Below are 115343 nucleotides of genomic sequence, written 5' to 3'. Positions count from 1 at the left end.
ATCGACTTCGGCACGCTGGTCCATCAGCCGTTGCTGATCGCCACGTTGCTGGTCGGATTTATGGCGCTGAAAGCCGCTTTGCTGTGGCTGGTTGCGCCGTGGCTGGGTGTGCCGAAAAAGCAGCGCGGCCTGTTTGCCATCCTGATCGGGCAGGGCAGTGAGTTTGCATTTGTGATTTTCAGCACGGCGCAAATGGCGGGCGTATTGCCGGTGGAATGGTCGAAAGCCCTGACGCTGGCCGTGGCGCTGTCAATGGCCGTCACGCCATTATTGCTGGTGGTATCCGCACGGCTTGAACGTAATGCACCGAAAGATGACCGTCCGCATGACACCATTGATGATGAAAACGCGCAGGTGATTATCGCCGGTTTCGGACGTTTTGGTCAGATTGCCGGTCGTTTGTTGCTGGCGAACAATGTGCACACCGTGGTACTGGATCACGACCCGGACCATATTGAAACGCTGCGTAAGTTTGGCACTAAAGTCTTTTACGGCGATGCCACCCGGGTGGACTTGCTGGAGTCGGCTGGTGCCGCGCAGGCCAAAGTACTGATTAACGCCATCGACGATGTGGAGGCGAACCTTCAGCTGACCGCACTGGCGAAAGAACATTTCCCGAACCTGAAAATCATTGCCCGTGCCCGCGATGTCGATCACTGGTATCAGTTGCGTCAGCTGGGCGTGGAAGCGCCGGAACGTGAACTGTTTGAAGGCTCGCTGCGCGTGGGCCGCGATGTGCTGGAAGCGCTGGGGCTGGATGCCTATGAAGCCCGCGAGAAAGCCGATCTGTTCCGCCGCTATAACCTGAAAATGCTGGAAGCGACGATCGAGAATTACGAAGATACCGAGTTCCGTATCGCCAGCATGCAGCGTGCGAAAGATATGCTGACAGCCGCCATTGAGCAGGATCAGGAACGTCTGGCTTCCGGTCAGCAGCAGGGCTGGCGCGGCAGTATTGACGGAAAAGCGCCGGAAAAAGAGGTGATTGAGGCGAAGGGATAAAGACGCGTAAAAACAGAAAACCGGTGCCTGATGCACCGGTTTTTTTCTTCCGGATATCAGCTCAGGGCGACTTTAATGCCCAGCCCAATCAATACCCCGCCCAGCAGTTTATCAATCAGTTTCTGTGCTTTCGCCAGACCGCGGCGCACCGGCGGGCTTTGGATCAGCAATGCCAGCGACGGCCACCAGATGACCGACAATCCGACGATAATCGAGGCGTACCACAGTTTCTCACCGAAGGTGGAATTGATCTGCAAGACCTGTGTGAACATCGCCAGGAAAAACAACGTCGCCTTGGGATTCAGCAGGTTGCACAGATAACCCTGCACAAACGCGGTGCGCAGTTTCACCTGCTGAGGTTCCAGACCATCAAGGTTCATCTTGCTGTTGCTGCGTGAGAACAACGCCTGAATCCCCACCCAGATCAGATAGGCCGCGCCGACATATTTCAGCAAATCGAATAACCACGGTGTGGTGGTGATCACCACCGCCAGACCCGCCACGCAGTAAGACATGTGCGTGATCACGCCACAAATCACACCCAGCGAAGTCATCAGTGCCGCGATACGCGGATAGCGGGCCGCATTTTTGATCACCAGAAAGAAATCAGGGCCGGGAGAGAGCATGCCGAGGAAGGCGATACTGGCAACAAAAAGGGTGGTTTCAAGCATGAAAATAACCGTCGTCAATGTTCAGAACAAAAGAAGGCGGCATGATACGCCAATCCTCCGTAAGTTAAATCACTCTTAGGGCTTTTTTTGCAGGCAGCTATACTGATCTTTCGCGTGGCTGTACCGTTATCGCCCCGGCGTGTAAGCCCCGTTGTACATCGCGGAGTGACAATGCAAAAGCCGGTGAGTGCAAGCAGAGTGATCCTCTGAATTATCCGCAATACTGCCGGTTTATGACCGTGATTTGGCGGATGGGCTGGTGCTTTTGAGGGGGAATATCCCGCACAGGTCATTGCTCTCTTATATCTTTGTAAAGCGTGAGTCTTCCTATCGACGGCTGATGGGGCTTTCCGTATAGTGGCAGCTCTTTTTTGGGGTCACGCACAAATTCCTTATCTACACAGGGCTTCACAATGATTATTAGCCTGATCGCCGCACTGGCGACCGATCGCGTTATTGGCATGGAAAACGCTATGCCTTGGCATTTACCTGGTGATCTGGCCTGGTTTAAGCGTAATACGCTCAACAAACCTGTCATCATGGGACGCAAGACGTTTGAGTCAATCGGACGCCCTTTGCCTGGCCGGCTGAATATCATCATCAGTTCAAACCCTGGTGAGCATGACGGCGTGACCTGGGTAACCTCTGTTGACGCTGCACTGGCGACTGCCGGTGATGTCGAAGAAGTGATGGTGATGGGCGGGGGACGGGTTTACGAGCAGTTACTGCCAAAAGCCAACCGTCTGTATCTGACCCACATTGATGCGGAAGTGGAAGGGGACACGCATTTCCCTGACTACGAGCCGGATGACTGGGAAAGCACCTTCAGCGAATTCCACGATGCGGATGAGCAAAACTCACACGGTTATTGCTTCGAAATCCTCGATCGTCGCGTCTGATTTCAGGATCGCGTAAAACAGAAAAAGGCACCTGTCACGGTGCCTTTTTGCTTTCTGAGGAACAGCGAGGGGGTTAAATCGCTTTCGGGATCTCAGCGTGTTCTTTTTCGCTCTGGCGGTTTGAAGGCTGAGTGAAATAGGTTTTGTCTTCCCAGCGCAACATCGTCAGATCACCGCCCCAGCAGCAGCCGGTATCCAGCGCATAAATGCCTTCCGGCGCCCCTTTTCCTTCCAGCGAGGCCCAGTGTCCGAAAGCGATACTGTAGCCCGCTTCCTGCAACGGACCCGGAATATCAAACCAGGGTTTCAGCGGTTTCGGCGCATTTTCCGGCACATCTTTGCAGATCATATCCAGCTGACCGTTCGGGAAACAGTAACGCATGCGCGTGAAGGCATTGGTGCTGAAACGCAAACGTGCCAGACCGGTCAGTTCAGGATGCCAGTTGTTCGGCATATCGCCGTACATTGCATCCAGAAACAGCGGATAGGTGTCGCTGCTCAGCACGGATTCCACTTCACGGGCGCACATCTGCGCCGTTTCAAGATCCCACTGAGGCGTGATCCCGGCGTGCGCCATGACCAGCTTCAGTTCCTCGTCTACCTGCAACACCGGCTGACGGCGCAACCAGTTGATCAGCTCATCCGCATCCCCGGCTTCAAGCAGAGGCGTGATGCGATCTTTCGGCTTGTTGAAACTGATGCCAGCGTACACGGCCAGTAAATGCAGATCGTGATTACCCAACACCATACGCACGGCGTCGCCCAGGCCGCTGACAAACCGCAGCACTTCGAGAGAGGACGGCCCTCTTGCGACCAGATCGCCGGTCAGCCAGAGCACGTCATGTTGCGGATTAAAATCCACCTGCGCCAATAGCGCCTTGAGTTCATCGATGCAACCGTGAACGTCACCAATAAGATATGTCGACATGAGGATTAATTGATCAGCGTAGGGATGGCGAGGCGGAAGACCGGAACCGGCACACGGAAGGATTCACCGTCTTGTGCGACCATTTCATAATGGCCTTCCATCGTGCCCAGCGGCGTTTCTAAAATCGCGCCACTGGTATAGTGAAATTCATTGCCAGGCAGGATCAGCGGCTGTTCGCCGATGACCCCTTCACCCTGGACTTCAGTCTGGCGGCCATTACTGTTGGTGATCAACCAGTAACGACGCAGCAGTTGCACGTTAAAACGCCCCAGATTGCGGATGGTAATGGTGTAAGCGAAGACAAAGCGTTCTTCTTCCGGTATCGACTGTGACTCAACGTAGATACTTTGCACCTGAACACAAACACGGGGCGAATTAAGCATAACGCTACTCCTGAGGTTCCGGATTCTTAGGTCGTGTGGATAACCAGTTAGCCAGTTTACAGAATTGCTCTACAGAAATATTTTCAGCACGCATGCTGAGATCTAAGCCCAGTTCGGTCATTTGTTCCGGAGTGAACAGGTGGCCGAGGCTGTTGCGCACGGTTTTACGACGCTGGTTAAAGGCGTCAGTCGTCAGGCGGCTCAGAATGCGAATATCCGGTACCGGATACGGGATCACTTCATGCGGCACTAAACGCACCACGGCGGATTCGACTTTAGGCGCCGGTGTAAAGGATTCAGGTGGCACTTCCAGCACCGGGATCACGTTACAGTAATATTGCGCCATCACCGTTAAACGACCATACGCTTTGCTGTTCGGGCCTGCAACCAGACGATTAACCACTTCCTTCTGCAACATAAAGTGCATGTCTTTGATGGCGTTGGTATAGGTGAACAGGTGGAACATCAGCGGCGTAGAAATGTTGTACGGCAGGTTACCAAAAACGCGCAGTGGCTGGCCGAGTTCTTCAGACAGTTCGCCGAAATTGATTTTCATTGCATCGGACTGGATGACGCGCAGCTTGCCCTGAAACTTAGGATTATTTTCCAGGCGCGTAGCCAGATCGCGGTCGAGTTCGATCACCGTCATGCTGTCCAGACGTGAAGCGACCGGCTCAGTTAATGCCGCCAGACCCGGACCGATTTCAACCACAGCTTCGCCCGGCATAGGGTGAATGGCCGATACGATGCTGTCGATAACAAACTGATCGGTTAAGAAGTTTTGCCCAAAACGTTTACGGGCAAAGTGACCTTGGTGGACTCTACTATTCATTGTTGTTATTTATCGTTGCTGTTATTTGCCATGTGGATGGCGAGATTTATTGCTGTCTTGAAACTGCCCGCATCAGCGGTGCCGGTAGCGGCGAGTTCAAGGGCGGTACCGTGATCAACGGAAGTCCGGATAAAAGGCAGGCCAAGCGTGATATTCACTGCGCGACCGAATCCCTGATATTTTAGCACCGGAAGGCCCTGATCGTGATACATCGATAAAACAGCATCGGCATGTTGCAGATATTTAGGCTGGAATAACGTATCAGCGGGCAGCGGGCCGATGAGATTTATCCCTTGCTGGCGCAGTTCGTCCAGTGCAGGAATGATAATGTCGATCTCTTCGTGCCCCATGTGGCCACCTTCGCCCGCATGTGGATTCAGACCACACACATAAATTTGCGGCTCGGTAATACCAAATTTCGTTTTCAGATCATGATGCAAAATGGTGATCACTTCATGCAGGCACTGGCGCGTAATCGCACCCGGCACGGCCAGTAAAGGCAGGTGCGTGGTCGCCAGCGCCACACGTAATTCCTCTGTCGCCAGCATCATCACAACACGGTCGCAATGGCTGCGGTCAGCAAAGAATTCGGTATGGCCGATGAAGGGAATGCCAGCATCATTGATAATGCTTTTTTGAACCGGACCGGTGATCAGCGCCGCGAACTCGCCGTTAATGGCACCGTCGCAGGCTCGCGCCAGCGTTTCTACCACATAAGGGGCATTGGCGACATCGAGTTGTCCGGCGGTGACCGGAGCGGCGAGCTTAACGGGTAATACCGTCAATGTTCCGGCGGCCTGAGGCTCGGCCGGTCTGCCTGGCTGATAATCGCGCAGGCGGATCGTCAGACCCAGTTTAGCGGCCCGTTCAAGCAGTAAGGCCGGATCGGCACATACCACTAACTCAACAGGCCATGCCTGCTGAGCCAGCGCCAGTACCAGATCCGGCCCAACCCCGGCTGGCTCGCCGGGGGTGATGACCACAGATTTTGTCACGGAAGTATTATTTTCCATTACCATCCATAATTTTCACATAAGCTTCAGCACGTTGTTCCTGCATCCAGGTCTGCGCTTCTTCTGCAAATTTACGGTTGAACAGCATGCGGTAAGCACGTTCTTTCTGAGCAGCATCGGTTTTATCAACCTGACGGGTATCCATCAGCTCAATCAAATGCCAGCCGAACGACGAGTGAACCGGCGCGCTCATTTCACCTTTTTTCAGGTTCATCAACGCATCGCGGAACGCCGGATCGTACATGTCCGGAGACGCCCAACCTAAATCGCCGCCCTGATTGGCAGAACCCGGATCCTGAGAAAGCTGTTTCGCTTCATCCGCGAAGGTGGCTTTGCCGCTCTTAATATCCGCTGCAACCTGTTCAAGTTTTGCACGCGCCTGCGCATCGGTCATGACGACAGACGGTTTCAGCAGGATGTGACGGGCATGCACTTCAGTCACCGAAACGGTTTTGTTATCGCCACGGATATCATTCACTTTCAGGATGTGGAAACCCACACCTGAGCGGATCGGGCCGATAACCTGACCTTTCTGCGCGGTGCTTAATGCCTGCGCAAACAGGGAAGGCAGTTCCTGCAATTTGCCCCAACCCATGTTGCCGCCTTTCAGCGCCTGGGAATCGGCAGAGTAGGTGATGGCCAGCTTGCCGAAATCCGCACCGTTGTTCAGATCGGTCACGATTTTCTTCGCCAGTTCTTCCGCAGCATCAACCTGATCCTGCGTCGGGTTTTCCGGCAATGGCAACAGAATGTGGCTGAGGTTGAATTCAGCACTGCCGCCGTTTTGTGCCGCGACCTGTTTAGACAGCTGATCCACTTCCTGTGGCAAAATGGTGACGCGACGACGGACTTCGCTGTTACGCACTTCGCTGATGATCATTTCCTTGCGGATCTGAGCGCGGTAAGTGTTGTAGTTCATGCCGTCGTAAGCCAGACGGCTGCGCAGCTGATCAACAGAGATGTTGTTTTGCTGTGCGATACCGGCAATGGCTTTATCCACATCCTGATCGGTCGGGGTGATGCCCATACGGCTGGCCATCTGTAACTGGATTTGATCCATGATCAGACGGTCAAGGATCTGGTGACGTAATGTCGCATCATCCGGCAGCTGTTGTTTAGCCTGCTGAGCCTGCTGTTTCACGGAATTAAACAGACTGTCTACGTCACTTTGCAGCACCACGCCGTTGTTCACGACGGCAGCAACTTTATCAACTTCCTGAGGGGCTGCAAACGCAGTGCTGGCACAAAGCGTCACGCCGAGGAGAAGTGTTCTCCAGTTCTTCATACTTTTTCCATTTGTCTAATCCGCAAGCGCGGGTTTCAAGTTCACTGAGTTTAAATTGTCGTCGGGTCTAGAAAGCGCGTTGATAAGGCAGTATGCCGCTGGCCAACATTTCTTTCGTTCCGAGGGTTTGATTGTTCCCAAGGCCTCTAAGTTCAATATTGAATCCAATCTTATTGTCATACTTACTTTCTGACTTCACAGAATCGTAGTTGGTGATCTTACGTTCATAGCCAACATTGATAGCCCAACAGCAGGTGTTGTATTGCAGACCAATCAGCTGGTCAGCCGGTTGCTGTGCTTTGGTATCGTAATAATAGGCACCGACAATGGCCCAGCGGTCAGCAATCGGCCAGCTGGCGATACCGCCGACCTGAGAGATACCGTCCTGATAACCCGGATGTCTGACGCTTGGCAATGTCGCCTGGATATATTCCGGGCTGGCGTAACGATAACTCAGCTGGATCATTTTCTCTGAGTCAGCACGGTACTCAAGCACCGCATCACCCAGGGACACCGCATCGAGACGGGTATCGTATTGAATACCGCCACGGATGCCCCAGAAATTATCGATTTTGTAGTAGGTGTCACCGGCCCACACCAGGCTGCCTGTGTCATCATTTTTATCCAGCACGCTATCCTGATCGCCGGTACGCGGCGGCTGGAAGTAATAAATCTGACCGGCCGAGGCGTTAAAGCGTTCTTCCAGATTGTCGTCGTAAATACGGGTGGTTAAACCACCGGCCACCTGATTCGCTGAGGCGATACGGTCAAGGCCACTGTAACTCTTATCACGGAACAGACCGGTATAGTCGGACTGCAACAGGGTCGAGTCATAGGTATTGATCGAGCTCTGGTTACGGTACGGGATGTACAGGTATTGCACGCGTGGTTCGAGCGTCTGGGTATAGTCTGCGTTCCAGTCCATTGACCGGTCGAAGACCATTTTGCCGTCACTTTTAAACTCAGGCATCACACGGTTCACGGAGGAACGCAGTTTGGTGTCCGGATTATCCTCGTAATAATTGTCAGGAATATCCTGCTGATAGTGGGTCGCCATCAGCTTCACTTCGTTATCCAGACTTCCCCACCCGTTACTGAGCGGCAGGCTGAGCGTCGGTTCGAAGTGCGTACGCACCGCTTCCGGGTTATCCGGGTTAACGCTGGTGAATTTCACCGCCTGACCATAAAGGTGCAGGTCGAACGGACCCAGGTCATTTTTGTAATAGTTGATGTCCAGCTGTGGCTGCGCACGATAGGCGTTCTGGTTACCGGCGTTCGAGAACACCTGGAACTGTTTACTGGCCAGCGTGACATCCCAGTTCTCATTGGCGTAACCCACGCTGAATTTCTGCGTGGCGTAGCCGTCCGTACTGGAACCGTAGGTGGAATCGAAATCGGTGAAGTAATACGGGTCGCTGACCTTGGTATAGTCAACGTTGAAACGCCACACCTTGTCGTAGACACCGGCATGACGCCAGTAGTACATCCAGCGTTTGGTGTTATCGCTGGTGCGGTTTTCATCATCCACAAACTGCTGATCGATTTTCTTATCGTTACCCAGATAATCGAACTCCATCAGACCGGCACCGGCCACAGTCAGATAACGGAATTCATTCTGCAATTGCAGACCACGGGTACTCATGTAGTTCGGAGTAATGGTGGCGTCGTAGTTTGGCGCGATGTTCCAGTAAAACGGAACGGTGGCCCCGAAACCGTTATTGCTGCTGTATTTGGCGTTCGGGATCAGGAAACCGGAACGGCGGCGGTCACCAATAGGTAACTGCATATACGGGCTGTAAAACACCGGCACCGGGCCGATGTGGAAGCGGGCGTTCCAGATTTCCGCCACTTCTTCCTGACGGTCCTGGATCACTTCTGAGCCGACAACGCTCCAGCTGTTATCACCCGGCAGACAGGTGGTAAAGGTGCCGTTGTCCATGATGGTGTAGCGGTTGTTGTCACGCTGCTTCATCTTGTCAGCATCACCACGACCCTGACGTCCTACCATCTGATAGGTACCGTCCTGCACATCGGTATCTTTGGTGGTCAGGTTGGCAAAGCCTTTCGGGCCATTCAGCTTGATCTGGTTATCGTTATAACGCACGTTCCCGGTCGCCGTGGCGGTACGGGTAGGTGTCGGCTGATTGGGATTGGCGATTTGATTGAGCTGAACCTGATCGGCATCCAGCGTGCTGTTTCCCTGGACAACATTGACGTTGCCGCTGAACAGTGCGCTGTCAGGATAGTTGCCGGTCGCCTTATCGGCGTTGATGGTGACAGGCAGTGAATTAGGATCACCCTGCACCAGAGGTTTGTCATAGGTCGGAACGCCGAGCATACATTGCGCTGCAAGGTCGGCCATTGCGCCGTGACTGTACAATACTGACCAGATTGTGGCGGCCAGCATTGTCGGTAAGCGTGTTTTCAGACGTCTGTTTTTCATACGTAAAATGGTGTTCCGTCATCAGAGGCATCATGCCGGCAAACGGTCAGAGACTATCTCACTCATCATGGTTGCGCTAGTGTTAAATCCCACCGGTTACGTTGCCGCCGTTAGGCACAACGATAAATGCCGGTTATGATAAAGCAATTTTTCAGCGACGGCATGGCGAATTGAGGAGTATATGCAGTATTGGGGAAAACTGCTCGGACTTATCCTGGGCTTATGGTCTGGTTTAGGCTTCTGGGGAATTGTTTCAGGGCTGTTGATAGGGCACATGTTTGACACCGCGCGTTCCGCGAAACGCCGGGGCTATTTTGCCGATCAACAGACACGTCAAACCATCTTTTTCCGCACCACGTTTGAAGTGATGGGGAATCTGACTAAATCAAAAGGCAGAGTTACCGAGGCGGATATTCAGATCGCCAGTCTTTACATGGAACGTATGCAGTTGCACGGCGAACAGCGTGAAGCCGCGCAGCGTGCCTTCCGCGATGGCAAAGAAGCGAATTATCCTTTGCGGGAAAAAATGCGTGAACTGCGCAGTGCGTGTTTTGGTCGTTTCGACCTGATACGGACTTTTCTGGAAATTCAGATCCAGGCCGCGTACGCCGACGGTTCATTGCATCCCAATGAGCGTGAAGTGCTGTATGTGATTGCTGAAGAACTGGGGATTTCCCGCATGCAGTTCGATCAGTTCCTGCGCATGATGGAAGGCGGACAGCAGTTCGGCGGCAGTCAGCAGGGCGGTCATTCCTATGGCGGCGGTTATCACCGGACACAGCAGGGGCCGACACTGGCCGACGCCTGTAAAGTGCTGGGCGTCAGCGCCACCGATGATGCGACCACCATTAAGCGCGCCTATCGCAAGCTGATGGGCGAACACCATCCGGATAAACTGGTGGCGAAAGGTTTACCACCGGAAATGATGGAAATGGCTAAAGAGAAAGCGCAGGCGATTCAGGCCGCGTATGACCTGATCAAACGCGAGAAAGGTTTTAAATAACATCGTTATAAAAAAGGCGTCCGTTGCAGGACGCCTTTTATTTATCGCTTCATAATCAGTCAGTGATCAGAAGCTCACCTTCACGCCTGCGACGGCCTGCCAGTAATCAACCCCTTCATCTTCAATTCTGTGCTGATACTGCACGCCGGTGTTCAGTGACACGTTCGGCGTCGGGTTATTGATAATCCCCAGATCAATCATGCCGGAACTGCCGGTCGCACCGCTGCGGAAGCTGTTGCTGACGTTGCTGTAGCTGTCACCGATATCTACCGCAGCGTCATCACTCAGGTCTTTAATGAACAGCGTATTTGCCGTCACCGCCCATTTACCGGTACTTGCGGTATCCCAGTCATAGCGGTAACGCAGCCCCAGGCGGGCGGTCGGACGGGTGATATCGTCGTAATGCACGGTCGTATTATCGATATCAGTGAAATCATCCACCTGCAGGCGCTGAATACCCAGACCGGCTAAAGGCGTGAATTCATGATTTCCCGCTTTGATTTTATAGCCCACATCCACAGAGCCACCGAAGGAGGTCGCGCTGATGTCCGCGACTTCACTGCCGCGCAGGTCGGTCGACACATTGCCGTCGTAGATGGCGACGTCGGACGCCACATCCACCGTCAGACCGCTCACGTACTGATACGACAGCAGCGAAGAGAGTCCCCAGGTGGTGTATTGCGTTTTGCTGTTGCCGTCGGCGGCATCCGGCGTGACATCCAGATTGGCGCTGGACAGGCCGAGGCTCAGGCCCAGCGAATGGGTGTCATTCCCCAGTTGCATCACTTTGGCACCGAACAGCCAGCCTTCTTCTTTCTGGGTGTAGTCGTAGCCATAATTCATAAAGCCGAGTGATGAATGATAGTTATCTTCCCCGTTGAGATACTGGAAGAAGATATTCAGTTTCTTATCATCCTGCGCCAGCACCTGATTGCGGAAGGTTTCACTGACGCGGCTGTTGTAGCTCAGCAGGGCCGAAGGCAGGGACAGATAAGAAGGCACCTGCGGCGTGACGGCCGGACGTGCATTTTTCCCGCTGTCATCATCTGGCGTCGGTGCCGGCGGAACCGGTGTGTCATCGCCTTCATCCGGCGTATCGTCACCGTCATCCGGCGTTGGCTCAGGAACCGGCGTATCGTCGTCCCCGCCATCGTCTTCATCATCCGGCGTCGGTTCTGGCGGAACCGGCGTGTTATCGACCGGCACCGTATTGTCGCCTTCGGTCAGCATGTTGTTTTGCAGACGGTAATCCCAGAACTGATCGCCGCTGCCCGCCACGTCACGCTGTTCTTCAGAGCTGCGCCCCGGTGCAAAGGCATACAGGTTATAGGCGTAAGCGCCGCGCGCCACGTACTCGCCCGCCAGTCTGAAGCTGTCTTTGGTTGCCTTACCGGCCACCTGGATCAGCGACACGCCTTCCTGATTATCCGCCGCGCCATCGTTATCCGTATCGGTGAAGAAACCCGCCCCTGACGGCGTGACCTGAACAGTCACCGGCCCGGAGGAAACCATGTCGCCGTTGATCAGCAGCTTGTCGGTTTGTGTGAACGCCGGGTCGAAATGCGTGCGCAGGCTGAGCAGGTTATTGCTGCCCGCCGCCAGGGTGCCGTTAACGGTTTGCGTGGCCGCAACAAAGGTGTCGCTCTCGCTCTCGTTTTCGGCTGGCCAGTGCGGCAGAAGCTGCACGTCATCTTTCAGGATGAGATCGGCGACGGTGTTGTTACCGGCCAGAACGGTGTTTTTCTCCATCGTGACGGTGGAGGCAAGGGAGCCGTTGAGGATCAGCGCGCCGCTGTAGATATGGGTGTCACCGGTGAAGGTATTCTCGCTGTTGATGTACAGCGCGCCCGGCGCCATTTTCTTCAGGGTGCCGTGACCGGAAATCGTGGCGTCAATCACCACGTCATTATTGCCGTCGGTGCTGGTGGTCTTGCTGTCGGTCTGATCGACAGAAATCACACTGTCAGCGGCGAGTTCCACCTTGCCGCTCAGATGCGATTTACTGTTCAGCATCAGGTTTGCCCGCTCGTTGAGCGTCACGTTGGCATCCAGCGTGGCGTGCTCGTTCACGCGCAGGGTGGCGCGGCTGGCCACATCCACATTGTTTATCGTGTAGGTTTCATCAATCCAGTCGTCGCTGAACACGACGTCACCGGCATGCGGGGTCGGACGACCGGCGAGTCTCATAATGCCATTTTGCACGGAGAGCTGATTCAGATCGGCACCGCCCGCCAGTTCCCAGACGCCTGCGGAGGAGTCCGGCGCATAATCGACGTTTAAATTCGACGCCGTTTCCTGACTGCCGAGATGGCCGACGAAGGTCTGGTTACTGCTGTTGTTCAGCGTCAGGGTGCTGAGCTGGTCTGCATTGCCGTTAATAATGGCGGCACCGGAATCATTGTGATTGATTGTGCTGAAAGCCATATCATAGCCATTCAGATCCAGATTGCCGCCGCGATAACCAAAGTAAATGTCGCTGCCGGCAATCTGGTTTTCGCCGCCGATCTGCACGGTCGGGCGACCGCTGACAATGGTGACTTTGGAGAAGGCTTTTTGCTCACCGGCTTCATTGGCCTGCTGGGCCAACACCACCAGCCCGTCGCCGACGTTCAGCCCACCGCCGTTATTCCCCACGGCATTGACGTACAGCGTGCCTTCACCGATTTTATGCAGGGTGTCTCCGTCTAATCCATTGACTTCCCAGTCAACGGTTTTCCCCGCATCGACTTCGATCCCGCCGCCCACCCAGGTGCTGTCGGCGCCTTCGGCAGAGACGACGCGGTAATCGTTGGAAAATTGCAGTTTTGCCGCGCCGTGATTGACCGCGCTGTCGAGTACGATCAGGCCGCCATCACCGGCGAAACGCAGATCTTTTGAGGCATTGAGTTCATCATTGCTGGCCTGAGAAGGGAGTTCCGTATCCACACCGTGCCACTGCCAGCTGTTTTCGCCCTGAGTAATATCGGCCGCTGCCCAGTGGATATCGCCATCGGCGGCGATATCGGTCACATCAGGATCGGTATTCTCTGCAATGACCTGATTGAGGAAATTTAACTGCATATCCAGCGTATAACTGGTGTACTCATACCCAGTCTTCCCTGTGCCAATCCAGGGTGAGACACCATAGATTTTCCACTCTTTTTCAAGGTTATCATAAACGTACAGTGGGCTGCCGCTGTCGCCGGCTTGTATCGCAGAACTGAACGGCTGAGCACGTGTGTCCGGCGGCCCGTAGTTTACCCAGCGCAGACGTGACGGTTCAAAGGTGGGATTAACCATCGTGCCGCCGCTTTTCCAATCGTAAGCCCCGGTGATATAGACGGGTTTCCTGGTGACCGGATCGACCTGATACTGCGTGCCTGAGCCAACCCGCGCATAGTAAACATAACGCTCAGGGTTATTACGTACTTGCTGCGTATCCACCATTGGCACGGGTGCGGCTTCAGTCACTACTTTATTCAGGCGGGGAACATGAAAGTCTTTAGCCCATTGCTCATAAGCAGGGTGAACGTTTCGGCTGATTAATTTATAGGTGGTTCTGTATTTGGCGTGATTGCCAAAATCAACAGAGGTATAACCGGTATTATGGGCGACGCTGGCAACATAAGAGGGAGAAATTAATGTCGCGAATCCTAGGCTGTTGACGGCGCCAAAATCAGGCATAGGGAAATTAAGAATACCCGCGGACGTGCCATCCATTTTGAAAACTTCGATGTTTTCTTCACCGGGGAGGTATTTGCCCAGATTTTCAGCAAAGTCCCGGTAATCCTGTACGGCAACATCCTCGCGCATAATGCCTGCATCGGCGTCAAAAATCGCCAATGCAATTAAGCTACTGAGTAGCTTTGGTTTCCATGCCATTATATTTTCCCTGAGGGTGGAAATAATTAAAAAAGGAAGCGATGTTATCAGGCGTGCGGGTAATAATGACAGGGCATGAAATAAGAACAGGAGCGGGTATTATATTTTTTGGGAAAGTAAATTCTGATAAAACAACGCGATGGTAATGTAATACATATTACTTAATAATGATTGAAGCAATATGTATTATTTAAATGGTTAAAAGTCAGGCTCGCAGTGATAAACCAGCGGTGTATCCGTTATCGGGTGATAGAACGATAATTCCTGCGCATGCAGTTGCAAACGGTCTGCCGCCGCCAGCGCCTGCGGATGAGCATAGAATTTATCGCCCAGAATCGGATGCCCGAGTGCCAGAAGGTGCACGCGCAACTGGTGAGAACGTCCGGTTATTGGCCGCAGTTTGACGCGGGTGGTGCCGTCATCGTCCCAGGACATCACTTCATACTGCGTCAGCGCTTTCTTGCCGGTCTCATGACAGACTTTTTGTTTCGGCCGGTTGGGATAATCGCAAATCAGCGGCAAATCGATAATGCCGTAATCTTCTTCAACCCGTCCCCAGACCCGCGCGATATACACTTTCTTGGTTTCGCGTTCACGGAACTGACGTTTCAGCTCACGCTCAGCGTCTTTGGTCAGCGCCACCACGATCACGCCGCTGGTGGACATATCCAGACGATGGACGGATTCGGCTTCAGGAAATTGCTGCTGAATGCGCGTCATCAGGCTGTCCTGATGCTCGGCCAGTTTGCCCGGCACCGAAAGCAGCCCGCTTGGCTTATTTACCACCATGATGTGTTCATCCTGAAAAATCACCTGTAACCAGGGATCGGTCGGCGGATTGTAATTCTCCAGCGGCCGGGTTTTCGACGGTTCAGGGATAGTCGGTTGGTGTTCGCTCATAGCGGTTTCAGTCTGCGTTCGGGGTGAAATAAAGGAGGGATGCAGACCGGCTGCATCCCGTCGGGCTTACTGATGGCTGACCACCACCAGGCGGATCGCATCCAGACGCCAGCTGGCATCGTTCAGATTCGCCAGCACTTGCTTACGGTTCGAGTCTACCGATTCCAGTTCGTCATCGCGAATGTTCGGGTTCACCTCTTTCAGCGCTTTCAGGCGATCCAGCTCCTGGGTCAGCTGCTCGTCGGCTTCCACTTTGGCCGCTTCGATCAGCGCACGCGCCTGCTCGGCAATTTCGGCTTCTGCCTGTTGCAGCATGGCGTGAACGTCCTGTTGTACCGCGTTGACCAGCTTGCTGGAGTTATGACGGTTAATGGCGTTCAGCTGACGGTTAAAGCTCTCAAACTCGACCTGCGCCGCCAGATTGGTGCCTTTGCGATCCATCAGCATACGCACCGGTGTCGGAGGCAGGAAACGGGTCAGTTGCAGATGTTTCGGCGCCTGACATTCCACCACGTAAACCAGTTCCGCCAGCAGTGTACCCACCGGCAGGGCTTTGTTTTTCAGGATCGACACCGCACAGCTGCCGGTATCGCCGGACAGGATCAGATCCAGACCGTTACGCACGATCGGATGTTCCCAGCTGATGAACTGCGCATCTTCACGGGACAGCGCCTGTTCACGATCGAATGTCACGGTACAGCCATCTTCCGGCAGGCCCGGGAAATCCGGCACCAGCATGTGATCGGACGGCGTCAGCACGATCAGGTTATCGCTGCGGTCTTCCTGATTAATGCCGACGATATCGAAGAGATTCAGCGCAAAGTTCACCAGATTAACGTCGTTATCCTGCTCGCCGATTTCCTTCGCCAGTTGCTGCGCACGTTCGCCGCCGTTGGAATGCATCTCCAGCAGACGGTCACGGCCATTTTCCAGCTTCTCTTTCAGCGCGTCATGTTCTGCGCGACATTCGAGGATAAATTCGTCCAGACCCGTCTGCTCGGCAGGCGTGGCCAGGAAGGCGATCAGCTGCTCGTAGGCGCTGTCGTAAATGGTACGGCCGGTCGGACAGGTATGTTCGAACGCGTCCAGACCTTCATGGAACCAGCGCACCAGCACCGACTGCGCGGTTTGCTCGAGGTAAGGCACCATGATGTCGATATTGTTTTGCTGACCGATACGATCCAGACGCCCGATACGCTGTTCCAGCAGATCCGGGTTGAACGGCAAGTCGAACATCACCATTTTGCTGGCGAACTGGAAGTTACGGCCTTCGGAGCCGATTTCAGAACACAGCAGCACCTGCGCGCCTTCTTCCTGCGAGGCAAAATAGGCTGCCGCGCGGTCACGTTCGATGATCGACAACCCTTCATGGAATACGGCGGCACGGATCGCTTCACGCTCACGCAGTACCTGTTCCAGCTGCAAGGCGGTGGCGGCTTTGGCACAGATCACCAGCACTTTCTCGTCGCGGTTGGCGGTCAGATAACCGAGCAGCCATTCGACGCGCGGATCAAAGTTCCACCAGGTGGCGTTCTCGCCTTCGAATTCCTGATAAATCTGCTCCGGATACAGCATGTCATGGGCGCGGGCTTCGGCGGTTTTCTTCGCGCCCATGATGCCCGAGACTTTAATTGCGGTCTGATACTGGGTCGGCAGCGGCAGTTTCACCGCATGCAGGTGACGCTCAGGGAAACCTTTCACACCGTTACGGGTGTTACGGAACAGCACGCGGCTGGTGCCGTGGCGATCCATCAGCATGGAAACCAGTTGTTTCGCTGCGGCTTCGTCGCCTTTATTGGCGGCGGTCAGCAGGGCATCGGTATCGGCGTTGCCGACACTTTCACCCAGCAACGCCAGGGCTTCCGGCGTCAGCGGTTCTTTGTTGAGTAACAGCGTGACGGCATCGGCCACCGGCTGATACTGCTGTTGTTCTTCGATGAATTCTTCGTAGTCGTGGAAACGATCCGGATCCAGCAGGCGCAGACGCGCAAAGTGGCTTTCCTGACCCAATTGTTCCGGCGTGGCGGTCAGCAACAGAACACTCGGGATTTGCTGGGAAAGCTGCTCGATTACCTGATATTCGCGGCTCGGCGCATCTTCGCTCCACACCAGATGGTGCGCTTCGTCGACCACCAGCATGTCCCACGCCGCATCGGAAAGCTGCTCAAGACGGGATTTATTGCGGCGCACGAAATCAAGCGAGCAGATCACCAGCTGTTCGGTTTCGAACGGATTGGTCGCTTCGTGGACGGACTCGGCATAGCGGTCGTCATCAAACAGAGAGAAGCGCAGGTTGAAGCGGCGTAGCATTTCCACCAGCCACTGGTGTTGCAGGGTTTCCGGCACCACGATCAGCACACGCTCGGCACGGCCGGACAGCAGTTGCTGATGGATAATCATGCCTGCTTCGATGGTTTTACCCAGACCCACTTCATCGGCCAGTAAAACGCGTGGCGCATGACGCTGACCGACTTCGTAAGCGATGTGCAACTGATGCGGGATCAGGCTGGCACGCATACCGCGCAGGCCGCCGAATTCCAGACGGAACTGTTCACGCTGGTATTTACGGGCGCGGAAACGAAGGGCGAAGCGGTCCATACGGTCGATCTGACCGGCGAACAGGCGATCCTGCGGTTTACTGAAAGTCAGTTTGCTGTCGAGCAGCACTTCGCGCATGGCGACGCCGGTTTCTTCGGTGTCCAGACGGGTGCCGATATAGGTCAACAGACCTTTGTCTTCAACGACTTCTTCGACCTGCAACTGCCAGCCTTCGTGACAGCTGATGGTATCACCGGGATTGAACATCACGCGGGTGATCGGGGAATCATTTCGGGCATACAAACGGTTTTCACCGGTGGCGGGGAAAAGCAGGGTGACCATGCGCACATCCAGCGCGACCACGGTTCCTAATCCTAATTCGCTTTCCGTATCGCTTATCCAGCGTTGACCCAATGTAAACGGCATAATCTCTCTCTGTGTTGTGTGCTCTGTATACGGCGACTGCGCAATGCTTGCTCAGCCCGCGATGTTTCACGGGCAATAGTTTTCTTTCCCCGCCAGATGGCGCGGAGTTGTTCACTGTGTGAGGATGATTCAGAAATGGGAAAGGGCGCTATGGTAATGGAAGGTAAGCGTTTCGTCACCTGTGAATCCCAAAGTGCCCCGTTTTTTGCTCAGAATAATCCCATCTGCCCTGTAATGAGTGTAGCAAAATCGTCGTGAAGGAAAGGTAAAATGCCATCGGCGACCGGCTCCAGCTGACGCTCGATATAATGGTCGTAGTCGATGGGCGACTGACGGTTTTCCAGCGGTTCAGGGCCGGACGTGGTCATCACGTAGCTGATCCAGCCGCCATTCTGATACTGTTTGGCGCGACCGTGCAGCACATTATAGTCATCTGCCAGGCGCGCCGCGCGGACATGCGGCGGGACGTTTTTCTCATAATCGCTCAGCTTGCGGCGCAGGCGTTTGCGGTACACCAGTTTGTCATCAAACTCGCCGCTGAGCGTGCGCGCCACGTAATCGCGCACGTAATCCTGATACGGCTGGCGGTGAAACACCCGCTCATACAGCGCCTGCTGAAACTCCTGCGCCAGCGGTGTCCAGTCGGTGCGCACCGTTTCCAGCCCTTTATAAACGATGTGCTCGCCGTCGGCGTCTTTCACCAGACCGGCATAACGTTTTTTGCTGCCGGTTTCCGAGCCGCGAATGGTCGGCATCAGGAAACGCTGATAATGCGTTTCGAATTCCAGTTCCAGTGCGCTTTCCAGCCCGTATTCCTGTTGCAGATGGCCTTTCCACCACGCATTCACCTGTTCAACCAGACGGCGGCCAATCGCGTCGGCCTCTTCCTGCGAATGGGCTTTGTTCAGCCAGACAAAAGTGGAATCGGTGTCGCCGTAAATCACCTGAAAGCCTTCGGCTTCAATCAGCTCGCGGGTCTGACGCATGATGTCGTGCCCGCGCAGGGTAATGGAGGACGCAAGGCGCGGATCAAAGAAACGGCAGCCGCTGGAGCCGAGCACGCCATAAAAGGCGTTCATGATGATTTTCAGTGCCTGCGACAGCGGTTTGTTTTTTTGCTTTTTAGCGTCTTCGCGTCCCATCCAGATCTGGCGGACAATTTCCGGCAGACAATGTTTTTCCCGCGAGAAACGGGCGTTACGGTAGCCGGGCACGGAATGTTCGTCATCCGGTTGTTGCAGTCCGGCGACCAGCCCGACCGGGTCGATCAGAAAGGTGCGGATAATCGACGGGTACAGGCTTTTATAATCGAGCACCAGCACCGAATCATACAGGCCGGGGCGCGAATCCATCACAAAGCCACCGGGACTCATTTCGCCCTCTAATTCGCCCAGATTGGGCGCGACATAACCGGCGCGGTGCATGCGGGGTAAATAAAGATGGGTGAATGCCGCCACCGACCCGCCGCTGCGGTCGACCGCCAGACCGGTCACCGAGGCGCGTTCCAGCAAAAACGGCATCAGCTCGGTTTTGGCGAAAATCCGCGTGACCAGTTCGCAGTCTTTCAGGTTATAGCGTGCCAGCGCCGGTTTATCTTCCCGGAAACGCTGTTCGATTTCGGCCAGCCGCTGATAGGGATTGTCGCTGGCTTTGCCTTCGCCCAATAAACTTTGCGAGACAAATTCCAGACTGAACGAGTTGAAGTTCCAGAATGCCGATTTCAGGGCTTCAATGCCGTCGATGATCAGGCGTCCGGCGGCGGCCGCAAAAAAGTGGCCCTGCTTGAAGCCGTGCTCGCGCCATTCCAGTTCACCGCCGCCGCGCCCGAATTTGAGCGGAATTTTGTAACGATCCGCGTGTTTCTGTAAAACCCGCAGGTCAAACTGCACCACGCTCCAGCCGATAATGGCGTCAGGATCGTACCTCTCCAGCCACTCATTGAGTTTTTCCAGCAACTGCGGACGGCTGTCGACGTAAACCATGTTGAAATCAAACTGCGCGTCAGGCGCACCGTTTGGCGGGCCGAGCATATACACGTGGCGTTGGCCGCAGCCTTCCAGACCGATGCAGTACAGCTCGCCGTTGCCGCTGGTTTCGATATCCAGCGAACACAGTTTCAGCGGCGGACGGTAATCGTCGGCGGGCTTCATTTTGGTCTCCACCAGCAGATTTCCCGGCCCCGGTTTGCCGCTGAACCACACCGGCGCGGTGATATAGCGTTCCATCAGGAAACGTTCCGGCGGACGGATATCGGCTTCGAAAATGCTGACACCGCCTTCTTTCAGCAGTTTTTCCATCCGCATAAGCTGCCGGTGTTGCGGGCAATACAGGCCGAGAACCGGCCGCGAGCGGAAATCCTGTAACGGCAATTCACGCAGGCTGACATTTTTTTCATCGGCCAGCAGGCGTTCCGCTGTCGCACGCTGTTCGGCCGGAATAAACGCCACCGATTCCTGTAACGGCAGGCGCACTTTCTGCGGGCCTGCGTCCGTCGCCAGCCACAATTCCACCTCCGTACCGCGCGGCGTGTCGCGCCAGTGGCGGGTCAGCACAAATCCCTGACGCGGCGGGGTGTCAGTGTTGGCAGCAGCGGGACGGGCAATGGTGGAAGTAATAAGCGCCTCGGAACGGTAGAGATGAACAGATAAAGATCAGAAACAGAGTATGGTTATTTATACAGTCTTTGTCTACGACTCCGGACTCTGCCAAATACGCATACAATTACCCGGTTGACTGTGATAGTTCATGCGCTGACAATTCAGCCGCTTGATGTATTTACTACAATGAGAAGGCGTAAAACTCACAGTTGTCTCATTTATCTACGCAATTGGCGTAACAGAATTCTGGGAATGTATGGAAGCCTATCTACAACATCTGGTCGCTCAGTCGGTGGGCTTCGCATTAATTATTGTCGCTGTCGTGGCTTTCTTCGAGTCACTGGCGCTGGTGGGGCTGATTTTGCCCGGCACCGTCATGATGGCCACGCTGGGGACGCTGATCGGCAGCGGTCAGGTGGGATTGTACGAAGCCTGGCTGGCGGCAGGGCTGGGCTGTTTCTTTGGTGACTGGACCTCGTATTTTATCGGCCGGGGTTTCAAGGAGCCGCTGCACCGCTGGCGTTTCCTCAAACGTTACCAGTCATTACTGGATAAAACCGGTTATGCGCTGGATCGCCACAGTTTTGCCACGGTGATTATCGGGCGTTTTATTGGTCCGACCCGTCCGCTGGTGCCGATGGTCGCAGGGATGCTGAACCTGCCGCCGTATAAATTTGCGCCGCCGAATATCATCGGCTGTCTTTGCTGGCCACCTGTTTACTTCCTGCCCGGCATTCTGGCCGGTGTCGCCATTGATATTCCCGCCAGCCATAACAGCTCGGTCTTCAAATGGTTGCTGTTTACCGCGGTTGTGCTGATCTGGCTGAGTGCGTGGCTGCTGTGGCGCTGGTTCCGTGCTGGCAAAGCCTCGCCTGATGCGATGAGCAAATGGCTGCCCTTGCCGCGTTTACGCGTGGTGTGCGTACTGAGTCTGATCGCGACAGTGGTCAGCCTGGTGATGCTGAGCCAGCAACCCATGATGCCGGTTTACGGTCATTTGCTGTGGAAAGTGATCACCCGCTAAGCCCCGGCATAATCCCGAGAACTCTGGCTTCCGGCGCACTGCCGTCGGCCAGTGCCTGCGTCGGTCCGTCGTAAAAAATCCGGCCATCGACGATCAGTAATGTCCGTGGCGCAATCCGCGCGGCGTCATCCAGATTGTGCGACACCATCAGCAAAGTGAGGTTGCGCTGTCCGCACACTCTGTCCAGCAAACTCAGCATCTCACTGCGTAGCGCCGGATCCAGTGCGGAGAAGGGTTCGTCGAGCAGTAAAACCGGCTGACTGCGCAACAGGCAGCGTGCCAGTGCGACGCGCTGACGCTGACCGCCGGAAAGCTGCGACGGCAGGCGATCCAGACACTCTTCCAGCCCGACCTGCCGGGCGATATCTTCCAGCTCGCGCTTCTGCTGCGGGGTGAGTTTCAGCCCCGGATGCAATCCCAGCCCCATGTTCTGACGCACCGTCAGATGCGAGAACAGATTGTTTTCCTGAAATAACATCGAGACCGGGCGCTTCGCCGGTGGCGTGGCGCTGTGATCCGCGCCGTTAAGCCGGATTTGTCCGCTGACCGGAGCCAGAAAACCGGCGACCAGACTGAGCAGGGTGCTTTTTCCCGCGCCGCTCGGGCCGAGGATCGCCACCCGTTCACCGGCTTCGATCTGTAAATCGAAGCGCATCGGCAGATGTTCATACAAATACGTCAGTTTATTCAGCGTCAGCATGGCGGCCCGGCAGTTTCTCAATCAGGGTGAATAACAGGAAGCATAACAGCAGTAATAACAGCGCCGTCACCGCACCGTCCTGGCTGCGGTAAGAGCCAATCTGCTGGTACAGATAAAACGGTAAGGTGCGGAAATTTTCATTGCCGAACAAGGCAATCACGCCGAAATCCCCCAGCGACAGCACACAGGCAAACGCCAGCGCCTGGGCAATCGGGCGTTTCAGCGCGCTGAGTTCCACCCGGCGCAACCGCTGCCAGCCGCGCATATCCAGCGAAAGGCACAGCAGCGTGTAGCGTTCCGCCACATCGCGCATCGGATTATCCAGCACTTTCAGGGCGTAAGGCACCGCCATCAGCGCATTGGTGAGGATCACCAGCGGCCACGGCGATTGCGGCAAACCGGTGGTATCGCCGAGCAGCAGGAAAAAGCCGGTCGCCAGTACAATGCCCGGCATGGCGAGGATCAGCATGCCGCTGAGATCCATCGCCTGCGCCCAGCCATTTCTCTGGCGTAAGCGCAACTCGCGGCTGCTCCACAGCAACATCATGGTCAGCAGCACACATAAGATCCCGCTACCGGCCGCGATACGCACTGACGTCCATAACGCCTGCCACAATGCAGGCTGTTGTAATACGCTGACCACCGCGCGGTTGATGCCATCGGCGATCACCGCCAGCAACGGCGGCAGGATCAGCAGCAACGCGAGGGCAATCAGCACGCCGTCGGCGATGCGACGCAGCGGCGAGTCATCCGGGTTACGCCAGCGCTGAGCATGCGTTTGTCCGACCGGCAACGCCTGACTGAGTTTCTGGCTGAGCAACACCAGCGCCAGACAACAACACAGCTGGATCAGCGCCAGTGTCGCGGCGCGGCTTAAATCGTAGTCGTAACTGAGCGCCTGATAAATTGCCAGTTCAATGGTGGTCGCCTGCGGACCGCCGCCCAGCGACAGCACGGTGGCGAAGCTGGCGAAACACAGCATGAAAATTAAGGCGGCGGCGGGGAAAATCTGCCTGCGCAGCGCGGGCCACTCCACAAAGCGGAATTGCTGCCAGACGTTCATGCCCAGTTGCGCGGCGAGCTGGCGCTGCTCAACGGCGATATTCTCCAGCGCCTGCAATAACAGACGTGTCGCCAGCGGCAGATTGAAAAAGACATGCGCCAGCAAAATGCCCTGTAAACCGTACGGCGAGAAACGATAATCCATGCCCAGCCAGCCGCAAATTTGCGCCAGCCAGCCCTGTCTTCCGTAAACACTGAGGATGCCAAACACGGCGACTAAAACCGGCAAGACCAGCGTCATCGCGCATAAACGCAGTAACAGCTGACGGCCGGGAAAACGGCGGCGGAACAAGGCGCGTGCCAGTAAAATCGCGGGCAGCACCGAGCACAGCGCCGACAGCAGCGCCTGCCAGAAGGTAAAGCGGATCACATGCCAGAGATAGGGATCCTGCCACAGCGAGGCACCGCTGATCTGTGGCGCATGACGCCACAGAGAGCCGAGTGCCAGCGCCGCCACCAGCAGCATAGCCAGTGAGGCGATGGCACCGGGCCACAGCCAGCGCGGGATCAACGGCTGACGGCGTTCTGCCATGCCTGGATCCATTGTGCACGGTGAGTCGCGACGTCTTGCGCGCTGTATTGCAGAGATTTGGCCGGTACGGTCAGCTGTTTAAAGGCGTCTGGCAGCGGCGTATCCACCACCGGATACATCCAGTTGCCAGCCGGGATCACTTTCTGGAAATCTTCCGTGGTGATGAATTTCATGAAGGCTTCAGCCAGTTTCGGTTGCTTGCTGTTCGCCAGCTGACCCGCCACTTCCACCTGCATGTAATGCCCTTCGGTAAAGTCAGCTGCCGCGTAATTATCTTTCTTCTCCTCGACGATGTGATACGCCGGAGAAGTGGTATAGCTCAGCACCAGATCGCTTTCGCCTTTGAGGAATAACCCGTAGGCCTCGCTCCAGCCTTTAGTGACGGTGACGGTTTTCTTCGCCAGTTTTTGCCACGCCTGCGGTGCCTTATCGCCGTAGACTTTTTGCATCCACAGCATCAGGCCCAGACCCGGCGTACTGGTGCGCGGATCTTCGTAAATCACTTTCCAGTTCTGGTCACTGTTGATCAGCTCATCGAGGCTTTTTGGCGGGTTCTTCAGTTTGTTTTTGTCATAGACGAAGGCGAAATAGCCGTAATCATAAGGCACGAAGGTGCTGTCATTCCAGCCGCCGGGGACGGTGAGTACGGCGTCGGTTTTCGGCGCTTTGGCGAATAAACCGGTTTGTTCAGCCGCCTGCAACAGGTTGTTGTCCAGCCCGAGGACGACGTCGGCCTGGCTGTTTTTACCTTCCATCCGCAAACGGTTCAGCAAAGACACACCATCTTCCAGCGCGACGTATTTCAGCTCGCAGCCGCATTGGGCTTCAAAGGCTTTTTTGATCGCCGGACCCGGACCCCAGTCGGCAGAGAAAGAATCATAGGTATAAACCGTCAGAACAGGTTTTGCCGCAAATGCAGGTGCAGAAAGTAACAGCAGGCAGGACAATAATTTTTTCAACTTTGCGCTCCAAAAAAATGAAAGGGCAAAGGATTTTGAGTAAGCATCGCGCAGTCTCAAATCCCTCCGCCGGGATTAACCGGATCAGGTTCGACGGGTATCAGGTCTCAGCCATATGTAAACTTGCTTTCACAAGTGCTGGCACCCCGTTGAGAACGGATGTCATTCTAGAGACTAACGGCGCGATGCGATAGTCCGATTAACTGTCCGGTGGCGCAAACCACGCGGATTTAAAGTCGAACCAGCCGAGGGTATTCATGCGTACGCCGCGCATGCTTCGTTGTCCCTGCAACACCAGCCAGTGATGGAACAGCGGGTGGATCTGATGGCTGACTGTCTGTTTCTGACTCCATTTCGCCATCGACAAATTGCCCGCGTGCCACTGCGCGGCGTCCTCTTCCATTCCTTCACTGAAGCAATGTTTCGCCAGCGGCAATTCATGGAAATGCGCAAACAGTGAGAATTCCAGCGGCAGGGTAAAGTTGGCACTGCCGAGCCACAGATCACTTTTGGCGTCGCCGCGGTGCCAGACGGCGTAATCCACCACCTGAATGATCAGTTCGATGCCTTCCGCCGCCAGCAGCGGTTGCAGGGCATTACAAATTGCCTGATGTTCAGAATGCTCGCCGTAGAAGGTCAGGGTCACCTGTGTCAGACCTTGCGGTCGGGGCGGACGCGGCTGCGGGGCTTTATGGTGCCAGCGCGGCAACAAGCCATACGCCGGAGACCAGTAGCGCTGATAAATCGGTTCTGCATTGTTCAGCAGGGCGATGGGATTCAGTAAATCGCACAACCACTGGCGCGTTGCATCGCATTGTCCGACCGGCGAACGCTGGTCAAAAAGCAGGAAATAGCAGCCTTCTTCCAGACGACTTTCCAGCTCACTTTTGCCGGATTCATCGGCCTGAAGCTGTACGCCGGAATGCACCAGTTCTTCACTCAGTTCCGGCAGCACCCAGATATTCACTTCGTCTATCAGCGCCCGGAAGCCAAAATACTCATCAAAGGCGCGTATGCGCAGTTGTGTTTTAAGATTACGCACCACAGCGTAAGGGCCGGTACCGACCGGATGACGGGCAAAATCAGGCAGGGATTGCCATTCCTGCGGCAGGATCATCGCGTGGATATTGCCGAACAGCCACGGCAACCAGCGGTCAGGGGCATTCAGATGGATATCAATGACATTCGGCGTGGGCGTGGTGACCGTTTTCAGGTTGCTGAACAGCGGATGGGCGGTCAGGCGGGTGAACGTGGCGATGATGTCGGCCATCTCCAGTTCACGGCCATGATGAAAATGAATGGCCGGACGCAGATAAAAACGCCAGTGCAACGGAGAAATTTCCTGCCAGTGATGGGCAAGATCCCCTTCTACTTCCCCGTTTTCCTCATTTATGCGTGTCAGGCCGCTGAAAATTTGCCGGGCAATATGCGTTTCTGAACGGCGTAACATGGTGCCGGGCAGCAGGTTAATCAGCGGGCGGTAATACAGCACGCGCAGAATATGTTTACCCTGACGGAAGCTGCGTCCGAGCTGGGACAGCAACATCTGACGCACCCGATCCTTATCGCCGACCAGTTGCACCAGCTGATCAATCCGGTCCTGTTCCAGCAGCTCTTCGGCGCGCTGTTGCTGGAGAGCCAGCCCGGTATACAGGAATTTCAGCGTGGAACGTTTGCCGCGTCCGGCTTCGGCATCCCATTGCAGCCAGCCCTGTTCCTGCATGGTACTGAGCAAGGATCGCATATGTCTGCGCGAACAATTGAGAACCTCAGACAACGCCTGCAACGTGGTTTCGGTTTCTTCACCGTGGCAGCTTTGCCACAGGCGGATGAACTGCTGTTGCAAACGGGACGAGGACATAAAAGAGGAACTCCGTGGGCGATCTTCATCAATTTATCTTTCCTCATAATACTCCGATACTGTTTCTCAACGAAAGCCTGTTGTGAATGACCGGAGGTCAGCATGAAACGCAGTCTGAACGCCCGTTTTTACCAGCGTTATTTTGAAGCCATTAAGAGGAACGCCTCTAAAAATCATGCTGACTGGTTGTCCTGGGTGCCGGTGCAATACCGCCTGGATATTTTGTCCCGTCTCACGCAGTGGGATTTAGATTCTGTGGATGAAAAAGACTATCGCCAGCATTTGTAATCCGGCTCATGGCAGGCCCGTCAAAATTCGATTTTCTGAGTAATGGTGTAATGTCACCAGCCAGTGAGGAAACTCACTGGTTTTTTTACACGCTTTTTTTGTTCATTCCCCAGAACTTCCTGAAACTTCGCTACACTGTCTGTCTTGTTTTATGGGCTTTCATTTCTCAGGGACGGCGTCATGTCAAAACCTCGTATTAATGCCATTTATGTCACCTTTCTGGTGGTGTCTTTGCTGTGTGGTATCGCGGGAGCGTTGCAGGCGCCCACACTCAGCTTGTTTCTGACCAATGAAGTGAAAGTCCGGCCAATGTGGGTCGGTCTGTTCTATACCGTCAATGCGGTGGCCGGGATTGCCATCAGTTTCCTGCTGGCCAACCGTTCGGATAACAAAGGTGACCGGCGAAAACTGCTGATGTTTTGCTGCCTGATGGCGCTCGGTAACAGCCTGGTTTTCGCCTTCAGCCGTGATTATCTGGTGCTGATCACCGTCGGCGTATTGCTGGCGGCGATAGGGAATGCATCAATGCCGCAGTTGTTTGCGCTGGCGCGTGAACATGCCGACCGCTCCGCCAGTGAAGTGGTGATGTTCAGCTCAATGATGCGTGCGATGTTGTCGCTGGCCTGGGTGCTCGGCCCGCCGCTGTCATTCATGCTGGCGCTGAATTACGGTTTTACTCCGATGTACCTGAGCGCCGCCGCCGTGTTTGTCGGCAGTATTCTGATGATCCTGTTTTTCCTACCGTCGGTGCCGCGCCTCGAACAACCGGTGGATGAAAAAGTGGTACACGTCAGCGCCTGGCGCAACAAAGATGTGCGTCTGCTGTTCTTTTCCTCTTTGCTGATGTGGACCTGCAATATCATGTATGTCATTGATATGCCGTTGTACATCACCAGTGATTTAGGTTTACCGGAAGGGCTGGCAGGTTTGCTGATGGGGACAGCCGCCGGGCTGGAAATCCCGGCAATGTTGCTGGCAGGCTATCTGGTGAAACGTACCGGCAAACGCAAGCTGATGCTGTATGCCGTGGCGAGCGGCGTCATTTTCTATGCCGGACTGGTGGCGTTTCAGTTCAAGGCGGCGCTGATGATTCTGCAACTGTTCAATGCGATTTTCATCGGTATCGTGGCGGGGATCGGCATGTTGTATTTTCAGGATCTGATGCCGGGCAGGGCGGGGTCAGCAACCACATTGTTCACCAACAGCATTTCTACCGGTGTGATTTGCGCTGGTTTGTTGCAGGGCTTTATCGTGGAGAACTTCGGCCACTTTCCGGTCTACTGGGCGGCGACTGTGCTGGCGGTGGTGGCGCTCGGGCTGATGTATAAAGTCAAAGACGTCTGACATAACCCGTCGCTTTTCAGATAAAGAAAAACCCGCAAATCCGCGGGTTTTTTTATGCTCAGTCTCAGGAAATTACTGCATAAACGCAGGCTGATTCTTCTCGTAGCCGGAGATATTTTCTTCGTGCTGCAACGTCAGGCCGATGCTGTCCAGACCGTTGATCATGCAGTGACGGCGGAAGCTATCGATGACAAACGGATAGCTTTTATCGCCCGCTTTCACGGTTTGCGCTTCCAGATCTACTTCGAACTGAATGCCTTCGTTGTTTTTAACCAGTTCGAACAATTCATCCACTTGCGCTTCGCTCAGGGTGATCGGCAGCAACTGGTTATTGAAAGAGTTACCGTAGAAGATATCGGCAAAGCTTGGCGCGATCACCGCATGGAAGCCGTAATCGGTCAGCGCCCACGGCGCATGTTCACGGGAAGAGCCGCAACCGAAGTTTTCGCGCGCCAGCAAAATGCTCGCGCCTTTATAGCGCGGCTTGTTCAGCACGAAATCAGGGTTTGGCACCTGGCCGGCATCGTCCAGAAAACGCCAGTCGTTGAACAGGTGCTGGCCGAAACCGGTACGGGTGACTTTCTGTAAAAACTGTTTCGGGATAATGGCATCGGTATCGACGTTAGCTGCATCCAGCGGAACCACCAGACCGATGTGTTGGGTAAATTTAGCCATGGTGTTTTCCTCAGTTCAGTTCACGGATATCAGCGAAACGGCCAGTGACCGCTGCTGCCGCAGCCATTGCCGGGCTGACCAGATGCGTGCGCCCGCCACGACCCTGACGGCCTTCGAAGTTACGGTTGCTGGTTGACGCGCAACGTTCGCCCGGTTCCAGACGGTCATTGTTCATCGCCAGACACATTGAGCAGCCCGGCAGACGCCATTCGAAACCGGCTTCGATAAAGATCTTATCCAGGCCTTCTTCTTCGGCTTGTGCTTTTACCGGGCCGGAACCTGGCACGACAATCGCCTGTACGCCGTTCGCCACTTTACGGCCTTTGGCAATGGCTGCCGCAGCACGTAAATCTTCGATACGGGAGTTGGTGCAGGAACCGATGAAGACTTTATCGATCGCCACGTCGGTCAGTTTAATGCCCGGTTGCAGATCCATATACGCCAGCGCTTTTTCAGCAGAGGCACGTTCTACCGGATCGGCAAAGGAGGCCGGATTCGGGATGGTCTGATTCACCGCCATGACCTGACCCGGATTGGTACCCCAGGTGACCTGTGGCGCGATTTCAGAGGCATCCAGCGTGACAATGCTGTCGAACGTCGCGCCATCTTCGGTTTTCAGGGTTTTCCAGTATTCAACCGCCGCGTCCCAGTTCTGATCTTTTGGTGCGAACTGACGAGCTTTCAGGTAGGCAAAGGTGGTTTCATCCGGCGCAACCAGACCGGCTTTTGCGCCCATTTCGATCGCCATGTTGCACAGGGTCATACGACCTTCCATGCTTAAGGCTTCAATCGCTTTGCCGCAGAATTCCACCACGTGACCGGTACCGCCTGCGCTGCCGGTTTTACCGATAATCGCCAGAACGATGTCTTTCGCCGTGATACCCACCGGGGCATCGCCGGTCACTTCGATTTTCATGGTTTTGGCGCGACCCTGTTTCAGGGTTTGCGTTGCCAGAACGTGTTCCACTTCCGACGTCCCGATACCAAAGGCCAGTGAGCCAAACGCACCGTGCGTGGCGGTATGGGAATCGCCGCAGACAATGGTCATGCCCGGTAAGGTCATGCCCTGCTCAGGGCCGATAACGTGAACGATGCCCTGATACGGGTGATTCAGGTCATACAACTGCACACCGAATTCGGCACAGTTTTTGATTAATTCCTGCATCTGGATGCGTGCCATTTCGCCGCTCGCATTGATGTCTTTGGTTTGCGTGGACACGTTATGGTCCATGGTCGCAAAGGTTTTGCCCGGCTGACGCACCGGACGGCCCATCGCACGCAGACCGTCGAATGCCTGCGGCGAGGTCACTTCGTGAACCAGATGGCGGTCGATGTACAACAATGGCGTTTCGTTTTCCGCTTCGTAAACCACGTGGGCATCAAACAATTTCTGATACAGCGTCTTGGCCATGTTATGCCCCTTCTTTCACAAAGCGGGCAATGATATCGCCCATTTCACTGGTACCCAGCGCCTGCTGGCCGTTAGCCAGATCGCCGGTACGGTGACCTGCTTCCAGTACTTTATTGACGGCCTGCTCGATGGCGTTGGCCGCGTCATCCGCACCCAGGCTGTAACGCAATAACAGCGCAGCAGACAGGATTTGGGCAATCGGGTTAGCAATATTTTTGCCCGCGATATCCGGTGCGGAACCGCCCGCAGGTTCGAACAGACCAAATGCCTGCTCATTCATGCTCGCGGAGGGCAACATACCCATGGAACCGGTGATCATCGCGCATTCGTCGGACAGGATGTCGCCGAACAGGTTGGAACACAGCAGCACGTCAAACTGAGACGGATCTTTAATCAGCTGCATGGTCGCGTTATCGATGTACATGTGGCTCAGGCTGACGTCCGGGTAATCTTTGGCGATTTCGTTAACCACTTCGCGCCACATGATCGAGGTCTGCAAGACGTTCGCTTTATCGATGGAAGTCACTTTGCTGCGGCGTTTGCGCGCAGATTCAAAGGCAATGCGGGCGATACGTTCGATCTCAAAGCGGTAATACACTTCGGTATCAAAGGCTTTCTCGTGCATACCCTGACCTTCGCGGCCTTTGGGCTGACCGAAATAAATACCGCCGGTCAGTTCACGCACACACAGAATATCGAAACCTTTTGCGGCGATGTCAGCACGCAGCGGGCAAAACTCTTCCAGTCCCTGATACAGACGGGCAGGGCGCAGGTTGCTGAACAGTTTGAAATGTTTGCGCAGTGGTAACAATGCGCCACGCTCAGGCTGATCGTTAGGGGGCAGATGTTCCCATTTCGGGCCACCGACCGAGCCGAACAAAATCGCATCCGCCTGTTCGCAACCGGCAACGGTCGCTTCCGGCAACGGGCTGCCGTGTTTGTCGATGGCTGCGCCACCGACATCGTATTCGCTGGTGGTGATCTTCAGGCCAAAACGCTGACGTACTGCTTCCAGAACTTTATATGCCTGGGCCATAACTTCCGGGCCAATTCCGTCTCCGGGTAAGACGGCAATATGATGGGTCTTGCTCATGTTCACACCGTTTCCTGATTATTTTGAATGTTGTTGTGTTGCTGACCTGCCTGCTGCAAACGTTGTTTTTCAATCTCAACTTGTTTGCTGCGCCAGATGTTATTCAGTACGTGCACCATCGCTTTTGCGGAGGATTCGACAATGTCGGTCGCCAGACCAACACCGTGGAAGCGGCGGCCATTGAAGGAGACGACGACGTCGACCTGGCCCAGTGCATCGCGGCCCTGTCCTTTCGCACTCAGCTGGTATTTCACCAGTTCAATCTGATAACCGGTGATGCGGTTGATGGCCTGATAGACGGCATCCACCGGACCGTTGCCGGTGGCGGCTTCGGTGATGATTTCTTCGCCGCAGGCCAGATTGACTGACGCGGTCGCGGTAATTTTGGACCCTGACTGCACGCTGAAATTATCCAGACGGTAGAATTCAGGCTCTTCCTGCTGCTTATTAATAAACACCAGTGCTTCTAAATCGTAGTCGAAAACCTGCCCTTTTTTGTCGGCCAGCTTCAGGAATGCGGCATACAGATGATCCAGGTTGTAATCGGCTTCTTTGTAGCCCATTTCTTCCATACGATGCTTAACGGCAGCACGACCAGAGCGGGAGGTCAGGTTCAGCTGCACCTGATTCAGGCCGATGGATTCCGGGGTCATGATTTCGTAGTTTTCGCGGTTTTTCAGCACGCCGTCCTGATGAATACCGGAGGAGTGCGCGAAGGCGTTAGAACCCACAATCGCTTTGTTGCCCGGGATCGGCATGTTGGTGATCTGGCTGACAATCTGGCTGGTGCGGTAGATTTCTTTATGATTGATGTTGGTGTGCACGTTCATGTAGTCGCTGCGGGTGCGGATCGCCATGATCACTTCTTCCAGCGCGGTATTCCCGGCACGTTCACCGATACCGTTCAGCGTGCCTTCCACCTGACGTGCACCGGCCTGAATAGCCGCGATGGAGTTACCGACCGCCATGCCCAGATCGTCGTGGCAGTGTACGGAGATAATCGCTTTATCAATGTTTGGAACGCGCTCATACAGATTGGTGATGATGCCGCCGAACTGCACCGGGGTGGTGTAACCCACCGTGTCCGGGATATTAATGGTGGTCGCACCGGCTTTGATCGCGGCTTCTACCACGCGACACAGATTATCCAGCGGCGTACGACCGGCATCTTCGCAGGAGAATTCCACGTCGTCGGTGTAATTACGGGCGCGTTTCACGGAATGCGTGGCCATCTCCAGCACCTGATCAAACGAACGCTTCAGTTTGGATTCAATGTGCAGGGTTGAGGTCGCCAGGAACACGTGGATACGGAAAGCTTCTGCGACGCGTAAGGCTTCGGCAGCGGCATCGATATCCCCATCCACGCAACGGGCCAGACCGCAAACACGGCTGTTTTTAATCTGGCGCGCAATAGTTTGTACAGACTCGAAATCGCCGGGAGAAGAGACCGGGAAGCCGACTTCCATCACGTCAACGCCCATTCTTTCCAGCGCCATTGCAATTTGAATCTTCTCTTTAACACTCAGGCTGGCTTGTAACGCCTGTTCACCGTCACGCAGCGTGGTATCGAAAATAATGACTTGCTCGCTCATGGGTTGTTCCTTGTCTGCTTTTATTTTCGCGCCCTGCGGGGAGGTAAAAAAAAACCCGCGCATCGGCGCGGGTTTATTGTCTGTGGAAGTTGAAATCAGTTCTGATTTTCGCCCACTGGCTTACCGCGCAAATTTTCTGCGTTGAGTAGTAGGCCTAGGAGACGGGTCATCATGAACATGTGTTTTCAGCTTCTCGTAATGGGTGGTCAGAACGGATATCGTTCAAACAGTGCTTAAAGTGATACGGGAATGTGTGCGGTATGTCAACCTTCGCTGTGTGGAAATTCCGGAAAATCGCTAAGATGACATTTTGTTTCATTTAGCATAAAACACTGGCTAATAAAGTGCTGGCCGGGTGAAGATTTTCTGCGCGAAGCGGAACAAAAAACGCAAAAAATAGACAGCAGTTTGGGCTAAACGAATAATTTGTCTTTGTAATACAAGTAATTGGAGATGATTTAGTCGGGCTTAATTTATTATTCATTTTTTGCATGTTGTTTCTATAAATATTTTAATGTCTTATATCATCACTTTTATGGAGAGAAATGAAGTTTGTATTACCGGTTCTGATTATTAAATCGATTTAGATTATCTCCCTCCTTAAATAACAGCATGAAAATGTGCGCATTTTATCTGTCGGTCTTTCTGCTCGCCCGATGTCATCTCTGTGCCGTATTTATAAATCAAATAATTAAAGGTAATCACTCTTATTTGAGAATGAAATGCCTTCGATGGGGAATGTCATGTCCGATACCTCTACTGAAAACCCAGCAAAAGTTGCTGAAACAGAAACACATCTTCGCAATGTCGATTTAAATTTACTCACGGTGTTTGATGCCGTGATGCAATTGCAGAATATTACCCGCGCGGCGAATATGTTGGGCATGTCCCAGCCTGCGGTAAGTAATGCCGTTGCCCGTTTGAAAGTGATGTTTAACGATGACCTGTTCGTCCGCTTCGGGCGCGGGATCCAGCCGACAATGCGTGCGCGTCAGTTGTTCGGGCCGGTCAGACAGGCTTTGCAGCTGGTGATGAATGAACTGCCGGGGGCGGGTTTTGACCCTAACGTCAGCATGCGTCAGTTTAATGTGGCAATTTGCAGCCCGCTGGATAAACGTCTGACCACGCATGTGTTGAATGCGGTAGAGGCATTGGCGACAGGCGTCAGCGTTAAATTACAAACCATCGTTAATGACAATATTGAACATCAGCTGCGCTATCAGAATATAGAATTTATGATCAGCTATCGTAAATTTGAACGTGCTGATTTTTGTAATCATGAATTATTTAATGATGAACTGGTTCTGGTTGCTTCACAACATCATCCGCGCATCAGTCCGCACATGTCTGATGAAAAATACATGAAAGAAAAACATGCGGTCATGATGCTGGATCGTTTTTATTCTTTCAGTTCGTCTTATTACGACGACCCGGAATTACACTCGTTAATTGCTTATCAGGGCACTGATCTGGTGAGCGTAATGGAAGTAGTGTCGAAAACCGATATGGTTGCTCTGGTGCCGCGCTGGCTGGCGCAGGCGAATGCCGGCATGCTCAGTCTTTCCGTTATCCCTTTGCCGTGGATGAAAAATAATCTGACCTGCTACCTTTCCTGGCATGAATCCTCCAGTAAAGATAAAGGCAATATGTGGATGAAATCCTTATTAAGCCAATGTGTCGTCTCCCTCTAGTCCGACACTGCTGAATGAAAGCCGTTTTTACTTCGGAATGCGACCAGGTAAAAACGGCTGGTTAAAATCCCCTTTGTAGTTTTTTATCCTGCATGGTTTTTGCACCTCGTTAAAGCCATGTGGGTTTTTTTCGCCGCCAGAAAATGACGGTGTGACTGAATGAAAGCCTGCCTCATCCCCCACAATTTCATTTCACCGTGCAATATTTGCCGGTAGACTGCGTTAAATCTTTGTAACAGAGCAATGCAGTCAGCGCCCCCTTTTCTGACTGCGCTGAACGCCGGTATAAACGCGCAATGAATCCAACCTTAAATGACTATCATCTGATTACCCGTTTTCGCCAACAAGTCAGTGCCCGTCCTGAGCAGACTGCGTTTCGCGAATGGTCGCCCGTGGCGGAAACCGCGCTGACCTGGCGCGAGCTTGGCGAGAAAGTCGATGCGCTGTCCGACGTATTATTGCAGGAGCAGGTGGGCGTTCAGGAACGGATCGCGATTTGCGGCAATAACGCGATGGCATGGGCGATGGCGGATCTGGCGATCCTGCAACTGCGTGCGGTTACCGTGCCGGTCTATGCCACCAATACGCCTGCTCAATCCGCCTATGTGCTCAATGACGCCGACATCCGCATTATGTTCGTGGTCGGACAGAAGCAATATGACACGGCGGTGGCGTTGCGTGAGCTTTGCCCGCAGCTGAAACATATTCTGGTGCTGGATAACGATGTCGATTTGCGGGGTGTGCCGATTGCCCGCCATGTGTCTGGCCTCATTCCTCAGGATGCGGCGCTGGCCGCGGAGCGTGAAGTCCGGGTCAATGCCTGCGATCTGAGTGATCTGTTTACCCTGATCTACACGTCGGGCACAACCGGCGAGGCGAAAGGTGTGATGCTGGATTACCGCAGTATGGCGACGCAACTTAAGCAACATGAAAAGCGACTGAGCATTACGGACCGTGATATTTCCCTTTGCTTCCTGCCGCTGGCGCACGTGTTTGAGCGCGCGTGGAGTTTCTTTGTCATGCATTGCGGCGCACAAAATGTTTTCCTGCGTGAAACGGATCGGGTGCGTGATGCCTTGCAGGCCATCAAACCCACCGTGATGTGCGCCGTTCCGCGCTTCTATGAAAAGGTGTTCAGCGCCATCCATGACAAAGTCGCCCGCGCCGGAACGATCAAAAAACGCCTGTTCCACTGGGCGGTCGCACAGGGAAAAGAAAAGTTTTTAACCGAGCGCCGGGGTGAGCGTTACCCGTTCTGGCTGGCCCCCGCCCATTTTCTGGCCGACAAGCTGGTACTGAAAAAACTGCGCGATTTACTTGGCGGTAATCTGCGATTCCTGCCCGCTGCCGGTGCGAGTCTGGATGATAATGTCATCCTGTTTTTCGAGTCTGTAGGGCTGAAAATCAAATACGGTTATGGCCTGACTGAAACCTGCGCGACGGTTACCTGCTGGGAAGAAAACGACTTCCGCTTTGGTTCTGTCGGCACCGCCTTGCCTGAAATCGAAGTGCGCATCGGGGACGAAAACGAAATTCAGGTTCGTGGCCCGACATTACTGCGCGGCTACTTCAATAAGCCCGAAGAAACGGCGGCCAGCTTCACTGCTGACGGTTGGTTTAAAACCGGTGACGCCGGGAAAATGGACGCGCAGGGAAATGTGTTTATCACCGAGCGGCTGAAGGATCTGATGAAAACCTCGGGCGGAAAATACATCGCCCCGCAGCGTATCGAAGGCACGCTGGTGCAGGACCGCTATATCGAGCAGGCCGCGGTGATTGCCGATGAACGGCATTTTGTCTCAGCACTGATCGTGCCCGATTTTGATGTGCTGAATGTTTATGCGCAGGCGCACCATATCGATTACTTCAACCGTGAAGGGCTGGTGAAAAACGAACAGATCCTTTCACTGTTTGCGCATCAGTTACGTGAGATCCAACATGATCTGGCGGGCTTTGAGCAGGTGAAAAAGTTTGTCTTATTGATCAAACCTTTCACGATGGAAGCGGGGGAACTGACCCCGACCCTGAAGTTGCGCCGCAAGATCATCTTCAGCCGCTACCAGAAAGAAATCGAACAGTTGTACCGCGAGTAATTCTCCCCCCGTTGTATCCCGTCTTTGCCTTGCAGATCACCGGTGAACATGTGTTGACCGGTTTTCCTGTCATCGTGATGCCCGTCACCGACATAATTTAATACTGTAATTTTTCCGGCCTTCCTGATATTTCTGACTGGTTAGCGTACGCAGGCAGTGTTTTGTTCCGACCGGAAGAATGAAGGCAGTGCGAGCCGATAAAAGGCGCCGTGGCGGCATTTTTTGGCGTTTGCCTGACTCCGGTTCTGACGCTAAGGTACTGAGTTAGATTCTTGAACGCCAATAAGAACAGCAGGGTTTTGTGAGCCCGATGGAAAGTCCTAAAATTCAGCGATTTATCTTTAAATCGTTGCTGATAGAACAGCTAGCTGAAACAAAAGTCATCCTATAGAAGAAGCAAAAAGCCTGGAGGCAAAACCATGGAGATGTTGTCAGGAGCCGAGATGGTCGTCCGGTCGTTAATCGACCAGGGCGTTAAGCACGTATTCGGTTATCCCGGCGGGGCGGTGTTGGATATCTATGATGCCCTGCATACGGTCGGTGGGATAGATCATGTGCTGGTGAGACATGAACAGGGTGCTGTTCATATGGCTGACGGTTATGCGCGTGCCACGGGAGACGTGGGCGTCGTGCTGGTGACCTCCGGTCCCGGCGCAACCAATGCGATCACCGGTATTGCCACGGCTTATATGGATTCCATTCCGCTGGTGGTGCTATCCGGCCAGGTACACAGTTCACTCATTGGTTATGACGCGTTCCAGGAATGCGACATGGTGGGGATTTCCCGCCCGGTGGTGAAACACAGTTTTCTGGTAAAACGCGCGGAAGATATTCCGACAGTCCTGAAAAAGGCGTTTTATCTGGCGTCAACGGGCCGTCCGGGTCCGGTGGTGGTCGACCTGCCAAAAGACGTGGTGAACCCGCAGGTTAAACTCCCTTATGCCTATCCGGAACAGGTCGCGATGCGCTCCTATAACCCCACGGTGCAAGGCCATCGCGGGCAAATCAAACGCGCGGTACAAACCCTGCTGGCGGCGAAAAAACCGGTGCTTTACGTCGGCGGCGGTGCGATTAATTCTGAGTGTGACGCTGAACTGTTACAGCTGGCGGAAAAACTCAATCTGCCGGTCACCAGTTCGCTGATGGGGCTGGGCGCGTTTCCAGGTACACATCGTCAGAGCCTCGGTATGCTCGGCATGCACGGCACTTATGAAGCCAATATGGCGATGCACAACGCAGATCTGATCTTCGGTGTGGGTGTGCGTTTTGACGACCGTACCACCAACAATCTGGCGAAGTACTGCCCGAATGCCACGGTGATGCACATCGATATCGACCCGACGTCGATTTCCAAAACGGTGAATGCAGATATTCCGATTGTGGGCGATGCGAAGCAGACGCTGGTTCAGATGCTGGAACTGCTGGCACAAAGCGATGAGAAGCAGGAATTCGATGCGCTGCGCGACTGGTGGCAAAATATTGAGAACTGGCGCGGGCGCGAGTGCCTGAGCTACGACAAAAATACCGGCACCATCAAACCGCAGGCGGTGATCGAAACGCTGCACCGTCTGACCAAAGGTGATGCCTACGTGACCTCCGACGTCGGCCAGCATCAGATGTTTGCCGCGCTGTATTACAAATTCGACAAACCACGTCGCTGGATCAATTCCGGTGGCCTCGGCACGATGGGCTTTGGCCTGCCGGCTGCACTGGGTGTGAAACTCGGCCTGCCGGAAGAAACGGTGATTTGTGTCACCGGTGACGGCAGCATCCAGATGAATATTCAGGAGCTGTCGACCGCGCTGCAATATGATTTGCCGGTGATCGTGGTGAACCTGAACAACGGCTACCTTGGCATGGTGAAACAGTGGCAGGACATGATTTACTCCGGCCGCCATTCACAATCCTATATGCAATCCCTGCCTGATTTCGTCAAACTGGCGGAAGCTTACGGGCATGTGGGTATCGCCATCCGTTCTCCTGAAGAACTGGAAAGCAAACTGGCGCTGGCGCTGGAACAGAAAAATCGTCTGGTATTTGTTGATATCAGCGTGGATGAAACAGAACACGTTTACCCGATGCACATCCGTGGCGGTGCGATGGACGAAATGTGGTTAAGCAAAACGGAGAGGACCTGATCATGCGCCGGATTTTATCAGTATTACTGGAAAACGAATCGGGCGCGTTGTCCCGCGTAGTCGGCCTGTTCTCTCAGCGTGGCTACAACATTGAAAGTCTGACCGTTGCGCCAACCGATGATCCGACCCTGTCACGCATGACGATTCAGACCGTCGGCGATGCCAAGGTGCTGGAGCAAATCGAAAAGCAACTGCATAAGCTGGTGGATGTTCTGCGCGTCACTGAACTGGTGCAGGGCGCTCATGTTGAGCGTGAAATCATGCTGGTGAAGGTACAGGCTTCCGGCTATGGCCGTGAAGAAGTGAAGCGTTCCACCGAGATTTTCCGTGGCCAGATCGTGGATGTTACGGCGACGCTTTACACCGTTCAGCTGGCCGGAACCAGCGACAAGCTTGACGCATTTTTAGCCAGCATCCGTGATGTGGCTGAAATCGTGGAAGTGGCACGTTCCGGTGTGGTGGGTGTTTCGCGCGGCGACAAAATCATGCGCTAAAGCGTAAATAATCAGCAAGATGTGAAATTTTTCTGATAGATGAAAGCCCGGCTCCTGAGCCGGGCTTTCTTTTTTGCGCCTCAGGTGAAGCGATTCGGTAAAACACCTTGCCCGGCAGGGGCTTCTGCGGTTAGATAAAGCATTATCTTTATTAAGGGGTTTTCTCAGTGAAGCTGGATGAGATCGCGAGGTTAGCGGGCGTTTCGCGTACAACGGCCAGTTATGTGATTAATGGCAAAGCGAAGCAATATCGTGTCAGCGATAAGACAGTCGAAAAAGTCATGGCTGTCGTGAAGGAACATAACTATCACCCGAATGCGGTGGCAGCGGGCTTACGCGCCGGTCGTACCCGGTCTATTGGCCTGGTGATCCCTGATCTGGAAAATACCAGCTACACAAAAATCGCCAACTTTCTGGAACGTCAGGCGCGTCAGCGTGGCTATCAGCTGCTGATCGCCTGTTCGGAAGATCAGCCTGACAACGAAATGCGCTGCATCGAGCATCTGCTGCAACGTCAGGTGGATGCGATCATTATTTCCACGTCGCTGCCGCCGGAACATCCTTTCTACCAACGCTGGGCCAATGACGATTTCCCAATCATCGCGCTCGACCGCGCGCTGGATCCTGAGCATTTCATCAGTGTGGTCGGTGCCGATCAGGATGACGCGCTGATGCTGGCACAGGAGCTGCGAACCTTCCCGGCTGAATCGGTCTTGTATCTGGGCGCACTGCCGGAGCTTTCGGTGAGTTTCCTGCGCGAACAGGGCTTCCGTCAGGCGTGGGCTGATGATCCGCGTCAGCCAAAATACCTTTACGCTAACGCCTACGACCGCGAATCCGCTGCGGTGGTGTTTGCTGAATGGCTGAAAACCAATCCGATGCCACAGGCGCTGTTCACCACTTCATTCCAGCTGTTGCAGGGTGTCATGGACGTTACGCTGAAAACAGAAGGGCGCTTGCCGGTCGATCTGGCGATTGCCACGTTTGGCGATAATGAGCTGCTCGATTTCCTCGAATGTCCGGTTCTGGCGGTGGCGCAGCGTCACCGCGATGTGGCAGAACGCGTGCTGGAGCTGGTACTGGCCTGTCTCGATGAGCCGAAGAAACCGAAAGCCGGGCTGACCCGCATCCGGCGCAATTTGTTCCGCCGCGGGCGTCTGAGCCGCAAATAATCCGCCGACGGGGATTCATCTGAATGCCCGTCTCTTTTCCAGCGGCGAGTGACGTTTAAACCAAACGAATAAAGTGTCTTACCGGGGGTGATAATCAAATACGAAAATTCCCATAGGCGTTCCGTGGGTAATTTAGGAGCATTCCCAGCATGCTGAATTATTAACAAATGTTTTCTCCTTTCCGTGGCTGATATAAACCTTCCCATCAATTTCTAAAATACGTTAATGCTCCCCGCAAAAGTGCTGTAGAATTCCTCGCTTAATTTCCAACAGTCCGGGTTTACTGCGGTGCTGATGGCTTTTTAAACTTCCTTCAGGGCTTATGCCGTGCGGGTTGGCAGATAAAATGATGATGATTTAGACGTGATCGCCTGAAAAAAATTGAAAATGATTTTTGTTATGGCAAAACGGTCAGGAAATGAGAGTTAGATAGCAGAAGAATATAAATAGTTAAATAATGTTCAGTTTGGCTTTTTTTTAAACGAAATTATTAACCCTCCGAAATTTCTTCAACTAATCATGACGTTATTTTCTATTCCCCCTCTAAAAAACCTCATCACATTGCGCTAAGCATTTGTGTAGCTGCGTAAATATTGCCAAACCGTCTCCGCTCTGGCTTGACAAGGTTTTAAAACCATCCGTAAACTCTTTTCTGTGGGAATTTGTGGGGGAAAGTGGTGAAAAGGGTCACAGAGGGGTAGATCGGTCATGTTTCGTGGCGCGACGATGGTTAACCTCGACAGCAAAGGGCGACTTGCCGTACCCACCCGTTATCGGGATTTGCTGAGCGAAGAATCGCAAGGTCAAATGGTGTGCACCATAGACCTCCATCACCCATGTCTCCTCCTTTACACCCTCCCTGAGTGGGAAGTTATCGAACAAAAATTGTCCCGTCTGTCGAGCATGAATCCCGTTGAGCGCCGTATTCAGCGCCTGTTACTCGGGCATGCCAGTGAATGTCAGATGGATAACGCCGGGCGTTTGCTGATTGCAACGACATTGCGTCAGCATGCCGGGCTCGCAAAAGAAGTGATGCTGGTTGGGCAGTTCAATAAGTTTGAACTGTGGGATGAACAGACCTGGTATCAACAAGTTAAGGAAGACATCGACGCTGAACAATCGTCTCAGGAACCTCTTTCTGACCGATTACAGGACTTGTCATTATAAGCATGGTTGAAAACTACAAACACACTTCCGTTTTGCTGGATGAAGCCGTCAACGGCCTCAACATTCGTCAGGACGGCATTTACATAGACGGAACTTTTGGCCGTGGTGGCCACTCACGTCTGATTCTGTCCCAGCTTGGGCCGGAAGGACGCTTGCTGGCGATTGACCGCGATCCACAGGCGATCAAAGCCGCAGAAGCTATTGATGATCCGCGTTTTTCTATCGTTCATGGTCCCTTTTCTGATCTGGCGGAATATGTGCGCGATCGTGGCCTTGAAGGCAAGATCGACGGCGTGCTGCTGGATTTAGGCGTCTCTTCTCCGCAGCTGGACGATCCTGAACGTGGCTTCTCCTTCATGCGTGACGGACCTCTGGATATGCGCATGGATCCTACCCGTGGTTATTCAGCTGCTGAATGGCTGATGAAAGCGGAAGCCGAAGACATTGCCTGGGTGCTGAAAACCTTCGGTGAAGAGCGTTTTGCCAAACGTATCGCGCGCGCGATCGTCGAGCGCAACCGTGAACTGCCAATGACCCGGACCAAAGAACTGGCTGATCTGATCGCCAACGCATCGCCGGTACGCGAAAAACATAAACATCCGGCCACCCGCAGCTTCCAGGCGGTCCGTATCTACATCAACAGCGAGCTGGAAGAAATTGAACGCGCCCTCGACGGTGCGCTGGAAATTCTGGCTCCTGAAGGCCGTTTATCTGTGATCAGCTTCCACTCTCTGGAAGACCGCATTGTGAAACGCTTTATCCGCCAGCATAGCCGTGGCGCACAGGTACCGGCAGGTATCCCGATGACGGAAGCACAAATCGCGGAGCTTGGCGGACGTTCCCTGAAATCAGTCGGGAAAATGATGCCTTCTGAAGCGGAAGTGGCGGAAAACCCGCGGGCACGTAGCTCAGTGCTGCGTTTTGCTGAGAGAACTACAGCGTGATAGGCAACGAACGCCACGGATTAGTGGGAGTGATCGCCAGCGATATTCTTCGCAACGGCAAAATCCCGTTGATTCTGCTGATCGCCGTTTTGGTCAGTGCAATTTTTGTGGTCACTACCGCTCACCGTACGCGTTTACTGACGGCTCAGCGCGAACAGTTAGTGCTGGAAAGGGATGCGCTGGATATCGAATGGCGCAACCTGATCCTTGAAGAGAATGCCCTCGGCGATCACAGCCGGGTAGAACGCATCGCAACGGAGAAATTGCAGATGCAGCACGTTGATCCATCTCAAGAAATTATTGTGGTTCAGCCTTAAAATGCGCACGGAGAATACAGGCAGCTAATGAAAGCAACACGCACCGCGAAGTTAAAGCGTCCCGAAGATCAAGCCAGCTTTATCAGCTGGCGTTTTGCGTTGTTGTGCGCCTGTATCCTGCTGGCACTGGTTGGCCTGATGTTGCGTGTGGCCTACCTGCAAGTCATTAACCCGGACAAACTGGTTAAAGAAGGCGATTTGCGTTCCCTGCGTGTACAAACTATCCCGACCTCCCGTGGCATGATCACCGATCGTTCCGGCCGTCCTCTGGCGGTCAGCGTACCGGTGAATGCGATCTGGGCAGATCCCAAAGAAGTGAAAGATCGCGGTGGCATTACCGTCGATACCCGCTGGAAAGCACTGGCGGATGCGCTGAATATGCCACTCGATCAACTTGTCTCCCGTATTAATGCCAATCCCAACGGACGTTTTGTCTATCTGGCGCGTCAGGTTAACCCTGCGGTCGGCGAATACATTCACAAACTCAAACTGCCGGGAATCTCCCTGCGTCAGGAATCCCGCCGTTATTATCCGGCCGGGCAGGTGACATCCCACGTTATCGGTGTGACCAACATCGACGGCGAAGGCATTGAGGGCGTTGAGAAGAGTTTTGACCGCTGGCTGACCGGCAAACCGGGCGAACGGACCATCCGTAAAGACCGCTTTGGCCGCGTCATTGAAGATATCTCCACTGTTGACAGCCAGGCCGCCCACAATCTGGCGCTGAGCATCGACGAACGTTTACAGGCGCTGGTTTACCGCGAATTAAACAACGCCGTGGCATTCAACAAAGCGGAATCAGGCACGGCGGTACTGGTTGATGTGCAAACCGGCGAAGTGCTGGCGATGGCCAACAGTCCGTCTTACAACCCAAACAATATGCCGGATACGCCGAAAGACGTGATGCGTAACCGTGCTATCACCGACATCTTCGAGCCGGGTTCCACCGTCAAGCCGATGGTGGTGATGACGGCGCTGAAAAACGGCGTGGTGCGCGAGAACAGCGTACTGAATACCTTGCCGTACCGGATTAACGGTCATGAGATTAAAGATGTTGCCCGTTACGCGGAGCTTTCCGTGACGGGCATCTTGCAGAAGTCGAGTAACGTCGGTGTTTCACGACTGGCGTTATCGATGCCATCCGCTGAGCTGGTAGATACTTACTCGCGATTCGGACTGGGAAAACCGACCAATTTGGGGCTGGTTGGAGAAAGCAGTGGCTTATACCCTAAAAAACAACGGTGGTCTGACATAGAGAGGGCCACCTTCTCTTTCGGCTACGGGCTAATGGTGACACCTCTCCAGCTGGCGCGAGTCTACGCAACGATCGGCAGCATGGGCGTTTATCGCCCATTGTCGATCACCAAAGTTGATCCGCCGGTTTCCGGCGAACGTGTTTTCCCTGAACCGCTGGTACGTACCGTCGTACATATGATGGAAAGCGTGGCACTGCCTGGCGGCGGTGGCGTGAAGGCGGCGATCAAGGGCTACCGTATTGCGATTAAAACCGGTACCGCGAAGAAAGTCGGGCCGGACGGTAAATACGTTAACAAATACATTGCCTATACCGCCGGCGTTGCGCCCGCAAGCAATCCAAGATTTGCCCTTGTGGTGGTCATCAACGATCCGCAGGCAGGGAAATATTACGGTGGGGCCGTTTCCGCACCGGTGTTTGGCGCCATCATGGGCGGCGTATTGCGCACCATGAACGTTGAACCGGATGCGCTGACTGCCGATGAAAACGCAGACATAGTGAATAATCAAAAAGAGGCTTCAGGTGGCAGATCGTAATTTGCGCGACATCTTAGCGCCCTGGGTGAGTAATGCCCCGGCGGTAGCGCTAAAAGACATGATTCTGGACAGCCGCATCGCGGCTGCCGGCGATCTGTTTGTCGCGGTTTCAGGCCATACCAGTGACGGGCGTCGTTTTATTCCCCAGGCAATTGCCCAGGGCGTCGCTGCCGTCGTGGCCGAGGCAAAGGGTGAACAAGAGCACGGAACGGTCTGCCAGATGCATGGTGTACCGGTGATTTATCTTGAGAATTTGAATGTTCTGCTGTCAGAACTGGCGGGGCGTTTTTACCAGCAGCCGGGCAAAGCATTACGTCTGGTAGGCGTGACCGGCACCAACGGCAAAACCACCACCACGCAACTGCTGGCGCAGTGGAGTCAGTTGCTGGGGGAAACCAGTGCGGTGATGGGTACCGTGGGTAATGGCCTGCTGGACAGCGTCGTACCGGCGGAAAACACCACCGGTTCTGCGGTACAGGTTCAGCACATTCTGGCGGATCTGGTGACGCAGGGCGCAACCTTTGCCGCGATGGAAGTTTCTTCTCACGGACTGGTTCAGCATCGTGTCGCTGCCTTGCCGTTTGCCGCTGCCGCATTCACCAACCTGAGTCGTGATCACCTTGATTACCACGGCGATATGCAAAGTTATGAAGAGGCCAAATGGCAGCTTTTCTCCTCGCATCAGGTCGGTCAGAAAATCATTAATGCTGACGATGACGTCGGAGCGCGCTGGCTGACGAAAACGCCGGGCGCAATTGCGGTCAGCATGGAAGACAAAATCCCGGCAGGCTGGAGTGGCCGCTGGCTGGTGGCGCGCAGCGTGAATTATCACGACAACGGCGCGACCGTAAATATCGATTCAAGCTGGGGCGAAGGTAAGTTTGATAGTCGCCTCATGGGCGCGTTCAACGTCAGCAACCTGCTGGTTGCGCTGGCAACGCTGCTTTCCCTCGATTATCCGCTGACGCAATTACTGGCTACGGCTTCTCAGCTACAACCGGTTTGCGGCCGCATGGAAGTCTTCAACGCGCCGGGTAAACCTACTGCGGTGGTTGATTATGCCCATACCCCTGACGCACTGGAAAAAGCACTGGCGGCAGCCCGTCTGCATTGTCGTGGCACGCTGTGGTGTGTATTTGGTTGCGGCGGCGATCGCGATAAAGGTAAACGTCCGCTGATGGGCGGCATTGCTGAGCAATACGCTGATCGCGTGATTGTCACTGACGATAATCCGCGCAGCGAAGAGCCTCGCGCCATTGTGGCGGATATCCTTGCCGGTCTGCTGGACGCAGGGCGTGCGCAGGAAATCCACGGCCGTGCCGAAGCGGTGACCAGCGCCATCATGCAGGCGAAAGAAGACGACGTGGTCCTGATCGCCGGTAAAGGGCATGAGGATTACCAGCTCGTCGGTAATCAGCGTCTCGATTATTCCGACCGCGTGACGGTCGCACGTTTGCTGGGGGTGATCGCATGATCCGCGTTTCCCTGCAAACACTGGCAGATGCGCTCAACGCTGAGCTTATCGGTACCGATACCCAAATCGACAGCGTGACGACGGACACCCGTCAGGTCACCGAAGGCTGTCTGTTTGTTGCGCTGAAAGGCGAAAAATTCGATGCTCACGATTTTGCCGCTGATGCGGTTAAAGCCGGTTCAGGGGCTTTACTGGTAAGTAAGCGCTTACCGGTGGACGTTCCGCAGTTAGTGGTGGCGGACACCCGCATTGCTCTCGGGCAACTGGGCGGCTGGGTACGTCAGCAGGTTCCGGCCCGCGTCGTCGGCCTGACCGGTTCATCCGGCAAGACGTCTGTGAAAGAGATGACGGCGGCGATTTTGCGCGAGTGCGGCAACGTGCTGTACACCGCAGGCAACTTTAACAATGACATCGGTGTTCCGCTGACATTGCTGCGCCTGACCGCAGAACATGATTTTGCGGTGATCGAAATGGGCGCGAATCATCCGGGTGAAATCGCCTACACCACCGCGCTGGCTAAACCTGAAACGGCGCTGGTGAATAACTTGTCTGCCGCCCATCTGGAAGGCTTTGGTTCTCTGGCGGGTGTGGCCCGTGCCAAAGGCGAGATTTTCGAAGGCCTGCCTGAAAACGGCATTGCGGTGATCAACGCTGATAACAATGACTGGGCGAACTGGCAGCACAAGCTGACCGGCAAGACGGTCTGGCGTTTCTCTCCGGTGCAAGGGGCAGAGACTGATTTCAGTGCTTCCGACATCCGCCTCAGCCCGCTCAATACGGCGTTCACTCTGCATTCTCCTCAGGGCCGTATCGACGTGTCGCTGCCGGTTCCGGGCCGTCACAATATCGCTAACGCACTGGCTGCGGCTGCACTGGCGTTGTCTGTCGGTGCCTCACCGGAAAACGTACGCGCCGGTCTGGCGACGCTGCAATCCGTAAAAGGGCGTTTATTCCCGATTGCGCTCAGCGAAGGCAAAACCCTCCTCGATGACAGCTATAACGCCAATGTCGGTTCGATGACCGCCGCGGCGCAGGTACTGGCAGAGATGCCGGGCTACCGCGTGATGGCGGTCGGCGATATGGCTGAACTGGGCGCGGAAAGCGAAAGCTGCCACCGTCAGGTCGGCGAAGCGATTCGCGACGCGGGTATCGACAAAGTATTCAGTATTGGCCATGACAGCCGCATCATCAGTGATGCCAGCGGATGTGGTGAGCATTTAGAGGATAAGGCAGCCCTGACGGCCCGTTTAACGAGCTTACTGTCTGAACATGCGGTAATTACCGTTTTGATTAAAGGTTCACGTAGTGCCGCAATGGAGCAGGTAGTACGCGCGTTACAGGAGAATGCAACATGTTAGTTTGGCTGGCCGAACACTTGGTCAAATATTATTCCGGCTTCAACGTCTTTTCCTATCTGACGTTTCGCGCCATTGTCAGCCTGCTGACCGCGTTGTTCCTGTCGCTGTGGATCGGGCCACGCATGATCGCCCGTCTGCAAAAAATGTCTTTCGGTCAGGTTGTGCGTAACGACGGTCCGGAATCACATTTCAGCAAACGCGGTACGCCAACGATGGGCGGCCTGATGATTCTGGCCTCGATTACCATTTCCGTTCTGATGTGGGCCTATCCGTCTAACCCGTATGTGTGGTGCGTGCTGTTTGTGCTGATTGGTTACGGCATCGTTGGATTTATCGATGACTACCGCAAAGTGGTTCGCAAAGACACCAAAGGGCTGATTGCCCGCTGGAAATACTTCTGGCAGTCGGTTATTGCGCTGGCTGCGGCCTTCACGATGTATGCCATTGGTAAAGATACGCCAGCCACTGAGCTGGTTGTGCCGTTCTTTAAAGACGTCATGCCGCAGCTGGGTTTGCTGTACATCCTGCTGAGTTATTTCGTCATTGTCGGGACCAGTAACGCGGTGAATCTGACCGATGGTCTGGACGGCCTGGCGATTATGCCAACGGTCTTCGTCGCGGCGGGTTTTGCGCTGGTGGCATGGGCGACCGGTAACATGAATTTCGCCAGCTATCTGCATATACCTTATCTGCGTCACGCGGGTGAACTGGTGATCGTCTGTACCGCGATTGTTGGCGCGGGGCTTGGCTTCCTGTGGTTCAACACCTATCCGGCACAAGTTTTCATGGGCGACGTCGGCTCTCTGGCTCTGGGCGGTGCGCTGGGCACCATCGCGGTACTGCTGCGTCAGGAATTTTTACTGGTGATCATGGGCGGCGTGTTTGTTGTCGAAACCCTGTCGGTGATCCTGCAAGTCGGGTCCTTTAAGTTACGTGGGCAGCGCATTTTCCGCATGGCGCCGATTCACCATCACTACGAACTTAAAGGCTGGCCGGAACCGCGCGTGATCGTGCGCTTCTGGATTATTTCGCTGATGCTGGTGCTGATTGGCCTGGCGACGCTGAAGGTACGGTAATTATGGCTGACTATCAGGGTAAAAAAGTGGTCATCATCGGGTTGGGTCTCACTGGCCTGTCTTGTGTTGATTTCTTTGTTGCTCGTGGCGTGACGCCGCGTGTCATTGATACCCGCGTCAGCCCGCCGGGACTGGATAAACTGGCGGAAAATATTGAGTGTCACCTCGGTTCGCTCAATGAAGACTGGCTGCTGGACGCTGATCTGATTATCGCCAGTCCGGGCGTTGCGCTGGCAACACCGGCACTGAGTGCGGCGGCTGATGCTGGCGTGGAAATTGTCGGCGATATCGAACTGTTTTGTCGTGAAACCCAGACGCCGGTCGTTGCGATCACCGGGTCGAACGGCAAAAGCACCGTGACCACGCTGGTCGGTGAAATGGCGAAAGCCGCCGGTTGGCGCGTGGGCGTCGGTGGCAATATTGGTTTGCCGGTGCTGACGATGCTGGATCACGAATACGATTTGTTTGTGCTGGAGCTTTCCAGCTTCCAGCTCGAAACCACGCACAGTCTGCATGCGGCGGCGGCCACCATTCTCAACGTGACTGAAGATCATATGGATCGCTATCCGTTTGGTTTGCAGCAATACCGTGCGGCAAAACTGAAAGTGTATGAAAACGCCGCGCTATGTGTCGTCAATGCCGATGACGCCCTGACCATGCCGGTGCGTGGCGCGGATAAACGCTGCGTAAGCTTTGGTGTCGATGTGGGGGATTATCATCTGACCCGCCAGCAGGACGATATCTGGCTGCGTGTTCGTGGCGAAAAAGTCCTGAATACCTGTGAGATGCCGCTGACCGGCCGTCACAACTACACCAATGCGCTGGCAGCACTGGCGCTGGCGGATGCTGTTGGTATTCCACATGCTTCCAGCCTGAAGGCTCTGACGACCTTTACCGGTCTGGCTCATCGTTTCCAGGTCGCCTGGCAGCATAACGGCGTGCGCTGGATAAACGATTCTAAAGCGACCAACGTCGGCAGCACCGAAGCGGCACTGAACGGGCTTCACGTCGATGGCACGCTGCATCTGTTACTAGGCGGCGACGGAAAATCTGCTGATTTCTCACCGCTGACGCGTTACCTGCAGGGCGATAACCTGCGTATTTACTGCTTCGGTCGTGACGGTGCAGAGCTGGCGGATTTGCGTCCTGAGGTGTCTTCTCTGTTTGAGACGATGGAACAGGCGATGCGGGATATCAGTACGCACGTGGCTTCCGGCGACATGGTTTTACTGTCGCCAGCCTGCGCGAGTCTGGATCAGTTCCGCAGTTTTGAACAACGTGGTGATGTCTTTACCGCACTGGCGAAGGAGCTGGGTTGATGCGGATCCGTATCCCGGGGCTGAGCCTGGTCGGCAAATTTAATGACTGGGTGATGGGTGCCAAAGAAAGCGACTCCGTCACGCTGGTGCTGTACGACCGAACATTGCTGTGGCTGACCTTTGGTCTGGCGATCGTCGGCTTTGTGATGGTGACCTCGGCGTCCATGCCGATTGGTCAGCGTCTGGCAGACGACCCGTTTTTGTTTGCGAAACGTGATGCTATCTATCTCGGGCTGGCGTTTGGTTTATCGCTGGTGACACTGCGTGTGCCGATGGCTGTCTGGCAGAAATACAGCAACGTTTTGCTGCTGCTGTCAGTGATTATGTTGCTGGTGGTGCTGGTCGTGGGCAGCTCGGTAAACGGCGCATCGCGCTGGATTTCCCTCGGGCCACTGCGTATTCAGCCCGCCGAATTCTCGAAGTTGTCACTGTTCTGCTATCTCGCCAGTTATCTGGTGCGCAAAGTGGATGAAGTGCGCAGTAACTTCTGGGGCTTCTGTAAACCGATGGGCGTAATGGTCGTGCTGGCTGTGTTGCTGCTGGCTCAGCCTGACCTCGGTACCGTGGTTGTGCTGTTCATCACTACGCTGGCGATGCTGTTTCTGGCGGGGGCGAAAATGTGGCAGTTCCTGGCCATTATCGGCTCGGGCGTGTTCGCTGTTGTGCTGCTGGTTCTTGCTGAACCGTACCGTATGCGCCGCGTGACATCCTTCTGGAATCCGTGGGCAGATCCGTTCGGCAGCGGTTACCAGTTAACCCAGTCACTGATGGCGTTTGGCCGGGGTGAGTTCTGGGGACAAGGTTTAGGAAATTCGGTTCAGAAACTGGAATATTTACCGGAAGCGCATACCGACTTTATCTTCTCTATTTTGGGCGAAGAACTGGGGTATTTCGGTGTGGTTTTAGCCCTGTTGATGGTATTCTTCGTCGCTTTTCGTGCGATGTCTATCGGGCGTCGTGCATTAGAAATCGACCAGCGTTTTTCAGGCTTTTTAGCCTGTTCAATCGGCGTCTGGTTCAGTTTTCAGGCACTGGTCAACGTGGGCGCGGCGGCAGGTATGTTGCCAACCAAAGGTCTGACACTGCCGCTGATCAGTTACGGTGGTTCGAGCCTGATCATTATGTCGACGGCAATCGTGTTATTGCTGCGAGTGGATTTTGAAACGCGGCTGGCAAAAGCCCAGGCGTTTGTAAGGAGTGCCCGATGAGTGGCAATACCCGGCGTTTAATGGTGATGGCTGGCGGTACCGGCGGGCATGTTTTCCCCGGACTTGCCGTGGCACATCACCTTATCGCGCAAGGTTGGGAAGTTCGCTGGCTGGGTACAGCAGACCGGATGGAAGCGGATTTGGTGCCAAAACATGGCATCGAGATTGATTTCATTAAAATCGCCGGATTGCGTGGGAAAGGTCTGAAAGCGCAACTCACCGCCCCGGTTCGCATATATCATGCGTGGCGTCAGGCGAAGGCCATCATGAAAAAGTTTCAGCCCGATGTGGTGTTAGGCATGGGCGGTTATGTGTCAGGCCCTGGCGGTCTGGCAGCATGGTCACTGGGTATTCCGGTGGTTCTGCATGAACAAAACGGCATTGCGGGCATGACCAATAAAGGCTTGTCTCACATTGCGACCAAAGTGTTGCAGGCGTTTCCCGGTGCTTTTCCGAAGGCCGATGTGGTGGGGAATCCGGTACGTACCGACGTGCTGGCGCTGGAATTACCGCAAACCCGCCTTGCCGGACGCGAAGGCCCGATCCGAGTTTTAGTCATCGGCGGCAGTCAGGGTGCGCGGGTGCTGAATCAGAGCATGCCGGAAGTGGCGGCGCTGATGGGTGAAAAAATTACGTTGTGGCATCAGGTCGGAAAAGGTGCGCTGGCGTCAGTGAATCAGGCTTACGAAAAGGCCGGTCAGACGCAGCATAACGTTACCGAATTCATTGATGACATGGCAGAGGCGTATGCCTGGGCTGATGTGGTCGTTTGTCGCTCCGGCGCATTAACGGTCAGTGAAATTGCCGCTGCAGGATTACCGGCAATCTTTGTGCCTTTTCAGCATAAAGATCGCCAGCAGTACTGGAATGCACTGCCGCTGGAAAAAGCCGGTGCCGCAAAGATTATCGAACAGAAAGATTTTAGTGCCGCAGCCGTCGCTGACCTGATGGCCGGATGGGACAGAACCCATCTAATGGAAATGGCGATGGCCGCACGTGCCGCCGCCATTCCCGATGCGACCGAGCGTGTTGCCGCAGAAGTGGTTGCCGCAAGCAAAAAATGAAATTGAACGGGCCACGCAGTGTGTGGTCCCAGCCGTAAGAAACGGATTAATCAGTAACCTGAAATAGTGAATAAAAACGTGAATACACAACAATTGGCGAAACTGCGTACCTTCGTGCCTGAGATGCATCGTGTCCGGCACATTCACTTTGTTGGCATCGGTGGTGCCGGCATGGGTGGTATCGCCGAAGTGTTGGCCAATGAAGGCTATCAGATCAGCGGTTCTGATTTAGCACCGAACGCAGTGACACAGCAACTGACGGCTTTGGGCGCGACGATTTATTTTAATCACCGTCCTGAGAACGTGCTGGATGCCAGCGTGGTGGTGGTATCCACGGCGATCTCTTCCGATAACCCGGAAATCGTTGCCGCACGCGAAGCCCGTATTCCGGTGATCCGCCGCGCGGAAATGCTCGCTGAGCTGATGCGTTTTCGTCACGGCATCGCCGTGGCAGGTACGCATGGTAAAACGACCACCACCGCGATGGTCACCAGTATTTATGCTGAAGCCGGTCTGGATCCGACGTTCGTTAACGGCGGACTGGTGAAAGCGGCAGGCACCCATGCGCGTCTGGGCTCAAGCCGTTTTCTGATTGCAGAAGCAGATGAAAGTGATGCGTCGTTCCTGCATCTGCAACCGATGGTGGCGATTGTGACCAACATCGAAGCGGATCATATGGATACGTATCAGGGTGACTTTGAAATCCTGAAGCAAACGTTCATTAATTTCCTGCACAACCTGCCATTCTATGGACGTGCAGTGATGTGTATCGATGATCCGGTGATCCGTGAGCTGATCCCGCGCGTTGGTCGTCACATGACCACATACGGCTTCAGCGAAGATGCGGATGTGATCATTGAAAATTACCGTCAGGTTGGCGCACAGGGGCATTTTACCTTGCGTCGTCAGGACCTGCCGCTGATCAGTGTGACGCTGAATGCGCCGGGCCGTCATAACGCCTTAAACGCTGCGGCAGCGGTGGCGGTAGCCACCGATGAGAACATCAGCGATGACGCAATTTTGCGCGCGCTGGCAGGCTTCCAGGGTACCGGGCGTCGTTTCGATTTCCTCGGCGAATATGCGCTGGCGAATGTGAACGGCAAAAGCGGTAGTGCGATGCTGGTCGATGACTATGGTCACCATCCGACTGAAGTGGATGCAACCATCAAAGCTGCACGTGCGGGCTGGGCGAGCAAGCGTCTGGTGATGATTTTCCAGCCGCACCGTTATACCCGCACCCGTGATTTGTACGATGATTTCGCCAATGTGCTTTCGCAGGTGGATGTGCTGATCATGCTGGATGTCTATCCGGCGGGTGAAGCACCGATTCCGGGCGCAGACAGCCGTTCGTTGTGCCGCACTATCCGCGCACGCGGCAAACTGGATCCGATTTTGGTTTCTGATATTGAAGCCGTGCCGGAAAGTCTGGCGCAGATCCTCGAAGGTGACGATTTAGTTCTGGTTCAGGGCGCCGGTAATGTTGGCAGAGTGGCCCGCAAATTGGCTGATCAAAAGCTGCAGCCAGTGAAGAAAGGTGAAGAACATCATGTCTGAGAAAGTCGCAGTATTGTTGGGTGGTACTTCCGCAGAACGCGATGTGTCATTACAGTCAGGCGCCGCGGTGCTGGCCGGCTTGCGTGAATCCGGTGTGGATGCCCACGGCATTGATACCAAAACGTTTAATGTGGCGCTTCTCAAAGAAGAAGGGTTCAGCAAAGTCTTTATCGCACTGCACGGTCGCGGTGGTGAGGACGGCACGTTGCAGGGACTGCTGGAGCAAATCGGTTTGCCGTATACCGGCAGCGGCGTGATGGCCTCTGCGCTGACCATGGATAAGTTCCGCACCAAGCTGGTGTGGCAGGCTCTGGGATTACCGGTCGCCCCGTTTGTGGCACTGCATCGTTCGCAAATCGAAGCGGCAGGGCAAGGCGCGCTGGCAGCAAAAATCGCTGAATTAGGCCTGCCGGTGATCGTCAAACCAAGCCGCGAAGGTTCCAGCGTCGGGATGAGCAAAGTGACTACTGAAAAAGAGTTGCTGCCAGCCCTGCAGGAAGGCTTCCGACATGACGATAACGTACTGATCGAAAAATGGCTGAGCGGCCCGGAATACACAGTAGCCATCGTGGGCGATCAGGTGATGCCGTCGATCCGTATCCAGCCAGCCGGAACGTTTTACGACTATCAGGCAAAATATCTGTCTGATGAAACACAATATTTTTGCCCGAGCGGCTTAAGTGAAGCACAGGAGCAGCAGTTGTCTGCACTGGCCTTGCAGGCTTATCAGGCGCTCGATTGCAGCGGCTGGGGACGGGTTGACGTCATGCAGGACGGTGATGGCAGCTTTAACCTGCTGGAAGTGAATACCTCGCCGGGCATGACCAGCCACAGTCTGGTGCCGATGGCGGCGAAACATTCCGGACTGAGTTTCCCGCAACTCGTATTCCGTATTCTGGAACTGGCTGACTGATATGTCTCAAGCCGCCCTGAATACCCGAGAGCGTGAGACGGCCGAGAACAATGGCCGTCGCAGTAACGGTGGCCAGCTGGCAGGGATCGTGTTTCTGTTGCTGGTAGTAGGAACGATTTTATGGAGTGCGTGGGCCGTTGTTGGCTGGATGCAGGATGCGAACCGATTGCCGTTGTCCCAGTTAGTGGTGACCGGAGAACGGCATTACACGACCAACGATGATATTCGTCAGGCGATTCTGTCCTTAGGGGCACCAGGAACGTTCATGACGCAGGATGTAAACGTCATTCAGCAGCAGATAGAGCGTTTACCCTGGATAAAACAGGTCAGCGTACGCAAGCAATGGCCGAATGAACTGAAGATACATCTGGTGGAGTATGTGCCGGTCGCACACTGGAATGATTTGCACATGGTTGATGCCGGGGGCAAATCTTTCAGCATACCCGCCGAGCGTATGGTCAAACAGAAAATGCCGTTGCTTTACGGTCCGGAAGGCAGCGAACAGGATGTTTTGCAGGGTTTTCAAACGATGAGTCAGGCGCTGGCCGCCGGCAAGTTCACGTTGAAAGCAGTGGCAATGAGTGCACGTCACTCGTGGCAGTTAACTCTGGATAATGACGTCCGGCTGGAATTGGGCAGAGATGACCGGATGGGGCGTTTACAACGTTTTATCGAACTCTACCCGCGATTCCAGCAACAGGCAGAAGCCGATAAGAAGCGCATCACTTATGTCGATTTACGTTATGACAGCGGTGCGTCAGTAGGTTGGGCGCCAGAGTTTATTGACCAGCAAAACAGTAATCAGCAACAGAATCAGGCACAGGCTAAACAACAATGATCAAGTCGACGGACAGAAAACTGGTAGTTGGGCTGGAGATCGGTACGGCAAAGGTCGCCGCATTGGTGGGGGAAGTTCTGCCCGATGGCATGGTCAATATTATCGGCGTGGGCAGTTGCCCATCCCGTGGCATGGACAAGGGTGGCGTGAATGATCTGGAATCGGTGGTGAAGTGCGTACAGCGCGCCATCGATCAGGCTGAACTGATGGCAGATTGCCAGATTTCCTCTGTTTACCTTGCTTTGTCTGGTAAACATATCAGTTGTCAGAATGAAATAGGGATGGTTCCTATTTCAGAAGAGGAAGTCACGCAGGAAGATGTAGAGAACGTTGTGCATACCGCGAAATCGGTCCGCGTACGTGACGAACATCGGGTACTGCATGTGATCCCTCAGGAATATGCCATTGATTATCAGGAAGGGATTAAAAACCCGGTCGGACTTTCCGGCGTGCGTATGCAAGCCAAGGTTCACCTGATTACCTGCCATAACGATATGGCGAAGAACATTGTGAAGGCGGTTGAACGCTGTGGCTTAAAAGTTGACCAGCTGATTTTTGCCGGTCTGGCGGCCAGTTATGCGGTTCTGACCGAAGATGAACGCGAATTAGGCGTCTGTGTTGTCGATATTGGTGGTGGAACCATGGATATCGCGGTTTATACCGGCGGCGCACTACGTCATACTAAGGTTATCCCTTATGCAGGGAATGTGGTCACCAGCGACATCGCTTATGCGTTTGGTACGCCACCGACTGATGCCGAAGCCATCAAAGTTCGCCACGGTTGTGCATTAGGGTCGATTGTCGGCAAAGACGAAAACGTCGAAGTGCCGAGCGTCGGTGGACGTCCACCACGCAGTCTGCAACGTCAGACACTGGCTGAAGTGATCGAGCCTCGTTACACAGAATTGCTGAATTTAGTGAACGACGAAATTTTGCAATTGCAGGAGCAGTTACGTCAGCAAGGCGTAAAACATCATCTGGCCGCCGGTATTGTTCTGACAGGCGGTGCAGCACAAATTGATGGTCTGGCAGCTTGTGCGCAGCGGGTATTCCATACCCAGGTGCGTATCGGGCAACCCCTGAACATCACCGGGCTGACAGATTATGCGCAGGAACCTTACTACTCAACGGCTGTAGGGCTGCTGCACTACGGGAAGGAGTCTCACCTGAGCGGTGAGGCCGAAGTGGAAAAACGCGCCTCAGTGGGCAACTGGTTCAAACGAATCAACAGCTGGCTGAGAAAAGAGTTTTAATGTTTTAACAACGGGATCATGCTGTTAAGGTTTTTGATCCCGACGCGACAGGCACAAAACGGAGAGAAACTATGTTTGAACCTATGGAACTGACCAATGACGCGGTGATTAAAGTCATCGGCGTCGGCGGTGGCGGTGGCAACGCTGTCGAACACATGGTGCGTGAGCGCATCGAAGGTGTTGAATTCTTCGCCGTTAACACAGACGCTCAGGCGTTGCGTAAAACGGCAGTAGGCCAGACGATTCAGATCGGTAGCGGTATTACCAAAGGTCTGGGTGCTGGTGCGAACCCGGAAGTGGGTCGCAATTCTGCTGAAGAAGACCGTGAAGCCCTGCGCGCTGCGCTTGAAGGTGCTGACATGGTCTTTATCGCAGCGGGCATGGGCGGTGGTACCGGGACCGGTGCAGCGCCAGTGGTTGCTGAAGTAGCTAAAGATTTAGGTATTCTGACCGTTGCTGTGGTGACTAAGCCTTTCAATTTTGAAGGCAAAAAGCGCATGGCATTCGCGGAGCAGGGTATCGCTGAACTGTCCAAACATGTGGACTCTCTGATCACCATCCCGAACGACAAGCTGTTAAAAGTTCTGGGTCGCGGTATCTCTCTGCTGGACGCCTTCGGTGCGGCCAACGACGTGCTGAAAGGTGCGGTGCAGGGTATCGCTGAACTGATCACCCGTCCGGGTCTGATGAACGTCGACTTCGCCGACGTGCGTACCGTGATGTCCGAAATGGGTTATGCCATGATGGGCTCCGGTGTGGCATGCGGTGAAGACCGTGCTGAAGAAGCCGCTGAAATGGCGATTTCCAGCCCGTTACTGGAAGATATCGATTTGTCCGGCGCGCGCGGCGTTCTGGTCAACATCACTGCGGGCTTCGACCTGCGTCTGGATGAATTCGAAACCGTGGGTAACACTATCCGTGCTTTCGCATCCGACAATGCGACCGTGGTGATCGGGACTTCCCTTGACCCGGAAATGAATGACGAATTGCGTGTTACCGTGGTGGCAACCGGCATCGGCATGGACAAACGTCCTGAGATCACACTGGTGACCAATAAGCCTGCCAGCCAGCCGGTTATGGACCATCGTTACCAGCAGCACGGGATGTCTCCGTTGCCGCAGGAAACGAAGCCAGCTGCCAAAGTGGTGAATGATCAAAGCGCGCAATCTAATAAAGAGCCCGACTATTTGGACATCCCGGCCTTCCTGCGTAAGCAGGCAGACTAGTCCGAATTGTAGGATCTCCGCTCTTTGTGCTAAACTGTCCCGCCGACCTTAAGGTATGCTTAGGTCGGTTGGATGGATAACATTGCGAGATAAATACGATGATCAAACAACGTACATTAAAACGTATCGTTCAGGCGACGGGCGTCGGTTTGCATACCGGCAAGAAAGTCACCCTGACTCTGCGTCCTGCACCGGCAAATACCGGGGTCATCTATCGTCGCACTGACTTGAATCCACCGGTTGATTTCCCGGCAGATGCAAAATCCGTGCGTGATACCATGCTCTGTACTTGCCTGGTTAATGAGCATGACGTACGCATTTCTACGGTAGAACACCTTAATGCGGCATTAGCGGGTCTGGGCATTGATAACATTGTTATCGAAGTCGATGCGCCTGAAGTGCCGATTATGGACGGTAGTGCTGCACCTTTCGTCTATCTGTTGATGGATGCAGGGATTGAAGAACTGAACAGCGCGAAGAAATTCCTGCGCATCAAAGACACTGTGCGTGTTGAAGACGGTGATAAGTGGGCTGAGTTCAAACCATTCAATGGTTTCTCTCTCGACTTCACTATCGACTTCAATCACCCGGCGATTGATTCCAGTTCACAGCGCTACAAAATGAACTTCTCCGCTGAAGCATTTGTTCGCCAAATCAGCCGCGCACGTACTTTTGGTTTCATGCGTGATATCGAGTACCTGCAGTCACGCGGTTTGTGCCTGGGTGGCAGCTTTGATTGCGCGATTGTTGTGGATGATTACCGCGTGCTTAACGAAGATGGTCTGCGTTTTGAAGATGAATTCGTTCGTCACAAAATGCTGGATGCTATCGGTGACCTGTTCATGTGTGGGCATAACATCATTGGTGCGTTTACCGCATTCAAGTCTGGCCACGCGTTGAACAACAAGTTATTGCAAGCGGTATTGGCTAAGCAGGAAGCCTGGGAATTAGTGACGTTCCAGGATGAGGCAGAAATGCCACTGGCTTTTAAAGCACCGTCTACAGTATTGGCGTAATCGGTACTGATATTACTTATTACGACTGGTTGGCTTGGCACTCTCTCCGGCCAATTCAGCCAGTCGTTCTAACGCTTTTCTGAGTTTCTCCGGGCTACGGCTCGCCAGTCCTCTTAATTCTTCCGCACTCTGCGCACTCAAGTGTCTCACCGGCATCGATTCAGACGCGATCGCTTTATTTTTAATCGCGATCTGCGAAGCATTTTCCATTTTCGCCATGAGCGAAGGATTAATCCTGATGTCGATTGATGACAATGATGGTAGAATTTGCGCTCGAAGTGCAGAGAGTAATGCGGGTTGTTCATAGCGTAATCGCATCATCCAGCTGGCATTAGCTATTTCAAGCACTAACACTCCCTGTCGATAATTACCGACGCGACACCATGGTTGCATGGGTGCCGGTAGCAGACCTTTCACTGCGCGGTTGAGTTTCAGTAACGCCGCAGCACGCTGTTGAACAATACGCAGCGGGCTTTGTTCAGTCGAAGAGGCATCATCGAACAGGATATCTAATAATTGTGGGCGACTATCGCGCATGATGGGCTCCGGCGGATTGTAAACTTGTGATTGGCATTCTAAATCGTTGGCGACAATTTGGCAGAAGGTATTTTTGGCCGCATCTCCTGTTGGGGATGGTCGCGGCTAGCCTTGGCGTGTCAACGAACCTGTCGCAAACGGAACTGCCTGCGGTTTCCAATACGTCCTCAAGTCTAAACCGTCTTAACATCAGCAGTACAGGGCTGAGTAATCTTGCGTTACTCCAGGCGAACCGCCGCCCGTCTTTTGGTGTGGATTACTGGCAACAGCATGCATTACGCACGGTCATCCGTCATCTTTCTTTTGCTCTGGCCCCGCAGGTGGTTTACACCGTTGCGCAGCCGGAAGCCAAAATTCAGCAGGCCGAACCGCTGCATGTGCAGCAGCTTGCCCTGCTGGTTACGCTAAATGCCTTACTGACTCATGAGTCTAAACCGCCGGTTATCATTCGTCAGACGCAACAACCTTTCCTCCCTCTTGCTTCATCGCATCAAACCGGCCTGTGGTTAGCACAGGTGCAAGGCATTCGTGCCGGCCCGGCCTCTCTGATTTAACAGACTGTCCCTTTAAACTCTATTTATAAATCAACAAATTATTGGCTGCATCTGGTGGCCTCCAAGAGATATTAAGCATTATGTTAATCAAATTATTGACCAAAGTTTTTGGTAGTCGTAACGACCGTACATTGCGCCGCATGCGTAAAGTGGTTGAACTGATCAACCGCATGGAACCTGACATTCAAAAGCTGACTGATGAGCAGCTGCAGGCGAAAACCAATGAGTTCCGCGAGCGTCTGGCTAAAGGTGAAGTGCTTGAAAACCTGATTCCGGAAGCCTTTGCGGTGGTGCGTGAATCCAGTAAACGTGTGTTTGGCATGCGTCACTTCGACGTGCAGCTGCTTGGCGGTATGGTACTGAACGAACGTTGCATCGCAGAAATGCGTACTGGTGAAGGTAAAACGCTGACTGCTACCCTGCCTGCTTATCTGAACGCATTAAGCGGCAAGGGCGTTCACGTTGTGACCGTCAACGACTACCTCGCACAGCGTGATGCCGAAAACAACCGTCCGTTGTTTGAGTTCCTTGGTCTGAGCATCGGTATCAACTTGCCGGGCATGCCTTCTCCGGCTAAACGCGCTGCTTACGCTGCGGATATCACTTACGGCACAAACAACGAATACGGCTTTGACTACCTGCGTGACAACATGGCGTTCAGCCCTGAAGAACGCGTACAACGCAAACTTCACTACGCGCTGGTGGATGAGGTCGACTCCATCCTGATCGATGAAGCCCGTACCCCGCTGATCATCTCCGGCCCGGCCGAAGACAGCTCAGAAATGTACACCCGTGTAGACAAACTGATCCCTAAACTGATCCGTCAGGAAAAAGAAGATTCCGACACCTTCCAGGGTGAAGGCCACTTCTCTGTTGATGAGAAAGCGCGTCAGGTTCACCTGACAGAACGCGGTCTGGTATTGATTGAAGAATTGCTGGTGGAAGCAGGCATCATGGAAGAGGGCGAATCACTGTATTCCCCGACCAACATTATGCTGATGCACCACGTGACCGCCGCACTGCGCGCGCACGTTCTGTTTACCCGCGATGTTGATTACATCGTGAAAGACGGCGAAGTGATCATCGTCGACGAACACACCGGCCGTACCATGCAGGGGCGTCGCTGGTCCGATGGCCTGCATCAGGCGGTGGAAGCGAAAGAAGGCGTTGATATTCAAAACGAAAACCAGACGCTGGCTTCTATCACTTTCCAGAACTATTTCCGTCTGTACGAAAAACTGGCCGGTATGACCGGTACTGCGGACACTGAAGCATTCGAATTCAGTTCTATCTACAAGCTGGATACCATTGTTGTGCCAACTAACCGCCCTATGGTGCGTAAAGACATGGCCGACCTGGTGTACATGACTGAAATGGAAAAGATTGGCGCGATCATCGAAGATATCCGCCAGTGTACTGCCAAAGGCCAGCCGGTTCTGGTGGGTACGATTTCCATTGAAAAATCCGAAGTGGTGTCTAACGAACTGACCAAAGCGGGCATCGCACACAGCGTTCTGAACGCCAAGTTCCACGCCAAAGAAGCGGATATCGTTGCTCAGGCAGGTCAGCCAAGTGCTGTTACCATCGCCACCAACATGGCCGGTCGTGGTACCGATATCGTGCTGGGCGGCAGCTGGCAGGTTGAAGTGGAAAACATGGGTGAAGACGTCACTGACGAGCAAATCGCTGAAATCAAAGCCGCGTGGCAGATCCGCCACGACGCGGTTCTGGCTTCAGGTGGTCTGCACATCATTGGTACCGAGCGTCATGAGTCCCGCCGTATCGATAACCAGTTGCGCGGCCGTGCGGGTCGTCAGGGGGATGCCGGTTCATCCCGCTTCTACCTGTCTATGGAAGATGCCCTGATGCGTATCTTCGCCTCAGACCGCGTTTCCAGCATGATGCGCAAACTGGGTATGAAACCGGGCGAAGCAATTGAGCACCCATGGGTGACCAAAGCGATTGCCAATGCGCAACGCAAAGTAGAAAGCCGTAACTTCGATATCCGTAAGCAATTACTGGAATACGATGATGTGGCAAGCGATCAACGTCGTGCTATCTACAGCCAGCGTAACGAACTGCTGGACGTATCTGACGTGAGCGAAACCATTGCCAGCATCCGTGAAGATGTGTTCAAGGCAACCATCGACAGCTACATTCCGCCACAGTCTCTGGAAGAAATGTGGGATGTGCAGGGTCTGCAAGAGCGCCTGAAGAAAGACTTCGAGCTCGACATGCCGATTGCTGAATGGCTGGATAAAGAACCTGAATTGCACGAAGAAACCCTGCGCGAACGCATCATGGAAATCGCGAAAGAATCTTACGCACGCAAAGAAGAAGTGGTCGGCGCTGAAATGATGCGTAACTTCGAGAAAGGCGTGATGCTGCAAACACTGGATTCCCTGTGGAAAGAGCATCTGGCGGCAATGGATTACCTGCGTCAGGGCATCCACTTACGCGGCTATGCGCAGAAAGATCCTAAGCAGGAATACAAGCGTGAATCCTTCGCGATGTTTGCTGCCATGCTGGAATCCCTGAAATACGAAGTGATCAGCGTGCTGAGCAAAGTTCAGGTGCGTATGCCTGAAGAAGTGGAAGCGATGGAAATTCAGCGTCGTGAAGAAGCTGAGCGTCTGGCTCGCCAGCAGCAGCTTAGCCATCAGGATCAGCAGGAAATCGAAGTGGCTGAAGCGGCGCGTCTTGCCTCATCAGGCGACCGCAAAGTCGGTCGTAATGATCTCTGCCCATGCGGTTCCGGTAAAAAATACAAACAATGCCATGGCAGCCTGCAAAAGTAAGATCTCGGGCTAAGTCATCGTGTTAATCTTGAAGGCGGCGTAATTGCCGCCTTTATTTTTGTCTTAAAAGTCCCTATAAGAACAGTCATTGAGTCAGCGGAAAGGTGGAAACTGTGACGCTTAAACAACTGAATATCGCCGCAGGCATTATCCGTAATGCCGGCAATGAAATCTTTATCACTCAGCGTGATGCCTCGTCACATATGGCGGGTTTCTGGGAATTTCCGGGCGGTAAGATTGAAGCGGGCGAAACGCCGGAGCAGGCAGTTATTCGTGAATTGCAGGAAGAAGTCGGTATTGATGCGAAATCTCCTGTGCTGCTGAAAACACTGGAGCATCGCTTCCCGGATCGCATCATTACGCTCTATTTCTTTCTGGTGGAAGAGTGGCAGGGCGAGCCGTATGGTAAAGAAGGACAACCGAAGCGCTGGGTTGCGCAGTCCGATTTGAAAGAGGAGGAATTCCCTCCTGCCAACGAAGCCATTGTGACTGCGCTCAAAAATAATCAGTACTGATGACGTCTGGAATATAAGAACATATTGAAAAGGGGCCAACGCCCCTTTTGCTTACCCCATACCTGCGTTAAATCTCTTCTTCGCTCCAGTCATCCAGATCGTTCACATCCCCTTTGCTTGGAATGCGTTTTTCTTCATCGGCCCATTCGCCGAGATCGATTAACTGGCAACGTTTGGAACAGAAAGGGCGAAAAGGACTTTCTTCGCCCCACACCACGATTTTCTGACAGGTCGGGCAATTTACTTCAATGATTTCAGGGTCCATTTGCAACTCCTAGCAGCAGGCAAGTTCAAAATTCAGTCGCGCGGGAACCACGCCATGTTCGCTGTCGAGTGGTAAGAAGCGAATGGCATAACGGGTTTTATGCCCGGATACTTGCGGATAAAGTTGGTTTTCCATCGAGAGCTGCAATCGTAACAGATCTGCGCCTTCGGCGTTGTCCTGGAAAAAGCCATTCAGGCTGATTTGATTGCGGAATGCACCCGACTGGCGGATCAGACCTAACACCATGGTCAGTGAGTTATGCAGCGGTGCCAGCGTTTCCAGCCAGTTTTGCACTTCACGATCCCGTTGTGCCTGTGCCAGATGCAGCCAGATATGCAGCGTCGGTAAATCGAAACTGCAACAACCGCCGGGAATACTCAGACGCTGGCGAACCAGAGCAATCAGACGATCCTCTTTCAGTGCCTGGCCAATTCGCGGTGCTTTCATCAGCACGGACGCGCATTGCTTGAGTTCAGCGCGCAGCCCGTCAATCCGGGATAAATCCACGCCGGGGACGTCCTTCCATTGCGATAATTTTTGCTGCTGACGTTCCAGCTCTTTCAGTAAGTCAGTGCGCACTTCACCGCGTTCCAGTACATCGAGTAAATCCGATACCGTGCGGAAAAACAGCAGGGCAGAAGCCACGGCAGTGATCTGCGCATTGGAATGCATCTGTTGTAACAAAAATTCGATGCGCAACCAGGTACGCATTTTCTCATTCAGTGGATGTTCAAAGAGAACGGTTGCAGCTACATCAGTCATGCTTGGCAATATCCTGTCTGTTTACTCACGCCGAAAGTTGTAAATAGCGGCGATGTAATAGGGCAACACGCGGTTCGATCGTTTCAGGAGCGCCGCTGTTATCAATAATGTCATCTGCACAGGCCAGACGCTTTTCACGGCTGACCTGTGCAGCAAGAATACTTTCAGCCTGCTGGCGGCTGATGCCGTCGCGCGACATCGTGCGTGCAAGCTGTGTTTGCGGGTCAACGTCGACAACCAGCACACGATTGGCCTGCGCCTGTAATCCGTTTTCAACCAGCAGCGGCACCACCCAGAGCACATAGGGCGATTCAGCCTGCGCAATCAGCGTCTGCGTTCTGGCGTGAATAATGGGGTGAAGCAATGCGTTAACCCACTCTTTCTCCACCGGATACGTGAAAATTCGTTCCCGTAACGCCGGACGGTTCAGCGAACCATCAGCGAGAAGAATACTTTCGCCAAATCGCGCAGTCAGAGCATCCAGAGCCGGTTCGCCGGGGGCGACAACCTGACGGGCAATGATATCAGCATCGACAATATTTACGCCGTGGCGGGCAAAGCTTTCGGCGACGGTACTTTTCCCGCTACCGATCCCCCCTGTCAATGCAACGATATAGCTCATACTGATGCTCAGAAAAAATTAGTTAGGTAAATGATAAAGAGATTATGAGTAAGTGCAAGCCGCTGTCGTCTTGGTTTTTCATGCGAAAATTATTCAGCTGCACAATCAAAAGTCTGTGATGTGAGTTGTAAAAGCCATCTTGCCGTTGTCATTTTCCTGTGTATGATAAAACCACTGGAAAGGGTGTCTAAAAATATGTTGTACACCCTAGCGACCCGTCGCCAAACCAGGACAAACCCGTCATGCGCATTGAAGAAGATTTGAAGTTAGGTTTCAAAGACGTACTTATCCGCCCTAAACGTTCTACCCTCAAAAGCCGTTCCGAAGTTGAACTGGAGCGCACATTCACATTCAAACACTCTGGTATCAGCTGGTCGGGCACGCCAATTATTGCCGCGAACATGGACACCGTCGGAACATTCCGCATGGCGACCGTGCTGTCATCTTTTGGCCTCCTCACCGCCGTACATAAGCACTACACCGTAGAGCAATGGCAGGCTTTCGTCACCTCGTCGGATGAATCCGTCCTGCGCAATGTGATGGTGTCTACCGGTACGTCAGAAGCGGATTTCGTCAAAACACTGCAAATTCTTGCTCTCTCGCCGCTGCTGAAATTTGTTTGTCTGGATGTGGCTAACGGCTATTCCGAACATTTCGTGGAATTCCTGCAACGCGTACGCGAAGCCTGCCCGGATAAAGTTATTTGCGCAGGCAATGTGGTCACCGGTGAAATGGTGGAAGAGCTGATCCTTTCAGGCGCGGATATCGTAAAAGTCGGCATCGGTCCGGGTTCAGTGTGTACGACCCGTGTAAAAACCGGCGTGGGCTATCCGCAACTTTCCGCCGTTATCGAATGTGCTGATGCTGCACACGGTCTGGGCGGTCAGATTGTCAGTGATGGCGGTTGTGCCGTACCGGGTGACGTCGCGAAAGCCTTCGGTGGCGGTGCCGATTTCGTTATGCTTGGCGGTATGCTGGCCGCGCATGAAGAATGTGAAGGCACAGTTGTCGAAGAGAACGGCGAAAAATTCATGCTCTTCTATGGCATGAGTTCAGAATCGGCCATGAAACGTCACGTTGGCGGCGTTGCAGAATACCGTGCAGCAGAAGGTAAAACGGTCAAACTGCCTCTGCGTGGTCCGGTTGAAAACACCGTGCGTGACATTCTGGGTGGATTGCGTTCTGCCTGTACTTACGTCGGTGCTGAGCGTTTGAAAGAACTGACCAAACGCACAACCTTTATCCGCGTAGCAGAGCAGGAAAACCGCCTGTTCGGCAGCAAGTAAGCGATCCTCATCATGGCGGCGGAACCTGTTTTCGCCGCTTTGTCTTCCGTTGATTTTTCCCTGATTTTATCCCATCACCGATCCCAGCTGGAATATCGGCAAATACATGGCAATCACCAGCCCGCCAACAATAATCCCCATCACCGCCATCAACACCGGCTCAATAGTTTGTGCCAGGGTATCCGCCAGTGAGTTGGCTTTGTCGTGATGCAATTGCGCCAGCTTCAGTAACAGCTCGTCCAGAGAACCGGACTCCTCGCCGATCTTTATTAACTGATGGCAAAGTGTCGGGAACAGCGGCGACTGAATAAAGGCACGGTGTAAAGGCGTGCCCTGCATGATTTTCTCGCGTATCTCGCTGAGAGCCGCCTGAAAATGCAGATTAGACATCGACGCAGAGGCTGCCGCCAGTCCGGTAATTAAGGTCATTCCGGCATGTTGCGTCATTGCCAGCGTTTGAAATATCTGGCTGAGGCAACTGTCTGTTACCAGCCGTGACGTCAGAGGTAACCTGAGCAGTAACATTTGCTCCCGCCACTTCCAGTGTGTATGCGGATGCAGTTTTTGCCGATAGGTAATACAAGCTGCCAGCAGCAGGCCGGTGATCCATGGACCGGTGCGGATCAACGCATCAGAGGCACTGACCAGCATGCGCGTAAACCACGGCAGTTGGGCATCAAAAGAGGCATAGATTTTGGCAAATTCCGGCAGCACCAACGTCAGCATCAGCAGGGTCACAACCGTTGCGATAACACAGACGATCAGCGGATAGCGCAGCGCTTTTTTCACTTTGCTTCTTAATTCAGCCTGTTGTTCCTGCTGAGCGGCAAGTTGCAGACAGCATTTATCCAGTTGCCCTGTCAGTTCGCCGACAGAAATTATCTGCCGGTAAATATCAGGAAATACATCCGGATAAATCCCCAGCATGGCTGACAGGGGCTTTCCTTCCCGTACGCCTTTGGCAATATTCCCCATGACGCATTGCCAGGCCGGTTTGCTATGCTCATTTGCCAGCAGTGTCAGGCTGTTGACCAGAGGCAAACCCGCCTGAAGCAAAGTCGCAAGCTGCCGGACAAACGCAACGCGCTCCGGATTTTTCCAGAACCCTCTGCCAAGCCGCTGCCTCATGCGGATGTTTAGCGGCTGTAACCCGGCAGCAAAAAGCTGCTGGTAAATGTCGTCTTTGCCCGACTCAATGCTGTGGCCCTGCTGAATATTTCCCTGAGCGTCGATGGCCTGCCAGTGATATAACTGCCACGTTTGAGAAACATCAGCAGTGCTGTTCATGCGCCGGAACCTTCGCCGGTCACGCGATAAAGTTCCTCAAGAGAGGTGATCCCTTGTTCGACCAGTAACATACCGGCTTCCTGCAAGGTCTTCTGTCCCTGTTCACGGGCGATTTTACTCAGTTCATCCACACTCGCTTCGGCGACCAATGCCTGTTGCAGTCTGGGGGTGATATTCAGTACTTCATAAATGCCCGTCCGTCCGTAATAGCCTGAAAAGCATTGATGGCATCCGGCAGGCAGCCACAGCTGGACAGGGCCGCTTCGGCCATCCGGCCCTTTCTCCACCAACGAAATATGCGGTTTCCGGCAATGCGGGCACAGTTTTCGCACCAGCCGTTGTGCAATCACCAGACGTAAGCTGGCCGCAATATGGAAACCTTCAATCCCCATCTGGCGCAGGCGGGTTAATGTCTCGCAGGTGGAATTGGTATGGAGCGTAGAAAGCACCAGATGCCCGGTCTGAGCCGCCTTGACGGCGATCTCGGCCGTTTCTTTATCGCGGATCTCACCCACCATGATCACATCAGGATCCTGACGCAGCAACGCGCGCAGGACGCTGGCGAAGCTGAGATCCGTTTTGCTGTTGATCTGGGTCTGGTTGATGCCACTTACCGGGATCTCGACCGGATCTTCTACGCTGCAGATATTGTGGGTCATCGCATTCAGATGACGCAGCCCGCTGTAGAGGGTCACCGTTTTTCCGCTGCCTGTCGGGCCCGTTACCAGAATCAGCCCCTGCGGATTTTTGAGCGCGGCTTTGAAATAATCCAGATCACGGGGCGTGAAACCCAGTTGCGGCATTGAGAGATCTTGCTGTGTCATATGCAGGATCCGCAGCACGATCTTTTCACCATGTAAGGTGGGCAACGAGGAGATCCGCATCGAATAGCGTTTATTTTGCAGCATGACTGAAAGTTGGCCGTCCTGAGGTAAACGGCGTTCGGCGACGTTCAGTTGCCCCATGATCTTCAGCCGGGCACATACGCCCGCCGCCAGAGAAAATTCGGGGCCGGGAATTTCCTGCAACACACCGTCAATACGCACACGCACCCTGAAGCTGTGCTCATAGGGTTCAAAGTGGATATCCGATGCCCGGCGGGTAATGGCCTGCCTGAGTATCTGATTAAGCACATTGATCACCGGCGCATCACTTTCATCGTTCAGCTCATTGTGTTCATCTCTTGCGCTGGACGGGCGGTTTTCCTCTTCAGTCGCTGCTTTTCCGGCTGCTGCGCTTTCCGGTTGCATGACCTGTTCCAGACGAGCCTGAGGCCAGCGTTCCAGTTGCACTTTTAAGCCGCTGGCAAAGCGCAGTACGTTGCTCAATGTTTCGGTATCCGGCTCTGCTTCATGGCAGGCCACATGAATCATCTGATGGTCACGATGCAATATCACCGCTTTATAACGCTGGCAAAGTGCATCCAGCGAAGCTTCACTTTGCTGGCGATCGTTGTCGACCGGCGAAACCGGACGCAGAGGCATATCACTCATTTTAATGCTCCTGTGGTATCAAAGCGGAATACGCTTTCGCAGGCTTCAACCATTGTGGCGCTGCTGGCATGGGAACAGGTTCTGCTCCAGACAATGCCGCCTGCCTGATTATCCAGAACCGGCGTCATCACTACGCTTAGGCCATTCAGCGCCTGCTGACCGGTGAGTGAGATGATCCCTGCGCTGACCTGTATCTGACTGACGTAGCGGCTGGTTGTCGCTGCAGGAATGCCCTGAGAGCCTGCATTGCAACCGGTCAGGGTGCCGGAGTCGATCACACATAATTCGACGCCTGTTTTGTAGGGCACCATGGTTTGCAGCATGTCGGTCAGGGCGGCTTTCTGGATATAGCTTTGATAAGCCGGTATGCCGATGGCGCTGAGGATCGCAATAATCGCGATCACCACCATCAGTTCAATGAGGGTAAATCCTTGTTGCCGGTACATGGCGTTCTCCGTTTTGTAAGACTGCGTTGTTGTTTCTCAGGCAGCAAACTAAACGCAGATAAAACCGGCTTCCAGCGCCATCGTCGGTTTTTCCACGATGTCTTCCAGCAAAAAAATGGTGATAAGTCAACGCGACAACTGTTTTGCGTGATGTCTCGCAACAATGAAGATGAGATGAAAAATACGGTGGCGGTCAGAAAGGGAGAGTGCGAAGGTAAGCCTGCAAGATGAAATATCCCGAAGCAGTCGTGTTGCCCCCGGAAGGGAATTCAGGGGCAACAGCAAAGAGCCAGGATCAGCTAAAACGCATAGAGAGATCCATGGCACGGACATGCTTGGTCAGCGCACCGACCGAAATATAGTCCACGCCGGTTTCCGCGAATTCACGCAGCGTTTTTTCAGTCACGTTGCCTGACACTTCCAGTAGCGCGCGGCCAGCTGTCAGGGCCACGCCTTCACGCATCATTGGCACGGTGAAGTTATCCAGCATGATAATGTCCGCGCCTGCATCCAGTGCCTGTTGCAGTTCATCGATGGATTCAACTTCCACTTCTACAGGCACTTCAGCATGGATCCACAGTGCGCGTTCCACGGCGGCCTTGATCGAGCCACAGGCGATGATGTGATTTTCTTTGATCAGAAACGCATCGGCCAGACCCAGACGGTGATTGCTGCCGCCACCGCATAACACGGCGTATTTCAGCGCAGTGCGCAGGCCCGGCAGGGTTTTACGCGTATCCAGTAACTGGGTTTTTGTGCCTTCGAGGATCGCCACATAGTGATTCACTTCCGTGGCGACGCCAGAGAGGGTCTGCACGAAATTCAGCGCGGTACGCTCGCCAGTCAGCAGCATGCGTGCAGAGCCTGAAAGTTCACATAAGGTCTGGTTTTCAGAAACGCGATCGCCGTCTTTGACATGCCATTTGACGGTGATTTTATCGCCAGCCAGTTGGGTGAACACCTCGTCCAGCCATTGCTGCCCGCAGAAAATACCGGCTTCGCGGGTAATGATTGTGGCGTTGGCGTTTTTATCTTGTGGCAACAATTGTGCGGTTAAGTCGTTGTTGGCATTGGCTTCACCCCCAAGGTCTTCACCCAGCGCATGGGTCACAAGAGAAGGAATATCATTCTGGATACGTTCGAGTAACTGTGCGCGGCGACTTTCAGGGCTGTAGCTGCGGGTAGACATACAAATACTCCGAAATGGCGGATAAGAAGGACAAAAAAACATGCTACCCTGTTGCTGTGATAAGTACCACCCGAGCACATCATTGAGGTCTTTGATGCACTTAAAACAAGGCTGGATCACCGAAGCCCGGCAAGTTGTTTCCCCTCATTTTGATCTCCGCCCTGAAGATGAAACGCCTTCATTGCTGGTGATCCATAACATCAGTTTACCGCCCGGTAAATTCGGCGGTCCTTATATTGATCAACTGTTTACCGGCACGCTCAATCCGCAGGATGACCCGTATTTTGAAGGGATCAGTCATTTGCGGGTGGCTGCGCATTGTCTGATTCGCCGCGACGGTGAGATTGTGCAATATGTCCCTTTCGATAAACGAGCATGGCATGCCGGAGTATCCAGCTGGCAGGGGCGCGAGCGTTGCAATGATTTCTCAATTGGTATTGAGCTGGAAGGCACGGATATCGAGCCTTTCACGCCGGCGCAATATCGGAGTCTGGCGGCGGTTACTGAGTTGTTAATTAAGCACTATCCCATTAGTCTGGATGCCATTACCGGACACAGTGATATCGCGCCAGGGCGTAAAACCGATCCCGGCCCTGAATTTGACTGGGCATTTTATCGCAAGCTGTTAACGTTGCCGGTAGGGCAAAATAATCCTTCTGACCAGTGAATTAACCTGTTCTCCGGTTTCTGTTTTAAGCGTGTGATGTGTTGAGAGAGAGTGACAATCGATGACGTTATTTACTTTACTCCTGGTGCTGGCTTGGGAACGGTTGTTCAAACTGGGTGAACACTGGCAGCTGGATCATCGGTTTGAGGTGATTTTCCGCCGTGGCCGTCAGACTTCGATGGTGAAAACACTGGCCATTATCGTTGTCTGGATGGCGATTATCTGGGGGGTATTGCGCGCTGTACAAGGTTTGTTCTTTGGCGTACCCAGCCTGATTTTATGGGTGATTTTATGCCTGTTGTGCATCGGTGCCGGGATTAAACGTAAGCATTACCGCGCTTACCTGAAGTCTGCCCGTCAGGGCGATGCCGATGCCTGTCAGGAAATGGCAGAGGAACTGGCCTTGATCCACGGCCTGCCGACCGATTGCAGCGATGAAGCGCGTCTGCGGGAACTGCAAAATGCCCTGCTGTGGATTAACTTCCGTTATTACCTCGGGCCGTTGTTCTGGTTCGTGGTATGCGGGCCTTACGGGCCTGTTGCACTCGGCGGATATGCGGCGTTGCGTGGTTATCAGACCTGGCTGGCGCGGCATATGACGCCGCTGAAACGCTCACAGTCCGGTGTTGATGCCTTGCTGCATATTCTCGACTGGATCCCGGTGCGTCTGGCGGGTGTCGCTTATGCCCTGCTCGGACATGGTGAGAAAGCCTTGCCAGCCTGGTTTGCCTCGCTGGGGGATATCCACTCTTCGCAATATCAGGTGTTAACGCGGCTGGCGCAATTCTCTCTGGCGCGTGATCCGCATACCGATCCGGTACAGACGCCTCGTGCGGCCGTCGGGCTGGCACGTAAAGTGACGATGATTATTCTGGTGGTTGTGGCGCTGCTGACGATTTACGGCACCCTGATTTAATCTGTGTTTCTGCTCAAATATCGCAATAAAAAAGCCCGGTACATTTCTGTGTCCGGGCTTTTTGCTTTCTGTCAGTGCTGTTTTTGCAAGGTCAGCGGACGGTTATCAGCAGCGGGTTCTCCGAAATCGGGCATCCCGTTTTCATCCCAGCGGAAGGTCTTGATACGTGTGTGCCGGTTCGGGTCATACAACGGGTCGCCCTCAATTTCCGTGTAATTTCGGGCATGATAAACCAGCACGTCTTCGCCCTGTTCATTACGGGTAAAGCTGTTATGTCCCGGTCCGAACTGCCGGTTTTGCGTCTGAGTGGTGAAGACCGGTTTTTGGGATTTGTGCCAGCTCGCAGGATCCAGCAGGTTGCTGTTGATGTCTGCGCTGAGCAGGCCGATGCAGTAATTTTCATCGGTGGCGCTGGCGGAATAGGTAATGAAAATCTTATCGCCGTGTGTAATTACCGCAGGGCCTTCGTTGACCCAGAAACCGATGATCTCCCAGTCCAGTTCAGGTTTGCTGAACATGACGGGCGGTGATTTGAGCGTCCACGGGTTTTCCATTTCGGCCAGATACAGGTTCGAGTTTCCGCGAATTGTCGGGTCTTTCTGCGCCCACAAATAGTAGCTTTTGCCCTGATGCGCAAAGTGCGTGGCATCCAGAGAAAAACTGTCGATCGGGGTCTGGATCCGGCCTTTCTCCTGCCATTTGCCGCTCAGCGGATCGGTATCTTCACACACCAGCGCATACATTCTGTGCTGGAATAACCCGTCGACAATCTCCTGCGACGGGGCGGCTGCGTAATAGATAACCCATTGCCCGTCGATAAAATGCAGCTCCGGTGCCCAGATCAGTGCGCTCATCGGGCCGGTATCCGGTTTGTGCCAGACGACGGTCGCTGGCGCTTCAGCAAGCCCGGTCAGCGTCGGTGAACGGCGGATCTCCAGCCGGTCATATTCCGGCACCGACGCGATAAAGTAATAGTGCCCGTCGCTGTGCAGCCAGATATGCGGATCTGCGCGCTGCTCAATCAGCGGGTTTGGATAATTACTCATGTTTCAGCTCCTTGCTGGTCAGTGGGACGCTCAGTGTGTCCGCGTCCACGGCATTTTTCGCATCGTGATATTCATTCAGCTCGCGGTAATTACGGCGGCGGATTTCCAGATCGGCCTGAATGGTGCGCATGGTTTCGCGATCCACTTTCAGTAAACGTACAACACCGGCAGTAATCAGATAACCCACGCCCGGAATGATGGTGAACAGCAGCATAATCCCGTTGATCGCATGATCGCTCTGCTGCGCTGCACCGGCGTTGTAACCGTAAGCGGAAAGCAGGAAGCCGACCATCGCGCCCGCGACCGCCAGTCCGCATTTCAGGAAGAACAGGTTGCCGGAGAAACTGATGCCGGTCACGCGTTTACCGGTTTTCCATTCGCCGTAATCGTCAACGTCAGCCATCAGTGACCAGTGCAGCGGGGAAGGGAGCTGGTGCATGATGTTGAGGATGAAGTACGCCACCAGAATAAGCGTTGTGGCATGCGGGTCGAGGAAATAGAAGCCGCAGGAGAAAATGGTCAGGATGATGTTGGCCCAGAAGAACACTTTCAGTTTGCAGTATTTATCGGTGAGCGGTTTTGCCAGCGCGCTGCCGATCATCATGCCGACCACGCCGAGGCTGATAAACATACTGGCGAAGGAGGTGGATTTTTCCATCACCCACGTCACGTAATACATGGTAGCCGCCATGCGGATAAAACCGGGGCAGACGTTGCAGAATGTCAGCAGCAGGATGCGTACCCACTGGTCGTTTTTCCACACGTCTTTCAGGTCGGATTTTAATGCGTGTTTTGACGGCACTGCAGGCTGAATGCGCTCTTTCACTGAGCTGAAACAGAACAGGAACATAAACAGCGCGATGATCGCCATCACGCCCATCGACATCTGATAGCCCTTGGCTTTATCCGCGCCACCGAAGAAGTCGGCCATTGGCAGCAGGGTGGAAGAGAGGATCAGCGTCGCGATACCCACCATAAAGAAGCGGTAAGACTGACAGGCGACACGTTCGTGCGGATCGGCAGTAATCACGCCACCGAGCGAGCAGTAAGGGATGTTGATGGCCGTGTAAGTCAGGGACATCAGGAAGTACGTCACAAACGCATAGATAACTTTGCTGTTGTAGCTCCATTCCGGCGTGGTGAACATCAGCACGCTGAACAGAACATAAGGCACCGAAACCCATAACAAATACGGTCGGAAACGCCCCCAGCGGGTGGTGGTGCGGTCGGCAATGGCGCCCATAATCGGGTCGGTGACCGCATCGATAACACGCACGGAGAGCAGCAATACACCGACCAGCGCCGGGGCTAAACCGAAAACGTCTGTATAAAAATAATTAAGAAACAGCATGATGGCGCCGCCAATCATATTGCAGCCCGCATCCCCCATTCCGTACGCTACTTTCTCTTTGAACGACAGCGCGCCTTCCTTCATGGATGTTCTCTCCGGCTATTGGGTAAAAAGGATTTTGTTAAAAAACTGTTTGTTAGCCCAGAGTATTGGCCGGAGAAGGGAATAAGAGTCAGGAGGTAAGAGTCATGAAGATGGACGATTTGGTCATCTCAGAAAAAGTGTGACCTGTATAACAAGACGCCCCGGCAAATGACTTAACCGGGGCGTCTGAGGATTTTAAATTATGACTCTTGCTTAAGCGTTAACGGATTTCCCACTTTGCTGATTTTTGATCCAGTAACCAATACCCAGAATCACCAGCCAGACAGGGATCAGCCATACGGAGATCGCCATGCCAGGAGTGATCGCCATGATCACCAGAATCGCGGCCATAAACAGCAGGCAGATGTAGTTACCCACCGGGTACAGTAACGCTTTGAACTTAGGTTCTACGCCTTCACGACGCTTCGCCTGACGGAATTTCATGTGTGCCAGGCTGATCATTGCCCAGTTGATCACCAGGGCAGACACCACCAGCGCCATCAGCAGGCCAAACGCTTCGCCCGGCATCAGGTAGTTGATCAGAACGCACAGTGCGGTGGTGGCAGCAGAAACGAGGATGGAAGCCACCGGCACGCCACGTTTATCGACTTTCAGCAGGGCTTTTGGTGCATTTCCCTGACGGGCAAGGCCAAACAGCATGCGGCTGTTGCAGTAAACACAGCTGTTATAGACCGACAGCGCGGCTGTCAGAATGACGACGTTCAGGGCATTCGCCACCAGCGCATCACCCAGTTCATGGAAGATCAGCACGAACGGGCTGGTATCCGGTCCGACGCGGGTCCATGGCATCAGGGAAAGCAGGACAGCCAGTGAGCCCACATAGAAAATCAGGATGCGGTAGATAACCTGATTGGTCGCTTTCGGAATGCTGACTTCCGGATTATCCGCTTCAGCCGCAGTGATACCGACCAGCTCCAGACCACCGAAGGAGAACATGATGATCGCCATCATCATCACCAGCCCGGTCATGCCATGCGGCAGGAAACCGCCTTGCTCCCACAGGTTGCGCACTGTGGCTTGCGGACCTGCGGTGTCGCTGAACAGCAGCCAGCCGCCGAACAGAATCATCGCCACAACGGCGACCACTTTGATGATGGCAAACCAGAACTCCATCTCACCAAAGACTTTAACGTTAGTGAGGTTGATGGCGTTGATCAGCACAAAGAACGCGGCAGCAGAAACCCATGTCGGGATTTCCGGCCACCAGAATTGAATATATTTACCGACGGCGGTCAGTTCGGCCATGGCGACCAGAACGTACAACACCCAGTAGTTCCAGCCGGAAGCAAACCCGGCAAACCCGCCCCAGTATTTATAGGCGAAATGACTGAACGAACCGGCAACCGGCTCCTCAACGACCATTTCCCCTAACTGACGCATAATTAAAAAGGCAATAAAACCTGCGATCGCGTAACCGAGAATAATCCCCGGTCCTGCGGACTGAATGACGGAAGCGCTGCCCAGAAACAGCCCTGTACCGACGGCCCCACCTAGTGCAATCAACTGAATGTGACGGTTTTTGAGGCCGCGCTTCAGTTCATCGCCTTGTTGTTGATCAACCATTTACCTGTCCTCTGTCATTGGGGCAAAACCCCTAGCATTCTGCGTGTTAAAAAGAATGTAAGGCGATAATTACACTTTTTGTATTTATTTATTTACGGCTGGATTGTGCCTAAAAATCAGCATCATCTACCGTTGGGGGAAGAATAATGTTATGCGGAAAAGTTTGCACGGGGTTTATGCGTCATCTGCATAACAAATAATCAAATTGTCTGGAAATATGTTCTGGATCTTTAAAATGTGATCTCACGCAGCGCAAAAAATCTAAATGATAAAAATTTGTTAAATTGTGCGGGGTCGACGTATTTACTGGGTAGCCATATGGACACAAGGTGAATACTTTGTTACTTTACGGCCACGTTTTTTAAATTGGTATTACCAATTGACTCCGGCAACTTACAGAGTCGCTACTCGCAGAGAACCGCACATATATGGCTTACAGCAAAATCCGCCAGCCTAAGTTATCCGATGTGATCGAGCAGCAACTTGAGTTCCTGATCCTCGAAGGCACCTTGAGACCCGGGGAAAAGCTTCCGCCAGAGCGCGAACTGGCCAAACAGTTTGATGTATCGCGACCTTCTCTCAGAGAGGCAATCCAAAGCCTGGAAGGGAAGGGGCTACTCCTGCGCCGTCAGGGTGGTGGCACTTTCGTACAAAGTAACCTGTGGCAAAGCGTGAGTGACCCGCTGGCCGAGTTACTGGCCGACCATCCCGAATCACAATTCGATCTCCTTGAAACACGCCATGCCCTTGAAGGGATCGCCGCCTATTACGCAGCGCTTCGTGGCACAGAGGAAGATTTGCAGCGCATTCGCGATTGTCATGTGGTCATTCAGACCGCACAAGACAGCGGAGATCTGGACGCAGAAGCCGACGCGGTTATGCAGTATCAGGTCGCTGTAACAGAAGCAGCCCATAATGTGGTGCTGCTGCATCTGGTTCGCTGTATGGGGCCGATGCTCGAGAAGAACGTTCGACAGAACTTTGAATTGCTTTACTCACGCCGGGAAATGCTGGCAACGGTAAGCAACCACCGCGCCAGTATTTTCGAGGCGATTGTTGCACGGGAACCAGAAATAGCGCGTGCCGCATCACACCGTCACCTGGCGTTCATTGAAGAAGTTTTGCTGGATCTCAGCAGGGAACACACCCGGCGGGATCGGTCTTTACGACGGCTCCAGCAACGAAAAGATGAAAGTTAACCTTCAGGGTTAATTTTTAGAGCCTTCATTTGAGGGCTCGCGGCAACTACATGACGGGCCTGTCTTCGTGCGTTTTGTGACAACGAAGATCGTCTGAGAAAGAACGCAGGAAGACAGGCTCCAGTTAAACCAACGTATTAGAGACAGATAAGGAAAAGCACCATGTCAGAACGTGTAAATAATGACGTGGATCCGATCGAAACTCGCGACTGGCTACAAGCGATCGAATCGGTCATCCGTGAAGAAGGTGTTGAGCGTGCACAGTTCCTGATCGATCAGGTTCTCAGTGAAGCGCGTAAGGGCGGCGTGAGCGTCGCTGCTGGTGCAGCCAGCCGTAACTACGTCAATACCATCGCTGTTGAAGACGAACCTGAATACCCGGGTAACCTGGAGCTGGAACGTAACATTCGTACTGCTATCCGCTGGAACGCCATCATGACCGTTCTGCGTGCGTCCAAGAAAGATCTGGAACTCGGCGGCCACATGGCGTCCTTCCAGTCTTCTGCGACCGTGTACGAAGTGTGCTTCAACCACTTCTTCCGTGCGCGCAACGAGAAAGACGGCGGCGATCTGGTGTACTTCCAGGGCCACATCTCTCCGGGCGTGTACGCGCGTGCTTTCCTTGAAGGCCGCCTGACTGAAGACCAGATGAACAATTTCCGTCAGGAAGTTCACGGTCAGGGTCTGTCGTCTTATCCGCACCCTAAACTGATGCCTGAATTCTGGCAGTTCCCGACCGTATCCATGGGTCTGGGTCCGATCGGTGCCATCTATCAGGCGAAGTTCCTGAAATATCTGGAACACCGTGGTCTGAAAGACACCTCCGCGCAGCGCGTTTACGCGTTCCTGGGCGACGGTGAAATGGATGAGCCAGAATCCAAAGGGGCGATCACTATCGCGACCCGTGAGAAACTGGACAACCTGTGCTTCATCATCAACTGTAACTTACAGCGTCTTGATGGCCCGGTAACCGGTAACGGCAAAATCATCAACGAACTCGACGGCATCTTCTCAGGCGCTGGCTGGAACGTGATCAAAGTGATTTGGGGCAACCGTTGGGATGAACTGCTGCGTAAAGATACCAGCGGTAAACTGATCCAGCTGATGAACGAAACCGTGGACGGCGACTACCAGACCTTCAAGTCCCGCGACGGTAAATACGTTCGTGACCACTTCTTCGGCAAATACCCTGAAACCGCTGCGCTGGTCAAAGACATGACCGACGACGAAATCTGGGCGCTGAACCGTGGCGGCCATGATCCGAAGAAAGTCTTCGCTGCACTGAACAAAGCACAGAACACCAAAGGTCAGCCGACCGTTATCCTTGCGCATACCATTAAAGGTTATGGCATGGGCGACGCTGCCGAAGGTAAAAACATTGCTCACCAGGTGAAGAAAATGAACATGGATGGCGTGCGCTATATCCGTGATCGTTTCAGCGTGCCAGTGACCGATGAAAATCTGGAAAAACTGCCGTACATCACTCTGGATAAAGACTCTGCAGAATCCAAATACCTGCACGAACGTCGCGCTGCGCTGAAAGGCTACCTGCCGACCCGTCTGCCAAACTTCACGCAGAAGCTGGAAATGCCGAAACTGGAAGACTTCTCACAACTGCTGGAAGAGCAGAAGAAAGAGATCTCTACCACTATCGCTTTCGTCCGTGCCCTGAACGTGATGCTGAAAAACGACTCCATTAAAGACCGTCTGGTCCCGATTATTGCCGATGAAGCGCGCACTTTCGGTATGGAAGGTCTGTTCCGTCAGATTGGTATTTACAGCCCGAACGGCCAGCAATATACCCCGCAGGACCGTGAGCAGGTTGCTTACTATAAAGAAGACGAGAAAGGTCAGATCCTGCAGGAAGGTATCAACGAACTGGGTGCCGCGTCTTCATGGCTGGCCGCAGCGACGTCGTACAGCACCAACGATCTGCCAATGATCCCGTTCTACATCTACTACTCCATGTTCGGTTTCCAGCGTATCGGCGACCTGTGCTGGGCAGCGGGTGACCAACAGGCGCGTGGCTTCCTGATCGGCGGTACTTCAGGTCGTACTACCCTGAACGGCGAAGGTCTGCAGCACGAAGATGGTCACAGCCATATTCAGTCTCTGACTATCCCTAACTGTATTTCTTACGACCCGTCTTACGCGTACGAAGTGGCTGTCATCATGCATGACGGTCTGGTGCGTATGTACGGTGAAGCGCAGGAAAACATTTATTACTACATCACCACGCTGAACGAAAACTACCACATGCCAGCCATGCCGGAAGGCGCGGAAGAAGGCATCCGTAAGGGTATCTACAAGCTGGATACGCTGGAAGGCAGCAAAGGTAAAGTGCAGCTTCTGGGCTCCGGTTCTATCCTGCGTCACGTACGTGAAGCGGCTGAGATCCTGTCCAAAGACTACGGCGTCGGTTCTGACGTTTATAGCGTAACGTCCTTCACTGAACTGGCCCGTGACGGTCAGGACTGTGAGCGCTGGAACATGCTGCACCCGACTGAAACCCCACGCGTTCCGTACATCGCCCAGGTGATGAGCGATGCGCCAGCGGTGGCGTCTACTGACTACATGAAACTGTTTGCTGAACAGGTTCGTACTTACGTTCCGGCCAGCGATTATCGCGTACTGGGTACGGATGGCTTCGGTCGTTCAGACAGCCGCGAAAACCTGCGTCACCACTTCGAAGTGGATGCATCTTACGTTGTGGTTGCTGCGCTGGGTGAATTGGCTAAACGCGGCGAAATCGAAACGTCTGTAGTGGCTGAAGCCATTAAGAAATTCGATATCAACCCGGAAAAAGTTAACCCGCGTCTGGCATAAGAGGTAAAGACAGATGGCTATTGAAATTAACGTACCGGACATCGGTGCAGATGCAGTGGAAGTCACCGAAATTATGGTGAAGGTGGGCGATAAGGTTGAAGCTGAACAATCGCTGATCACCGTTGAAGGCGACAAAGCTTCTATGGAAGTGCCTTCTCCACAAGCCGGCGTGGTCAAAGAAATTAAAGTTGCGGTCGGCGATACCGTCGAAACCGGCAAACTGATCATGATCTTTGACGCCGCTGACGGTGCTGCTGATGCAGCACCTGCGAAACAGGAAGCCAAAGCAGAAGCTAATGTTCAAGAGAACGCCGCCGCCGCCCCTGCTTCCAGCGAAAGCAAAGAAGTGAACGTACCAGACATCGGTGGCGACGAAGTTGAAGTCACTGAAATCATGGTCAAAGTAGGCGACACCGTTGAAGCAGAACAATCGCTGATCACCGTAGAAGGCGATAAAGCCTCTATGGAAGTCCCTGCGCCGTTCGCGGGTAAAGTGAAAGAAATCAAAATCGCTGCGGGCGACAAAGTCAGCACCGGTTCCCTGATCATGGTCTTCGAAGTGGCAGGTTCGGGTGCAGCCGCACCGGCCGCCGCTGCGGAAACTCAATCAGACGCGGCACCTGCGGCTCCGGCTCAGTCCGGCAGCAAAGAAGTGAACGTGCCTGATATCGGTGGCGACGAAGTTGAAGTCACTGAAATCATGGTAAAAGTTGGCGACAAAATCAGTGCAGAACAGTCACTGATCACCGTTGAAGGCGACAAAGCCTCAATGGAAGTCCCGGCACCGTTCGCGGGTACCGTGAAAGAAATAAAAATCGCTGCGGGCGACAAAGTCAGCACCGGCTCTCTGATCATGATCTTCGAAGTAGAAGGCGCTGCGCCTGCTGCTCCGGCGGCTAAGAAAGAAGACGCGGCGGCTCCTGCGAAACAGGAACAAAAAGCGGCGGCTCCGGCAGCTGCTAAAGCTGAAAGCAAAGGCGAATTCGCTGAGAACGACGCTTACGTTCACGCCACGCCGGTTATCCGTCGTCTGGCCCGTGAATTCGGCGTTAACCTGGCGAAAGTGAAAGGGACGGGCCGTAAAGGTCGTATCCTGCGCGAAGACGTTCAGACTTACGTGAAAGACGCGGTCAAACGTGCAGAAGCCGCACCGGCTGCTGCCACGGGCGGCGGTCTGCCAGGCATGCTGCCTTGGCCGAAAGTGGACTTCAGCAAGTTTGGTGAGATTGAAGAAGTCGAACTGGGCCGTATCCAGAAAATCTCTGGTGCGAACCTGAGCCGTAACTGGGTAATGATCCCGCACGTTACGCACTTCGACAAAACTGATATCACTGAGCTGGAAGCGTTCCGTAAACAGCAGAACGATGAAGCCGCTAAACGTAAACTGGACGTGAAATTCACGCCAGTGGTCTTCATCATGAAAGCCGTTGCCGCTGCCCTTGAGCAGATGCCACGCTTCAACAGTTCCCTGTCCGAAGACGGTCAGAAACTGACGCTGAAAAAATACATCAACATCGGTGTGGCGGTAGATACGCCAAACGGTCTGGTTGTTCCGGTCTTCAAAGACGTGAACAAGAAAGGCATCGCCGAGTTGTCCCGTGAGCTGATGGCGATCTCCAAGAAAGCCCGTGACGGTAAGCTGACTGCTGGCGAAATGCAGGGCGGTTGCTTCACTATCTCCAGCCTCGGTGGTATCGGGACGACCCACTTCGCGCCAATCGTCAATGCGCCGGAAGTGGCCATCCTCGGTGTTTCCAAGTCTGCCATTGAGCCAGTCTGGAATGGTAAAGAGTTCACACCGCGTCTGATGATGCCAATGTCGCTCTCCTTCGACCACCGTGTTATCGACGGTGCCGATGGTGCGCGCTTCATCACCATCATCAACAACGTGTTGTCTGACATTCGCCGTCTGGTGATGTAAGCGAAAAGCCGGCCAATCGGCCGGCTTTTTTCTGATAATCTCTTCATGCTGTTTGGGATTTTCGGGCGCTAAGCACAAATCGTATGCCGTTTGTTGTTTCAAATTTGTTAACAATTTTGTAAACTGCGGGCGGATAGAACGACCCGGTGGATGATGGGCGTTACGACATAAAAATGACGTCAGACCCGCCGGACATAAATTAAGAGGTCATGATGAGTACTGAAATTAAAACTCAGGTCGTGGTACTTGGGGCGGGCCCTGCGGGCTATTCTGCTGCTTTCCGTTGCGCTGATTTAGGTCTTGAAACCGTTCTGGTTGAGCGTTATTCCACGCTCGGTGGCGTGTGCCTGAACGTTGGCTGTATCCCTTCAAAAGCTCTGCTGCATGTCGCGAAAGTGATCTCTGAAGCAAAAGCACTGGCAGAACACGGTATTGTTTTCGGCGAGCCGAAAACTGACATCGATAAAGTGCGTGTCTGGAAAGAAAAAGTCATTAACCAGCTGACCGGTGGTCTGGCAGGGATGGCGAAAGGCCGTAAAGTCAAAGTCGTGAATGGCCTGGGCAAATTTACTGGCGCGAATACTCTGGTTGTTGAAGGCGAAAATGGTCCGACGACCATCACTTTCGACAATGCCATCATTGCGGCGGGTTCCCGTCCAATCAAACTGCCATTTATTCCACATGATGACCCGCGTGTCTGGGACTCCACCGATGCACTGGAGCTGAAAAGCGTTCCTGAGCGTCTGCTGGTAATGGGCGGCGGTATCATCGGTCTGGAAATGGGCACCGTTTATCACGCGCTGGGTTCTCAGATTGACGTGGTAGAAATGTTCGATCAGGTGATCCCTGCGGCTGATAAAGACGTGGTGAAAGTGTTCACCAAGAAAATCAGCAAGCAATTCAACCTGATGCTGGAAACCAAAGTGACCGCGGTAGAAGCCAAAGAAGATGGCATCTACGTCACAATGGAAGGCAAGAAAGCCCCTGCAGAACCACAGCGTTATGACGCCGTGCTGGTGGCAATCGGCCGTGTACCTAACGGTAAACTGCTGGAAGCGGGCGCTGCAGGCATTGAAGTTGACGACCGTGGTTTCATCCACGTCGACAAACAAATGCGCACCAACGTGCCACACATCTTTGCTATCGGCGACATCGTCGGTCAGCCAATGCTGGCGCACAAAGGTGTTCACGAAGGTCACGTGGCAGCCGAAGTTATCTCCGGCAAGAAACACTACTTCGATCCGAAAGTCATTCCATCCATTGCCTACACTGAGCCAGAAGTTGCCTGGGTTGGCCTGACTGAGAAAGAAGCGAAAGAAAAAGGCATCAGCTACGAAACCGCCACCTTCCCGTGGGCCGCTTCAGGCCGTGCCATCGCTTCCGACTGTGCAGACGGCATGACCAAACTGATCTTCGATAAAGAATCTCACCGTGTTATCGGTGGTGCGATTGTCGGCACCAACGGCGGCGAGCTGCTGGGCGAAATCGGTCTGGCAATCGAAATGGGTTGTGATGCAGAAGATATCGCTCTGACCATCCATGCTCACCCGACTCTGCATGAGTCCGTGGGTCTGGCAGCAGAAATCTACGAAGGCAGCATTACCGACCTGCCAAACCCGAAAGCGAAGAAAAAGTAATTTTCTCCTTTGCTGATAAACGCCTCTCCGGAGGCGTTTTTTTTTCCCTTTTTTCCTCTGTGGCACACTCCATACCTGTTCTCATTTATCTCATTACATCCTCATTCATTTATTTTCTTTACCTCAATGCAGTCGATAAAATAATGTGAGGTGATATGATTTCCGGAAAGAAATACCTCTGTTTAAAGTAAGTGCATATCGCCCTTCCTGATGCAAGGAACGGGTGGGATCTGTTTACTTTTAATCTCAGGTATTTTTTCATGAATAAGCGTAATTCTTTTATTTTACTTCTCGGCACCGTGCTGTGCTTAAGCCATTCAGTCGCTCATGCTGAGGATGGTACCATTAATTTCACCGGACAAATTGTTGCCACCACGTGCGATGTGAATGGCGGAACGACCGATGCCATTAATGTGGATTTAGGCAACGTTGCCGCGACTTCGTTTACCGCCGCCGGAGATACCTCATCTCCGACAGCATTTACGATTGCACTCACCAAATGCCCGACCACCTTTACAGCTGCTGCGGTGAAATTCGGTGGCACCGCCGATGCAGTGGATAACCAGCTACTGGAAGTCACCGGTGGCGCGACCGGCGTCGGTATTGAAATTGCCGATAATCAGGGAGTCTCGATCCCGGTTTACACCGCCTCGCGTTTTTATCCCATTGATGCCACCGCCGAGGGCGTGGAGATGAACTTTATCGCCCGTTACAAAAGTACGGCGGCGACGGTAGGGGAAGGGGCGGCAAATGCGGTCTCTCAGTTCACCATCAATTACCAATAATAAGAACCAGAAATAACCTCCGCGTAATCTCATTAAACTGGCAAGGATGCCAGACCTTCAGACGCGGATGTCTTTTATTTTTATTGACGGAAAGATGAGGGGAAAATATGCGACTTCTTTTTATGATGTTATCAGGGATGTTATTTATTATTTTTTCTGCGCTCCCGGTTTATGCCGGTGTGATTACCGAAGCGACGCGGGTGATATATCCGGGTAATAAAAAAGAAGCCTCTCTGACTGTCAGTAATCAGGGTAAACAGGCCGAACCTTATCTGATCCAGTCCTGGGTTGATAATAACGGGCCTGACGGGCTGCAAAAATCCTCTGTTACGCCCCCCTTTGTAGTGACGCCGCCTTTATTTCGTCTGAATGCCGGAGAGGATAACAGTCTGCGCATTATCCGCACCGGCGGCATATTACCCGAGGATCGTGAATCCCTGTTCTGGCTGAATATCAAAGCCATTCCCCGTCTGCCTGAAAATGCCCCTGCCGGTTTATTGCAAATCGTGGTGAAGACCCGTCTCAAACTTTTTTACCGGCCAGCGGCGTTGCTCACCCCCGCAGGCCAAAGCGCCTGGCGGCAGCTGCAATTCAGCCGTCAGGCGGGGCAACTGCGGGTGACCAATCCCACGCCTTTCTACTTCACCTTTTTTAAACTGAAAACCGGCAGCAGCGCCGTGGCAACGGGTAACACCATGGTGCCGCCCTTTGGGCAAGCCACTTATCCCTGGCCGGCAGGTGCGGCAGGGAATGACGTCAGCTGGCAGGTGGTGAATGATTATGGCGGTGCCAGTTCAGTGGAAAAAACCCGGCTGCGCTGAGGCATGTTATGAAGAAAAATCATGTCGTTACGCCCCGGTCCTATTTTGCATTGCGGTCATGGCTGCTGGTGAGTTGTGCGCTGGGTATCGCAGAAGCCTGCGCGGATGACCGCTTCAATGTGCAGGCGCTGGAAATAGAACATCCCGGCGGGCCGGTGGATGTGTCGCAATTCTCCCGCGCAGGCGGGCAGACGCCGGGTGTCTATCGGGTGGATGTGCTGGTCAACAATGTGCTGAAAGGAAGGCAGGATGTGACGTTTATCGCCATGAAGGATAAGACGCTTTCCCCGCTTTTTACCCCGGCAGAATGGCAGACTCTGGGGCTGAGAACCGGCAGCATCCCGGCATTACGCGACTGGCCTGCACAAAAACCGGTGGGGGATTTCGCCACCCTGATGCCCGGCGTGGTGGGCCATTTTGATTTTTCCCATCAGAAATTACTGATCACCATCCCTCAGGAATTACTCGACACGCTGGCAAGAGGGGCGGTCAGTCCGGAATTATGGGATGAAGGCGCACCGGCCTTGCTGCTCAACTACAACCTCAGCGGCGCCCGTACCTGGCAAAACGCGGGCGGCAGTGACCAGAACCAGTTTCTGAGCCTGAGAAGTGGCGCTAACTGGGGCGGATGGCGGCTGCGCAACTACAGCACATGGCGTTACAGCCGCAACATTGACGGACAATCACAGCAGGACTGGGACTCGGCATACAGTTTCCTCCAGCGAGACGTGCCGGTGATCAAAGGGCAGTTTATCGCCGGGGAGAGCACCACCCCGGCGGATATCTTTGACAGCTTTACCTTTCGCGGCGTGCAGGTGTTTTCCGATGACAATATGTTGCCGGACAGCCTGCGCGGTTATGCGCCGGTGATCCGTGGCATTGCCAGAAGCAATGCGCAGGTGACGATTAAACAAAGCGGTATAGTGATCTACCAGACGTATGTGCCGCCGGGCGCCTTCAGCATTAATGATTTGTACCCGACGTCAGCGTCCGGCGATCTGGATATCACGGTCAGGGAAAGCAATGGGGAGGAGCGTCATTTCATACAAGCTTTTTCTGCCATTCCGATCATGCAACGTGAGGGCCGGTTGAAATACGCCCTGACGTTGGGGAAATACCGGGCGTATCAGTACGGTGGCGATGAACCGGGTTTTGTACAGGGATCACTGATTTACGGCCTGGGCTATGGCGTCACGTTGTTTGGCGGCAGTCAGGTGGCGGAAAACTACCACGCCGCGAATGCCGGTATGGGCAGCATGATCGGGGATCTCGGTTCTGTGTCGCTGGATACCACCTTTGCCGACAGCGAACTGACCGGCAATCACACCGCGCGCGGGCAGGCGTTCCGGCTGCAATATGCCAAAAGTGTGGCGGCTACCGGCTCGACGCTGTCGCTGGCGGGGATCCGCTATCGCGGTGATTTTTATCATTTCGGCGAGGCCGGTAACAGGCCGCAGGATGACAGTAATAACCTGTATTACGGTGCGCCGCATGAACAATATCGTCTGAATCTGACGCAGTCGCTGAACGGCGGAATGTGGGGATCATTGTCGCTTTCTTATTATCAGCAAAAATACCGCCAGTCGCAGTTCAATCAGCGCAGTCTGGGCCTCAGTTATAACGTCAATATTGCCAGTATTGATTACGCCCTGTCAGTGACGGATAACCGAAGCTATGGCATGGAGAGCGATAAACAGATCGCCTTCAATGTCAGTATCCCTCTCGGCCGCTGGCTGCCGAATGCCCGTGCCACTTTCAATGTAAACAGTGCCGATCATGGCCGGACGCTTTATCAGGCGGGCGTCAATGGCATGCTTCTTGAGGATAACAATCTCTCTTACGCGGTCAGTGAAGGCTATGGCACCGACGGACAGGGAAACAGCGGCAGTGCCAGCCTGAATTATCTGGGCAGCGCCGCCCAGCTCAGCGGAGGTTACAACTATAACCAGGACACCCAGCAGCTCAATTACGGCTGGCAGGGCGCCATTGTCGCCCATCCGTTCGGCGTCACGTTCTCGCAACCGCTGGTGAGTGATGTCTCGGCGATTGCGATTGTCCGTGCACCGGGCGCGGCGGGGGTGAAACTGCAAAATAATACCGGGGTCTATACCGACTGGCGCGGTTATGCGGTAGTGAATTATCTCAGCCCTTACAAGCGCACCCGCGTGGCGCTGGATACCACCTCGCTGGATGAAAATATCGATATCGATGACAACGTGTTGTCGGTAGTGCCGACGTCCGGTGCCGTGGTGATGGCCTCGTTTACCACGCGCGCTGGCAACCGGTTATTACTCACCCTGACCTACAACGGACAACCCGTGCCTTTCGGCGCAGAAGCTTTTGCCGTGGGCGATGAACGCAACCGCGTCATTGTGGGCGAAAAGGGGCAGGTGTATCTCAGTGGTTTGCCGGAGCAGGGGCGTATCCGGGTGATATGGCGCGGAGGGCAATGCGACGCGCCGTTTGCCTTCTCCGGTGCCGAAAAGGCGGCGGTCTCTCAGGCCAGCAGCGTATGTCGATGAGGCGTTTTATGAAAATAATGATACTGCTTGTCTGTCTTATCCTTTTTCCCAGCAAATTATGGGCGGCCTGCTCGACTTCTCCGGCCATGCCGCAGTCCTGGGATTTAAGTTCACTGGCGGTAACATCCTCTCTGCCTGTTGGGGCTGATATTCCCGGAAGTCAGCATACTTTCAATGTGAGCGGTACTTGCGGTACCAACGGGAGCAACGAACTCTCCGGCGACCCGGTCATCGCCTGTTACTACGGAACGGGTACAGAAATTTCGGGTTTCCCCGGTGTTTACTCCACCGGCGTTGAAGGGATCGGTATTGCCCTGACTAACTCCAGCGGACAACGTGTGGTAGGCGGCGGGGTAAGCTGCGATACGCGTAACACATCATTGGGTAGCCTTGACGGCAGTCTCAGCTATCAGATAGCTGTGACGTTATCATTAGTCAAAACCGCCAATGACATTGCGGATACGGCACTGGAGCAAAGCCAGACCCGTTTCGGACTGGGGGTGTATGGCAAATCAGGCATCGGGGGCGGGGGTGCCAACACACTCTCTTACACAGGCAATATCAATATCAGAACCGAAAGCTGTGATGTGCTGAATAACACCATTAATGTGTCTCTGGGTACGGTCTGGCCCGGGTTGTTTTCCAGTGCCTCCGCGGGCGGCGTCACGCCGGAAGTGCCCTTTAGCGTTGAACTCAATTGCGATGCCGGGGCGAATGTGAATATCCGTATCGACGGCACCGCCGATAATTCACAGGCTGCGGGAGTGATCGAAATCAGCAGCGGCGCAGAAGGGCAGGCAACCGGCGTCGGGATCCAGATACTCAAAGGCGATACGTCGCCGGTGATCCTCGGACAACAATGGGCAGTGACACCTTCTGCCAGCGAAGGAAGCCTGAGTATTCCCTTTTTCGCCCGCTACTATCTCAACGGACAAACACTCAGCAGCGGTGCAGCGAACGGCACGGCGACATTTACCATGATTTATTACTGAAAAAGGTCGCCCCGGAAGGCGACCTTTAGCGTTACTTGTTCCGGGAGAGCACGTTGATATGAACATTCACGTGTGAGACTGACCACCCGCTATTGCCCGTGTTCAACGAATTTCCCAGTACAACGAGCAGGATACAAATTGACGTCCTTTTCATTGCGTGATTCCTGTAACGGACCACGACCACCGGCATCTCATCGGGAAAATAGCAGTGAAACAAGCGCTTGGTAGCGCCTGAACCGCAGTACTCATGAACCCGCTTCCTGAAGCCCGGTGACCGGCTGCTAGGCCGGCGAAGCAGCCCGTAGAGATCTTATCGCAAAATATGGGAGCCCGAAGGATTGCAGCATATTCCTGGAAAGCATCTCGCAAAGTCATTTTTTCGGATTGCTTTTCACTCACTTTCTGTTCAAGATGCATTCGCTTGGTAGCGCTTTATTGTTTCAAATGCACTCTCTTCCTGGTGACTGCTAGCACCACGAAGATACAAATCGACCGTCCTTTTGGGCGGTTTTTTTGTGTCTTTTTTCTGCGTTTCCCGTCATTTATTCCCTTGTGCGGGCAGGGTTGTTGTGATGATCTAGAGGGCGAATTGGGATGAACAGCCGATCCGTCTGTGCTCAACGATTCAGCAAAGATTTAATGTTGCTTTTATGTGAACGAATTAACAAGCGGGCAAAATCCTGCTATGCTGCCCGGGCGCTAAAGGGCACTGTGCTCAGGTTCAGGACGTATCGTTTCAGACCAAGAAACCCCCATACCCGCAGTGTCCCCGATTCATCAGACCGGTTGAATTCCCCTGTCCCTACAGGCATGACGCGAGGCTGATGATGGAAGCCAGGCATAATAAATGACAATGAGAGCGAGGAGAAAGTCGTGCTAGAAGAATACCGTAAGCACGTAGCCGAGCGTGCTGCAGAGGGCATCGTCCCTAAGCCACTTGATGCTTCACAGATGGCAGCGTTGGTTGAGTCCCTGAAGAATCCGCCGCAAGGCGAAGAAGACACTCTGTTAGACCTGCTGATTAACCGTGTTCCACCGGGCGTCGACGAAGCCGCCTATGTTAAAGCCGGGTTCCTGGCCGCAGTCGCCAAAGGCGAAACTACCTCCCCGTTGGTCACTCCTGAAAAAGCCGTTGAACTGCTGGGCACCATGCAGGGCGGTTACAACATTCACCCGCTGATCGACGCACTGGATAGCGACACGCTGGCGCCTGGCGCGGCGAAAGCGCTGTCTCATACGCTGCTGATGTTTGATAACTTCTACGATGTGGAAGAAAAAGCGCATGCGGGCAACGAACACGCGAAAAAAATCCTGCAATCGTGGGCCGATGCCGAATGGTATCTGTCACGTCCGCAACTGGCTGAGAAAATCACCGTCACTGTGTTTAAAGTGACCGGCGAAACCAATACCGATGATTTGTCACCGGCTCCGGATGCCTGGTCCCGTCCAGATATTCCGCTGCACGCGCTGGCTATGCTGAAAAATGAACGCGAAGGCATTCATCCGGATCAACCGGGCAGCGTCGGTCCGATCAAACAGATCGAAGAACTGAACAAAAAAGGCTTCCCGCTGGCCTATGTCGGTGACGTTGTCGGTACCGGTTCATCCCGTAAATCGGCCACCAACTCCGTGCTGTGGTTCATGGGCGATGACATTCCTCATGTGCCGAACAAACGCGGCGGCGGTGTGGTGCTCGGCGGTAAAATCGCGCCAATCTTCTTCAATACCATGGAAGATGCCGGTGCGTTGCCGATCGAAGTGGATGTGTCTGACCTGAATATGGGCGATGTTATCGACATCTATCCGTACAAAGGCGAAGTGCGTAACCACGAAACCAATGACGTGATCGCCACGTTCGAACTGAAAACTGACGTGCTGCTCGATGAAGTGCGCGCAGGCGGTCGTATTCCGCTGATCATCGGCCGTGGTTTAACCACCAAAGCCCGTGAGTCGCTGAAACTGCCACAGAGCGAAGTGTTCCGCATTGCGAAACCTGTCGCGGCAAGCACCAAAGGTTTCTCGCTGGCGCAGAAAATGGTGGGCCGCGCCTGTGGCGTTGCCGGTATTCGTCCGAACGAATATTGCGAACCAAAAATGACGTCTGTCGGTTCTCAGGACACCACCGGTCCGATGACCCGTGATGAACTGAAAGACCTGGCGTGTCTGGGCTTCTCTGCCGATCTGGTGATGCAGTCATTCTGTCATACCGCCGCGTATCCTAAGCCGGTTGACGTGACCACGCACCACACGCTGCCTGATTTCATCATGAACCGTGGCGGTGTTTCACTGCGCCCTGGCGACGGTATCATCCACTCATGGCTGAACCGTATGCTGCTGCCGGACACTGTCGGCACCGGCGGTGACTCCCATACCCGTTTCCCGATCGGGATTTCCTTCCCTGCGGGTTCCGGTCTGGTGGCGTTTGCTGCGGCGACCGGCGTGATGCCGCTTGATATGCCGGAATCCGTTCTGGTGCGTTTCAAAGGCAAAATGCAACCGGGCATCACCCTGCGTGATCTGGTGCATGCGATCCCTTACTACGCGATCAAAGAAGGCCATCTGACCGTTGAGAAAAAAGGTAAGAAAAACCTGTTCTCCGGCCGGATTCTGGAAATCGAAGGCTTGCCGGAACTGAAAGTCGAACAGGCATTTGAACTGGCGGATGCGTCCGCAGAACGTTCAGCGGCAGGTTGTACGATCAAACTGGATCAGGCGCCGATCAAAGAATACCTCAACTCTAACATCGTGCTGCTGAAGTGGATGATCTCTGAAGGTTACGGCGATCGTCGTACCATCGAGCGTCGCATCAAAGGTATGGAAGAGTGGCTGGCGAACCCGAACCTGCTGGAAGCCGATGCCGATGCCGAATATGCAGCGATCATCGAAATCGATCTGGCGGACATCAAAGAGCCAATCCTTTGTGCGCCGAACGATCCGGATGATGCGCGTCTGCTGTCTTCCGTGCAGAACAGCAAAATTGACGAAGTGTTCATCGGTTCGTGCATGACCAACATCGGTCACTTCCGCGCAGCCGGTAAACTGCTCGACAGCCATAAAGGCGCGCTGCCAACCCGTTTATGGGTTGCGCCACCGACCAAAATGGATGCGGCTCAGTTGACCGAAGAGGGCTATTACAGCGTCTTTGGTAAGAGCGGTGCGCGTGTCGAAATTCCGGGCTGTTCACTGTGCATGGGTAACCAGGCGCGTGTGGCCGACGGTTCTACCGTGGTTTCCACGTCAACGCGTAACTTCCCGAACCGCCTGGGTAACGGTGCCAATGTCTATCTGGCCTCCGCAGAACTGGCAGCGGTCGCGTCACTGCTGGGTCGCCTGCCAACGCCGGAAGAATATCTCGGCTATATGGCTGAAGTGGACAAGACTGCGGTGGATACTTACCGTTATCTGAACTTCGACAAGCTGAGTGAATATACCGATAAAGCTGACGGCGTGATCTTCCAAACCGCAGTCTAAATCGTTATATTTGCGCCAGTGTTGAAAAGGGAGCTTCGGCTCCCTTTTTTATTGTGATTTTTCCAGAGGACTGCACCATGGATTACGATTTTTTGCGCGACATCACCGGTGAGGTCAAAGTGCGTTTCTCGATGGGCCATGAAGTGCTTGGTCACTGGCTGAATGAAGAGGTGAAGGGCGATCTGAGCGTACTCGATAATGTCGAAGCCGCGCTGAGCGAACTGAAAGGCAGCGAGCGCCAGACGCAAATGGTCGGCCATGAATACACGCTGTTGTTAGCCGACGATGAAGTGATGATCCGCGCCAATCAGCTGGATTTCGACGGTGATGAGATTGAAGAAGGCATGAGTTATTACGATGAAGAGAGTCTGGCGTTTTGCGGCGTCGAGGACTTTCTGCAAGTCCTCGCCAAATACCGTGCTTTCGTGACGACCTATCGCTAAAACTTATTTACCCCGCGAGGCGGTCCAGCACAGCAGCGAACCGCCGACCACCATCAGCACGCCCGGCCAGAAACTCGCGCCCGGCAGCGTGTGCAGCCATAACCCGGCAATCAGAATCGATGACAGCGGCGTGAAGTACGACAACGCGGCCACCAGCGTCGCATTGCCTTTTTTCATCGCGATATCCCAGCACTGATACGAAATGGCCGTCACCGCGCCCATTGCCAGCAGTTCAAGAATCGCCGGTAATCTCAGGCTGATGCGGTTCGATGAATAGGTAAAGTACAGCACCCACAGCACGGCACCGGTCGCCAGCAGAAACAACGGCAGCACGCCTTTGCCTTTACACAATACCCGCACCAGATTGGAATACAGCGCCCATGAAACGGCCGCGCCCAGCGCCAGACTGTAGGCCACCGGATTACCCCGTACATTACGCAGCAGCTGATGCATATCCAGCCCGTGACCGCCGCTGATCGCCCACAATACACCGGCAAACGCCAGCACCACGCCCGGCCAGATCCACCAGCGTACGCGCAATTTCAGCAGCGGTACCGCAAACAGCAGCGTCAGACTCGGCCACAAATAATTAATCAACCCGAGTTCCAGCGTTTGCTGCCGGGTATGCGCCAGACCAATCGCCAGCGAAAACGCCACCATATAAAAGATAAATAACAGGCCGCAGATGATCAGATAGGCCGCAGATTCGCCGCGCAACGTTGGCTTGCCGCCGACCATCCACACCATAATTCCGCTGACAGTATAAATAGACGCGGCCGCACCAAAAGGCCCCAGAGATTCGGACAAACTGCGGGTGAGCGCCACGCTCATGCTCCACAATAAAATGGCGAGAACGCCAGACAGCGTTGCAAAACGATCCATATGAAAGGTAAGCCTCTGGAAAAGGAGGCTTTTAAGATAAGCGATTGTTCCGGTTATTTACACCGGAACAATCCGCTTGAGGGGGACTTATTCGCTGAAATCATCAGAAGTAGAAACCGACTTCCAGACCCACGGTTGAAGTGGTGGTCGCAGGCTGATAATAGCCGACGGTGCGTCCGTTCAGATCACCCTGTTTCTCGTCCGACTTACCGTATTTCTGATGCACATAACTGGCTTTCACAAAGACATCTTTGTTGATGTTCCAGGTCAGGCTGGTGAAAGGCGAAAGCGTAGATTTCGGCTCAAGCCAGACCGCGCCCTGATTGCTGTGCGTCCAGGTTTTAATCGGATACAGCGCACCGCCTTCCAGACTCAGTCGTGAATCTGCGGTCATTTGCCAGTTCGCCCCCAGTGCCGCTTTGGCATAAGGTTGCAGCGTGACTTCCACCGCGTTGTAATTGCGGGTGGTATTCTCCGACGCAATATACACATCATCAGAGCGGATGTTACGCAACCATGCCTGACCGCCGAGTGTGCCTTTCATATCGAAAGAAACACGGTCGGATGCCCGGTAACGGTAGCCGCGTGTCATGTCCGCGCTGTAGCCGGTGTAGTAGGTTTTTCCTTTCAGCGTGCCGTTTGGCACGTTGGCCTGATCGTCGAGGGTGCTGCCTTTATAACTGACGATCCCGAACATCACGCTCATGTCCCAGGCTTTTAATAATCCGCCGGGGGCATCAAGGTAATTATTGGATCCGAAATTAACACGCAGGCGCGGGCCATGTTCAGCAACATATTTACCGTCCATATTATCAACGGTTTCGTCCCACTTATAATATTCAGCACCATAACTGACATAGTGCCGCATCCCTTCAGTATTGCTGCTTAACAAATTTTCCCCGGCCCGGGAAACCCCGGAAACCAATAAAGAACTCGTGACCAGCAGGCTGGATACGGTCTTTAATTTACTCATTTTCATTTTTTATTTCTGCTTGCAGGTGGATGGAGCTGGTTGCTTAGTAAGCAATAGGAGGATGCTAATGGTCGGAGGGGGAGATATAAAGGTATTTATCTCTTTTTAAGAAAAAAGCGATCTTTTGATCTGCCATAAGCTAAATTATTGGTTATGCGTTAATTTTATTTGATTTATAGCCTGTGTATTATTTCTGGAATTTGGCTTAATACTGAGATCGATCGTTCAATAATTTGAGTTAAATAAGGATTTAATGACTGGTTTAACATTAATTTGTCTTAAGGAGTATAGCGGGTTTTCAGATGTGTCAGGATATTTTACTTAAGTAATGCTTATTGAGTTTCGCACGGGGAGAATATTTATTATCAGAATTTGTCTATACAAAAAAAGGCCGGACATTTAACGCTGCCCGGCCTTCTCTTATTTTTTAACGCAGATCAGACTGACGGCAGATTGCGGCCGTAATAAATTTCCTGCATTTCTTTGTACAGCAAATCGGTAATATCCTTGCGCTCCTGCGCGCTCAGTTCTTCCGGTTTGGCATTGAAAAGATAATGCTTAAGATCGAATTCCTTCAGCAACATCTTGGTGTGGAAGATGTTTTCCTGATACACGTTGACGTCCATCATGTCGTACAGCGCTTTCATATCCTGCGACATGAAGTTCTGAATCGAATTGATCGAGTGGTCGATATAGTGCTTCACGCCGTTCACGTCGCGGGTAAAACCGCGCACACGGTAATCGATGGTGACGATATCGGATTCCAGCTGGTGGATCAGATAGTTCAGCGCTTTCAGCGGTGAAATCACGCCACAGGTTGAGACTTCAATGTCGGCGCGGAAGGTACAGAGTCCGCCTTCCGGATGGCTTTCCGGATAGGTGTGCACGCAGATATGGCTTTTATCCAGGTGCGCGACCACGGAATTCGGTAACGGCCCCGGATGCTCAGTGGTGTCCACATCACGCGGATCCACCGGCTCTTCGCTCACTAAAATCGTGACGCTGGCACCCTGTGGCTCGTAATCCTGACGCGCAACGTTAAGCACGTTTGCCCCGATGATGGAGCAGGTTTCGGTGAGAATTTCTGTTAACCGGTTGGCGTTATATTCTTTGTCAATGTAGGCAATGTAGCCCTTACGATCTTCTGCGGTCTTGGCGTAGCAGATATCGTAGATACAAAAACTCAGGCTTTTGGTCAGGTTGTTGAAGCCATGCAGTTTCAGCTTTTGCAATTTAGTTCACCCCCTTATGGATGTCGTATCAGCGCGCGGCTGACAGGGCATTCAGTAAATATTGCGGCAGGGCAAAGCTGCCGTTGTGGATCGCCGGATTGTAGTAACGACAGGTGATCCCTGCGGCGTCGAAACGCGCCTGCAAAGTCGGGTTGTCGATCTGGCGATATTCCGGGCTGTTGGTCGCCCAGGCAAAGGTCATGATGCCGCCGTAATAGGTCGGGATCGCGGCCTGATAGAAACTGACATCACTGAAATAGTGGCTCAGTTTGGTGTGGCTGTTGACCGCTTCATCCTGCTGCAGGAAGCAGACGCCATTTTGTGCCACAAAAATGCCACCCGGATTGAGGCAGCGGGCACAGCCTTCGTAGAACGCCGAGGTGAACAGGCTTTCTCCGGGACCGATCGGATCGGTGCAGTCGGAGATGATCACATCAAAGGTTTCGCTGGTCTGATTAACGAAGTTCACACCGTCGTCGATCACCAGTTTGAAACGGGGATCATCATAGGCTCCGGCATTATGGTTCGGCAGATACTGGCGGCAAAACGACACCACACCGGCATCGATTTCCACCATGGTGATCGCTTCCACGCCTTTATGACGGCACACTTCGCGCAGCATGGCGCCGTCACCGCCGCCAATGATCAACACCTTTTTGGCGTGGCCGTGGGCGAACAGCGGTACGTGGGTCATCATTTCGTGGTAGATGAATTCATCACGTTCGGTGGTTTGCACAACGCCGTCGAGTGCCATCACGCGACCCAGCGCCGCGTTCTCGAAAATCACCAGATCCTGATGATCGGTTTTCTCACGGTATAACTCTTTTTCGACGCTAAAATACTGGCCAAAATGGGCGTGCAGCGTCTCATACCATATTTCTTTGGATGACGAGTTCCGGGACATGTCGTTGTTTCTCCTGATCAATCGCAGCCATAAAAATGGGCGCACATGATAGCTAACTCTGCCCGTCCATGCACGGTTGAATTTCAGACAGGTCAATTTAGCTTAAGTGTAGACGAGGCAGGCGTGGCGCGGAAAGTCGGGGGAAGAAGACAGGCTCCGGCAGCAGAATGACGGAGCACAAGACCGGTAAACCGGCTGACAGGGTTTAGTTGGTGTAGGCCAGCAAACTCAGCGAGTCACGCGCCAGAGATTTGCATTTGGTCGGTTTGGGTACGGCGATGCCGCTCAGATCGCGGTAGCTGTCTTCGCCCATCGACTGCATATTAAAGCTGTTGTAATTGCTCAGATCCCAGCGGTTTTGCTGGGCGAAAAACACGATCGCGCGTTTGATTTGCGTATTCGGCAGTTGCTCGTAGCCGCAGTTATTTTTCAGATACACAAAGACCGCCGTCAGATCCGCAAGATCTTCCGCTTCTGATTCACTCAGTGCCTGACTGGCGGAGGAAAAGCCGAGCAGCGACAGTAACAGCAAACACAATGTTGTTTTTTTCATGGACGTGTTCTTGTTCTTTTAGAGAGAAAGTGGGGAAAGCGCTGGCGCGCAAATCATTAAAATGACGTTACCATATTTGCATTGTGTGGCACCAAATTTCTTTTCCCCGCGTCAGCCGCTTGACCTTCCCCTAAGGAGAGGGTTTAGGCTGTTGTACTATTATGGCACGCTTACGCCATCCGTCTGGCAATTGCCCCTCATAAGGACTGAAAAATGAACCGTCGCGATTTCGTAAAGTGGACGACCCTGATGGGCGCCGCCAGTACGCTGCCCGGCTGGAGCCGTTTCGCGCTCGCCGCTGACCGTCCGGCTTTGCCGATCCCCGCGTTACTCGAACCCGATATCCGCAATGCCTTCACGCTCACCTTGCAGCGCGGTCAGAGCCAGTTTCTGCCCGGCGTGAACACCGAGACCTGGGGGGTAAACGGTAATCTCCTCGGCCCCGCGCTGCGTATCCGCCGTGGCAAGCCGGTCAGCGTGACCGTCAATAACCGGCTGAATGTCGCCAGTACCGTGCACTGGCACGGGCTGGAAATTCCGGGTGACGTCGATGGCGGACCACAGGGACTCATCGAACCCGGCCAGAACCGTAAAGTGACGTTACAGCTCGATCAGCCTGCGGCGACCTGCTGGTTCCACCCGCATCCACATCAGACCAGCGGCCATCAGGTGGCGATGGGGCTGGCGGGCATGGTGCTGATTGAAGATGAAAGCAGCGATATTTTGCAGATCCCGAAACGCTGGGGCGTGGATGATATTCCGATCATTTTGCAGGATAAACGCCTGAACGACGCCGGACAGATCGATTATCAGATGGATGTCATGACCGCCGCCGTCGGCTGGTTCGGGCAGCACATGCTGACCAACGGCGCGGTGTATCCGCAGCACGGGATTTCCCGTGGCTGGCTGCGTCTGCGGCTGCTCAACGGCTGTAACGCACGTTCGCTGCATATCGCCACCAGCGATAATCGTCCGATGTATGTCATCGCCAGCGACGGCGGTTTCCTGCCGGAACCGGTGAAAGTCAGCGATTTGCCGATGCTGATGGGCGAACGTTTTGAAGTGCTGATTGAGTGTACCGACGGCAAAGCCTTTGATCTGGTCACGCTGCCGGTGAAACAAATGGGCATGACGCTGGCACCGTTCGATAAGCCGTTGCCGGTGCTGCGCATTCAGCCGACGCTCACCCAAAGCGGCGGGGCATTGCCGGATACGCTGGTGCCGCTTCCGGCGCTGGTGTCTGTCGACAATCTGCCGACCCGCTGGCTGCAACTGATGATGGATCCGCAACTCGATCAGCAGGGCATGGCCGCATTAATGAAACGTTATGGTCATAACGCCATGGTAGGCATAAGCATGGATCACGGTGACGGCGGGATGGCGGCGATGCCGGGGATGTCCGGGTCCGGCCACGACGGTCATGGCAACATGGCAGGAATGGACATGAGTAAACCCGCTGGCGGCTACGATTTCATGCAGGGCAACAAAATCAACGGCAAAGCCTACGACATGAATGTTCCTGCTTTCGATGTGAAACAAGGTCAGTACGAGAAATGGACGATCTCGGGCGAAGGCGACATGATGCTGCATCCTTTCCATATTCACGGCACGCAGTTCCGTATTCTTTCTGAAAACGGTCAGCCGGTGGCAGCGCACCGTCAGGGCTGGAAAGATATCGTTCGGGTAGAAGGGGCACGCAGTGAAGTGCTGGTGCGCTTTAACCATCTGGCCGACAAACAACATGCTTATATGGCGCACTGTCATCTGCTGGAACATGAAGACACCGGCATGATGCTGGGTTTCACCGTATCAAAGTGATCTGATTTTCTTTCCTTCCTCTCTTAAAAATCCACAGGCCGGAGACGATCCTCCGGCCAGCTTCCGCTCCCTTTCCGCCCGTTCATTTCCTTCTCTGTGATACCCCTTGCTTAGTAATCTTTCATTTTGAAAGATTAAACTTTCAAAGTGTGATCAATATATAATTAATATAAATTCATAATGATTATATTTTTAGCGTGGAGTGACAAAACATGAAAGCGTAAACCCACATGTATCCCTACAGGAGAAGATGATGATCGACGTAATAACGCACGGAGCCGAGTGGTTTATCGGCCTGTTTCAAAAGGGCGGGGAGGTGTTTGTCGGGATGGTCACCGGCATTCTGCCTCTCTTAATCAGCTTACTGGTGGTCATGAACGCGCTGATCGTGTTTGTCGGACAGCGGCGGATCGAACGTCTGGCGCAACGCTGCGCGGGCAATCCGGTTTCACGTTATCTGCTGCTGCCGGTGATCGGCACCTTTGTTTTCTGCAACCCGATGACCCTCAGCCTCGGGCGCTTTATGCCTGAAATCTACAAACCCAGCTATTACGCCGCAGGCTCTTACAGCTGCCATTCCATGAACGGCCTGTTCCCGCACATCAATCCCGGTGAACTGTTTGTCTATCTCGGCGTGGCGAGCGGGCTGACCACACTGGGTTTACCGCTCGGGCCGCTGGCCGTCAGTTATTTCCTGGTGGGCATGGTGACCAACTTCTTCCGTGGCTGGGTAACGGATCTCACCACCCGCATCTTCGAACGCAAGATGGGCATCCAGCTTGATCGTCAGGTTCAGCTGTAAACAGATCCAATTCTAAAAATCGGAGCAGAAAATGAGCGTTAAGATCCGCATTAACCGGGGCGAAGGTGGCTGGGGTGGTCCGTTGTTGATTGACGCGGTACCCGGCAAAAAAGTGGTGTATATCACGGCGGGCACGCGTCCGGCGATTGTCGACAAACTGGCGGCACTGACCGGCTGGGAAACGGTGGATGGCTTCAAAGAAGGTGAGCCACCGGCGGAAGAAATCGGCGTGGCGGTAATCGACTGCGGTGGCACGCTGCGTTGCGGCATCTACCCCAAGCGCCGCATTCCTACCGTAAATATTCATTCGACCGGCAAGTCCGGCCCGCTGGCACAGTTCATTACTGAAGACATTTATGTGTCCGGCGTGCGTGAGGATGACATTGTGATCGACCTGGCAGACGGCGCTGAACCGGCTGCGACGAAGCCCGCACCCGCTGCGGCAGGGCGTGATTACGACACCACCAAAAAAATTACCGAACAGAGCGACGGCCTGCTGGCGAAAGTCGGCATGGGGATGGGATCCGGCGTGGCGGTGTTATTCCAGGCCGGGCGCGACACCATCGATACCGTACTCAAAACTATCCTGCCGTTTATGGCCTTCGTGGCGGCGCTGATCGGCATCATCATGGCGTCCGGGCTGGGCGATCTGGTGGCGCACGGGTTGACGCCGCTGGCAAAAAGCCCCGTCGGGCTGGTGATGCTGGCGCTGATCTGCTCCTTCCCGCTGCTCTCGCCCTTCCTCGGCCCCGGCGCGGTCATCGCGCAGGTTATCGGCGTGCTGGTGGGGGTGCAGATCGGACTCGGCAATATCCCGCCACATCTGGCGCTGCCTGCACTTTTCGCCATTAACGCGCAGGCGGCGTGCGATTTCATTCCTGTCGGCCTCTCGCTCGCCGAAGCCAAACAGGACACCGTGCGCGTCGGCGTGCCTTCGGTGCTGGTCAGCCGTTTTCTGACCGGCGCACCGACGGTGCTTATCGCCTGGGCCGCTTCCGCTTTCATCTATCAGTAAGGAGTCACCGTGCAAACCATTTATCAAACCACCATTACGCACATCGGCGACTTCGCCCGTGAGGCGCTGACCGACCAGATGCTGATCACCTTCCGCGAAGGCGCACCGGCAGATATTCAGGATTATTGCTTCATTCATCAGCACGGCAAAACCGAAGGGGAATTGCACCGTGGCGCATACATGGAGCTGGCGGATGTGCGTTATCCGGTGACCGCCGTGGGCGAGGTGGCGATGCAGAATCTGCGCGAACTGGGGCATATCACCCTGCGGTTCGACGGCAGTGCCGACGCTGAATTTCCCGGCAGCGTCCATGTAAAAGGCACCACGCCCGACGATATCCCGCTGGGCAGCATATTGAAATTTATCGATTAACTATCAGAATCAGGAGTCAGTTATGGAACAGGTTGCAGTCGTGATCGGCGGGGGACAGACGCTGGGCGCATTTCTCTGTCAGGGGCTGGCTGAATCCGGCTATCGCGTGGCGGTGGCGGATCTGAATGAGAAGAATGCCGCGTCGGTGGCAGAACAAATCAACCAGCAGTTTGGTGAGGAACGGGCGTTTGGTTTTGCCGTCGATGCCACCAACGAAGCCAGCGTAGAACAACTGGCGAAAGCGGTGGATCAGACGTTTGGCAGGGTCAGTTTGCTGGTGTACAGCGCGGGAATGGCGAAGGCATCGCCGATCACCGACTTCGCCCTCTACGATTTTGACCTCTCCCTGCAGGTCAATCTGGTGGGCTATTTCCTCTGCGCCCGCGAGTTTTCCCGTCTGATGATCCGCGACCGCGTGCCGGGGCGGATTATTCAGATCAACTCCAAATCCGGCAAAGTGGGCAGCAAACACAACGCCGGTTACAGCGCGGCTAAATTCGGCGGCGTGGGGCTGACACAGTCTCTGGCGCTGGATCTGGCGGAGTACGGCATTACCGTGCATTCGCTGATGCTGGGTAATTTGCTCAAATCGCCGATGTTCCAGTCGTTATTGCCGCAGTACGCCAAAAAACTCGGCCTTAAGGCCGATGAAGTCGAGCAGTATTACATCGATAAAGTGCCGCTGAAACGCGGGTGCGACTATCAGGATGTGCTGGATATGCTGCTGTTTTACGCCAGCGACAAAGCCTCTTATTGCACCGGTCAGTCGATTAACATCACCGGCGGTCAGGTGATGTTCTGATGTCTTCCGCCCCTGTTTTGCAGGGGCGGGTAACGATGTTACGCAGAAAGTCATGGTAAGGAGAAAATGATGACCCCGACTTCGGCATTAATCCTCTGTGCGGTGCTGGCGTGGATGGCGCAAATCGCGCTCGGCTGGTGGCAGTTACAGCGCTTTAACCGGGCATTCGACAGATTGTGTCTACAGGGAAACGTCGGCGTCGGGCGTTCCGGCGGACGTTTCAAACCGAGAGTGGTGCTGGCGCTGGCATTTGATAAACAGGAGAAAGTTTGTGACGGATTCCTGCTGCGCGGCCTGACGATTTTTGCCCGTCCTCAGCCGGTTTCCTCGCTTAATGGCATGAGCCGGGAAGAATTGATGACAGGTGTGATCTTCCCGAAAGATCCGAATATTCAAACTGCACTATCATTAGCGATTGAACCGAAATCATGATATTTTCATTTTAAAAGCTATTATCTTTCAAAAAGAATGATGGCGTGAATATATCTTAAAATTTGAGCGAAAATCGTGATGAAACCTAAGCAACGGCAGGCGGCGATACTGGCGCATTTGCAGCAATTTGGAAAGACAGCGGTGGACGATCTCGCCGCGCATTTCGCCACCACCGGCACCACTATTCGTAAAGATCTGACCCTGCTGGAAGAAGAGGGCGCGGTGATCCGCACCTACGGCGGCGTAGTGCTGAGCCGTGAAGAAGGCGATCAGCCTATCGATCGTAAAACCCACATCAATACCGGCAAAAAACTGCGCATCGCCCGCGCGGCCATTCAGGAAATTCAGGACGGCGACTCGCTGATTTTTGACGCGGGCAGCACCGTGATGCAGATGGTGCCTTTCCTCAGCCAGTTCAATAACATCACCGTCATGACCAACAGCCTGCATATCGTCAACGCGCTGGTGGAACTGGACAACGACCAGACGATCCTGATGCCCGGCGGCACCTACCGCAAAAAATCCTCCTCCTTCCACGGCAGCCTGGCCGAAAGCGCCTTTGATAAATTCAACTTCGATAAGCTGTTTATCGGCGCTGATGGCGTCGATCTCGATGGCGGCGTCACCACATTCAACGAAGTTCACGGCGTCAGTCAGGCGATGTGTAAAGCGGCTGAGCGTATTTTCCTGCTGGTGGATTCATCCAAATTCGGCCGTAAAAGCCCGAACGTGGTGTGTCATTTAGGCAAGGTCGATACGCTGATCACGGACAGCGGGCTGAGCGCTCAATATCGTGATGCCATCGAAAAACTGGGGATCCGCATAATTTTAGTCGGGGAAGACGATGAGTGACGCATTACTGAATTACGCACGTGAAACGCTGGAAATCGAAATAGAAGAAGCCCGCCGGTTACTGACGCGGCTGGATGATAACTTCCTCTGCGCCTGCCGCTTATTGCTGAACTGCACCGGCAAAGCGGTGGTGTCCGGCATGGGAAAATCCGGACATATCGGCAAGAAGATCGCCGCCTCACTGGCCAGCACCGGCACACCGGCGTTTTTCGTGCATCCCGCTGAGGCGCTGCACGGCGATCTGGGGATGATCGGCAGTGAAGACGTGCTGATTTTTATTTCCTATTCCGGCCGGGCAAAAGAATTGGATCTGATCCTGCCGCTGCTGAAAGAAAACCAAACCCGTCTGATTGCCATCACCGGCGGCAAAGATTCCCCGCTGGCGCTGGCAGCAGATTGTGTGCTGGATATCAGCGTCGAGCGTGAAGCCTGCCCGATGGGGCTGGCACCGACCTCGAGCGCGGTGAATACCTTAATGATGGGCGATGCGCTGGCGATGGCACTGATGCGGCACCGGGGTTTTGGGGCGGAAGACTTCGCCCGTTCACACCCCGGCGGCAGCCTCGGCGCGCGTCTGCTGAACCGCGTGCATCATCTGATGCGCACCGGCGATCGTCTGCCGGTGGTCGACAGCCGGAAAAATGTCATGGACGCGATGCTGGAACTGAGCCGCACCGGTCTGGGGCTGATTGCCGTCTGCGACGCCAGCCTGCGCGTGGTCGGCGTATTCACCGACGGCGATTTGCGCCGCTGGCTGGTAAAAGGCCACAGCCTGAACGATCCGCTGGTCGACGCCATGAGCCGTCCGGGGTATCAGCTTCCTGCCCAATGGCGGGCGGGCGAGGCGCTTGAAGCCCTGCATCAGCAGCACATCAGTGCCGCGCCGGTGGTCGACAGCGAAGGCGTACTGGTCGGCGCGATCAACCTGCATGACCTGCATCAGGCCGGTATTGGCTGACGCCAGCGTTACTCATCGGCGGGTTCTTTGTTATAATCCTTTCCACTATATGGTCGCTGCTTTTCTGAAAAGCAGCGATAAATATTCTTAAATCAGGTGGTTAGTCTTTATATGAAACATCGCGTTGACGTCATGATTTCCGAAGAGGAAGTCAAAACCCGAATTGCCGAGTTGGGCCGTGAAATCACCGAACACTACCGCAACAGCGGCAGCGAAATGGTGCTGGTGGGATTGCTGCGCGGTTCCTTCATGTTTATGGCTGACCTGTGTCGCGCCGTGGATGTGCCGCACGAAGTGGACTTCATGACCGCCTCCAGCTACGGCAACGGCATGTCCACCACCCGCGACGTCAAGATCCTCAAAGATCTCGACGAAGACATTCGCGGTAAAGATGTGCTGATCGTCGAAGACATCATCGATTCCGGTAACACGCTGAGCAAAGTGCGTGAAATCCTGCAACTGCGCGGCCCGAAATCCCTCGCCATCTGCACCCTGCTGGATAAACCCGAACGCCGCGAAGTTGACGTTAAAGTTGAATACGTCGGCTTCCCGATCCCCGACGAATTCGTTGTCGGTTACGGTATCGACTACGCCCAGCGTTACCGCCATCTGCCGTATGTCGGCAAGGTTGTGATGCTGGACGAGTAGTGAACTTTGCTCCCTCCCCTGCGAAGAGGAGGAGCGAAATAATCCAAAGAAAAAAGGCACTAAAAAAGGCACATTTTTGTGCCTTTTGTTTTTTGAATTTCTGTAGAGTAGTGCGGCTTGTTATTGCGGGTCGCCGTTGAGCAGGGCGGAGACGCCCTGACGGTAGCGTTGTTCCAGCGTTTCGCGGCTGGTAGCATCGACGTCGAGGTTGCGCAGACGTCCGTCCAGAATGCCGTATACCCAGCCGTGCAGCGTGACTTTCTGGCCGCGTTTCCAGGCCGATTGCATCACCGTGGAGTGACCGAGGTTATACACTTGCTCGACCACATTCAGTTCGCACAATTTATCGAGACGTTTTTCTGGCGACAGTTCGCCCAGCAGGGAGCTGTGTTTGTACCAGATGTCCCGGATATGCAACAACCAGTTATTGATCAAACCCAGTTCAGGGTTTTCAACCGCCGCCTGCACACCGCCACAGCCGTAGTGACCGCAGATAATCACGTGTTCAACTTCCAGCACGTCGATAGCATATTGCACCACGGACAGGCAGTTAAGGTCGGTATGGATGACCAGGTTGGCAACGTTACGGTGAACGAACAGTTCGCCCGGCTCAAGCCCTGTCAGGCGCTCGGCGGGAACACGGCTGTCAGAACAGCCAATCCACAGGAAACGGGGTTTTTGAGATTGGGAAAGCCGCTCAAAGAAACCAGGATCTTCATCAATCATGGTTTTGGACCAGGCTGCGTTATTGCTGATGAGTCTTTCTATGTCGTTCATTGAGGTTAATAGCCTGTATTACGAGCTGACTGCGATGGAGTAATATAGGGCAATGCCCCGACTTTTCAAACTGATTCGGCATCTCCGTCTACTCATTCTTACAACAGGGTTTTCACAAGAAGGTACGCTCCCTTTATGAATTATGCATTGGAACTGGAAAAGTTAACCAAAACTTACGCCGGTGGTGTACAGGCTTTGCGTGGAATCGATCTGCGCGTCGAAGCCGGCGATTTTTATGCCCTGCTTGGGCCGAACGGTGCGGGTAAATCCACCACCATTGGCATCATCAGTTCACTGGTCAATAAAACCGCCGGTAAAGTGCAGGTGTTTGGTTACGACATCGATAAAGATATCGTCAACGCCAAACGCCAGCTCGGGCTGGTGCCGCAGGAATTTAACTTCAACCCGTTCGAAACCGTCATGCAGGTGGTCGTCAATCAGGCCGGATATTACGGCGTGCCGCGTCCGCTGGCGCTGCAACGTGCAGAAAAATACCTGACGCAGCTGGATCTGTGGGGCAAACGCAACGAGCGTTCGCGCATGTTGTCCGGCGGGATGAAGCGCCGTCTGATGATCGCCCGTGCGCTGATGCACGAGCCAAAACTGCTGATCCTTGATGAGCCAACGGCGGGTGTGGATATCGAACTGCGCCGCTCGATGTGGGGCTTCCTGAAAGAGCTGAACGCGCAGGGCACCACCATCATTCTGACCACGCACTATCTGGAAGAAGCGGAAATGCTGTGCCGTAATATCGGCATCATTCAGGGCGGTGAACTGGTAGAAAACACCAGCATGAAAGCGCTGCTGTCGAAGCTGAAATCGGAAACCTTCATTCTGGATTTAGGTGCGAAAAGCCCGCTGCCGGTGCTGGAAGGCTATCGCAGCCAGCTGACGGATACCTCAACGCTGGAAGTAGAAGTGATGCGCGAGCAGGGACTGAACTCTCTGTTTAGCCAGCTGAGTAAGCAGGGTGTGCAGGTATTGAGTATGCGTAACAAGGCGAACCGTCTGGAAGAGCTGTTTGTCACGCTGGTGAACGGCAGCGAGGAAAAGAAATAATGTCGCAATTGTATTGGGTGGCACTTAAAAGTATCTGGATGAAAGAGATCAACCGGTTTGGCCGTATCTGGATCCAAACGCTGGTTCCGCCGGTGATCACCATGACCTTGTATTTCATCATCTTCGGGAATCTGATCGGCTCCCAGATTGGCAGCATGCACGGTTTCACCTACATGCAGTTTATCGTGCCGGGTCTGATCATGATGGCGGTGATCACTAACTCCTACGCCAATGTCGCTTCATCGTTCTTCAGCGCCAAATTTCAGCGCAATATTGAAGAACTGCTGGTTGCGCCGGTGCCAACGCATGTGGTGATCGCCGGTTATGTCGGCGGCGGTGTGGCGCGCGGGATCTGCGTGGGGATCCTGGTCACGGCGATCTCGCTGTTCTTCGTGCCCCTGGTGATCCACTCCTGGTGGATCATTGCGCTGACGCTTCTGCTGACCGCGATCCTGTTCTCGCTCGGCGGTCTGCTGAACGCGGTGTTTGCGACCACGTTTGACGACATCAGCCTGATCCCGACCTTTGTGCTGACGCCGCTGACTTATCTGGGTGGTGTGTTCTACTCGCTGTCGCTGCTGCCGCCAATCTGGCAGGCCGTTTCCAAGCTGAACCCGATCGTCTACATGATCAGCGGTTTCCGCTACGGTTTTCTGGGGATTTCAGACGTGCCGCTGGTGTTTACCATGAGTGTACTGGTGGCGTTTATTGCGGTGTTTTATTTGCTGGCGTGGTATCTGATCGAGCGCGGCAGAGGTTTACGTAGCTGATTTTTCTGTGCTCCCTCCCCTGCGAAGGGGAGGGTTGGGGTGGGGTATTAAGGTCAAAAACTACATTCAAAGTGTGCTTTAACTCTTTGCTTTGTATTTAAAACCCCCTCCCAACCTCCCCCTTCGCAGGGGGAGGAGCAAAACCAAAATCAGTTCAGCGAAGGGGAGGCGTTTTATCAGGCCACCTGAACCGGCACGGCTTTGGCAGTGCGTTTCAGCTGGTTTTCACCTTCGAAATAAGCCACTTTCGGCTGGTGCTGGCGGGCCTGTTCATCTGACATCTGCACGTAAGAACAGATGATCAGCAGATCGCCGACACAGGCACAGCGCGCTGCTGCGCCGTTGACCGAAATAATCCGCGAACCGCGTTCTGCCGCGATGGCGTATGTCGAAAAACGCTGACCGTTATCAACGTTATAAATATCAATTGCTTCGTATTCCAGAATGCCTGAGGCATCGAGAAAGTCCTGATCGATGGCGCAGGAGCCTTCGTAATGCAAATCTGCCTGAGTGACGTGAACCCGGTGCAGTTTGCCTTGCAGCATTGTACGTACCATTGCGTATGACCCTTCGTGCGTAAAAAGTCTGGGGATCCGCCGGTCAGACGGTCTGAAAAGTCCGAAATTTCCGGCGGCCAACATAGTTGCCCATTTGACCTGCGCTGTCTACTGCGTCAGATCAACCTCCTGATTATCAATCAGCCGCGCTTTACCCAGCCATGCCGCCATCAGGATCACCGCTGAGGTGCTGTCGACGGACAATTCCTGCAAGGTCTTCGCATCACGGATAAAAAGTTCGTCCGGTGTGAAGCCCGCTTCGCGAAGCTGCTGCGCGGTTTCCTGCAACATTTCGTCGGTATGGCGTTCACCCTGGCTCAGACGTTCCGCCAGCGCGTTCATGATTTTGTTCAGTTGCGGTGCAAGCTTACGTTCTTCGGCCGTCAGATAGCCGTTACGGGAACTGAGCGCCAGACCGTCTTTGGCGCGCACAATCGGCACGCCGACAATCTCGATGTCGTAACCCATGTCTTCCACCATGGTGCGCAGCAGCGCCAGTTGCTGGAAGTCTTTCTGGCCGAAACAGGCCACCTGCGGCTGCACCAGATTGAACAGCTTGCTGACGATGGTCGAGACGCCACGGAAATGTCCCGGACGGCTCGCGCCTTCCAGAATGGTGGAAATCACCGGCACATCGACCTGCGTCTGCGTCGCCAGCCCTTTCGGGTACACTTCTGCCGGAGAAGGGGCGAACACCAGATCCACACCGCGTTTATTCAGCTTCTCGCAGTCTTCCTGCAAGGTGCGCGGGTAACGTTCCAGATCATCCGGACGCTCAAACTGCATCGGGTTAACGAAAATACTCACGACCACCACGTCGCCACGCGCTTTGGCTTCTTCCACCAGCGTCATGTGGCCTTCGTGCAGGTTGCCCATCGTCGGCACCAGCGCGATGCGTTTGTTGTTCTTGCGGAAATCACGGATTTCGCGACGCAGCAGCGCCACGCTGTCAATTATCAGCACCAGCCTTCTCCCGTTTATTTAAAGGAATGTTCTTCGCCCGGATACACGCCCTGCGCGACCTGATCGACATACAAACGTACCGCGCCACGAATATCACCGGCTTCGCTGAGGAAGTCTTTGGCGAATTTTGGCGTATGGCCGCCGGTGATGCCGAATGCGTCGTGCATCACTAAGATCTGCCCGTCAGTCACATTACCCGCGCCAATGCCGATCACCGGAATGCTCAGTTCTTCGGTCACGCGGCGCGCCAGATCCACCGGCACACACTCCAGCACCAGCAGTTGCGCCCCGGCTTCTTCCAGCATCATCGCATCTTTGATCAGCTGATTGGCCGCCACTTCGTCGCGACCCTGCACTTTATAGCCGCCGAAAATGTTCACTGACTGCGGCGTCAGCCCCAGATGGCCGCACACCGGCACGGCGCGTTCGGTCAGCATACGAACCGTGTCACACAGCCAGCTGCCGCCTTCCAGTTTGACCATATTGCCGCCCGCGCGCATCAGCACGGCGGCGCTTTCAAACGCCTGCTCCGGCGTGGCGTAACTCATGAACGGCAGGTCAGCCAGCAATAACGCCTGAGGCGCGCCACGGCGCACACAGCGGGTGTGATAAGCAATGTCTTCTACCGTGACCGGCAGCGTGGAATCCTGCCCCTGAACGACCATGCCCAGAGAATCGCCGATCAGCATCACTGAGATGCCCTGTTCCGCAAACAACTGCGCGAAACTGGCGTCGTAGGCGGTAATGGTCGCAAATTTATGTTTTTCCTGCTTCCATTGGCGAAGCTGGCTCAATGTGGTGGGTTTCATGACACGTACCTTTGAATAATTCATCGGATGAATATGATGCCGGTATTCTACTGTATGAGCAGGAAGGCAGACAGCAAGTTCGACAGGCGGCAGGGTGATCCCCGTCTTAAGAAGTGATTAAGAAGCGTCGCCTATAATGAAAAAAACGGAGGGAACCATGCGAATTCTACTGATTGAAGACGACAAAATGATCGGCGACGGCATCAGGGCCGGGCTGACAAAACTGGGTTTTACGCTCGACTGGTTTACCGACGGGCTGACCGGCAAGGCGGCGCTCGACAGTGCGCCTTACGATGCCGTGGTTCTCGATCTCAGCCTGCCGGGGATGGACGGCATGGCGTTGCTGCGCGAATGGCGGAAGGCCGGTCGCGATACGCCGGTGCTGATCCTGACCGCGCGCGATGCGCTGGAAGAGCGCGTCAGCGGATTGCAGGCCGGTGCCGATGATTATCTGTGTAAACCGTTCGCGCTGGTGGAAGTGGCCGCCCGATTGCAGGCGCTGATCCGCCGCCGTCACGGCGTGGTGACCCCGAAAGTAACCCATGGCGCGGTGGAATTCGATCCCGCTGCCCGCAGTGTGACGCTTCACGGCGAGACGGTGACGCTGACGCCGCGCGAAGTGACGGTGCTGGAGCTGTTTCTCAACAACAAAGGCCGCGTGCTGGCGCGAACGCTGATTCAGGAAAAACTCTACAACTGGGACGACGAGGTCAGCAGCAACGCGGTGGAAGTGCATATCCACCATCTGCGCAGCAAACTCGGCAAAGGCTTTATCCGCACCGTGCATGGCGTGGGATATACGCTGGGCGACGCACCGGCAGGAGAACCGGCGTGAGGGAACTGAGAAACCTGAGTCTGCGCCTGCGCCTGATCCTGCTGTTTTCGGCGCTGGCGCTGCTCACCTGGCTGATCGCCAGCGGTGTGGCCTGGCATCAGACCCGCAAACACATCAACGAAGTCTTTGATACCCAGCAGATGCTGTTCGCCAAACGGCTGGCGGCCACCGGTCTGGGCGACCGCCTTAACCTGCAAAAAGATGCCGAACTGCCGGACACCAAAAAAATGGTCCGCAAAGGTTCGCGCGGCCATACCGATGACGATGCGCTGACCTTTGCCATCTTCAATCTTCAGGGGCAGATGCTGCTCAATGACGGCGAAAACGGCAAGCGCATCCGCTTTGACGGTGACACGCAGGGCTTTAGCGATGCCGGGCTGCGAGGAGACGACGATGCCTGGCGCATGGTCTGGCTGACCTCGCCGGACGGACAATATCGCGTCGCCGTCGGGCAGGAGCAGGATTACCGCAATGACATGGCATGGAGTCTGGTCAGCGGCCAACTGACGCCGTGGCTGGCCTCGCTGCCGGTATTGTTACTGGCGCTGATTGTGATGGTGACCCTGGAACTGCGGCCGCTGCGCCGCGTGGCGGAAGGACTGCGTCAGCGTTCGCCTGAAGACGCCACGCCGATTGATGCCGCAAAGCTGCCCGGTGAAGTGTTGCCGCTGGCGAACGCGCTGAATTCCCTGTTTGACCGTACCCGTGAAATGCTGGTGCGCGAACGCCGGTTTACCTCGGACGCGGCGCATGAGCTGCGCAGCCCGCTGGCGGCCTTGCGGGTGCAGACGGAAGTGGTGCAGCTTTCCGGCGACGATGCCCTGATGCGCGAACATGCGCTGGAGAACCTTACCACCAGTATTGATCGCGCCACGCGGCTGGTGGATCAGTTGCTGACCCTGTCGCGTCTGGAAAGCTTTTCCCGACCGGAAGAACTGGAACGTATCGACTGGTCAATGCTGATCGCCCAAAGTCTGGCAGAGCAGGATCACCGCGCCCACCGTAAAGGCATCGAACTGCGGTTTGAAGATCAGGGCGTGCCGTTCCCGGTGCGCGGGCAATCGCTGCTGCTGTCGCTGATGGTGCGCAATCTGCTGGATAACGCCATCCGCTATTCTGCGGCCGGAACCTGCGTCACCGTGCGGCTGGACGGGCAGGGGATCACCGTGGAAGATCAGGGGCCGGGCATGAGTGATGAACATCTGGCGCGTCTGGGAGAGCGTTTTTACCGGCCACCGGGACAGGAGCAAACCGGCAGCGGATTAGGGATTTCGATCGTGCAACGGATCGCGCAGTTACATCATCTGAAGGTGGTTTATAAAAATAAGGCAGAGGGCGGACTGGAAGTGCGGGTAAGTCGCTGAGCGACTTACCATGTCGTCAGGCCATTCAGCGGAACGCGGGCAAGCAGGCTTTGCAGCGTTTCGCCATCCGGAAACACCAGTTCAGGTGCCAGATCGGCCAGCGGATACAGCATAAATTCGCGGTTTTTCATGTCGTAATGCGGCACCGTTAAACGCTCGGTGTTGATCACCTGATCGCCGTAAATCAGCATATCCAGATCCAGCGTCCGGGGTCCCCAGCGTTCAGCCTTGCGGACCCGGCCCTGATTTTGCTCAATCCCCTGTGTGCAATCGAGCAATTCTTCCGGCGGTAATAACGTATCCAGCGCCACGACGGCGTTCAGATAGTCGGGTTGATCTTGCGGCCCCAGCGGTTTACTGCGGTAAAACGGGGAGGCGGCCACAAAGCGGGTGCGCGGCAAATGTGCCAGCGCCTCCAGCGCACAGTTTACCTGGTCAAGCGGACGGGCAAGATTACTGCCCAGCGCCAGGTAAACGCGGATCATTGACCGCCGTCCTTACGCGGAGCCCGTTTACGCGGACGGCGCGTGCGTGCACGGCGCGCCGGTGCCGCATCGTCACCGAGCGTACCGAGCATGTTTTTCTGCGAAGCCGGTGTCGCTTCCTGGAACTCGCCCCACCACTGCGCCAGACTCTGCAATTCGCGGTGTTGTTCGACTTCAGCACGCAGCACCAGTAAATCATACGCCGCGCGGAACTTAGGATGTTCCATCAGCTTATGCGCACGTTTGCCCTGACGACGTGACAGACGCAGTTGCAGCGCCCAGATGTCACGCACCAGCGTGGTAATACGTTTCGGAATCGCCAGCGTACGGCATTGCTCGTCGAGCACATCGTTCATCGCCAGTGCGAATGCGTCGTAATAAGTCAGTCCGCCTTCCTGCGCCAGTTTCTGAGCGTGCTCAATCACCGGATACCACAGCATGGCCGCAAACAGGAACGCCGGATTCACGCGCTGATCGTTATGCAAACGGTGGTCGGTGTTTTTCAGCACCTGCAGCAGAATGTGTTCCATCGGGCTGTCACCCTGCTCAGTAAACTGGCGGGCAATCAGCGGGAACAACGGCTGGAACAGCTGGTATTCGCAAAGCTTTTTATAGGTTTCCAGACCGTAACCGGACTGCAACAGCTTCAGCGATTCTTCAAACAGACGTGCCGGCGGGATTTCCTGTAACAGCGTCGCCAGACGTGGGATCGGCCCGGCGGTTTCCGGACTGATGGTCATGTTCAGTTTGGCCGCGAAACGCACCGCGCGCAGCATACGCACCGGGTCTTCGCGGTAACGGGTTTCCGGATCACCGATCAGACGGATGATGCCATTTTCCAGGTCGCGCAGACCGCCGGTGTAATCGCGCACGGTAAAGTCGGCGACACCGTAATACAGGCTGTTGATGGTGAAGTCACGGCGCTGGGCGTCGTCTTCAATGGTGCCGAAAATGTTGTCGCGCAGCAGCATACCGTTCACGGCCTGCTGGGAAACGTTTTTGTCTTCGGTTTCTTCGTGCTGTTCGTGGTGACCACGGAAGGTGGCCACTTCGATAATTTCCGGGCCAAACATCACGTGAGCCAGACGGAAACGACGACCGACCAGACGGCAGTTGCGGAACAGTTTACGTACCTGATCCGGCGTGGCGTTGGTGGTGATATCAAAGTCTTTCGGTTTTTTATCCAGCAGCAAATCACGCACGCCGCCGCCGACCAGGAAGGCTTCAAAGCCAGACTTGTTCAGACGGTACAGGACTTTCAGGGCGTTTTCGCTGATATCGCGACGGGAGATGTTGTGCTCATCGCGGGGAATAATGGTCATCGCACGGGTTTCACCGGCGTAATCAAATGACGGGCGCGGTTTCTGCACATGTTCGACAGAAGAACGCGGGGCGCGCGGTTCGTTGCGCCCGGCACGCGGATCGTTATGACGATCGCCACGGGCGTCAGTGCGTTCGCCACGCGGCTGATACGGCGAGGAACGGCGGTTGTTATTGTTGCGGCGCTCACCGCGGTTCGCATTGTCTTCCCGACGGCCGCGGTTTTCACTGCGTTGTTCGTCGTCACGACGTTCAGGATTTTTTGCCTTCACATTGCCTTCGGCCACAGGAGACGGATCACGACGGGAATTCTCCTCGCGACGGGGTTCTCCTTGAAGCGCGGCGTCGTCATGAACAGCCTTTTCTTCACGAACGACTTTATCTTCACGAACTAGCACCTTACGGCAAAAATTGGCTACTCGGGTAAAAATGGTACACCTCGATAGTGACTGAAAAAATTGGCGTGACGCAAAAACAGCGGCTAATCATAGCTCACGACAGGCGCTTTGAGAATGCCGAAGTCACATCTGCTGCGCATTAGCGCGCTGACGGGGTATCTGCGACGGCGTCCAGTGCGTTGTTGCCCAGCGTAATAATAAAGGCAAAGTGTGATCCTGCCAGTTTTCCGGCAGCGTTTGACCTAAAAATTTCAGGGCGTTAACGATCACCGGTCGCGGATCGCCTTCGGGCAGCGCAGGCGCGTGATTTTGCTTG

At 54.1% G+C, this 115343-nt stretch carries 98 protein-coding genes and 1 riboswitch (2 of these 99 cut by a window edge); of the genes, 56 read left to right on the top strand and 42 right to left on the bottom strand.

What is annotated here, in order from left to right:
* Positions 1-1002: the 3' portion of a glutathione-regulated potassium-efflux system protein KefC gene (gene kefC, locus EDF78_RS12470; protein ID WP_095924614.1), read on the top strand. 852 nt of this gene lie to the left of the window's left edge; the window shows 1002 of its 1854 coding nt (coding positions 853-1854); the start codon falls outside the window, past its left edge; it ends in the stop codon at positions 1000-1002.
* Between the two features lie 56 nt (positions 1003-1058).
* On the opposite strand, the gene EDF78_RS12465 is transcribed toward kefC, so the two are convergent.
* Positions 1059-1673, bottom strand: a complete 615-nt coding sequence (locus tag EDF78_RS12465) for a LysE family translocator (protein WP_095924615.1) — start codon at positions 1671-1673, stop codon at positions 1059-1061.
* Between the two features lie 413 nt (positions 1674-2086).
* Here EDF78_RS12465 and folA point away from each other — a divergent pair, with 413 nt between their 5' ends.
* Positions 2087-2572: a type 3 dihydrofolate reductase gene (gene folA, locus EDF78_RS12460; RefSeq protein WP_133823194.1), complete on the top strand. Its 486-nt coding sequence runs from the start codon at positions 2087-2089 to the stop codon at positions 2570-2572.
* Positions 2573-2645: 73 nt separating this feature from the next.
* On the opposite strand, the gene apaH is transcribed toward folA, so the two are convergent.
* From apaH to lptD, 6 genes are all read right to left on the bottom strand, one after another.
* Positions 2646-3500, bottom strand: coding sequence for a bis(5'-nucleosyl)-tetraphosphatase (symmetrical) ApaH (apaH, locus tag EDF78_RS12455; RefSeq protein WP_131693377.1), 855 nt, complete (start codon positions 3498-3500; stop codon positions 2646-2648).
* A gap of 5 nt (positions 3501-3505) precedes the next feature.
* The gene (gene apaG, locus EDF78_RS12450) at positions 3506-3883 is read right to left on the bottom strand and encodes a Co2+/Mg2+ efflux protein ApaG (RefSeq protein ID WP_095924618.1); all 378 of its coding nucleotides are present in this window, start codon (positions 3881-3883) and stop codon (positions 3506-3508) included.
* Positions 3884-3887: 4 nt separating this feature from the next.
* Entirely contained in the window at positions 3888-4715 is an 828-nt protein-coding gene (gene rsmA, locus EDF78_RS12445) for a 16S rRNA (adenine(1518)-N(6)/adenine(1519)-N(6))-dimethyltransferase RsmA (protein WP_095924619.1), read from the bottom strand.
* A 5-nt stretch (positions 4716-4720) separates the two neighbouring features.
* Complete coding sequence (gene pdxA / locus EDF78_RS12440) at positions 4721-5728, bottom strand: 4-hydroxythreonine-4-phosphate dehydrogenase PdxA (RefSeq protein ID WP_133823193.1); 1008 nt, start codon at positions 5726-5728, stop codon at positions 4721-4723.
* A complete protein-coding gene (gene surA, locus EDF78_RS12435; protein ID WP_133823192.1) occupies positions 5718-7013 on the bottom strand; it encodes a peptidylprolyl isomerase SurA in 1296 nt (431 codons plus the stop codon). The genes pdxA and surA overlap by 11 nt, the downstream gene beginning before the upstream one ends.
* 67 nt (positions 7014-7080) lie before the next feature.
* A complete protein-coding gene (gene lptD / locus EDF78_RS12430) occupies positions 7081-9456 on the bottom strand; it encodes an LPS assembly protein LptD (RefSeq protein WP_095924622.1) in 2376 nt (791 codons plus the stop codon).
* A 181-nt stretch (positions 9457-9637) separates the two neighbouring features.
* Between lptD and djlA the strand changes: the two genes are divergently transcribed.
* Complete coding sequence (gene djlA / locus EDF78_RS12425; RefSeq protein ID WP_095924623.1) at positions 9638-10459, top strand: co-chaperone DjlA; 822 nt, start codon at positions 9638-9640, stop codon at positions 10457-10459.
* A gap of 66 nt (positions 10460-10525) precedes the next feature.
* Here the strand turns inward: djlA and EDF78_RS12420 are convergent, their stop codons facing one another.
* From EDF78_RS12420 to EDF78_RS12405, 4 genes are all read right to left on the bottom strand, one after another.
* Positions 10526-14320, bottom strand: coding sequence for a S6 family peptidase (locus EDF78_RS12420; protein WP_133823191.1), 3795 nt, complete (start codon positions 14318-14320; stop codon positions 10526-10528).
* A 198-nt stretch (positions 14321-14518) separates the two neighbouring features.
* Positions 14519-15220, bottom strand: a complete 702-nt coding sequence (gene rluA, locus EDF78_RS12415) for a bifunctional tRNA pseudouridine(32) synthase/23S rRNA pseudouridine(746) synthase RluA (protein ID WP_095924624.1) — start codon at positions 15218-15220, stop codon at positions 14519-14521.
* Between the two features lie 66 nt (positions 15221-15286).
* Positions 15287-18184 (bottom strand): RNA polymerase-associated protein RapA, encoded by a 2898-nt coding sequence (gene rapA, locus EDF78_RS12410; protein WP_095924625.1) that lies wholly within the window; start codon positions 18182-18184, stop codon positions 15287-15289.
* A 209-nt stretch (positions 18185-18393) separates the two neighbouring features.
* On the bottom strand, positions 18394-20787 hold the full coding sequence (locus tag EDF78_RS12405; RefSeq protein ID WP_279586823.1) for a DNA polymerase II: 2394 nt from the start codon (positions 20785-20787) through the stop codon (positions 18394-18396).
* Between the two features lie 250 nt (positions 20788-21037).
* Here EDF78_RS12405 and EDF78_RS12400 point away from each other — a divergent pair, with 250 nt between their 5' ends.
* Positions 21038-21805 (top strand): DedA family protein, encoded by a 768-nt coding sequence (locus EDF78_RS12400; RefSeq protein ID WP_095924627.1) that lies wholly within the window; start codon positions 21038-21040, stop codon positions 21803-21805.
* Here the strand turns inward: EDF78_RS12400 and thiQ are convergent.
* The 4 genes from thiQ to sgrR all read right to left on the bottom strand — a co-directional run bounded on the left by thiQ (position 21795) and on the right by sgrR (position 26919).
* Positions 21795-22505 carry a thiamine ABC transporter ATP-binding protein ThiQ gene (thiQ, locus tag EDF78_RS12395; protein ID WP_133823189.1) on the bottom strand — a complete coding sequence of 237 codons (711 nt, stop codon included), beginning with the start codon at positions 22503-22505 and terminating at the stop codon, positions 21795-21797. The genes EDF78_RS12400 and thiQ overlap by 11 nt on opposite strands.
* Positions 22489-24099, bottom strand: a complete 1611-nt coding sequence (thiP, locus tag EDF78_RS12390; protein WP_095924629.1) for a thiamine/thiamine pyrophosphate ABC transporter permease ThiP — start codon at positions 24097-24099, stop codon at positions 22489-22491. Before thiP ends, thiQ begins: the two co-directional genes overlap by 17 nt.
* Entirely contained in the window at positions 24075-25058 is a 984-nt protein-coding gene (gene thiB, locus EDF78_RS12385) for a thiamine ABC transporter substrate binding subunit (RefSeq protein WP_095924630.1), read from the bottom strand. The genes thiP and thiB overlap by 25 nt, the downstream gene beginning before the upstream one ends.
* Before the next feature lie 43 nt (positions 25059-25101).
* Positions 25102-25217: riboswitch (TPP riboswitch) on the bottom strand.
* A 40-nt stretch (positions 25218-25257) separates the two neighbouring features.
* Positions 25258-26919 carry an HTH-type transcriptional regulator SgrR gene (gene sgrR, locus EDF78_RS12380; RefSeq protein WP_095924631.1) on the bottom strand — a complete coding sequence of 554 codons (1662 nt, stop codon included), beginning with the start codon at positions 26917-26919 and terminating at the stop codon, positions 25258-25260.
* Positions 26920-27021: 102 nt separating this feature from the next.
* Between sgrR and sgrT the strand changes: the two genes are divergently transcribed.
* Together sgrT and EDF78_RS12370 are read left to right on the top strand one after the other, a co-directional pair.
* Positions 27022-27207: a glucose uptake inhibitor SgrT gene (sgrT, locus tag EDF78_RS12375; RefSeq protein WP_095924632.1), complete on the top strand. Its 186-nt coding sequence runs from the start codon at positions 27022-27024 to the stop codon at positions 27205-27207.
* A 180-nt stretch (positions 27208-27387) separates the two neighbouring features.
* Entirely contained in the window at positions 27388-28551 is a 1164-nt protein-coding gene (locus EDF78_RS12370) for an MFS transporter (RefSeq protein WP_095924633.1), read from the top strand.
* Between the two features lie 72 nt (positions 28552-28623).
* On the opposite strand, the gene leuD is transcribed toward EDF78_RS12370, so the two are convergent.
* From leuD to leuA, 4 genes are read right to left on the bottom strand one after another with little or no spacing between them, the layout of a single operon-like run.
* Positions 28624-29226 (bottom strand): 3-isopropylmalate dehydratase small subunit, encoded by a 603-nt coding sequence (leuD, locus tag EDF78_RS12365; RefSeq protein WP_119822518.1) that lies wholly within the window; start codon positions 29224-29226, stop codon positions 28624-28626.
* Positions 29227-29236: 10 nt separating this feature from the next.
* Positions 29237-30637 carry a 3-isopropylmalate dehydratase large subunit gene (gene leuC, locus EDF78_RS12360; RefSeq protein WP_133823188.1) on the bottom strand — a complete coding sequence of 467 codons (1401 nt, stop codon included), beginning with the start codon at positions 30635-30637 and terminating at the stop codon, positions 29237-29239.
* A gap of 1 nt (position 30638) precedes the next feature.
* Positions 30639-31730: a 3-isopropylmalate dehydrogenase gene (gene leuB, locus EDF78_RS12355; protein ID WP_095924636.1), complete on the bottom strand. Its 1092-nt coding sequence runs from the start codon at positions 31728-31730 to the stop codon at positions 30639-30641.
* Positions 31731-31732: 2 nt separating this feature from the next.
* On the bottom strand, positions 31733-33322 hold the full coding sequence (gene leuA, locus EDF78_RS12350) for a 2-isopropylmalate synthase (RefSeq protein ID WP_095924637.1): 1590 nt from the start codon (positions 33320-33322) through the stop codon (positions 31733-31735).
* A gap of 743 nt (positions 33323-34065) precedes the next feature.
* Between leuA and leuO the strand changes: the two genes are divergently transcribed.
* The 21 genes from leuO (at position 34066) to lpxC (ending at position 59428) form a co-directional block, all read left to right on the top strand.
* Positions 34066-35013, top strand: coding sequence for a transcriptional regulator LeuO (gene leuO / locus EDF78_RS12340; protein WP_095924638.1), 948 nt, complete (start codon positions 34066-34068; stop codon positions 35011-35013).
* Positions 35014-35309: 296 nt separating this feature from the next.
* A complete protein-coding gene (locus EDF78_RS12335) occupies positions 35310-37106 on the top strand; it encodes a long-chain fatty acid--CoA ligase (RefSeq protein WP_131694291.1) in 1797 nt (598 codons plus the stop codon).
* A gap of 419 nt (positions 37107-37525) precedes the next feature.
* Positions 37526-39244, top strand: a complete 1719-nt coding sequence (gene ilvI / locus EDF78_RS12330) for an acetolactate synthase 3 large subunit (protein WP_095924640.1) — start codon at positions 37526-37528, stop codon at positions 39242-39244.
* Between the two features lie 2 nt (positions 39245-39246).
* A complete protein-coding gene (ilvN, locus tag EDF78_RS12325) occupies positions 39247-39738 on the top strand; it encodes an acetolactate synthase small subunit (RefSeq protein ID WP_013577020.1) in 492 nt (163 codons plus the stop codon).
* Positions 39739-39905: 167 nt separating this feature from the next.
* Entirely contained in the window at positions 39906-40910 is a 1005-nt protein-coding gene (gene cra / locus EDF78_RS12320) for a catabolite repressor/activator (RefSeq protein ID WP_095924641.1), read from the top strand.
* A gap of 708 nt (positions 40911-41618) precedes the next feature.
* On the top strand, positions 41619-42077 hold the full coding sequence (mraZ, locus tag EDF78_RS12315) for a division/cell wall cluster transcriptional repressor MraZ (RefSeq protein ID WP_034787151.1): 459 nt from the start codon (positions 41619-41621) through the stop codon (positions 42075-42077).
* A gap of 2 nt (positions 42078-42079) precedes the next feature.
* The gene (gene rsmH / locus EDF78_RS12310; RefSeq protein ID WP_133823187.1) at positions 42080-43021 is read left to right on the top strand and encodes a 16S rRNA (cytosine(1402)-N(4))-methyltransferase RsmH; all 942 of its coding nucleotides are present in this window, start codon (positions 42080-42082) and stop codon (positions 43019-43021) included.
* Positions 43018-43338: a cell division protein FtsL gene (gene ftsL, locus EDF78_RS12305; RefSeq protein WP_095924643.1), complete on the top strand. Its 321-nt coding sequence runs from the start codon at positions 43018-43020 to the stop codon at positions 43336-43338. The genes rsmH and ftsL overlap by 4 nt, the downstream gene beginning before the upstream one ends.
* A 27-nt stretch (positions 43339-43365) precedes the next feature.
* Entirely contained in the window at positions 43366-45129 is a 1764-nt protein-coding gene (locus EDF78_RS12300; RefSeq protein ID WP_095924644.1) for a peptidoglycan glycosyltransferase FtsI, read from the top strand.
* A complete protein-coding gene (gene murE / locus EDF78_RS12295) occupies positions 45116-46603 on the top strand; it encodes a UDP-N-acetylmuramoyl-L-alanyl-D-glutamate--2,6-diaminopimelate ligase (RefSeq protein WP_119827086.1) in 1488 nt (495 codons plus the stop codon). Before EDF78_RS12300 ends, murE begins: the two co-directional genes overlap by 14 nt.
* Positions 46600-47961: a UDP-N-acetylmuramoyl-tripeptide--D-alanyl-D-alanine ligase gene (murF, locus tag EDF78_RS12290; protein WP_095924646.1), complete on the top strand. Its 1362-nt coding sequence runs from the start codon at positions 46600-46602 to the stop codon at positions 47959-47961. The genes murE and murF overlap by 4 nt, the downstream gene beginning before the upstream one ends.
* A complete protein-coding gene (mraY, locus tag EDF78_RS12285) occupies positions 47955-49037 on the top strand; it encodes a phospho-N-acetylmuramoyl-pentapeptide-transferase (RefSeq protein ID WP_095924647.1) in 1083 nt (360 codons plus the stop codon). Before murF ends, mraY begins: the two co-directional genes overlap by 7 nt.
* A gap of 2 nt (positions 49038-49039) precedes the next feature.
* Positions 49040-50356, top strand: a complete 1317-nt coding sequence (murD, locus tag EDF78_RS12280) for a UDP-N-acetylmuramoyl-L-alanine--D-glutamate ligase (protein WP_119827084.1) — start codon at positions 49040-49042, stop codon at positions 50354-50356.
* The gene (ftsW, locus tag EDF78_RS12275; RefSeq protein ID WP_095924649.1) at positions 50356-51564 is read left to right on the top strand and encodes a cell division protein FtsW; all 1209 of its coding nucleotides are present in this window, start codon (positions 50356-50358) and stop codon (positions 51562-51564) included. Before murD ends, ftsW begins: the two co-directional genes overlap by 1 nt.
* Positions 51561-52628 (top strand): undecaprenyldiphospho-muramoylpentapeptide beta-N-acetylglucosaminyltransferase, encoded by a 1068-nt coding sequence (gene murG / locus EDF78_RS12270; protein ID WP_095924650.1) that lies wholly within the window; start codon positions 51561-51563, stop codon positions 52626-52628. The genes ftsW and murG overlap by 4 nt, the downstream gene beginning before the upstream one ends.
* Before the next feature lie 78 nt (positions 52629-52706).
* Positions 52707-54182: a UDP-N-acetylmuramate--L-alanine ligase gene (gene murC, locus EDF78_RS12265; RefSeq protein WP_095925276.1), complete on the top strand. Its 1476-nt coding sequence runs from the start codon at positions 52707-52709 to the stop codon at positions 54180-54182.
* The gene (locus tag EDF78_RS12260; protein WP_133823186.1) at positions 54175-55095 is read left to right on the top strand and encodes a D-alanine--D-alanine ligase; all 921 of its coding nucleotides are present in this window, start codon (positions 54175-54177) and stop codon (positions 55093-55095) included. Before murC ends, EDF78_RS12260 begins: the two co-directional genes overlap by 8 nt.
* A 1-nt stretch (position 55096) precedes the next feature.
* Positions 55097-55933: a cell division protein FtsQ gene (gene ftsQ, locus EDF78_RS12255; protein ID WP_095924652.1), complete on the top strand. Its 837-nt coding sequence runs from the start codon at positions 55097-55099 to the stop codon at positions 55931-55933.
* Positions 55930-57186 (top strand): cell division protein FtsA, encoded by a 1257-nt coding sequence (gene ftsA, locus EDF78_RS12250; protein WP_009634688.1) that lies wholly within the window; start codon positions 55930-55932, stop codon positions 57184-57186. Before ftsQ ends, ftsA begins: the two co-directional genes overlap by 4 nt.
* A 71-nt stretch (positions 57187-57257) precedes the next feature.
* Positions 57258-58412, top strand: a complete 1155-nt coding sequence (gene ftsZ / locus EDF78_RS12245; RefSeq protein ID WP_013577005.1) for a cell division protein FtsZ — start codon at positions 57258-57260, stop codon at positions 58410-58412.
* A gap of 98 nt (positions 58413-58510) precedes the next feature.
* Positions 58511-59428 (top strand): UDP-3-O-acyl-N-acetylglucosamine deacetylase, encoded by a 918-nt coding sequence (gene lpxC, locus EDF78_RS12240; RefSeq protein ID WP_095924653.1) that lies wholly within the window; start codon positions 58511-58513, stop codon positions 59426-59428.
* A 12-nt stretch (positions 59429-59440) separates the two neighbouring features.
* Here lpxC and EDF78_RS12235 read toward each other — a convergent pair whose 3' ends face one another.
* Positions 59441-59965 (bottom strand): DUF721 domain-containing protein, encoded by a 525-nt coding sequence (locus EDF78_RS12235; protein ID WP_095924654.1) that lies wholly within the window; start codon positions 59963-59965, stop codon positions 59441-59443.
* A gap of 26 nt (positions 59966-59991) precedes the next feature.
* Between EDF78_RS12235 and secM the strand changes: the two genes are divergently transcribed.
* The 3 genes from secM to mutT all read left to right on the top strand — a co-directional run bounded on the left by secM (position 59992) and on the right by mutT (position 63832).
* On the top strand, positions 59992-60519 hold the full coding sequence (gene secM / locus EDF78_RS12230; RefSeq protein WP_095924655.1) for a secA translation cis-regulator SecM: 528 nt from the start codon (positions 59992-59994) through the stop codon (positions 60517-60519).
* 80 nt (positions 60520-60599) lie between these two features.
* Complete coding sequence (secA, locus tag EDF78_RS12225) at positions 60600-63317, top strand: preprotein translocase subunit SecA (RefSeq protein WP_133823185.1); 2718 nt, start codon at positions 60600-60602, stop codon at positions 63315-63317.
* Between the two features lie 113 nt (positions 63318-63430).
* On the top strand, positions 63431-63832 hold the full coding sequence (mutT, locus tag EDF78_RS12220) for an 8-oxo-dGTP diphosphatase MutT (RefSeq protein WP_095924657.1): 402 nt from the start codon (positions 63431-63433) through the stop codon (positions 63830-63832).
* 67 nt (positions 63833-63899) lie between these two features.
* Here mutT and yacG read toward each other — a convergent pair whose 3' ends face one another.
* From yacG to coaE, 3 genes are read right to left on the bottom strand one after another with little or no spacing between them, the layout of a single operon-like run.
* Positions 63900-64097 carry a DNA gyrase inhibitor YacG gene (yacG, locus tag EDF78_RS12215; RefSeq protein WP_095924658.1) on the bottom strand — a complete coding sequence of 66 codons (198 nt, stop codon included), beginning with the start codon at positions 64095-64097 and terminating at the stop codon, positions 63900-63902.
* Between the two features lie 9 nt (positions 64098-64106).
* On the bottom strand, positions 64107-64859 hold the full coding sequence (gene zapD / locus EDF78_RS12210; RefSeq protein ID WP_095924659.1) for a cell division protein ZapD: 753 nt from the start codon (positions 64857-64859) through the stop codon (positions 64107-64109).
* A 25-nt stretch (positions 64860-64884) separates the two neighbouring features.
* Positions 64885-65481 (bottom strand): dephospho-CoA kinase, encoded by a 597-nt coding sequence (coaE, locus tag EDF78_RS12205; protein ID WP_095924660.1) that lies wholly within the window; start codon positions 65479-65481, stop codon positions 64885-64887.
* A gap of 242 nt (positions 65482-65723) precedes the next feature.
* Between coaE and EDF78_RS12200 the strand changes: the two genes are divergently transcribed.
* Positions 65724-66767, top strand: a complete 1044-nt coding sequence (locus EDF78_RS12200) for a GMP reductase (protein WP_095924661.1) — start codon at positions 65724-65726, stop codon at positions 66765-66767.
* A 66-nt stretch (positions 66768-66833) separates the two neighbouring features.
* On the opposite strand, the gene hofC is transcribed toward EDF78_RS12200, so the two are convergent.
* From hofC to nadC, 4 genes are all read right to left on the bottom strand, one after another.
* Positions 66834-68054, bottom strand: a complete 1221-nt coding sequence (gene hofC, locus EDF78_RS12195; RefSeq protein ID WP_133823184.1) for a protein transport protein HofC — start codon at positions 68052-68054, stop codon at positions 66834-66836.
* Positions 68051-69547, bottom strand: coding sequence for a type II secretion system protein GspE (gspE, locus tag EDF78_RS12190; RefSeq protein WP_095924663.1), 1497 nt, complete (start codon positions 69545-69547; stop codon positions 68051-68053). The genes hofC and gspE overlap by 4 nt, the downstream gene beginning before the upstream one ends.
* Positions 69544-69993, bottom strand: a complete 450-nt coding sequence (gene ppdD, locus EDF78_RS12185) for a prepilin peptidase-dependent pilin (RefSeq protein WP_133823183.1) — start codon at positions 69991-69993, stop codon at positions 69544-69546. Before ppdD ends, gspE begins: the two co-directional genes overlap by 4 nt.
* Positions 69994-70288: 295 nt before the next feature.
* A complete protein-coding gene (nadC, locus tag EDF78_RS12180; RefSeq protein ID WP_131694279.1) occupies positions 70289-71182 on the bottom strand; it encodes a carboxylating nicotinate-nucleotide diphosphorylase in 894 nt (297 codons plus the stop codon).
* Between the two features lie 94 nt (positions 71183-71276).
* Between nadC and ampD the strand changes: the two genes are divergently transcribed.
* Both ampD and ampE read left to right on the top strand, forming a co-directional pair.
* Positions 71277-71849 carry a 1,6-anhydro-N-acetylmuramyl-L-alanine amidase AmpD gene (gene ampD, locus EDF78_RS12175; protein ID WP_133823182.1) on the top strand — a complete coding sequence of 191 codons (573 nt, stop codon included), beginning with the start codon at positions 71277-71279 and terminating at the stop codon, positions 71847-71849.
* 61 nt (positions 71850-71910) lie between these two features.
* Positions 71911-72765, top strand: a complete 855-nt coding sequence (ampE, locus tag EDF78_RS12170; protein ID WP_095924667.1) for a beta-lactamase regulator AmpE — start codon at positions 71911-71913, stop codon at positions 72763-72765.
* Positions 72766-72836: 71 nt separating this feature from the next.
* Here the strand turns inward: ampE and EDF78_RS12165 are convergent, their stop codons facing one another.
* From EDF78_RS12165 to aroP, 3 genes are all read right to left on the bottom strand, one after another.
* Positions 72837-73811 (bottom strand): family 43 glycosylhydrolase, encoded by a 975-nt coding sequence (locus EDF78_RS12165; RefSeq protein ID WP_133823181.1) that lies wholly within the window; start codon positions 73809-73811, stop codon positions 72837-72839.
* The gene (locus EDF78_RS12160) at positions 73804-75246 is read right to left on the bottom strand and encodes an MFS transporter (RefSeq protein WP_015698650.1); all 1443 of its coding nucleotides are present in this window, start codon (positions 75244-75246) and stop codon (positions 73804-73806) included. Before EDF78_RS12160 ends, EDF78_RS12165 begins: the two co-directional genes overlap by 8 nt.
* 213 nt (positions 75247-75459) lie before the next feature.
* On the bottom strand, positions 75460-76830 hold the full coding sequence (gene aroP, locus EDF78_RS12155; RefSeq protein WP_095924669.1) for an aromatic amino acid transporter AroP: 1371 nt from the start codon (positions 76828-76830) through the stop codon (positions 75460-75462).
* 428 nt (positions 76831-77258) lie between these two features.
* On the opposite strand from aroP, the gene pdhR reads away from it, so the two are divergent.
* From pdhR to yacL, 10 genes are all read left to right on the top strand, one after another.
* The gene (gene pdhR / locus EDF78_RS12150) at positions 77259-78029 is read left to right on the top strand and encodes a pyruvate dehydrogenase complex transcriptional repressor PdhR (protein ID WP_013576986.1); all 771 of its coding nucleotides are present in this window, start codon (positions 77259-77261) and stop codon (positions 78027-78029) included.
* A 162-nt stretch (positions 78030-78191) separates the two neighbouring features.
* Positions 78192-80855, top strand: a complete 2664-nt coding sequence (gene aceE, locus EDF78_RS12145) for a pyruvate dehydrogenase (acetyl-transferring), homodimeric type (RefSeq protein ID WP_095924670.1) — start codon at positions 78192-78194, stop codon at positions 80853-80855.
* Positions 80856-80868: 13 nt separating this feature from the next.
* Positions 80869-82776: a pyruvate dehydrogenase complex dihydrolipoyllysine-residue acetyltransferase gene (gene aceF, locus EDF78_RS12140; RefSeq protein ID WP_133823180.1), complete on the top strand. Its 1908-nt coding sequence runs from the start codon at positions 80869-80871 to the stop codon at positions 82774-82776.
* A 212-nt stretch (positions 82777-82988) separates the two neighbouring features.
* The gene (lpdA, locus tag EDF78_RS12135; protein ID WP_162928680.1) at positions 82989-84413 is read left to right on the top strand and encodes a dihydrolipoyl dehydrogenase; all 1425 of its coding nucleotides are present in this window, start codon (positions 82989-82991) and stop codon (positions 84411-84413) included.
* Between the two features lie 260 nt (positions 84414-84673).
* Positions 84674-85198: a fimbrial protein gene (locus EDF78_RS12130; RefSeq protein ID WP_133823179.1), complete on the top strand. Its 525-nt coding sequence runs from the start codon at positions 84674-84676 to the stop codon at positions 85196-85198.
* 107 nt (positions 85199-85305) lie between these two features.
* Positions 85306-86019, top strand: a complete 714-nt coding sequence (locus tag EDF78_RS12125; protein WP_131694274.1) for a molecular chaperone — start codon at positions 85306-85308, stop codon at positions 86017-86019.
* Positions 86020-86027: 8 nt separating this feature from the next.
* On the top strand, positions 86028-88541 hold the full coding sequence (locus EDF78_RS12120; protein ID WP_133823178.1) for a fimbria/pilus outer membrane usher protein: 2514 nt from the start codon (positions 86028-86030) through the stop codon (positions 88539-88541).
* An 8-nt stretch (positions 88542-88549) separates the two neighbouring features.
* Positions 88550-89533, top strand: a complete 984-nt coding sequence (locus tag EDF78_RS12115) for a fimbrial protein (protein ID WP_229920922.1) — start codon at positions 88550-88552, stop codon at positions 89531-89533.
* 873 nt (positions 89534-90406) lie between these two features.
* Positions 90407-93004 carry a bifunctional aconitate hydratase 2/2-methylisocitrate dehydratase gene (acnB, locus tag EDF78_RS12110; protein WP_133823177.1) on the top strand — a complete coding sequence of 866 codons (2598 nt, stop codon included), beginning with the start codon at positions 90407-90409 and terminating at the stop codon, positions 93002-93004.
* 77 nt (positions 93005-93081) lie between these two features.
* Complete coding sequence (gene yacL / locus EDF78_RS12105; RefSeq protein WP_095924677.1) at positions 93082-93447, top strand: protein YacL; 366 nt, start codon at positions 93082-93084, stop codon at positions 93445-93447.
* A 3-nt stretch (positions 93448-93450) separates the two neighbouring features.
* Here yacL and yddG read toward each other — a convergent pair whose 3' ends face one another.
* From yddG to EDF78_RS12080, 5 genes are all read right to left on the bottom strand, one after another.
* Entirely contained in the window at positions 93451-94329 is an 879-nt protein-coding gene (yddG, locus tag EDF78_RS12100; RefSeq protein ID WP_095924678.1) for an aromatic amino acid DMT transporter YddG, read from the bottom strand.
* A 103-nt stretch (positions 94330-94432) separates the two neighbouring features.
* A complete protein-coding gene (locus EDF78_RS12095) occupies positions 94433-95302 on the bottom strand; it encodes a hypothetical protein (protein ID WP_229920923.1) in 870 nt (289 codons plus the stop codon).
* A 437-nt stretch (positions 95303-95739) separates the two neighbouring features.
* Positions 95740-96534, bottom strand: coding sequence for an adenosylmethionine decarboxylase (speD, locus tag EDF78_RS12090; RefSeq protein ID WP_095924680.1), 795 nt, complete (start codon positions 96532-96534; stop codon positions 95740-95742).
* Positions 96535-96562: 28 nt separating this feature from the next.
* A complete protein-coding gene (gene speE / locus EDF78_RS12085) occupies positions 96563-97438 on the bottom strand; it encodes a polyamine aminopropyltransferase (protein ID WP_095924681.1) in 876 nt (291 codons plus the stop codon).
* Positions 97439-97643: 205 nt separating this feature from the next.
* A complete protein-coding gene (locus tag EDF78_RS12080) occupies positions 97644-97991 on the bottom strand; it encodes a YacC family pilotin-like protein (protein WP_095924682.1) in 348 nt (115 codons plus the stop codon).
* 213 nt (positions 97992-98204) lie between these two features.
* On the opposite strand from EDF78_RS12080, the gene cueO reads away from it, so the two are divergent.
* From cueO to hpt, 9 genes are all read left to right on the top strand, one after another.
* Complete coding sequence (cueO, locus tag EDF78_RS12075; RefSeq protein WP_133823176.1) at positions 98205-99809, top strand: multicopper oxidase CueO; 1605 nt, start codon at positions 98205-98207, stop codon at positions 99807-99809.
* A gap of 253 nt (positions 99810-100062) precedes the next feature.
* Positions 100063-100611 carry a PTS glucitol/sorbitol transporter subunit IIC gene (locus tag EDF78_RS12070; RefSeq protein ID WP_095924684.1) on the top strand — a complete coding sequence of 183 codons (549 nt, stop codon included), beginning with the start codon at positions 100063-100065 and terminating at the stop codon, positions 100609-100611.
* A 31-nt stretch (positions 100612-100642) separates the two neighbouring features.
* A complete protein-coding gene (locus EDF78_RS12065; protein WP_095924685.1) occupies positions 100643-101626 on the top strand; it encodes a glucitol/sorbitol-specific PTS transporter subunit IIBC in 984 nt (327 codons plus the stop codon).
* Between the two features lie 9 nt (positions 101627-101635).
* A complete protein-coding gene (gene srlB, locus EDF78_RS12060) occupies positions 101636-101998 on the top strand; it encodes a PTS glucitol/sorbitol transporter subunit IIA (protein WP_095924686.1) in 363 nt (120 codons plus the stop codon).
* A 22-nt stretch (positions 101999-102020) separates the two neighbouring features.
* Entirely contained in the window at positions 102021-102800 is a 780-nt protein-coding gene (srlD, locus tag EDF78_RS12055; RefSeq protein ID WP_133823175.1) for a sorbitol-6-phosphate dehydrogenase, read from the top strand.
* Positions 102801-102869: 69 nt separating this feature from the next.
* The gene (gutM, locus tag EDF78_RS12050; RefSeq protein ID WP_095924688.1) at positions 102870-103232 is read left to right on the top strand and encodes a transcriptional regulator GutM; all 363 of its coding nucleotides are present in this window, start codon (positions 102870-102872) and stop codon (positions 103230-103232) included.
* A gap of 78 nt (positions 103233-103310) precedes the next feature.
* On the top strand, positions 103311-104084 hold the full coding sequence (locus tag EDF78_RS12045; protein ID WP_095924689.1) for a DNA-binding transcriptional repressor: 774 nt from the start codon (positions 103311-103313) through the stop codon (positions 104082-104084).
* Positions 104077-105042: an arabinose-5-phosphate isomerase GutQ gene (gene gutQ / locus EDF78_RS12040; protein ID WP_119827059.1), complete on the top strand. Its 966-nt coding sequence runs from the start codon at positions 104077-104079 to the stop codon at positions 105040-105042. The genes EDF78_RS12045 and gutQ overlap by 8 nt, the downstream gene beginning before the upstream one ends.
* Positions 105043-105153: 111 nt before the next feature.
* Positions 105154-105690, top strand: a complete 537-nt coding sequence (hpt, locus tag EDF78_RS12035) for a hypoxanthine phosphoribosyltransferase (protein ID WP_095924691.1) — start codon at positions 105154-105156, stop codon at positions 105688-105690.
* Between the two features lie 120 nt (positions 105691-105810).
* On the opposite strand, the gene can is transcribed toward hpt, so the two are convergent.
* Positions 105811-106467 carry a carbonate dehydratase gene (gene can / locus EDF78_RS12030; protein ID WP_095924694.1) on the bottom strand — a complete coding sequence of 219 codons (657 nt, stop codon included), beginning with the start codon at positions 106465-106467 and terminating at the stop codon, positions 105811-105813.
* A gap of 135 nt (positions 106468-106602) precedes the next feature.
* Between can and EDF78_RS12025 the strand changes: the two genes are divergently transcribed.
* Together EDF78_RS12025 and EDF78_RS12020 are read left to right on the top strand one after the other, a co-directional pair.
* Positions 106603-107526, top strand: a complete 924-nt coding sequence (locus tag EDF78_RS12025) for an ABC transporter ATP-binding protein (protein WP_095924695.1) — start codon at positions 106603-106605, stop codon at positions 107524-107526.
* Positions 107526-108296: an ABC transporter permease gene (locus tag EDF78_RS12020; protein WP_095924696.1), complete on the top strand. Its 771-nt coding sequence runs from the start codon at positions 107526-107528 to the stop codon at positions 108294-108296. Before EDF78_RS12025 ends, EDF78_RS12020 begins: the two co-directional genes overlap by 1 nt.
* Before the next feature lie 176 nt (positions 108297-108472).
* Here EDF78_RS12020 and panD read toward each other — a convergent pair whose 3' ends face one another.
* From panD to panB, 3 genes are all read right to left on the bottom strand, one after another.
* Positions 108473-108853, bottom strand: coding sequence for an aspartate 1-decarboxylase (panD, locus tag EDF78_RS12015; RefSeq protein ID WP_015698614.1), 381 nt, complete (start codon positions 108851-108853; stop codon positions 108473-108475).
* 108 nt (positions 108854-108961) lie between these two features.
* Positions 108962-109816, bottom strand: coding sequence for a pantoate--beta-alanine ligase (panC, locus tag EDF78_RS12010; protein ID WP_095924697.1), 855 nt, complete (start codon positions 109814-109816; stop codon positions 108962-108964).
* A gap of 14 nt (positions 109817-109830) precedes the next feature.
* The gene (panB, locus tag EDF78_RS12005; protein WP_119827057.1) at positions 109831-110625 is read right to left on the bottom strand and encodes a 3-methyl-2-oxobutanoate hydroxymethyltransferase; all 795 of its coding nucleotides are present in this window, start codon (positions 110623-110625) and stop codon (positions 109831-109833) included.
* Between the two features lie 157 nt (positions 110626-110782).
* On the opposite strand from panB, the gene qseB reads away from it, so the two are divergent.
* Both qseB and qseC read left to right on the top strand, forming a co-directional pair.
* Positions 110783-111460, top strand: a complete 678-nt coding sequence (qseB, locus tag EDF78_RS12000) for a quorum sensing response regulator transcription factor QseB (RefSeq protein WP_133823174.1) — start codon at positions 110783-110785, stop codon at positions 111458-111460.
* 5 nt (positions 111461-111465) lie between these two features.
* Positions 111466-112824: a quorum sensing histidine kinase QseC gene (gene qseC / locus EDF78_RS11995; protein ID WP_165772367.1), complete on the top strand. Its 1359-nt coding sequence runs from the start codon at positions 111466-111468 to the stop codon at positions 112822-112824.
* 5 nt (positions 112825-112829) lie between these two features.
* Here the strand turns inward: qseC and folK are convergent, their stop codons facing one another.
* The 3 genes from folK to gluQRS form a co-directional block, all read right to left on the bottom strand.
* Positions 112830-113309: a 2-amino-4-hydroxy-6-hydroxymethyldihydropteridine diphosphokinase gene (gene folK / locus EDF78_RS11990; protein WP_095924700.1), complete on the bottom strand. Its 480-nt coding sequence runs from the start codon at positions 113307-113309 to the stop codon at positions 112830-112832.
* A complete protein-coding gene (gene pcnB, locus EDF78_RS11985; RefSeq protein ID WP_205948428.1) occupies positions 113306-114631 on the bottom strand; it encodes a polynucleotide adenylyltransferase PcnB in 1326 nt (441 codons plus the stop codon). Before pcnB ends, folK begins: the two co-directional genes overlap by 4 nt.
* A 519-nt stretch (positions 114632-115150) precedes the next feature.
* Positions 115151-115343, bottom strand: the final stretch of a protein-coding gene (gluQRS, locus tag EDF78_RS11980; protein ID WP_133823172.1) for a tRNA glutamyl-Q(34) synthetase GluQRS. Its footprint extends 692 nt past the window's final position; the window shows 193 of its 885 coding nt (coding positions 693-885); its start codon lies off the right edge, out of view; it ends in the stop codon at positions 115151-115153.

Origin of the sequence: Rahnella sp. BIGb0236, from assembly GCF_004364755.1 — a bacterium.
Lineage (GTDB): Bacteria > Pseudomonadota > Gammaproteobacteria > Enterobacterales > Enterobacteriaceae > Rahnella > Rahnella victoriana.
Note: the sequence above shows the minus strand (reverse complement) of the source record. Positions and strands in the feature narration are given on the sequence as shown.

Coding starts and splice junctions, on each gene's coding strand:
- EDF78_RS12465 (WP_095924615.1), bottom strand. CDS start 1,673: ATGCTTGAAACCACCCTTTTTGTTGCCAGTATCGCCTTCCTCGGCATG.
- folA (WP_133823194.1), top strand. CDS start 2,087: ATGATTATTAGCCTGATCGCCGCACTGGCGACCGATCGCGTTATTGGC.
- apaH (WP_131693377.1), bottom strand. CDS start 3,500: ATGTCGACATATCTTATTGGTGACGTTCACGGTTGCATCGATGAACTC.
- apaG (WP_095924618.1), bottom strand. CDS start 3,883: ATGCTTAATTCGCCCCGTGTTTGTGTTCAGGTGCAAAGTATCTACGTT.
- rsmA (WP_095924619.1), bottom strand. CDS start 4,715: ATGAATAGTAGAGTCCACCAAGGTCACTTTGCCCGTAAACGTTTTGGG.
- pdxA (WP_133823193.1), bottom strand. CDS start 5,728: ATGGAAAATAATACTTCCGTGACAAAATCTGTGGTCATCACCCCCGGC.
- surA (WP_133823192.1), bottom strand. CDS start 7,013: ATGAAGAACTGGAGAACACTTCTCCTCGGCGTGACGCTTTGTGCCAGC.
- lptD (WP_095924622.1), bottom strand. CDS start 9,456: ATGAAAAACAGACGTCTGAAAACACGCTTACCGACAATGCTGGCCGCC.
- djlA (WP_095924623.1), top strand. CDS start 9,638: ATGCAGTATTGGGGAAAACTGCTCGGACTTATCCTGGGCTTATGGTCT.
- EDF78_RS12420 (WP_133823191.1), bottom strand. CDS start 14,320: ATGGCATGGAAACCAAAGCTACTCAGTAGCTTAATTGCATTGGCGATT.
- rluA (WP_095924624.1), bottom strand. CDS start 15,220: ATGAGCGAACACCAACCGACTATCCCTGAACCGTCGAAAACCCGGCCG.
- rapA (WP_095924625.1), bottom strand. CDS start 18,184: ATGCCGTTTACATTGGGTCAACGCTGGATAAGCGATACGGAAAGCGAA.
- EDF78_RS12400 (WP_095924627.1), top strand. CDS start 21,038: ATGGAAGCCTATCTACAACATCTGGTCGCTCAGTCGGTGGGCTTCGCA.
- thiQ (WP_133823189.1), bottom strand. CDS start 22,505: ATGCTGACGCTGAATAAACTGACGTATTTGTATGAACATCTGCCGATG.
- thiP (WP_095924629.1), bottom strand. CDS start 24,099: ATGGCAGAACGCCGTCAGCCGTTGATCCCGCGCTGGCTGTGGCCCGGT.
- sgrR (WP_095924631.1), bottom strand. CDS start 26,919: ATGTCCTCGTCCCGTTTGCAACAGCAGTTCATCCGCCTGTGGCAAAGC.
- sgrT (WP_095924632.1), top strand. CDS start 27,022: ATGAAACGCAGTCTGAACGCCCGTTTTTACCAGCGTTATTTTGAAGCC.
- EDF78_RS12370 (WP_095924633.1), top strand. CDS start 27,388: ATGTCAAAACCTCGTATTAATGCCATTTATGTCACCTTTCTGGTGGTG.
- leuD (WP_119822518.1), bottom strand. CDS start 29,226: ATGGCTAAATTTACCCAACACATCGGTCTGGTGGTTCCGCTGGATGCA.
- leuC (WP_133823188.1), bottom strand. CDS start 30,637: ATGGCCAAGACGCTGTATCAGAAATTGTTTGATGCCCACGTGGTTTAC.
- leuB (WP_095924636.1), bottom strand. CDS start 31,730: ATGAGCAAGACCCATCATATTGCCGTCTTACCCGGAGACGGAATTGGC.
- leuA (WP_095924637.1), bottom strand. CDS start 33,322: ATGAGCGAGCAAGTCATTATTTTCGATACCACGCTGCGTGACGGTGAA.
- leuO (WP_095924638.1), top strand. CDS start 34,066: ATGTCCGATACCTCTACTGAAAACCCAGCAAAAGTTGCTGAAACAGAA.
- EDF78_RS12335 (WP_131694291.1), top strand. CDS start 35,310: ATGAATCCAACCTTAAATGACTATCATCTGATTACCCGTTTTCGCCAA.
- ilvI (WP_095924640.1), top strand. CDS start 37,526: ATGGAGATGTTGTCAGGAGCCGAGATGGTCGTCCGGTCGTTAATCGAC.
- ilvN (WP_013577020.1), top strand. CDS start 39,247: ATGCGCCGGATTTTATCAGTATTACTGGAAAACGAATCGGGCGCGTTG.
- mraZ (WP_034787151.1), top strand. CDS start 41,619: ATGTTTCGTGGCGCGACGATGGTTAACCTCGACAGCAAAGGGCGACTT.
- rsmH (WP_133823187.1), top strand. CDS start 42,080: ATGGTTGAAAACTACAAACACACTTCCGTTTTGCTGGATGAAGCCGTC.
- EDF78_RS12300 (WP_095924644.1), top strand. CDS start 43,366: ATGAAAGCAACACGCACCGCGAAGTTAAAGCGTCCCGAAGATCAAGCC.
- murF (WP_095924646.1), top strand. CDS start 46,600: ATGATCCGCGTTTCCCTGCAAACACTGGCAGATGCGCTCAACGCTGAG.
- mraY (WP_095924647.1), top strand. CDS start 47,955: ATGTTAGTTTGGCTGGCCGAACACTTGGTCAAATATTATTCCGGCTTC.
- murD (WP_119827084.1), top strand. CDS start 49,040: ATGGCTGACTATCAGGGTAAAAAAGTGGTCATCATCGGGTTGGGTCTC.
- ftsW (WP_095924649.1), top strand. CDS start 50,356: ATGCGGATCCGTATCCCGGGGCTGAGCCTGGTCGGCAAATTTAATGAC.
- murG (WP_095924650.1), top strand. CDS start 51,561: ATGAGTGGCAATACCCGGCGTTTAATGGTGATGGCTGGCGGTACCGGC.
- EDF78_RS12260 (WP_133823186.1), top strand. CDS start 54,175: ATGTCTGAGAAAGTCGCAGTATTGTTGGGTGGTACTTCCGCAGAACGC.
- ftsQ (WP_095924652.1), top strand. CDS start 55,097: ATGTCTCAAGCCGCCCTGAATACCCGAGAGCGTGAGACGGCCGAGAAC.
- ftsA (WP_009634688.1), top strand. CDS start 55,930: ATGATCAAGTCGACGGACAGAAAACTGGTAGTTGGGCTGGAGATCGGT.
- ftsZ (WP_013577005.1), top strand. CDS start 57,258: ATGTTTGAACCTATGGAACTGACCAATGACGCGGTGATTAAAGTCATC.
- lpxC (WP_095924653.1), top strand. CDS start 58,511: ATGATCAAACAACGTACATTAAAACGTATCGTTCAGGCGACGGGCGTC.
- EDF78_RS12235 (WP_095924654.1), bottom strand. CDS start 59,965: ATGCGCGATAGTCGCCCACAATTATTAGATATCCTGTTCGATGATGCC.
- secA (WP_133823185.1), top strand. CDS start 60,600: ATGTTAATCAAATTATTGACCAAAGTTTTTGGTAGTCGTAACGACCGT.
- yacG (WP_095924658.1), bottom strand. CDS start 64,097: ATGGACCCTGAAATCATTGAAGTAAATTGCCCGACCTGTCAGAAAATC.
- zapD (WP_095924659.1), bottom strand. CDS start 64,859: ATGACTGATGTAGCTGCAACCGTTCTCTTTGAACATCCACTGAATGAG.
- coaE (WP_095924660.1), bottom strand. CDS start 65,481: ATGAGCTATATCGTTGCATTGACAGGGGGGATCGGTAGCGGGAAAAGT.
- EDF78_RS12200 (WP_095924661.1), top strand. CDS start 65,724: ATGCGCATTGAAGAAGATTTGAAGTTAGGTTTCAAAGACGTACTTATC.
- hofC (WP_133823184.1), bottom strand. CDS start 68,054: ATGAACAGCACTGCTGATGTTTCTCAAACGTGGCAGTTATATCACTGG.
- gspE (WP_095924663.1), bottom strand. CDS start 69,547: ATGAGTGATATGCCTCTGCGTCCGGTTTCGCCGGTCGACAACGATCGC.
- ppdD (WP_133823183.1), bottom strand. CDS start 69,993: ATGTACCGGCAACAAGGATTTACCCTCATTGAACTGATGGTGGTGATC.
- nadC (WP_131694279.1), bottom strand. CDS start 71,182: ATGTCTACCCGCAGCTACAGCCCTGAAAGTCGCCGCGCACAGTTACTC.
- ampD (WP_133823182.1), top strand. CDS start 71,277: ATGCACTTAAAACAAGGCTGGATCACCGAAGCCCGGCAAGTTGTTTCC.
- ampE (WP_095924667.1), top strand. CDS start 71,911: ATGACGTTATTTACTTTACTCCTGGTGCTGGCTTGGGAACGGTTGTTC.
- EDF78_RS12165 (WP_133823181.1), bottom strand. CDS start 73,811: ATGAGTAATTATCCAAACCCGCTGATTGAGCAGCGCGCAGATCCGCAT.
- EDF78_RS12160 (WP_015698650.1), bottom strand. CDS start 75,246: ATGAAGGAAGGCGCGCTGTCGTTCAAAGAGAAAGTAGCGTACGGAATG.
- aroP (WP_095924669.1), bottom strand. CDS start 76,830: ATGGTTGATCAACAACAAGGCGATGAACTGAAGCGCGGCCTCAAAAAC.
- pdhR (WP_013576986.1), top strand. CDS start 77,259: ATGGCTTACAGCAAAATCCGCCAGCCTAAGTTATCCGATGTGATCGAG.
- aceE (WP_095924670.1), top strand. CDS start 78,192: ATGTCAGAACGTGTAAATAATGACGTGGATCCGATCGAAACTCGCGAC.
- aceF (WP_133823180.1), top strand. CDS start 80,869: ATGGCTATTGAAATTAACGTACCGGACATCGGTGCAGATGCAGTGGAA.
- lpdA (WP_162928680.1), top strand. CDS start 82,989: ATGAGTACTGAAATTAAAACTCAGGTCGTGGTACTTGGGGCGGGCCCT.
- EDF78_RS12130 (WP_133823179.1), top strand. CDS start 84,674: ATGAATAAGCGTAATTCTTTTATTTTACTTCTCGGCACCGTGCTGTGC.
- EDF78_RS12125 (WP_131694274.1), top strand. CDS start 85,306: ATGCGACTTCTTTTTATGATGTTATCAGGGATGTTATTTATTATTTTT.
- EDF78_RS12120 (WP_133823178.1), top strand. CDS start 86,028: ATGAAGAAAAATCATGTCGTTACGCCCCGGTCCTATTTTGCATTGCGG.
- EDF78_RS12115 (WP_229920922.1), top strand. CDS start 88,550: ATGAAAATAATGATACTGCTTGTCTGTCTTATCCTTTTTCCCAGCAAA.
- yacL (WP_095924677.1), top strand. CDS start 93,082: ATGGATTACGATTTTTTGCGCGACATCACCGGTGAGGTCAAAGTGCGT.
- yddG (WP_095924678.1), bottom strand. CDS start 94,329: ATGGATCGTTTTGCAACGCTGTCTGGCGTTCTCGCCATTTTATTGTGG.
- EDF78_RS12095 (WP_229920923.1), bottom strand. CDS start 95,302: ATGAGTAAATTAAAGACCGTATCCAGCCTGCTGGTCACGAGTTCTTTA.
- speE (WP_095924681.1), bottom strand. CDS start 97,438: ATGTCCCGGAACTCGTCATCCAAAGAAATATGGTATGAGACGCTGCAC.
- EDF78_RS12080 (WP_095924682.1), bottom strand. CDS start 97,991: ATGAAAAAAACAACATTGTGTTTGCTGTTACTGTCGCTGCTCGGCTTT.
- cueO (WP_133823176.1), top strand. CDS start 98,205: ATGAACCGTCGCGATTTCGTAAAGTGGACGACCCTGATGGGCGCCGCC.
- EDF78_RS12070 (WP_095924684.1), top strand. CDS start 100,063: ATGATCGACGTAATAACGCACGGAGCCGAGTGGTTTATCGGCCTGTTT.
- EDF78_RS12065 (WP_095924685.1), top strand. CDS start 100,643: ATGAGCGTTAAGATCCGCATTAACCGGGGCGAAGGTGGCTGGGGTGGT.
- srlD (WP_133823175.1), top strand. CDS start 102,021: ATGGAACAGGTTGCAGTCGTGATCGGCGGGGGACAGACGCTGGGCGCA.
- gutM (WP_095924688.1), top strand. CDS start 102,870: ATGACCCCGACTTCGGCATTAATCCTCTGTGCGGTGCTGGCGTGGATG.
- EDF78_RS12045 (WP_095924689.1), top strand. CDS start 103,311: ATGAAACCTAAGCAACGGCAGGCGGCGATACTGGCGCATTTGCAGCAA.
- gutQ (WP_119827059.1), top strand. CDS start 104,077: ATGAGTGACGCATTACTGAATTACGCACGTGAAACGCTGGAAATCGAA.
- hpt (WP_095924691.1), top strand. CDS start 105,154: ATGAAACATCGCGTTGACGTCATGATTTCCGAAGAGGAAGTCAAAACC.
- can (WP_095924694.1), bottom strand. CDS start 106,467: ATGAACGACATAGAAAGACTCATCAGCAATAACGCAGCCTGGTCCAAA.
- EDF78_RS12025 (WP_095924695.1), top strand. CDS start 106,603: ATGAATTATGCATTGGAACTGGAAAAGTTAACCAAAACTTACGCCGGT.
- EDF78_RS12020 (WP_095924696.1), top strand. CDS start 107,526: ATGTCGCAATTGTATTGGGTGGCACTTAAAAGTATCTGGATGAAAGAG.
- panD (WP_015698614.1), bottom strand. CDS start 108,853: ATGGTACGTACAATGCTGCAAGGCAAACTGCACCGGGTTCACGTCACT.
- panB (WP_119827057.1), bottom strand. CDS start 110,625: ATGAAACCCACCACATTGAGCCAGCTTCGCCAATGGAAGCAGGAAAAA.
- qseB (WP_133823174.1), top strand. CDS start 110,783: ATGCGAATTCTACTGATTGAAGACGACAAAATGATCGGCGACGGCATC.
- folK (WP_095924700.1), bottom strand. CDS start 113,309: ATGATCCGCGTTTACCTGGCGCTGGGCAGTAATCTTGCCCGTCCGCTT.
- pcnB (WP_205948428.1), bottom strand. CDS start 114,631: ATGACCATTATTCCCCGCGATGAGCACAACATCTCCCGTCGCGATATC.